Origin of the sequence: Corynebacterium sp. HMSC074A09, assembly GCF_001811545.1 — a bacterium.
Lineage (GTDB): Bacteria > Actinomycetota > Actinomycetes > Mycobacteriales > Mycobacteriaceae > Corynebacterium > Corynebacterium hiratae.
The window spans coordinates 1-84,173 of the sequence record NZ_KV805138.1; the positions used below are offsets into that span (position 1 = coordinate 1).

86 protein-coding genes, 2 tRNA genes and 1 pseudogene are annotated in these 84,173 nt (G+C 60.4%); 48 read left to right on the forward strand and 41 right to left on the reverse strand.

The window, feature by feature from the left end:
* Nucleotides 1-32 precede the first annotated feature (32 nt).
* The 6 genes from amn to HMPREF2807_RS04020 all read left to right on the forward strand — a co-directional run bounded on the left by amn (nt 33) and on the right by HMPREF2807_RS04020 (nt 5,015).
* Nucleotides 33-1,436: an AMP nucleosidase gene (gene amn / locus HMPREF2807_RS03995; protein WP_049156686.1), complete on the forward strand. Its 1,404-nt coding sequence runs from the start codon at nt 33-35 to the stop codon at nt 1,434-1,436.
* 53 nt (nt 1,437-1,489) lie between these two features.
* On the forward strand, nt 1,490-2,005 hold the full coding sequence (locus HMPREF2807_RS04000; protein WP_049156689.1) for a phosphoribosyltransferase: 516 nt from the start codon (nt 1,490-1,492) through the stop codon (nt 2,003-2,005).
* Nucleotides 2,005-3,453: a SulP family inorganic anion transporter gene (locus tag HMPREF2807_RS04005; protein WP_049156692.1), complete on the forward strand. Its 1,449-nt coding sequence runs from the start codon at nt 2,005-2,007 to the stop codon at nt 3,451-3,453. Before HMPREF2807_RS04000 ends, HMPREF2807_RS04005 begins: the two co-directional genes overlap by 1 nt.
* A gap of 117 nt (nt 3,454-3,570) precedes the next feature.
* The gene (locus HMPREF2807_RS04010) at nt 3,571-4,053 is read left to right on the forward strand and encodes a ferritin (RefSeq protein ID WP_046648618.1); all 483 of its coding nucleotides are present in this window, start codon (nt 3,571-3,573) and stop codon (nt 4,051-4,053) included.
* A gap of 64 nt (nt 4,054-4,117) precedes the next feature.
* Nucleotides 4,118-4,504 carry a hypothetical protein gene (locus HMPREF2807_RS04015; protein WP_046648617.1) on the forward strand — a complete coding sequence of 129 codons (387 nt, stop codon included), beginning with the start codon at nt 4,118-4,120 and terminating at the stop codon, nt 4,502-4,504.
* Nucleotides 4,446-5,015, forward strand: coding sequence for an HAD-IA family hydrolase (locus tag HMPREF2807_RS04020; RefSeq protein WP_049156695.1), 570 nt, complete (start codon nt 4,446-4,448; stop codon nt 5,013-5,015). Before HMPREF2807_RS04015 ends, HMPREF2807_RS04020 begins: the two co-directional genes overlap by 59 nt.
* Here HMPREF2807_RS04020 and HMPREF2807_RS04025 read toward each other — a convergent pair.
* Nucleotides 5,012-6,088 (reverse strand): ROK family protein, encoded by a 1,077-nt coding sequence (locus tag HMPREF2807_RS04025; RefSeq protein WP_046648615.1) that lies wholly within the window; start codon nt 6,086-6,088, stop codon nt 5,012-5,014. The genes HMPREF2807_RS04020 and HMPREF2807_RS04025 overlap by 4 nt on opposite strands.
* A gap of 97 nt (nt 6,089-6,185) precedes the next feature.
* Here HMPREF2807_RS04025 and HMPREF2807_RS04030 point away from each other — a divergent pair, with 97 nt between their 5' ends.
* The 3 genes from HMPREF2807_RS04030 to HMPREF2807_RS04040 all read left to right on the forward strand — a co-directional run bounded on the left by HMPREF2807_RS04030 (nt 6,186) and on the right by HMPREF2807_RS04040 (nt 9,831).
* Nucleotides 6,186-6,755, forward strand: a complete 570-nt coding sequence (locus tag HMPREF2807_RS04030; protein ID WP_049156802.1) for an LOG family protein — start codon at nt 6,186-6,188, stop codon at nt 6,753-6,755.
* A 70-nt stretch (nt 6,756-6,825) separates the two neighbouring features.
* Complete coding sequence (locus tag HMPREF2807_RS04035) at nt 6,826-8,487, forward strand: DUF885 domain-containing protein (RefSeq protein ID WP_070510676.1); 1,662 nt, start codon at nt 6,826-6,828, stop codon at nt 8,485-8,487.
* 93 nt (nt 8,488-8,580) lie between these two features.
* The gene (locus tag HMPREF2807_RS04040; protein WP_049156705.1) at nt 8,581-9,831 is read left to right on the forward strand and encodes an ATP-binding protein; all 1,251 of its coding nucleotides are present in this window, start codon (nt 8,581-8,583) and stop codon (nt 9,829-9,831) included.
* Here HMPREF2807_RS04040 and HMPREF2807_RS04045 read toward each other — a convergent pair.
* The gene (locus tag HMPREF2807_RS04045) at nt 9,811-10,887 is read right to left on the reverse strand and encodes an AbrB family transcriptional regulator (RefSeq protein WP_049156708.1); all 1,077 of its coding nucleotides are present in this window, start codon (nt 10,885-10,887) and stop codon (nt 9,811-9,813) included. The two genes, HMPREF2807_RS04040 and HMPREF2807_RS04045, sit on opposite strands and share 21 nt — an antisense overlap.
* Between HMPREF2807_RS04045 and HMPREF2807_RS04050 the strand changes: the two genes are divergently transcribed.
* Nucleotides 10,880-11,656: a TSUP family transporter gene (locus tag HMPREF2807_RS04050; protein ID WP_369816137.1), complete on the forward strand. Its 777-nt coding sequence runs from the start codon at nt 10,880-10,882 to the stop codon at nt 11,654-11,656. The two genes, HMPREF2807_RS04045 and HMPREF2807_RS04050, sit on opposite strands and share 8 nt — an antisense overlap.
* On the opposite strand, the gene HMPREF2807_RS04055 is transcribed toward HMPREF2807_RS04050, so the two are convergent.
* Genes HMPREF2807_RS04055 through HMPREF2807_RS04065 form a run of 3 tightly spaced genes read right to left on the reverse strand, consistent with a single transcriptional unit; the run spans nt 11,653 to nt 15,615 of the window.
* Complete coding sequence (locus HMPREF2807_RS04055; protein WP_070510677.1) at nt 11,653-13,842, reverse strand: ATP-dependent RNA helicase; 2,190 nt, start codon at nt 13,840-13,842, stop codon at nt 11,653-11,655. The two genes, HMPREF2807_RS04050 and HMPREF2807_RS04055, sit on opposite strands and share 4 nt — an antisense overlap.
* A complete protein-coding gene (locus HMPREF2807_RS04060) occupies nt 13,835-14,449 on the reverse strand; it encodes a sugar O-acetyltransferase (RefSeq protein WP_369816138.1) in 615 nt (204 codons plus the stop codon). Before HMPREF2807_RS04060 ends, HMPREF2807_RS04055 begins: the two co-directional genes overlap by 8 nt.
* A gap of 23 nt (nt 14,450-14,472) precedes the next feature.
* Nucleotides 14,473-15,615: a Fic family protein gene (locus HMPREF2807_RS04065; protein WP_049156716.1), complete on the reverse strand. Its 1,143-nt coding sequence runs from the start codon at nt 15,613-15,615 to the stop codon at nt 14,473-14,475.
* 82 nt (nt 15,616-15,697) lie between these two features.
* Here HMPREF2807_RS04065 and HMPREF2807_RS04070 point away from each other — a divergent pair, with 82 nt between their 5' ends.
* The 8 genes from HMPREF2807_RS04070 to HMPREF2807_RS04100 all read left to right on the forward strand — a co-directional run bounded on the left by HMPREF2807_RS04070 (nt 15,698) and on the right by HMPREF2807_RS04100 (nt 19,585).
* A complete protein-coding gene (locus tag HMPREF2807_RS04070) occupies nt 15,698-16,234 on the forward strand; it encodes an NADPH-dependent FMN reductase (RefSeq protein ID WP_046648604.1) in 537 nt (178 codons plus the stop codon).
* Nucleotides 16,235-16,239: 5 nt separating this feature from the next.
* The gene (locus HMPREF2807_RS04075; RefSeq protein WP_046648602.1) at nt 16,240-16,932 is read left to right on the forward strand and encodes an SDR family oxidoreductase; all 693 of its coding nucleotides are present in this window, start codon (nt 16,240-16,242) and stop codon (nt 16,930-16,932) included.
* Nucleotides 16,933-17,012: 80 nt separating this feature from the next.
* Nucleotides 17,013-17,699 carry a LysE family translocator gene (locus HMPREF2807_RS04080; protein WP_046648600.1) on the forward strand — a complete coding sequence of 229 codons (687 nt, stop codon included), beginning with the start codon at nt 17,013-17,015 and terminating at the stop codon, nt 17,697-17,699.
* A complete protein-coding gene (locus HMPREF2807_RS04085; protein ID WP_046648682.1) occupies nt 17,680-17,958 on the forward strand; it encodes an RNA-binding S4 domain-containing protein in 279 nt (92 codons plus the stop codon). Before HMPREF2807_RS04080 ends, HMPREF2807_RS04085 begins: the two co-directional genes overlap by 20 nt.
* The gene (locus HMPREF2807_RS04090) at nt 17,958-18,662 is read left to right on the forward strand and encodes a VOC family protein (protein ID WP_070510680.1); all 705 of its coding nucleotides are present in this window, start codon (nt 17,958-17,960) and stop codon (nt 18,660-18,662) included. Before HMPREF2807_RS04085 ends, HMPREF2807_RS04090 begins: the two co-directional genes overlap by 1 nt.
* Nucleotides 18,634-18,927, forward strand: a complete 294-nt coding sequence (locus tag HMPREF2807_RS13445) for an MGMT family protein (protein ID WP_080975120.1) — start codon at nt 18,634-18,636, stop codon at nt 18,925-18,927. Before HMPREF2807_RS04090 ends, HMPREF2807_RS13445 begins: the two co-directional genes overlap by 29 nt.
* A 2-nt stretch (nt 18,928-18,929) precedes the next feature.
* Entirely contained in the window at nt 18,930-19,280 is a 351-nt protein-coding gene (locus tag HMPREF2807_RS04095; protein ID WP_070510682.1) for a DMT family transporter, read from the forward strand.
* Nucleotides 19,277-19,585, forward strand: a complete 309-nt coding sequence (locus HMPREF2807_RS04100) for a DMT family transporter (protein WP_046648595.1) — start codon at nt 19,277-19,279, stop codon at nt 19,583-19,585. The genes HMPREF2807_RS04095 and HMPREF2807_RS04100 overlap by 4 nt, the downstream gene beginning before the upstream one ends.
* 41 nt (nt 19,586-19,626) lie before the next feature.
* Here HMPREF2807_RS04100 and HMPREF2807_RS04105 read toward each other — a convergent pair whose 3' ends face one another.
* Entirely contained in the window at nt 19,627-20,901 is a 1,275-nt protein-coding gene (locus tag HMPREF2807_RS04105) for an HNH endonuclease signature motif containing protein (RefSeq protein ID WP_070510756.1), read from the reverse strand.
* Between the two features lie 293 nt (nt 20,902-21,194).
* Between HMPREF2807_RS04105 and HMPREF2807_RS04110 the strand changes: the two genes are divergently transcribed.
* Complete coding sequence (locus HMPREF2807_RS04110) at nt 21,195-21,962, forward strand: hypothetical protein (RefSeq protein ID WP_141761672.1); 768 nt, start codon at nt 21,195-21,197, stop codon at nt 21,960-21,962.
* A 100-nt stretch (nt 21,963-22,062) separates the two neighbouring features.
* Entirely contained in the window at nt 22,063-22,665 is a 603-nt protein-coding gene (locus HMPREF2807_RS04115; RefSeq protein WP_046647030.1) for a zinc metalloprotease, read from the forward strand.
* A 1-nt stretch (nt 22,666) separates the two neighbouring features.
* Here HMPREF2807_RS04115 and HMPREF2807_RS04120 read toward each other — a convergent pair whose 3' ends face one another.
* On the reverse strand, nt 22,667-23,509 hold the full coding sequence (locus HMPREF2807_RS04120) for a PrsW family intramembrane metalloprotease (RefSeq protein ID WP_049156732.1): 843 nt from the start codon (nt 23,507-23,509) through the stop codon (nt 22,667-22,669).
* Entirely contained in the window at nt 23,509-24,000 is a 492-nt protein-coding gene (locus tag HMPREF2807_RS04125) for a hypothetical protein (RefSeq protein ID WP_049156735.1), read from the reverse strand. Before HMPREF2807_RS04125 ends, HMPREF2807_RS04120 begins: the two co-directional genes overlap by 1 nt.
* Nucleotides 24,001-24,042: 42 nt before the next feature.
* On the opposite strand from HMPREF2807_RS04125, the gene HMPREF2807_RS04130 reads away from it, so the two are divergent.
* Together HMPREF2807_RS04130 and HMPREF2807_RS04135 are read left to right on the forward strand one after the other, a co-directional pair.
* Nucleotides 24,043-25,959 carry a M13 family metallopeptidase gene (locus HMPREF2807_RS04130; RefSeq protein WP_070510686.1) on the forward strand — a complete coding sequence of 639 codons (1,917 nt, stop codon included), beginning with the start codon at nt 24,043-24,045 and terminating at the stop codon, nt 25,957-25,959.
* Between the two features lie 14 nt (nt 25,960-25,973).
* Entirely contained in the window at nt 25,974-26,783 is an 810-nt protein-coding gene (locus HMPREF2807_RS04135) for an alpha/beta hydrolase (RefSeq protein ID WP_118853186.1), read from the forward strand.
* Nucleotides 26,784-26,785: 2 nt separating this feature from the next.
* Here HMPREF2807_RS04135 and HMPREF2807_RS04140 read toward each other — a convergent pair whose 3' ends face one another.
* From HMPREF2807_RS04140 to HMPREF2807_RS04160, 5 genes are all read right to left on the reverse strand, one after another.
* On the reverse strand, nt 26,786-30,079 hold the full coding sequence (locus HMPREF2807_RS04140) for an arabinosyltransferase domain-containing protein (protein ID WP_070510691.1): 3,294 nt from the start codon (nt 30,077-30,079) through the stop codon (nt 26,786-26,788).
* A 31-nt stretch (nt 30,080-30,110) separates the two neighbouring features.
* A complete protein-coding gene (locus HMPREF2807_RS04145; RefSeq protein ID WP_070510693.1) occupies nt 30,111-32,057 on the reverse strand; it encodes a galactan 5-O-arabinofuranosyltransferase in 1,947 nt (648 codons plus the stop codon).
* Between the two features lie 38 nt (nt 32,058-32,095).
* Complete coding sequence (locus HMPREF2807_RS04150) at nt 32,096-32,854, reverse strand: decaprenylphospho-beta-D-erythro-pentofuranosid-2-ulose 2-reductase (protein WP_046647037.1); 759 nt, start codon at nt 32,852-32,854, stop codon at nt 32,096-32,098.
* 14 nt (nt 32,855-32,868) lie between these two features.
* Nucleotides 32,869-34,284: a decaprenylphosphoryl-beta-D-ribose oxidase gene (locus HMPREF2807_RS04155; RefSeq protein ID WP_070510696.1), complete on the reverse strand. Its 1,416-nt coding sequence runs from the start codon at nt 34,282-34,284 to the stop codon at nt 32,869-32,871.
* A 154-nt stretch (nt 34,285-34,438) separates the two neighbouring features.
* Complete coding sequence (locus HMPREF2807_RS04160; RefSeq protein WP_046647039.1) at nt 34,439-34,717, reverse strand: hypothetical protein; 279 nt, start codon at nt 34,715-34,717, stop codon at nt 34,439-34,441.
* Nucleotides 34,718-34,753: 36 nt separating this feature from the next.
* Here HMPREF2807_RS04160 and HMPREF2807_RS04165 point away from each other — a divergent pair, with 36 nt between their 5' ends.
* From HMPREF2807_RS04165 to HMPREF2807_RS04180, 4 genes are read left to right on the forward strand one after another with little or no spacing between them, the layout of a single operon-like run.
* Entirely contained in the window at nt 34,754-35,176 is a 423-nt protein-coding gene (locus HMPREF2807_RS04165) for a hypothetical protein (RefSeq protein WP_070510698.1), read from the forward strand.
* Nucleotides 35,177-35,196: 20 nt separating this feature from the next.
* Nucleotides 35,197-36,072, forward strand: coding sequence for a plasmid pRiA4b ORF-3 family protein (locus HMPREF2807_RS04170; RefSeq protein ID WP_070510700.1), 876 nt, complete (start codon nt 35,197-35,199; stop codon nt 36,070-36,072).
* An 11-nt stretch (nt 36,073-36,083) separates the two neighbouring features.
* Nucleotides 36,084-36,494 carry a GtrA family protein gene (locus HMPREF2807_RS04175; RefSeq protein ID WP_046647042.1) on the forward strand — a complete coding sequence of 137 codons (411 nt, stop codon included), beginning with the start codon at nt 36,084-36,086 and terminating at the stop codon, nt 36,492-36,494.
* 2 nt (nt 36,495-36,496) lie between these two features.
* Nucleotides 36,497-36,952 carry a GtrA family protein gene (locus HMPREF2807_RS04180; RefSeq protein ID WP_070510702.1) on the forward strand — a complete coding sequence of 152 codons (456 nt, stop codon included), beginning with the start codon at nt 36,497-36,499 and terminating at the stop codon, nt 36,950-36,952.
* On the opposite strand, the gene HMPREF2807_RS04185 is transcribed toward HMPREF2807_RS04180, so the two are convergent.
* Nucleotides 36,949-37,863, reverse strand: a complete 915-nt coding sequence (locus tag HMPREF2807_RS04185; RefSeq protein WP_198531372.1) for a galactofuranosyltransferase GlfT1 — start codon at nt 37,861-37,863, stop codon at nt 36,949-36,951. The two genes, HMPREF2807_RS04180 and HMPREF2807_RS04185, sit on opposite strands and share 4 nt — an antisense overlap.
* Before the next feature lie 33 nt (nt 37,864-37,896).
* Here HMPREF2807_RS04185 and HMPREF2807_RS04190 point away from each other — a divergent pair, with 33 nt between their 5' ends.
* Together HMPREF2807_RS04190 and HMPREF2807_RS04195 are read left to right on the forward strand one after the other, a co-directional pair.
* On the forward strand, nt 37,897-38,502 hold the full coding sequence (locus HMPREF2807_RS04190) for a GNAT family N-acetyltransferase (protein ID WP_083306675.1): 606 nt from the start codon (nt 37,897-37,899) through the stop codon (nt 38,500-38,502).
* Nucleotides 38,503-38,565: 63 nt separating this feature from the next.
* Entirely contained in the window at nt 38,566-39,456 is an 891-nt protein-coding gene (locus HMPREF2807_RS04195) for a Fic family protein (protein WP_070510705.1), read from the forward strand.
* Here the strand turns inward: HMPREF2807_RS04195 and HMPREF2807_RS04200 are convergent.
* Both HMPREF2807_RS04200 and HMPREF2807_RS04205 read right to left on the reverse strand, forming a co-directional pair.
* Nucleotides 39,453-40,250 carry a galactan export ABC transporter ATP-binding subunit Wzt/RfbE gene (locus HMPREF2807_RS04200; protein WP_010188329.1) on the reverse strand — a complete coding sequence of 266 codons (798 nt, stop codon included), beginning with the start codon at nt 40,248-40,250 and terminating at the stop codon, nt 39,453-39,455. The genes HMPREF2807_RS04195 and HMPREF2807_RS04200 overlap by 4 nt on opposite strands.
* Nucleotides 40,251-40,262: 12 nt before the next feature.
* The gene (locus HMPREF2807_RS04205) at nt 40,263-41,114 is read right to left on the reverse strand and encodes a galactan export ABC transporter permease subunit Wzm/RfbD (RefSeq protein ID WP_049156811.1); all 852 of its coding nucleotides are present in this window, start codon (nt 41,112-41,114) and stop codon (nt 40,263-40,265) included.
* A 195-nt stretch (nt 41,115-41,309) separates the two neighbouring features.
* Between HMPREF2807_RS04205 and HMPREF2807_RS04210 the strand changes: the two genes are divergently transcribed.
* Nucleotides 41,310-42,521, forward strand: coding sequence for an aminotransferase class V-fold PLP-dependent enzyme (locus HMPREF2807_RS04210; RefSeq protein WP_070510707.1), 1,212 nt, complete (start codon nt 41,310-41,312; stop codon nt 42,519-42,521).
* Here HMPREF2807_RS04210 and HMPREF2807_RS04215 read toward each other — a convergent pair.
* A complete protein-coding gene (locus tag HMPREF2807_RS04215) occupies nt 42,518-43,474 on the reverse strand; it encodes an NAD(P)H-quinone oxidoreductase (RefSeq protein WP_049156764.1) in 957 nt (318 codons plus the stop codon). The two genes, HMPREF2807_RS04210 and HMPREF2807_RS04215, sit on opposite strands and share 4 nt — an antisense overlap.
* 15 nt (nt 43,475-43,489) lie before the next feature.
* Complete coding sequence (locus HMPREF2807_RS04220; RefSeq protein ID WP_049156767.1) at nt 43,490-44,386, reverse strand: NAD(P)/FAD-dependent oxidoreductase; 897 nt, start codon at nt 44,384-44,386, stop codon at nt 43,490-43,492.
* Between the two features lie 241 nt (nt 44,387-44,627).
* Here HMPREF2807_RS04220 and HMPREF2807_RS04225 point away from each other — a divergent pair, with 241 nt between their 5' ends.
* Complete coding sequence (locus tag HMPREF2807_RS04225; protein ID WP_070510709.1) at nt 44,628-46,355, forward strand: SulP family inorganic anion transporter; 1,728 nt, start codon at nt 44,628-44,630, stop codon at nt 46,353-46,355.
* Nucleotides 46,356-46,416: 61 nt separating this feature from the next.
* Here HMPREF2807_RS04225 and HMPREF2807_RS04230 read toward each other — a convergent pair whose 3' ends face one another.
* Complete coding sequence (locus HMPREF2807_RS04230; protein WP_070510711.1) at nt 46,417-46,791, reverse strand: SMI1/KNR4 family protein; 375 nt, start codon at nt 46,789-46,791, stop codon at nt 46,417-46,419.
* Nucleotides 46,792-46,942: 151 nt separating this feature from the next.
* On the opposite strand from HMPREF2807_RS04230, the gene HMPREF2807_RS04235 reads away from it, so the two are divergent.
* Nucleotides 46,943-48,301 carry an SWIM zinc finger family protein gene (locus HMPREF2807_RS04235; protein WP_070510713.1) on the forward strand — a complete coding sequence of 453 codons (1,359 nt, stop codon included), beginning with the start codon at nt 46,943-46,945 and terminating at the stop codon, nt 48,299-48,301.
* The gene (locus HMPREF2807_RS04240) at nt 48,301-51,552 is read left to right on the forward strand and encodes a hypothetical protein (RefSeq protein ID WP_070510715.1); all 3,252 of its coding nucleotides are present in this window, start codon (nt 48,301-48,303) and stop codon (nt 51,550-51,552) included. Before HMPREF2807_RS04235 ends, HMPREF2807_RS04240 begins: the two co-directional genes overlap by 1 nt.
* Before the next feature lie 149 nt (nt 51,553-51,701).
* Here HMPREF2807_RS04240 and HMPREF2807_RS04245 read toward each other — a convergent pair whose 3' ends face one another.
* Nucleotides 51,702-52,208: an SMI1/KNR4 family protein gene (locus tag HMPREF2807_RS04245; protein WP_049156784.1), complete on the reverse strand. Its 507-nt coding sequence runs from the start codon at nt 52,206-52,208 to the stop codon at nt 51,702-51,704.
* Between the two features lie 9 nt (nt 52,209-52,217).
* Nucleotides 52,218-52,460: a hypothetical protein gene (locus HMPREF2807_RS04250; RefSeq protein ID WP_141756288.1), complete on the reverse strand. Its 243-nt coding sequence runs from the start codon at nt 52,458-52,460 to the stop codon at nt 52,218-52,220.
* A 187-nt stretch (nt 52,461-52,647) separates the two neighbouring features.
* Between HMPREF2807_RS04250 and HMPREF2807_RS04255 the strand changes: the two genes are divergently transcribed.
* The gene (locus HMPREF2807_RS04255; protein ID WP_308409928.1) at nt 52,648-52,926 is read left to right on the forward strand and encodes a VOC family protein; all 279 of its coding nucleotides are present in this window, start codon (nt 52,648-52,650) and stop codon (nt 52,924-52,926) included.
* Between the two features lie 102 nt (nt 52,927-53,028).
* On the opposite strand, the pseudogene HMPREF2807_RS04260 reads toward HMPREF2807_RS04255, so the two are convergent.
* Nucleotides 53,029-53,124 (reverse strand): annotated as a pseudogene (locus tag HMPREF2807_RS04260) (addiction module antidote protein, HigA family); the annotation flags it as partial.
* A 271-nt stretch (nt 53,125-53,395) separates the two neighbouring features.
* Between HMPREF2807_RS04260 and HMPREF2807_RS04265 the strand changes: the two are divergent.
* Nucleotides 53,396-53,483: transfer RNA gene (locus tag HMPREF2807_RS04265), tRNA-Ser, on the forward strand.
* Between the two features lie 529 nt (nt 53,484-54,012).
* Here the strand turns inward: HMPREF2807_RS04265 and HMPREF2807_RS13455 are convergent.
* From HMPREF2807_RS13455 to HMPREF2807_RS04280, 5 genes are all read right to left on the reverse strand, one after another.
* A complete protein-coding gene (locus tag HMPREF2807_RS13455; RefSeq protein WP_080975121.1) occupies nt 54,013-54,291 on the reverse strand; it encodes a hypothetical protein in 279 nt (92 codons plus the stop codon).
* A 64-nt stretch (nt 54,292-54,355) separates the two neighbouring features.
* Nucleotides 54,356-54,625: a type II toxin-antitoxin system RelE family toxin gene (locus tag HMPREF2807_RS13460; RefSeq protein WP_049156794.1), complete on the reverse strand. Its 270-nt coding sequence runs from the start codon at nt 54,623-54,625 to the stop codon at nt 54,356-54,358.
* Nucleotides 54,626-54,634: 9 nt separating this feature from the next.
* A complete protein-coding gene (locus tag HMPREF2807_RS13465; RefSeq protein WP_083306678.1) occupies nt 54,635-54,880 on the reverse strand; it encodes a type II toxin-antitoxin system Phd/YefM family antitoxin in 246 nt (81 codons plus the stop codon).
* Between the two features lie 70 nt (nt 54,881-54,950).
* Nucleotides 54,951-55,694, reverse strand: coding sequence for an NAD-dependent deacylase (locus tag HMPREF2807_RS04275; protein ID WP_070510716.1), 744 nt, complete (start codon nt 55,692-55,694; stop codon nt 54,951-54,953).
* A gap of 4 nt (nt 55,695-55,698) precedes the next feature.
* Nucleotides 55,699-56,430: a DUF1648 domain-containing protein gene (locus HMPREF2807_RS04280; RefSeq protein ID WP_070510718.1), complete on the reverse strand. Its 732-nt coding sequence runs from the start codon at nt 56,428-56,430 to the stop codon at nt 55,699-55,701.
* Nucleotides 56,431-56,827: 397 nt separating this feature from the next.
* Between HMPREF2807_RS04280 and HMPREF2807_RS04285 the strand changes: the two genes are divergently transcribed.
* Nucleotides 56,828-57,142: a DUF4288 domain-containing protein gene (locus tag HMPREF2807_RS04285; protein ID WP_070510720.1), complete on the forward strand. Its 315-nt coding sequence runs from the start codon at nt 56,828-56,830 to the stop codon at nt 57,140-57,142.
* An 87-nt stretch (nt 57,143-57,229) separates the two neighbouring features.
* Here HMPREF2807_RS04285 and HMPREF2807_RS04290 read toward each other — a convergent pair whose 3' ends face one another.
* The 4 genes from HMPREF2807_RS04290 to HMPREF2807_RS04305 are packed head-to-tail and all read right to left on the reverse strand — an operon-like array spanning nt 57,230 to nt 60,336.
* A complete protein-coding gene (locus tag HMPREF2807_RS04290) occupies nt 57,230-58,312 on the reverse strand; it encodes a ThiF family adenylyltransferase (protein ID WP_232751620.1) in 1,083 nt (360 codons plus the stop codon).
* A complete protein-coding gene (locus HMPREF2807_RS04295; protein WP_046647051.1) occupies nt 58,309-58,728 on the reverse strand; it encodes a molybdenum cofactor biosynthesis protein MoaE in 420 nt (139 codons plus the stop codon). Before HMPREF2807_RS04295 ends, HMPREF2807_RS04290 begins: the two co-directional genes overlap by 4 nt.
* Nucleotides 58,718-59,188, reverse strand: a complete 471-nt coding sequence (locus HMPREF2807_RS04300) for a MogA/MoaB family molybdenum cofactor biosynthesis protein (protein WP_070510722.1) — start codon at nt 59,186-59,188, stop codon at nt 58,718-58,720. The genes HMPREF2807_RS04295 and HMPREF2807_RS04300 overlap by 11 nt, the downstream gene beginning before the upstream one ends.
* A complete protein-coding gene (locus HMPREF2807_RS04305) occupies nt 59,185-60,336 on the reverse strand; it encodes a molybdopterin molybdotransferase MoeA (RefSeq protein ID WP_070510724.1) in 1,152 nt (383 codons plus the stop codon). The genes HMPREF2807_RS04300 and HMPREF2807_RS04305 overlap by 4 nt, the downstream gene beginning before the upstream one ends.
* A gap of 40 nt (nt 60,337-60,376) precedes the next feature.
* Here HMPREF2807_RS04305 and HMPREF2807_RS04310 point away from each other — a divergent pair, with 40 nt between their 5' ends.
* Nucleotides 60,377-60,631, forward strand: coding sequence for a MoaD/ThiS family protein (locus HMPREF2807_RS04310; RefSeq protein ID WP_010188351.1), 255 nt, complete (start codon nt 60,377-60,379; stop codon nt 60,629-60,631).
* Here the strand turns inward: HMPREF2807_RS04310 and HMPREF2807_RS04315 are convergent.
* From HMPREF2807_RS04315 to HMPREF2807_RS04330, 4 genes are read right to left on the reverse strand one after another with little or no spacing between them, the layout of a single operon-like run.
* Complete coding sequence (locus HMPREF2807_RS04315) at nt 60,628-60,999, reverse strand: phage holin family protein (RefSeq protein WP_070510726.1); 372 nt, start codon at nt 60,997-60,999, stop codon at nt 60,628-60,630. The two genes, HMPREF2807_RS04310 and HMPREF2807_RS04315, sit on opposite strands and share 4 nt — an antisense overlap.
* A gap of 21 nt (nt 61,000-61,020) precedes the next feature.
* Nucleotides 61,021-62,079, reverse strand: coding sequence for a histidinol-phosphate transaminase (hisC, locus tag HMPREF2807_RS04320; RefSeq protein WP_070510727.1), 1,059 nt, complete (start codon nt 62,077-62,079; stop codon nt 61,021-61,023).
* A 10-nt stretch (nt 62,080-62,089) separates the two neighbouring features.
* Entirely contained in the window at nt 62,090-63,763 is a 1,674-nt protein-coding gene (locus HMPREF2807_RS04325; protein ID WP_070510729.1) for an alpha-keto acid decarboxylase family protein, read from the reverse strand.
* Nucleotides 63,764-63,776: 13 nt separating this feature from the next.
* Nucleotides 63,777-65,258 (reverse strand): amino acid permease, encoded by a 1,482-nt coding sequence (locus tag HMPREF2807_RS04330; RefSeq protein ID WP_232751621.1) that lies wholly within the window; start codon nt 65,256-65,258, stop codon nt 63,777-63,779.
* Nucleotides 65,259-65,287: 29 nt separating this feature from the next.
* On the opposite strand from HMPREF2807_RS04330, the gene HMPREF2807_RS04335 reads away from it, so the two are divergent.
* The 4 genes from HMPREF2807_RS04335 (at nt 65,288) to HMPREF2807_RS13880 (ending at nt 69,093) form a co-directional block, all read left to right on the forward strand.
* Nucleotides 65,288-66,442 (forward strand): PucR family transcriptional regulator, encoded by a 1,155-nt coding sequence (locus tag HMPREF2807_RS04335; RefSeq protein WP_070510730.1) that lies wholly within the window; start codon nt 65,288-65,290, stop codon nt 66,440-66,442.
* Between the two features lie 45 nt (nt 66,443-66,487).
* A tRNA-Ser gene (locus HMPREF2807_RS04340) sits at nt 66,488-66,576 on the forward strand.
* Nucleotides 66,577-67,393: 817 nt separating this feature from the next.
* Nucleotides 67,394-68,053 carry a hypothetical protein gene (locus HMPREF2807_RS04345; protein WP_070510733.1) on the forward strand — a complete coding sequence of 220 codons (660 nt, stop codon included), beginning with the start codon at nt 67,394-67,396 and terminating at the stop codon, nt 68,051-68,053.
* A 344-nt stretch (nt 68,054-68,397) separates the two neighbouring features.
* Nucleotides 68,398-69,093 (forward strand): chymotrypsin family serine protease, encoded by a 696-nt coding sequence (locus HMPREF2807_RS13880; RefSeq protein ID WP_141745871.1) that lies wholly within the window; start codon nt 68,398-68,400, stop codon nt 69,091-69,093.
* A gap of 496 nt (nt 69,094-69,589) precedes the next feature.
* Here the strand turns inward: HMPREF2807_RS13880 and HMPREF2807_RS14000 are convergent, their stop codons facing one another.
* The 5 genes from HMPREF2807_RS14000 to HMPREF2807_RS04370 form a co-directional block, all read right to left on the reverse strand.
* A complete protein-coding gene (locus HMPREF2807_RS14000; RefSeq protein WP_070510735.1) occupies nt 69,590-69,871 on the reverse strand; it encodes a PIN domain-containing protein in 282 nt (93 codons plus the stop codon).
* A gap of 179 nt (nt 69,872-70,050) precedes the next feature.
* A complete protein-coding gene (locus HMPREF2807_RS04355; protein ID WP_049157746.1) occupies nt 70,051-70,413 on the reverse strand; it encodes a DoxX family protein in 363 nt (120 codons plus the stop codon).
* Nucleotides 70,410-70,985, reverse strand: coding sequence for a TetR/AcrR family transcriptional regulator (locus tag HMPREF2807_RS04360; RefSeq protein ID WP_070510737.1), 576 nt, complete (start codon nt 70,983-70,985; stop codon nt 70,410-70,412). The genes HMPREF2807_RS04355 and HMPREF2807_RS04360 overlap by 4 nt, the downstream gene beginning before the upstream one ends.
* 62 nt (nt 70,986-71,047) lie before the next feature.
* Nucleotides 71,048-71,437: an NUDIX hydrolase gene (locus tag HMPREF2807_RS04365; protein ID WP_005292595.1), complete on the reverse strand. Its 390-nt coding sequence runs from the start codon at nt 71,435-71,437 to the stop codon at nt 71,048-71,050.
* A gap of 20 nt (nt 71,438-71,457) precedes the next feature.
* On the reverse strand, nt 71,458-72,642 hold the full coding sequence (locus HMPREF2807_RS04370) for an Nramp family divalent metal transporter (RefSeq protein WP_011272788.1): 1,185 nt from the start codon (nt 72,640-72,642) through the stop codon (nt 71,458-71,460).
* A gap of 174 nt (nt 72,643-72,816) precedes the next feature.
* On the opposite strand from HMPREF2807_RS04370, the gene HMPREF2807_RS04375 reads away from it, so the two are divergent.
* The 6 genes from HMPREF2807_RS04375 to HMPREF2807_RS04400 all read left to right on the forward strand — a co-directional run bounded on the left by HMPREF2807_RS04375 (nt 72,817) and on the right by HMPREF2807_RS04400 (nt 80,278).
* Nucleotides 72,817-75,357 carry a YhgE/Pip domain-containing protein gene (locus HMPREF2807_RS04375; protein ID WP_070510739.1) on the forward strand — a complete coding sequence of 847 codons (2,541 nt, stop codon included), beginning with the start codon at nt 72,817-72,819 and terminating at the stop codon, nt 75,355-75,357.
* Complete coding sequence (locus HMPREF2807_RS04380; protein ID WP_070510741.1) at nt 75,357-77,405, forward strand: YhgE/Pip domain-containing protein; 2,049 nt, start codon at nt 75,357-75,359, stop codon at nt 77,403-77,405. Before HMPREF2807_RS04375 ends, HMPREF2807_RS04380 begins: the two co-directional genes overlap by 1 nt.
* 104 nt (nt 77,406-77,509) lie before the next feature.
* Entirely contained in the window at nt 77,510-78,874 is a 1,365-nt protein-coding gene (locus HMPREF2807_RS04385; protein WP_070510743.1) for a TrkH family potassium uptake protein, read from the forward strand.
* A gap of 1 nt (nt 78,875) precedes the next feature.
* Nucleotides 78,876-79,559: a potassium channel family protein gene (locus HMPREF2807_RS04390; RefSeq protein WP_070510746.1), complete on the forward strand. Its 684-nt coding sequence runs from the start codon at nt 78,876-78,878 to the stop codon at nt 79,557-79,559.
* A gap of 60 nt (nt 79,560-79,619) precedes the next feature.
* Entirely contained in the window at nt 79,620-79,982 is a 363-nt protein-coding gene (locus tag HMPREF2807_RS04395) for a YidH family protein (protein WP_046648866.1), read from the forward strand.
* Nucleotides 79,979-80,278 (forward strand): DUF202 domain-containing protein, encoded by a 300-nt coding sequence (locus HMPREF2807_RS04400; RefSeq protein WP_070510748.1) that lies wholly within the window; start codon nt 79,979-79,981, stop codon nt 80,276-80,278. Before HMPREF2807_RS04395 ends, HMPREF2807_RS04400 begins: the two co-directional genes overlap by 4 nt.
* 106 nt (nt 80,279-80,384) lie before the next feature.
* On the opposite strand, the gene HMPREF2807_RS04405 is transcribed toward HMPREF2807_RS04400, so the two are convergent.
* Nucleotides 80,385-81,293 carry a DUF559 domain-containing protein gene (locus HMPREF2807_RS04405; RefSeq protein WP_070510750.1) on the reverse strand — a complete coding sequence of 303 codons (909 nt, stop codon included), beginning with the start codon at nt 81,291-81,293 and terminating at the stop codon, nt 80,385-80,387.
* 392 nt (nt 81,294-81,685) lie between these two features.
* Between HMPREF2807_RS04405 and HMPREF2807_RS04410 the strand changes: the two genes are divergently transcribed.
* Together HMPREF2807_RS04410 and HMPREF2807_RS04415 are read left to right on the forward strand one after the other, a co-directional pair.
* Nucleotides 81,686-83,260, forward strand: a complete 1,575-nt coding sequence (locus tag HMPREF2807_RS04410) for an SLC13 family permease (RefSeq protein ID WP_070510752.1) — start codon at nt 81,686-81,688, stop codon at nt 83,258-83,260.
* Nucleotides 83,261-83,293: 33 nt separating this feature from the next.
* The coding region (locus tag HMPREF2807_RS04415; protein WP_070510754.1) for a GTP-binding protein at nt 83,294-84,173 on the forward strand (880 nt) is incomplete at its 3' end.

The window sequence follows — 84,173 nt, forward strand, 5'->3', positions numbered from 1 at the left end:
CGGTTTATCCACACGAAATGTCCCTTAAGCCCATGACCGACCTGCAGCATGTCCACTCCGTCAACGAAGCGGTTGCTCGTCTCTGCGAGCTCTATGACAGTTCCTGTGCGCTGGCACGTGAAGCATTGGCCTCAGGGGACCACGATGCCTACCGCCACGTGGTGTACCCAAAGATCACCGTGCATGTACGCCAGTGGACGCCCATCGACCGCTCCGAGCCCTTCGGTTACGTGGACCAAGAGGGCCGCTACTCGGCGGTGATATCCAAACCATGGCTGATTCGTGATTACCTGACAGAGCAGCTCACGCGGCTCACCAACAACTACCTGTGCGATCTCTACGTCGGTCAATCGGATGAGCGCATCCCGCCGGAATATATTCGGGGGATTACACAGATTCCCCAGGACCGTGGCGACATCCCCCGGCCCACCCTCGATGCGGTGCATGACGGAATCGTGGACGGCGCTTGGAAGGCTTTCCACGGCAAGGAAAAACCACTGTTCCATTTTGGTGCGCAGCGCTTCGACATTGCCTGCGCCCGCATCGAGCACTACACCGGCATCGAGGTGGACACCGTGCAGAAGTACATCCTGTTCACCAACTACGCCATGCACACCACCGAGTTCGTCAAGTTCGGGCTGCGCGAATTGGCGCGGGAAGACTCCCGCTACACCGCGCTCGTGCTGCCCACGGGGGAGACCATCCACCCCAATGACGCGGTGCTTCTCGACGTCGACGAGCTCACCCTCACCTCCCGCTACCAGATGCCACGTTTTGATCTCATCACCGCCGGCGGCGATGGCATCACGATGATCAACATCGGTGTCGGCCCCTCCAATGCCAAAACCATCACGGACTGCTTGGCAGTCCTGCGCCCGGAGGCCTGGATCATGATCGGCCACTGCGCAGGGCTTGATGGCCGCATGCGCATCGGTGACCTCATCCTGGGCAATGCTTATCAGCGCGAAGACCACATCCTCGACGGCACCGTCACCACCAGCAACCCGATTCCCGCCATCCCGGAGATCCAGCGCATGCTGGAGGCCGCCGTCGACGAGGTCTATGGAAAAGACAATTCGCTCATGCGCACCGGCACGGTGCTCTCCACCGATGATCGCAACTGGGAATGGCGCACCTCCCGTGATCTGTGGGAGTGGCTGCGCCACTCCACCGCGGTGGCAGTAGATATGGAATCCTGCACCCTCGCCGCCAACGGCTACCGCTACCGCATCCCTTATGGCACGCTGCTGTCGGTCTCCGATCTCCCTCTGCATGCCGTGCCCAAGCTTCCCGCCCAAGCGCAGGCCTTTTATTCCAATTCGAAGGAGGCACACGTGATGTGCGCGGTGCGCGCGGTGGAGGCTTTGGCGGAAAATCCGGAGCGGCTGCGCACCCGCAAATTGCGCCGAACGGTAGGAGAGGTACCGTTTCGCTGAGGTTGATGATTAGACTGAGGGAAATGCACAATCTGGCGAAGGAGACCTAGACGATGAGCACCCCGGAGTGGTGGAACCCGGAACGCGAGAACCTGACGTGGGAGGTCTTCGGTGAGGCCAGTCGCTCCCTGTCCCAAGAAATCGTGGATTCGGGTTGGTTCCCCGACCTTATCGTGGGCGTGGCCCGCGGTGGATTGATCCCAGCCGGCGCTATTGGCTACGCCATCGGGGTCAAGGAGATGGGTGCTATCAACGTGGAGTTCTACACCGATATCGGTGAGACCCTCCCGGAGCCGATTCTCCTTAACCCGCAGCTGGACACTGATTCGCTCAAGGGCAAGAAGGTCCTCGTCGTTGATGACGTGGCGGATTCCGGCAAGACCCTCGACCTCGTGGTCAACCTGCTCGAGCAGACCGCGTCCGAGGTCAAGTCCGCGGTGATCTACACGAAGCCGACCACCATCTTTGAGCCGGACTTCTCGTGGAAGAAGACCGATCAGTGGATCAACTTCGCATGGTCCGTCCTGCCAGTCATCACCCGCGACGGCTCTTTCAAAGACGGCCACTAGTGTCGGAGCACGCAGCCGGGTCTTTCCGCGCGGCCTTTAGCTCGCCCGCCCGCTTCCGCAAGGAGGTGTTTGGCGGGCTTGCTGTTGCGCTCGCCCTCATCCCGGAAGTTTTAAGTTTCTCCATCCTCGCCGGACTCGACCCCAAGGTGGGGCTCTTCGCCTCCGTCATCATGGCGATGTCCATCGCCATCACCGGCGGGCGCCCGGCCATGATCTCTGCTGCAGCTGGCTCTGTCGCCGTGGTGATCGCACCACTTGCCCACGAGCATGGCCTGCAGTACGTGCTGCTGACCATCTGGATGGCGGGAATTCTCCAAGTAGTGATGGCAGTGCTGGGCGTCGCCAAGCTCATGCGTTTCATCCCCCGCAGCGTCATGCTGGGGTTTGTCAACGCCCTGGGCATCCTCATGTTCACGGCGCAGCTGAGCCACCTGTGGCAGGTGCCGTGGCTGGTCTACCCCCTTGTCGCGCTAGGCCTCGTCATCATGGTGGTGTGGCCGCGGATTACCACGGTGATCCCCGCCCCGCTCGTCGCGATTATCGTGGTTAGCGCACTCACTGTGATTTTCGGCTGGCAGGTTCCCAACGTCGCGGACCAAGGCGAGCTGCCGACCTCCCTGCCCGGTTTTGTTATTCCGGACTTACCTTGGACGAAGGAGACTATTCTCCTCTGCCTTCCCTATGCATTGGGCGTTGCACTCGTCGGCCTTATGGAATCCCTGCTGACCGCCAAGCTTGTCGACGACCTCACGGATACCCACTCCGATAAGACGCGCGAATCCGTGGGCCAGGGCATCGGCAACATGCTCGCCGCGGCCATCGGCGGCATGGGCGTGTGCGCAATGATCGGCCAGACCATGATTAACGTCAAGGAATCCCAGGCGCGCACGCGCTTGTCGACGTTCCTCGCCGGCGTCTTCCTCCTCATCCTCATCCTCGTGTTGGGCGATACCGTAGGAAAAATCCCCATGGCCGCGCTCGTGGCGGTCATGTTCATGGTGTCTTTCCACACCGTGGATTGGCACTCGGTGCGCACGATTCACCGCATGCCGTTGAGCGAAACCCTCGTCATGCTCGTGACGGTGATTGGCACCCTGGTGACAAATAACCTGGCGGTCGGTGTGATCCTCGGCGTCCTGACCGCCTCGATAGCCTTTGCACGCCGCGTGGCGCACCTGGTGTCGGTGGAGCTGGAGGGCAACGTCTACACCGTGCGCGGCCAGCTCTTCTTCGCCTCTTCGAACGACTTGGTCTACGCCTTCGATTACACCCTGCCGGTGGACAAAATCATCGTGGATTTCTCGGAGGCCGATATTTGGGATGCCTCGACCGTCGCGGTACTCGAGTCCGTGGAGAACAAGTACGCAAGCCGTGGCATAGCGGTGGAATTCCGCGGCCTCGATGGCGTTAGCCTCGCGCGCTACCAGAGGATTTCCGGTTTGAGTTAGGTAAACCTATCAGAAAAAGTCTTATGACGTGCGAGTTTGCTTAAGATCGCCTTGCTAGCGTGCCCGAATTTTTTCTGTATTGTGGGTAACACCAAACAGACGAAAGGAATCACTTTCATGGACGAGAAGCTGCAAACCCTCCTTAACGAGCAGGTCATCAACGAGCACGGCGCAGCCCTGATTTACACCCAGCTGGCCTACGAGATGGACAACCTGTCCTTCCCGGGCATGCGCGATTGGTTCTTCAAGCAGGCAGAGGAAGAGCGCGAGCACGCACAGAAATTTGCTGAGCACCTGCTGGACCGCGGCTACCGCGTCGAGCTGGGGGATATCCAGGTCGGCTCCGTCAAGGCCGCCACCCCGCTCGATGCCTTTGAGGCCTCCCTCGCGCATGAGCAGAAGGTCTCGGAGCAGATCCGGGAGATCGCCCGCACCGCGGATGCCGCCGGGGATCTCGATTCCCGCGCCCTCATCAACTGGTTCCTCGAGGAGCAGGTTGAGGAGGAGTCCACCGTGTCCGAGATCATTGACCAGCTCAAGCTGGTGGGCAATGACGGCTCGGGCCTGCTGCGCATCGATGGTTCGCTGGCGCAACGGTAACGAAGCCATATAGTTTGCACGAATTCTCCCACAGCCCCCTGCGGTTGGTGGGAGAATTTCTTTTATGACTACAACGCGCCTGATGCTCATTTGCGGTGCCCTGGCCGGCCTTGTGATCGCATTGGTCGGCGGCACGTGGCTGGCGGCAACGAACATGGCGCTGGGAACCTTCTTCTTTGCTCTTGCCGTCATGCTTGGTCCGTTTGCAGGACTTGCCCTCTTGTTGGGCGCGGCTGCGGCATCGACGGCGCTGAGCCGCTCCTTGTTTAGCGTGGGCGGCTTGTTCCTCGTGGGAGCGATCTCGACGTTGTGGGCCCACGGCACGCTGTCGCTTCCGCTTTTCGTGGCGGGCACCCTGACCGGCGCTATTGCGGTCTGGCTACACTGGGCGCATGGCCACTTTGCTCTTCGACCTCTACGGCGTGCTCATGCGGCCCGCTGGGAACGCTGAGCTGGAGGATTACCTCCGTCCCGAAAACCCGGAGCACTTTTGGTCGCTCTATGAGGAGTTTCGCCCAGCTTATAATTCTGGGCACCTGAGTGATTCGCAATATTGGGGGCGCATCCGCGCGCTGACTGAACTGGACTCCTTTGACGTCAGCCACGCGACCGAACTGGACACTGAGCGCCTGCTGGTTGCCGACTCACAGGTAGTTCGTGCGGTGCTAAACCTCATCGGTCAAGGCCACAGCGTCGGCATCCTAGCGAATGTGCCGGCGGTACTGGGAACCCGGATCCGCCAGACGCAGACCTGGCTTCAGGAATGCGCCGCCGTGACGCTGAGCTGCGATATCGGGGTAGCTAAACCAGATCCGGAGGCCTACCTCGTGGCCGTCGATGCCCTGGGCGCGCAGGCCAAGGACACGCACTTCTTCGATGATCGGCCCGACTTCGTCACTGGCGCGCAGCGCCTCGGGCTCAAGGCCCACCTTTTTACGGGCATCAATTCGATCCCTTTTTAGGCAGCTTTCGCCTCGCGGCCGAGCTCCAGCGGTACGCGCAGCAGTGGATCGAGCGCCACAGCGCGGGTACAGGCGCGCACAATTTCGGTGTGCGAGGGGATCATGCGCAGCTCCACTGGGTGATCGGTGGCCTGGCGCACGGCGGAAGCAAAGAGCTTCGGGGCCGCCGGATCATCCGAAAAGGCACCGCCGGCCACAACGAGAGTATCGGGCGTGTGCTCCGTCAACAGCTCAGCGGCGGTGGTGCCGAGGGAGCGCGCGCGGTCGTCGAGAAGCGCTCGCGTCTGATCGTTAGCATTCGCCACCACGTCTGGGAATGAGTCTCCGCCGGTCTCATTCAGTATCGCCTGCGTGGCCAGGGCGTCAGCACCGTCGAGTTCGAGCTGCACAATTTCATCGCCGACTGTGAGCGCAGCACCGACGGAGTCATCCGCGTAGAGCACCATGACGGGCTTTTCCGCGCCCAGCTCCGCGGACTGCGTTTCGGATCCCAGGATGGCGGGGATGACGGAAGACACGACAACCGGAACGCCGAACTGGTACTCCAGACGGCTGGCGATGTCCATCTCGTCCCAGCCCAGGTTGTGGGCAGTGATGCGTCCGGCCTCGTTGACGCTGCCGGAGGTGGTCACGCCGACTGAAACCAAACGGAGATCCAGGCCGGTCATGAGGCGATTGACACCAGCGATGATGTGCTCGATGACATCGCTTGCACTCAAACGCGAAACCGGGGTAGCCACGTCTTCCTCGCGGAGGGTGCGCCCCTTGGTATCGAAGAAGGCGATGTGGGTAAAGGCGGTACCAACCGCAATGCCGGCGAGCATCCAGTTATTATCCGCTACCTCTAGGGGCACGGTGGGGCGTCCGCGCCCGCGGGACTGAGTCAAATCCGTGCGCTCGCGAATCAGCCCAGCGCCCAGCAGCGCGGCAGTGGCGCGGGTAATCGTGGGCTGGGATAGCCCCGTGGCTTCGACAAGTTCACTGCGGGTCACAACGGGATTGAGTCGAATGATGTGGAGGCACTTCGCCGCCGGGGTGCGGGGGCGAGTGAACACGGGACCAGATTTAATCATGGCGCAAGTATAAATTCACCAGACCGCATTGTCTAATAGAAATTGGGATTCAGTAGACATCATAGTCTAGAAGTGTGCCTGCGTTAGAGTGGTGTTCATGGATTCTGTTGCTGTGTACTGCGGCTCCGCCGTCGGAAACTCTGAAGCCTATGGCCAAGCCGCACACCTTTTGGGGGAGGAGCTCGCGCGGCGCAACCTCACCCTGGTCTATGGCGGCGGTGACGTGGGCCTGATGGGCATCGTCGCGGATTCCTGCTTGGCAGCCGGCGGCACCGTCATCGGAGTAATCCCGCGGCAGCTCGTCGATTACGAGATGTCACACCAGCGGGTAACCAAGCTCGAGGTCGTGGACACCATGGCGCAGCGCAAGACGCGTATGGAGGAACTCGCGGATGCCTTCGTGTGCCTGCCGGGCGGCGTGGGAACTCTAGAGGAGCTCACCGAGGTGCTTACCCTGCAACAATTAGGCAACCTTGATGGCCCGGTGGGCCTAGTAGACGTCAACGGTTTCTGGCAGCCGTTTATAAACATGTACTCCGCAATGGTGCAGGAGGGGTTCGTTCAAAAACGCTTCCTCGACGCGCTCGTGGTCAGCCCGTTTCCAGCTGAAGTCCTGGATCAATTTGCATCATGGACGAGCCCGGGAAGTAAGTGGAGCAACAATTAGCTAACAACCTGGTAAATAAGGCGGCGCTGGGTTGGCCCAACCCCCTGGATCTTCGTTAGACTTCGCCCTTATGAGTTTTGACCAGAACGCAGAGCGCCAGCCTTCGCTGCTGGACGCGTCGTGCGATAACTTCGTCCACGACCTCGCGCAGCTCACGCCCACCGATGCCACCGCGTGGGGAATTCCCGGCTTCGATGGGGAGCTGGAGGATTTCTCCCCGGAGTACTACTCCTCCGTGGCGGATCGCACTCGTGAGATGATGGCGGATCTCGACGCCCTCGATGACACCACCGACGAGTCTGATGATGACGATGACTTCGATGAGGTGGACTACGTCACCGCCGCCGTCTTGCGCGACCGTCTCTGCCTGGATCTTGACCTACACCATGCCGGTGAGGACATCCGCTGCCTTAACAACATTGCCTCCCCGGTGCAGACCATCCGCGACACCCTCATGCTCATGCCGAAGGACACCCCGGAGCAGCTTGATGCGTTGCGCTCGCGCCTGTCGAAGGTGGCGGCCTCCCTCAACGGCTACAGGGAGTCCCTCACGGAGGCGGCGTCGCGTGGCATGGTGGCGCCGCAGCGCCAGATCTCCGATGTCTTCGTGCAATGCGAGCGGCTTGCCGACGCCGGCTCCATGCTTGAGGACCTTGGCGTTGAGGGCCCAGAGGTGGACGCGGCCAAGGAAGCCTTCGGCGAGTTCGCCGATTGGCTCTCAAACGAGCTGCAACCACAAGCACCATCGCAAGACGCGGTGGGTCGCGAGCGCTACGAGCGCTTCTCCAGGCTCTTCGTCGGCGATGTCGTGGACCTCGATGAGGCCTATGAGTGGGGCATGGACCAGGTGCGCTCCATCAAGGCGGAACAAGAAAAGATCGCCCACGAGCTCTATGGCTCCGACGTCACCGTGCGCGCAGCTATGCGCAAACTCAACGAGGAGGAGCGTTACCAGCTGCACGGCACCGACGCGTTAGTGGAGTGGATGCAGTCCACCGCGGACCGCGTCATCAAGGACCTCGACGGCACCGCCTTCGACATCCCGGAGGCGGTTAAAGAAATCGAGTGCTGCATTGACCCGGCCGGCACCGGCGGTATCTTCTACACCTCGCCGTCTGATGACTTCTCCCGCCCCGGCCGCATGTGGTGGTCCGTACCGGCTGGCCAGGAGCTTTTCCACACCTGGCAGGAACTAACCACCGTCCACCACGAGGGCGCGCCGGGCCACCATCTGCAGATTGGTGCCGCGCTGACCCAGCCGGATCTCAACCTATGGCGCCGTGCGGTGACGTGGAACTCCGGCCACGGTGAGGGCTGGGCTCTGTACGCTGAGGCACTCATGGCGGAGCTGGGATACATGGATGATCCGGGCTTCCGCATGGGGCTTCTCGACGCCCAACGCTTCCGCGCCGCCCGCGTCGTGGTGGACATCGGACTCCACTTGGGCAAGGCGTTGCCGGAGTGCACCGCGTCCGGTGTCTGGGACAAGTCCCACGTCAAGACCTTCATGCGTGAGAACACCGCGATGGACGATGCCAACCTCTCCTTCGAGGTCACCCGTTACCTGGGCTGGCCGGGCCAGGCGCCGTCTTATGCCTTGGGCCAGCGCCTGTGGCAGCAGACCCGCGACGCCGCAGTCGAACAGGGGATGGACGTACGTGATTTCCACTCCCAGGCATTGGCTCTGGGCTCAGTGCCGATGTCGATCCTGCGCGAGACGATTCTGGACTAGCTGTCAGACTCTTGGATTTATCCACACCTGACTCTTGGATTTATCCACTAGTGACTCTGTAATTTATCCATGTTTCGGACTAGGGTACCTGGTATGTACCTGCCGCGAATTGTTGATGCAGAAGTAGAAAGAGGCCTTCGCGTTGCCGGAGCCCTCTTCCTGAAAGGCCCCCGCGCGAGCGGCAAAACGTCGACGGCGCGCCAGTTTGCTAAGTCTGTCATTCAGCTTGACCGTGACACTCCTGAAGCAAACGTTGCTCGCATGCAACCGGCACTAGGGCTTCAAGGGGCGCGGCCCCGGCTTATCGATGAATGGCAGGTTGTTCCTGCTATCTGGAACGAAGTGCGTCATGCGGTCGATGACTCGCGAGAAAAGGGACAGTTCCTCCTCACGGGTTCCTCGACACCCGATGACGATGCCACCCGCCATTCGGGGGCTGGGCGTATTCGCTCGATTCAGTTGCGTACGTTGAGCCTGGCAGAGCGTGGAGATTTGGCTGAGCGCGTATCACTAGGCGCGATTATTTCCGGCAATCAGGATCCCACGGCTGGGACGGACGCCACCGTGGCGGATTATGCCCGCTGGATCGTTGCCGGTGGCTTCCCAGAGTTTTTCGACCTTGATCCTCTAGATGCCCAAGAGGGGATGGAGTCTTACCTCACGGAGATGAGCGAGCACGACTACCCGGAACTTGGGGGTCCGCGCCGCGATCCGCGCCGTTTCCAGTCTTTTCTTCGCGCCTACGCGGGGCTAGTTGCTCAACCGGCCACCGCTGCAGCGATTCGTAAACGCATTGGCGAGCTCAGCAGTGCTACTCCTATGCCGGCAGCAGAAACCGTCAACGTTATTCATGATTTTGCTACACGTTTGTTCCTAGTTGAAGACCAGCCCGCGTGGTCACCAAAGACGAGATCTAAGACAACCATGGTTCAGATGCCGAAGCGTCAGCTCGCGGATCCTGGCTTGGCAGCTGCATTGTTGGCGGTTGGGCCAGACAAACTGCTTGGTGATCTAGAGACTTTGGGCATTCTCTTTGAGGCGCAACTGGTGCACGATCTGCGCGTTTATGCTCAAGCATTAAGGGCACGAGGCGTCTTCCATCTGCGGGATATGAAGGGCCGCGAAGAAATTGACGCGATAGTGGAACTCAGGGATGGCTCGTGGGTGGGATTTGAAGCGAAACTTTCGCACAACGAGGTCGATGCCGCGGCGGCACATTTGTTAAGAGTGGCAGAGAAGGTCTCCTTGCCACCGGCCGCTCTCATCGTGGTTATTCCCAGCGGACCAGCTTTCCAACGGTCAGATGGAGTGTGGGTGGTTCCACTAGCGGCGCTTACGGAATAGCCGCAAAATCTGCGGCAGGTAGCCGGCGATGACCAGCACGATGATGAGCCGGATAATCTGCACGGCCACCACGGCTGGGCCCGCGCCTCCTTCCGCAGACAGCGCAAGCACCGTCTCCAGCGCGCCGGGTGAGGTGGCGAGGTAAGCCTCGAAGTAGGTTATGTCCAGCCATGCGGTCAGAGGCAGTGCGGTCAATGCGCACACGCCGATCACGACAACGATAAAGAGGATCGTCGCCGGTAGCTGCTTGGCGAAGGCCCGCAGTGCCGGTACCGAAAGCCCACCACCGCAGACCCAGCCGATGGACATAAAGGCCATGATCTTGAACACGTAGAGCGGCTCCAGTGTGTGGCCGGCTGGAATAACCTGCGCAACCAGCACCGTCAAGATGAGCGGCCCCAAAACAGCAGCAGCTGGCAAACGCACCAGCTTGCCCAGCTGTTCACCAACCACAGCGATGGCGAGAGTCAGCAGTACGATCCACCACGTGACCTCGCCGTCAACGCTCATGTCGACACCGTGACCAGCGGGGGCATCCAACAACGACACCACCAAAGGCAGCGACACCGACACCGCCAGAAGGCGCAGGTATTGCGTCAGCGCCACGTAGCGGTAGTCCGCGCCGAGCTCGCTAGCTAGTGCCGGCATGAGGGAGGCCCCGCCCGGCAGCATCGACAAAATACCCGTCTCCCAGGAAATATCCTTCGGCTGCGAACGATGCAGCAGAACACCGCCAGCGACGCCGATTAAAACAGTAATGAGTGACATCGTCACCGCGGCTGGCACAAAGCCGATGAGGGTGGAGGCAGGAACTAAGGTCAAAGGTATGCCCGCCATCATTCCGATGAATCCGCGGGCGACAGAATAAAAGTGCTCGTTAACGGCGAGTTCTTTGCCCGTCGTCAAGGCCATGGCTCCCGAGACCACGATGGCGCCGAGGATCCAGGCTGCGGGTACGTGAAGGTAGCTAAACAATGCCCCGAGTGCTGCAGACCCCGGGGCCACGATGACCCATCTCGTACGAACAGACATGGAATCGAGTTTAATGATGGACATGGATTTCGGATTAAGCGGTTGGACGATTCTCACCATTGGCGCTGCCGTGGCCGGATGGATCGATGCCGTCATTGGCGGCGGCGGGCTCGTGCTTATTCCGCTCATTCTGGCGGTCGCGCCCCAGCTTGCTCCCGCCACCGCCCTGGCCACGAACAAGGTGGCGGCGGTCTCTGGAACGGCCTCTGCTGCCGTTACGCTCGTCAAGAAGGTCCGCCCGCCGAAGGGCGAGCTCATCCGTATGGGCCTTATCGCCCTCCTATGTTCCGGGCTCGGCGCTGCAGCAGCCGCACTCATGGACAAGGACGTCATGCGGCCGGTCATCATCGTGCTCATGGTGGCAGTCGGCATTTTCGTGGCCTTTCGCCCAGACTTCGGCAGCGGCGAAGGGGACGGTATCCGTGGCGGCTGGCGCACGTGGACCGGGTTAGCCGCCGTGGCGGCCATTGCCTTTTACGACGGTATTTTTGGGCCCGGCACCGGCATGTTCCTCATCATGGCCTTCACCGCCATCTTTTCCCAGAACTTCCTTACCTCCGCCGCGATGTCCAAGGTGGTCAACACATGTACCAACGTCGGCGCGCTCGTGGTCTTTATCGTGGGCGGGCACGTGGTATGGGGCCTAGCACTTGTTCTCGCAGCAGCAAATATCATCGGCGCGCAGCTGGGCGCGCGAACAGTGCTCGGCGGCGGTGCGAAGCTCATCCGCTATGCACTGCTCACTCTCGTCGTGGTGATGAGCGTGTACCTGGCCTGGCAGCAGTGGGGTTAAATCCGGTTCTTCGTCTTTGCGGTTGCTACCGCATTCCACGGATCCTCCGGCCACGGGTGCTTGGGATAGCGCCCGCGCATGTCGGCGCGCACCCCGGCATAGGGCCCAGACCAGAAGCTCGCTAGATCATCGGTGACGGCAAGTGGCCGGCCGGCGGGGGATAACAGATGAAATTGCACGCGATGGCCGCAGTATTCGGGAGACTCCGCCAACCCGAAACATTCCTGCAACTTGATGGAGACCACTGGGCGCTCGCCGGACCAATCGATCCTCGCAGCACGTCCGGACGGAACCGATAACCGTTCCGGCGCGAGCTCATCCAAGCGGCTAGCTTCGGGCCACGGCAGCAGGCGCTGCAGCGCCGGATACATGTCTGGGCGCTTACCGGAAGCCAGTTCATACAGCTCCGGCTCCAGCCAGCTCAGATCATCACCGTCCACGTCCGGCCATGGCTCACCGTATGCAGCGTGTAAGTGCCGCATACGCTCCCGCAGGTTCTGGGCCTTGTCGCTGAAGTGAAACAGGTTTAAACCCTGTCCGGAGTTGCGTAGTGCCTCCACCGCCTCATCACCGGAGACCTTCACTGGGGTTTCCGACAGCACGATGGCGCCTGCCGCACGCACCCGTACGCCGCGCACTTTGGGGCCGTCGAGAAAAGCTCGGGTTTCCTCCGTCACGCCGATGATCTCGAGCGCGTCCTTTTCCGCAATCGGCACTGCTTCACGAATGATGGCGTTTCGAGATTGTGCCAACGACACCTCCGCCACCGCCAACCACTCGTGACCATCCTCGAGAAACCGCGCGCGGGTGCCACTCGCCAACAAATACTCCTTGTCACCTACGCGCTTAGCCACGAACTCTGGGAAAGCGGTAGCAACCACCACGCCTGGGTCCACCGGACCTTTGTTAGGCACCAAGCGGGCCAGCCGCTTCGGGTCCGAATCATCCAGGCGGGCAATCGTCTGCGCCGCCCCCGCACCGTACTTCAACAGTGCCGCGCCCCACCGTGGGTGCGTCGGCAGTAGCGCCAGCTCTTCGCCAGCGTTGAGCAGATCTAGGGTGCGGTGGGCGTCGGCAAGCGCGGGTGCCGGTGCTTGATCAAGCAACGGGAAGTCCGGCCCCGCGCCCCAACAATCCATGAACAGCGCCGCCTGCGTGAGGTCCGCGGAAAGGATCTCTGGAATCACGTGCGGAGAAAAGTGCTGGTAGTCCTCCTGTGAATAGCAGCGGACGACGGTACCCGGCGCCTCACGTCCGGCACGTCCGGCGCGTTGATCGGCGCTGCTTTTCGACGTCGACACCGTCACCAACCCACTCATCCCGCGCTGCGCATCCCGCTTGGGGACGCGGGACAACCCAGCATCGACGACGGTGCGCACACCCGGCACGGTCAGCGAAGATTCGGCGATGGACGTGGCGACGACGATGCGCTGTTCTCGCGTATACAGCGCCGTGTCCTGCTCCTGCGTGGTTTGGCGGCCATGGAGCGGAAAAACGTTGTGGCCGCTCAAGGCATCACACACCAGGTTGACCTCGCGAACTCCCGGCACAAAGACCAGCGTGGACTCGTGCTGCCGCGCGGCAACCCTCGCCACGCCTTTCCAAAAGTCTCGATCTCCCGCAGCGCGCCCCGGAATCGGTTCATAGGAGATGTTGAGCGGATATGTAACGGCCTCAGTGGAATGGATCGGCGCCCCTCCCATGAGCTGGGAGAAGCGGGAGGCGTCGACAGTCGCGGACATGGCAATGACCCGAAAATCATCGCGGAGCTGCGCCAACTCCAAGCACATGCCGAGTACGAGGTCAGTATCGAGCTGGCGTTCATGCACCTCGTCGATGGCTACGGAATCAACACCAGTGAGTTCCGGATCCCGCAACAGGCGGCGCAACAGAACGCCGGGGGTAACGAATTCAACGTCCTGACCCTTCCGGGAATCACCGCGCACCGCATAGCCGATGCGCTGCCCGGACAACTCCTGCAAGCGGTTGGCCGCGGCACGCACCGCCACGCGGCGTGGTGCGGTGACGAGAACCTTGCCGTTTACCTGGTTAGCCAACGCCGGTGGAACAAGCGTGGTCTTACCCGTGCCGGGCGGGGCCTGGACGACGACGTGGCCGTCTGAAGGAAGAGAATCAATGGTCTCTAGGACGGGAAGTCCTTTGCCTATCGCCTTGAGATCAAACATCGAGATCCTGGCGCTCCCACCTATCTTCGTTGTCCTCCAGCGTGCGCACCACACGACCGGGTTGACCCAGCACCATTGACCTATCCGGGATATCTGTGGTGACCAGTGTGTTCGCTCCAACGACACAATCCTCGCCGATGGTCACGCCCGGCAGCACCGTGACGTTGGCGCCGAACCACGTGTTGCGCCCGACGCTAATGGGCTTCGCAATCTCCCAGCCCTCCGCCCGCATCTCATGATCGTTGACGGGGTGGCCCACCGTGATGAGCGAGCAATTCGGCCCGATCATGACGCGGTCTCCGAGGGTTACAGGCGCCTGCGCCAGGATTGTCGCACCAAAGTTGATGAACACGTCTTTTCCGATGGTCACATTGCAGCCATACTCGACGTTGAGCGGCGTGTGCAGCCCGGGAACCTCGGACTCGGGCGACAACAGTTCCCGCAAAATCTCCTTCGCGCGCTCTGGGTTGGTGTTTTGCAGCTCATTGAGCTCCTTGGCCAGCAGGAAGCCGCGTCGATGTTCGGCGCTAACCTCCTCGTTGACACTGGGCATGAACCACTGCCCGCTGGTCATGCGTTCAAAGGATCCTTCGTCTGGGTGATGCATGTCAGCCATCCTATTCCCTCCTCTTAGTCTCGAGTCAGAACATCGAGAGCGGCACGGTGAAGGAAAACCTTGGAGCGGCCTTGTTGGATTTCTTCTAGGATTCCTAAATCTACGAGATGCGCCAGCCACGCGCTGGCGGTTTGGCGTTTGACGAAGCCCGTCTCTACCACGTCAGTAATGCGTACATAGGGCTTGATAAGAATGAGCTCGGCCATCTCGAGGGGATGGTTAATCACGCCCGCAGAACGTATTCGTTGCGCAGTGTTTTCCTGGATAGCCCGAAGCTGGGTAATCATCGAGGAGGCGTCGGCAGCCGCTGCGTGAACGCCGCGGATCATAAAAAGAAGCCAGTTTTCCCATGCTCCCTTAGCTGTCACAGCGTTGAGATGGCGATAGTAGTCTGCTTTGTTTCCGACGATATACCCGGACAGGTACAAAACCGGCAGCTCAAGAAGATCTTCTTGGATGAGGTAGAGGACGTTAAGGATTCGTCCAGTGCGCCCATTGCCATCGTAGAAAGGATGGATTGCTTCAAATTGATAGTGAAGCAGTGCCATCTTTACAAGGGAATCAACGTCGTGGCTGCAATATATATAGTCCTCCCACGCTGCGAGATGGTCCTCGATAATCTCCCTTCCTTCAGGTGGGGTGTAGAGCCTCTCCTTCGTTACAGGGTTACCGATAAACGTGCCCGGAAGTGAACGCACCTCGGCCTGAGTATCTAGAAGGGTGCTGCATACGATTTTTGCTGTCTTTTCTGATAGAGGTCGCTGCGATAGTGAGGAAAGTCCAGCGTGGAGCGCGGCGTTATAGCGAAGAGCCTCCTTGGTGGCAGGAGTCGGCTCGGCATCGACGTGCCACGCCGCACGGAAGAGCTCGTCATTAGTGGTGACGATGTTCTCAATCTCGGAGGAAGCACGAGCCTCACGCAGTGGAATCGTTGAGGTGATGATCTCCGGGTTAGGGATGAGCTGGCAGGCCGTACGCAGTTCAGCCAGTTTTTCCTTAGCATCGATGATGGCCTTAAGCACGGGAACGGTTTCCACCACTTCTGCAGGGGGGAGGGGTGGAAGCTCATTGTAGGGGGTGTCCGGGCTATAGGTTGGCATGGTAAAAGAATAGACATGTTGAGCAGATATGTCGATTTTTTTCAGAATTTTCGACATATCTGGATGACTTGTCGATTGCGTCGACATATCGGCGTACCCTCAGACGTTGACGTGTTAACAAATTAAGAAAGGCATCCTTATGGCGAAAATCGGCATCATCCTCGGCTCTACCCGCGACGACCGCGCCGGACTGGCCATCGCCCAGTGGGTCACCGACCTCGCTCAGGGGCGCGACGTGGACTACGAGCTCATTGACCTCAAGGCCTTCGACGTTCCGATCCTCACCACCTCCGTCATTCCTATGGCGGCAAACAAGAATTACGAGGATCCGCAGGTGCAGGCTTGGTCCGATGCTGTCGATTCCTGCGACGGCTATATCTTTGTCACCCCGGAGTACAACCACTCCGTGCCGGGCGCTTTCAAGAACGCCGTCGATTCCCTCGGCGCCGAGTGGGTAGGCAAGCCGATTGCGTATGTGGGCTACAGCTTCAGCGGCGGCATCCGCGCGGTAGAGGCGTGGCGCCTCATCATGGCGAACTTCTCTATGAAGCAGCTGCGCACCCAGCTGGATATCTCGCTGAATACCGACATGAAGGATGGCACCTTCACCCCGGCTGATTTCAAGGCCGGGATCGTCGAAAACATCTGCGCCGAGCTGGAAGAAGTCCTATCCTAGGGCGCATGGAAAAGGTAGCAGTCGTCACAGGAGCATCGTCGGGGATCGGGGAGGCGTCGGCAAGAGCGTTGGCGGCCGACGGTTGGCATGTTGTCGTCGGTGCGCGTCGCGTAGAGCGCCTTGAGGCCCTCGCGAAGGACATCGGCGGCGAGGCGCACGCCCTCGACGTAACCTCGGACGAGTCCGTGGCTGAGTTCGTCTCCCACCTCGACCGCGTGGACCTCTTGGTCAACAACGCCGGTGGCGCGAAGGGCCTGGAGCCCCTCGTGGAGACTACTATCGATGACTGGCAGTGGATGTACGACGTCAACGTCCTAGGCACTGTCCGTATGATCCAAGCCCTCATGCCGAAGCTGCGGGGTGGGCTCATCATCAACATGGGCTCCGTTGCCGGTTGGAACGTCTACGAGGGCGGCTCCGGCTACAACGCCGCTAAGCACGGTGTGCGCGTGATTTCCCGTGCACTTCGTATCGAGGAGCACGGCGTTCGTGTCACCGAACTCGACCCGGGCCGTGTAGCCACGGCGGAGTTTTCCCTCAATCGTTTTCGGGGCGACACCGAACGTGCTGCACAGGTGTATGACGGCGAACTCAACCTCACCGCAGAAGACATCGCTGAGGCCGTGCGTTGGGTGGCCTCGCTGCCGGAGCACGTCAACATTGACACCATGACCATTAAGCCGCGCACGCAAAGCTAAATTACCTGTTTCGCTGCAGGTGAGACGCCTCTTATAGTGGCATGCGTTAGTGAAAACACATGTGAGTATGGGGGTGTTAGATGGCATTCAGCGCCATAGTGGCCTTAATGGGTGTGTGGTTCGCGGCGATGGCCTCGCCAGGACCAGACGTGGTGCAGATTATTCGTTTGGGTGCACGCTCTACGCGCGCGGCGGTGTGGGCCGCAATCGGTAGCACCACCGGCTTGATGATGTGGACCGTTGCTTCGCTAGCGGGGCTTACCGCATTGATTTCGGCGCACCCGGAAATCCTGGTGGCGCTGCAGGTTGCCGGCGGCAGCTATCTGCTGTGGATGGCTTTTTCTGCCATCAGCGGTGGCATCAAAGAGCGCCGTGCACCGGCAACTATGAACCCTCAACCGCGCGGGTTCACCCCGGATGGCATCATCAGACTCGGCACGGCGTACCGCATGGGCCTGGTCAGCGACCTTTCCAACCCCAAGGTTCTGATTTTCTTCGGCGCTATCTTTGCCAATTTTATCGATCCGGACATGGGCTTGAGCGCCAATGCCACGGTTGGTTCTGTGTTGGTTATAGAAAGCCTCATTATTTTTGTTGGTGTCGCGCTGTGTACTCGTGCGGTGTCGAAGTGGATGGCGAAGAACTCCGCCAGTGTCGATATCTTTAGTGGCGTAGTGTTTGCCCTGCTTGGCGTCATCATTCTGGTGGAGGGACTGCTCAGTGCAGCCGCTGGGTATGCTGGTCAGCATGCTAGAAGTCTCAATTAAGGGAGAATCCATCAAGCTCGGCCAGTTCCTCAAACTGGCATCCTTGGTCGCCACCGGGGGTGAGGCCAAAGAACTTATCGAGCAAGGCCAGGTCACCGTCAATGGGGAAGTGACTAAGCAGCGCGGTGCAACGCTGGCGCTTGGCGACGTCATCTGCGTCTCCGACACCTGCGCCCGCGTCGTCGAAGACGACGACGATTATTTTGATGAGGCCACCGCCGATGATGACTTCGACCCGGAGAAGTGGAGGAACCTTTAATGCCCGCCTTTGAAGCAGAAGTAGGAATGCCCTACTGGATTACTCTGGCTAGCTCCGACGTGAAGGCTTCCGAGGAGTTTTATTCCGCCGTGTTGGGCTGGGAATTCGAAGAGGGCATTGCCCGTCTGGAGGGCCTGCCGATCGCGGAGATCGTCCCTGGCCAAGACACTTGGGCAACGTACTTCCTTTCCCGCGACTTGGAAGCCGACTGCGCCCGGGTAGAACAACTCGGCGGCAAGATCCTCGCATTAGGCGCGCCGTTGGCGCTTGTTCTGGACAACAGTGGTGCCATGTTTGGTTTGACGCAGCCGGAGCTCGACCGCTTCGTTGCTGGCGGCGAGCCGGGGACCCCGGTATGGCACGAGCTGACGGTCTCGGAGAATTTCCACTCGACGTTGGACTTTTATGGCGAGCTCTTCGACTGGGAGATTCGCGGCGATGAGCACTACGCAGTCGCGGAGGAAGAAGGCGCTGCCTTTGCCGGGTTCTGGCACGCGGAGGGTTTGCCGAGTTTCTGGCAAACCTACTTGGGCGTGCGGGATATCGACCAAGCGGCGAAGGCTGTGATTGATAACGGCGGAAAGATCATTCGCGAGCCCCACGATTCACCATTCGGCCGCCTGTGTCTGATTGAGGATTCCACGGGTACGGCCCTGACCTTGTGTGAGGTTGAGGATGCCCCCGAAGAACCCATCGAACTCTAGGGTTACGGAGGTCGTGCGCCGCATACCGCCCGGCAATGTCTCCACATACGGAGAGATCGCAAAAGTGGCGGGCGTCGGCCCGCGGTATGTGGGCTGGGTGATGTCGAAAAGCACAGATCTGCCCTGGTGGCGGGTGGTTAACAGTACCGGCCGCGCCCACACTTCCGCCGCCCAAGTCCATTGGGATGAAGAAGGTATCCCACACCGTGGGGACCGCGTGATCCTTTCGAAGTGCGGTCTGGATGCGGCGGATCTGGGAGGGTGAAAGTGCGCGCTTGGCTCTTTTTGACCATTGCCATCATCAGTGAGGTGGTGGCGACTTTATGCCTCAAGGCGGCGCTAGAGCACCCCGCGGTCTATGTCGTGGTGGTGGCGGGCTACGTCGTCGCTTTTTCCGCCCTGCATCAAGTGTTGCGTTGCGGCATGCACGTGGGTGCGGCCTATGGCATCTGGGGTGCAACCGGCGTGGTGCTTACCGCAGGGTTGTCCGCGTACCTCTTTGGCGAACAGCTCACGCCGCTCATGTTGGTGGGCATGGGGTGCATCATCGCCGGCGTGGTCTGCGTTGAAATGGGCGGCAGGGAACCGAAGACCACGCTCGTGGAGGTGGATCCTTGATCTGGTTATCCCTTGCCATCCTCATCGAAGTCGCCGGTACATTGGGCCTGCGTATGCTGGCCGTTCATGGGCAGAAGGCGTGGGTAGCGTGGGTCGTCGTGGCCTATGTGTCCTCCTATGTTTTCTTGTCGTTGGCTCTCCGTCAGGGCATACCGCTAGGTGTGGCCTATGGAATCTGGACTGCCTGTGGCGTGGCGCTTACTGCTCTTTTATCCTTCATGCTTTTCCGCGAGCCTTTCACTTGGCTTAAGGGCTTAGGGGTCGCGCTGATCATTGGCGGAGTGCTCCTAGTGGATATGGGGTAGAGCCGGCTATCCCATTCGTCGTTGTAAACGACGGATCCTTCCTAGAAGGGGATTTCTTCACTGCCTTCAGATTTCTTGTTCTTCGCCTTTTCTGTTTGGCGTGCGGCTTCTCGTTGTTCTTTGTCTAGCTCGGCTTTAAGCTCCTGAGCCTCGCGATGCTTCCTGGTGCGATATCCTTCAATATCTTGTGCGATGCTCCGTGCCCAGCGCTTGCGCTTAGGAGCCAGCGGCCCGGAAGGCTCTGTGATTGCCCAGGTTCCGTCCTCAAAAAGCCAGACCACATCCCCGGTATCAGGGTCCAAGATATAAAAGGCCCGTCCATCGGTTTTCATATTGTGGTGGTGCTGGCACAACGCCACCATGTTGTCCGGATGCGTTGGCCCACCATCGGCGTAGTTAATCCGGTGGTCTAACTGACACAACCACGCCGGCATTCCGCAGCCAGCGGCACGGCAGGTGCCATCGCGGCCTTCAACGTATTTGCGAACCATCGTGGCTGGTCCGTAGCTCTTAGAGGCCTCCGGCTTGGTGCTCAAATCTCTTACCGTTGTGGATTTAGCCGGGATGTCTCCTGCTTGCCAGCCATGTCCTTCCACGTACACCGGGGCGTCCTCTACATCGTCGGCTTTATACGTGTGGAGCACTACTCGGGCAGCTTCTGGCTCCACCTTTCCGGTAGTGAGGAGGATCAGCGCTTCCGCCATGGACACCTTATGCTTTTCGGCTGCTGCCTTAATTGCTTCATGGATGATGATTCCGACGCTGCTGTCTACCTCGAGTTCTAGGGTGGCGCGCTGGGCGCGGGTCATCATGGAGTACCGATTCTTTGGGCGCTTATCCTCCACGGCGATGGAGTCATCATGAACCTTGACGAGGTCGCGTATCCGGCGGCGAATCTGCGCGGTGGTGGGAAATACCTGATTCGGCTTAGTCGGGGTAAACCACCGAGCTAATGAGGCATCAATTGCGGCGACCACCTCCTTTGAAGGCTGGCCTAGTTTAGCCATCACCTGATCGATGGCAATCAAAGCCGCTAGGTCCAGCAAATGGTTGGCATCTTGCAGAGCCTTTACTTGAGGAAGCTCGGTAAGGCGGTGAAGGCCCATGATAATGCGGGCTACCGCGCCAGCAGATTTACCGGTCTTTATCCCAAGGCGCATGCAGGCCGTATCGGCGTCCTCGTCAAGTGCGGGAAGAACGCTGGACCAGAATTCATAGTCTGCCTGGCGTACACCTTGACCTGCCACGCAGACCGGATCATTTGGATTGGAATGAGAAAAATAGGACGCATTAACAACGTCTGTAGTGGAAGACACGAAACGCGCAACCCCCCTCTTTCTTAAGTGAATTACTGAGAGGATCCGAACCCCCACTGTTCGAAACCCCTTTCGAAAAACGAGTTTATGCCACACCCTCCACGATGTCTACCCCGGAAGAAAAGTTGTTAAAGGGGAGGCAACTGAGGTGGCAGATGCTGGCGAGGTATGGTTTCAGTCGGTCTCCCGCTCGATGCGGGCCGCGCGGAAGTCCCCTGGAGTGGGACGTATGTTTGGTTAATGCGCCCTCACTGGGGGGTTGTTAAAATTGTGACTTGAGTTAATCTATGCGCGTGCTGAAACCTACCCCGCTCATCGTTGGCCTTGCTCTTGCGGCTCTCACGGCGCCACCCGCCCATGCCCTGACGTTCAATCCTGAAAAGGTTCCACCACGCACCCAGATGACCGTGCGTTATGCCGACGGAAACTCAGTCTCCACCGGAAATGGCCATGAGTCCCGCGCCGCGCTATCCCTGGCCAAGCTATACCTCGGCATGTGGGTGCTGAAGTACGGCGCGCCGGAGGATAAAGCCCGCGTGGAGAACATGATTCGTTTCTCTGAGGACGGAACTGCCAGCGACTTAGAGTGGAAATATCCGCAGGCGATTCCCTCCATCATCGGTGAGTATCAGCTGGGGGAGACCCACCACAACGGCTACTGGGGAAATGTCACGACGTCGACGGAGGATCTCACGCGCTTCATCGGGGTGATTTCTGGCGATCCGGTTGCCGCGCCGATCACGAAGGGCATGGCGACGGCAGCGCCCACGGCGGCCGACGGTTACCGCCAGGACTTTGGCACCGCACGAATCCCGGGCATCATCGGCACGAAATTTGGGTGGTCGGATGATCGCCAAGTTCACGCGAGTGCCTCTTTTGGTCCGGGTTATAGTGTGGCGGCTAATACCTATGGTTCCCCGGCGGATCTCACGACGGATGTTCTCGGTGCGGTGGAGGTTTCTCCGCAGGCGCCGAGCTTGCCGACGCCCCTCCAAGATGCGCGCGATAGGGCGTGTGCGGAACTGAAGCGCGCTGTGCCGAGCTCGTCGCAGGTGTGCTGACCAACCAGGAAATAAGCTAAGAAGTACCTTTGCGCTTGCTAAGAAATCAATATATTCTCGGCTGTCAACGAAGCAGTTGCTAGCCCGAAAGGTATTTCTGATGCGCAAGACGTTGTCCATTTTGACCATTGCTGTTGCAGCTTTGAGCGCTGCCCCAGCAGCGACTGCGAAGAGCGACCAAACCCGTTCGCTTATTTCCCCAGGCACGTGTGCCACCATTACCAAGTTGGCAAATGAAGGAAAGCCCGTTCCGGATCCGTCTATTCTGCGCGATGCCGATTCCGTTCCTTCTTACTTCCAGAGCGGGGTCCTTAAGTACAAGGTGGCGGATGATTTCCCCTACCGCGAGCAGCTCGATGCCGCGGTAGCTGAGTGGAACGACGCGCTCGACGGGAAGGCCTCGCTTAAGGAAGTAGCGCCGTCCGAGGCTGATGAAGACACCATCGCCATCATCTACAAGCCGGAACCGAACGGTTACGTCCAAGGTACGGCCTACCCGGACCATGGGATGCTCTTCATCAAGACCGCTAACGCTCAGTACCCAGAGGCGCTCCAAGGCACTATCGCCCACGAGCTCGGCCACATGATGGGCGCGGGTCACTCCTGCGCCCACGCGCTCATGGCCGGTGCGAACCAGAATCCCATTTCTTATCATGTGACTCCGCTCGATGCGGTGGCTGTCCTGCAAGGACAGTTCGACTAAGTCACCGCAGGCTGGCCGCGCCCGGCGAATGCGAATAGGTGTCGTCGGTCTTGGCCAGGCGGTGAGCGCGGATTCCCAGGTAGATGACCGTCGGGTACATGATGAGCGCCACGAGGACATACTGCGTGACGAGCTGCCAGGTTTCCTCCCACATGTAGTTCCACGCGAAATGGAGACAGAAGGAGAAAAACAGCGCGCCCACGCCAATGCCGAGGCGCCACCACCATGGTTTATGCGCGGCGTAGATAGCCCAGCCGATGCCAAAACCTGCGATGGCAGAGAAGCACATGTGCAGGCACGGGCCTGCAACAAGGCGCAGACCCCACATCTGGAGCATGCCGATCCAGTCTGAGGTCGGGTGCATCAGTGCACCCATCGCGGAGTACAGGCTGTTTTCCAGGACTTCGAAGCCCCAGCCCACGAGCGCACCGACGATGAAGCCGTGCCAAGGCCGGTTGAGCTGTCGGAAGCTGAGGAGGATGAAGACCACGCCGAGGGCCTTGGCAAATTCTTCCGGATAAGCACCGGCCCAGGACATCATGGATTCCTCCCAGCCCAGGCCCACGGAGAGGTCGGTCAGTGGGGAGGCTGACAGCAGCGCCAAGGTCACAGCAGCGCCGGCTCCCCAGAGCACGCTTGCCGACGCCCACCCTTTCCCCGGCCTTGCCCACATCGGACTGCGACTCCACAGGAACAGGCCCAGCGCTAAGAAGCCGACGCCGAGGATCAAGCTAACGAGGCCCGGCAGAGGAGCCACGAAGAAAATGCCGAGCAGATTAATCAGGGAAATCGGTAGGCAGAGACCAATGATGATCCACAAGGTAACGCGGAAGATTTTGCTCATCAGAAGGCCTCCATAAATTGTTGGGCAAGGTCGGTCGGGTCACCATTGGAGAAGACGATCTGATAGTTGAGATCGCCTTTAGCCACGCTGAAGGCGAAGACCGGAATAAAGCCATCCGTTTCAAGGGTGAGAATGCCTCCGGCATCTTTAACGTCTTCTTTCTTCGGCATGCCCTCGAAGCTGGTTGCGCGCACGGCGCGGCGCAAAGCGAGTGCATCGTCCTCGACGCCTTCGGTGACATAGGCCTCGACCAAGGTATCGCCGCAGTCCCAGGCCTGGTTGGCCATGGAATCATGATTTACGCTGCACGTAAGGCCCTCGATGGGTTGGCGCCACTCAGGGTCATCGAGCACCACTTCTTCCATTTCAGGTTCACGTTCCGGCAAGGCCAAGCTCAGCACAGCGGGCAGCCCAAGGACGAGCAAGGTTGCCCCGAGCACGGCGAAGAAAGGTCCCGTCATCTTCGCCGGAGGGAAACGATAAGAAGTCATGCACACCACACTAACGCGTGCTTCTGACATAGAGTGAAGTGCATGAAGGATCTGTATCAATTTGTTAATGGCCCATGGATTGAGTCCCACGTTATCCCCGATGATCGCGGTGTCGACGGCACCTTCCACGCGCTGCGCGACGAAGCCGAGGAACTCGTCCACGAGATCGTTAAGGAAGACGCTGGCCGTCCTGGGATCGTGTATTCCTCTCACATGGACGTTGAGGGAGTCAATGCTGCGGGGACGGCGCCACTTTCCGAAGATCTGGACAAGCTGGTTGCGGCTGATCCGGAGGAGCTGGCGCACAACCTGGGTGTTCTGGAGCGCGAGGGCGTTGGTGCCCCAGTGACCTTCTGGGTAGAAAAAGACTCCGGCTCTGAGGACGCGGTGGCCTACATTATTCAGTCTGGTTTAGGTCTGCCGGATGAGGCTTATTACCGCGAAGAAGCTCACGCGCAGACGCTCGCTGACTACGAGAAGCACGTTGCGGCGATGCTGGGATTCTTAGATCCCGCTCGCCTCTTCGGGCTGGGCGCGGAGGTTGCAGCTACCCGCATCGTGAACCTGGAGAAGGAAATTGCGGCTGGGCATTGGGATGTGGTGGCCTCCCGTGATGCGGTGAAGACGTATAACCCGGTGGACGTCGCCAATCTGCCCAGCATCACCCGCGCCATCCTGCAGGGTGGGGGACTGCCGGAGCACCGCGTGGTGGCCATGATGCCGTCCTACTTTGAGCACCTCGAGGGCCTGTTCACCGCCGGCCGTATGGCGGATTGGCAACTGTGGGCTACGTGGCACATTCTGTTGTCGCGTGCCCCCTACCTCACCGAGGAGATCGGTAAGAAGAACTTCGAGTTCTATGGAACTAAGCTCTCGGGTGCTACTGAACAGCGTGCACGTTGGAAGCGCGCCGTCGGGCTGGCGGAAAACATGGTGGGCCAGGAAATCGGCAAGGTCTTCGTGGACAAGCACTTCCCGCCGTCCTCGAAGTCCGAGATGGATGAGCTGGTGGAATACCTTACCGCCGCCTACCGCGAGAGGATTTCGCAGCTGGAGTGGATGAACCCGGGTACCCGCGAGCGCGCGCTGGAAAAGCTCTCCCAGTTCAAGGCCAAGATTGGGTACCCGGATACGTGGCGCGACTACTCTGACCTGGAGTTTTCGCCGAAGGGTGCGGACTTGGTGGCCAATGTGCGCGCAGGCAACGCGTGGAACCACGATTATGAGTTGGCCAAGATTGGCAAGCCGGCGGACCGCGATGAATGGTTCTCCACCCCGCAGACGGTGAATGCTTTTTATAATCCGGTGGTCAATGACATCACCTTCCCGGCGGCTATTTTGCGCCCGCCGTTCTATAACCCAGAAGCTGATGCCGCGGAGAACTTCGGTGCTATCGGCGCGGTGATTGGCCACGAGATTGGGCATGGCTTTGATGATCAGGGCTCGCAGTATGATGGCCAGGGCAACCTCAACTCTTGGTGGACGGATGAGGACCGCGCGGCCTTCGAGAAGTTGACCGCGAAGCTGGTGGATCAGTTCCAAGGCCAGGTGCCCAAGGTACTGGAGGGCACTGATTCCGCAGGCGTCAACGGCAGCTTCACTCTGGGTGAGAACATCGGTGACCTGGGCGGATTGGGCATTGCCGTGGTGGCCTACAAGAACTACTGCGCCGACAAGGGCCTGGACATCAACGGTCAGGTCGCGCCCTTTGAGGCAGAAGGTGCTGAGCCTGAATTGGCAGAGCACGAGTACACCGGTCTGCAGCGCTTCTTCCTGGCGTGGGCGCGCGTGTGGCGTACTGCTATTCGTCCGGAGATGGCTACGCAGTACTTGGCTATTGACCCGCACTCGCCGGCGGAGTTCCGCTGCAACATCATCGCCGAGAACATTGACGAGTTCTACGAGGCTTTTGATGTCGAGGATGGATTGGTCCCAGAGGAGCGCGTCACCATCTGGTAGTACCCTTGGGGGCCATGAGTGACTACCAACTAAGTCCGGAAGAACAGCTCGAGCAACTCTCCTCCTACATGGAGGTGCACTACCCGCTGCCGGACTTCCGTCCGCCGTGGGCAGGTGGAGGTTCGCCGGAGGCGGACCGCTACTGTGCGCTGCTGCCGGATCGCATCGTGCAGGCCTCGATGATGGTGCTGGGTACCGCGGTGGATCACTCGCTGCCTGGTACTGCCTTCACGGAGGGGGTGCGTGTTGAGGAATCTGAGGTCGGAGCGATCTTTGTTCCCTCGGAACAGAATGGCCGTTGGGCAGTCTCGCTGCACTCCGGTGGCTGGTGGCGCGGTGACGGCAAGGCGCTAGAGATGCAGTGGCGGCCCGAAGTGGCTGCTGCGGCGCAGCTGTCGGGGACCACGATCATTGATGTGGATTATCCGTTGGCGCCCGAGCACACCGTGGCGCAGATGGTGGAGTCGGTTCAGGCGGCCGTCGATTATGCGCGCGCCCAGGGGGCAGAGCGCGTGACGGCGTGGGGCTATTCCTCCGGTGGCGCGCTCGCAGCGCTGGTGCCTGCCGACGCCCTCCTCCTCACCTTCCCCGACTTCGGTGCGCTGGCCAAGCTCCCGGAGGAGATCCGCGGCGACTATGTCCTCGATGTTGAGAAGCTGCCGGGGCTATATTCCGGCATCTTGGTCCAGACCGCGGCGCAGGACGAGATTGCTGAGCGCGTGAAGATCCCCGGTGCACAGACCGCGGACTACGTATCTATGCACCGTATCTCTACCCCGGCCGTGGCGCGTCAGAGGGTGCGTGACGCGGCCAAGTTCCTGTAGGGCTATTGCTCGCCCTCTGGGCGAATCTTCATCTCAGAGTTCTTCCACCAGCCGGAGCGCTGGATGATCTCTTGGTCGATCTCTGCCTCCAGCGGGGCCTCGCCCTGGGAGTTGGTGCGCAGCTCATACTTTTCAATGGAGCCCCAGTCGCGCGCCCAATCGTTGTTGAGGTAGCTCGGGATCTCATAGGAGTAGTTCACTGCTTCCGCGGTGGCCAGCGCGCCACCACCGGAGAAGGACTGGAAGTCCGTGAGGGAAGTTTGCGCGGCGGCGTCGGGAAGAATGCGGAACTGCGGAATTTCGGTTACCCCGGCGTAGTGGTCAAAGGTGCGCTGGCAGGGGAACTGCAGGGCGACGGACCAGTCAAGGAGTGCCGGGGTGGAGGAATCGAATTGCGAGTTGATGGTGGCAAGCTCCGGCACGCGCGGCGGGGTAAACGCCATCCAATCATCCTCATCGGTGGAGTCGTCTACCGCAACGAGGCGCACGACGTTGGCCTCCTCCGGGAGCTCGTCCAGAGCAATGCGGAGGTTGCGCCACTTGGGGGTAGCACCGACGTCGGAAAGCTCGGCCTCACCCTTGTTGGTGACCTTGCCGTCCTTGAGGGTGCCGTACTCCAGGGTGAGCTCGGTGCCCTCCTGCTCCACGCCGTTGACGTCGTGGTGGTAAATCTTGCCGGCGGCAGAAACCGAGAGGATGGGGGAGTTTTCTGAGGATTCCGGCAGGTTGTACCACTGCGTGGTGATGGTGGCGGTGGAGCGCTGCGACTCATCGTAGGAGCCCATGACCGGGACCTTCGTGTAATCCAGGTTGAAGGGCAGGTGCATCTCGGAGCCGTTGACGCCCAAGGTTCCGCGCACGCCGCCGGCGGAAGAGTCGGTGACCTCGGTGGCCTTCTCCTCGGTTTCGGTGAGCTCCTTTTGCTCATTGGAGGACGCAGAGGAATCACCGGTGGTGTTGGCAATGGCGCCTACCGACGCCGAGTTGAGGTTCTCCGGTTCAATATCCTCCTTGATCATGTTCGGGCCGAAGCCGAAATTGTCTTCCTCCGGATCCACCAGGGAGTCTTTGAGTTCGCCTGTAACCGGAGTGAGGAAAGCGTCGTTGGTGTTGGTTTCCACCAGCGTGGCATCCGCGAGCGAGCAGACATCGCCGCGTAGGGAGGCCAGGTTGCCCTTGCCCACGGAGTAAGAATCCGCCTGGGCCACGTAGCCCTTGGCAAAGGAGGCGCAGGAGAAGGCGACGATGAGGATGCAGGCCACTGCGATTGGTGCGGACATGGCGCCTGCCCAGCGGGACACCTCAGCCTTCCGGCTGTTGTGAGTAAGTGATTGGTAGAGGCCAATCGCCAGCACCACCATGCCGATGGCGAGCACCACGGTATTGGCCTCAATAGCCTTGAATTGCACCGTGCGGTCCCACCACGGGATGCCGAAGGAAGACACGTACCACCAGGCGTTCCAGCCGCCCAGGGAGATGGCCATGAGGAAAATCACCGCGGCGATGGAGAAGGTCCGGGCGCGCGGGGAGCGCATGGCGATCTGGGAAAGGACCACCGAGCCGAGCGCGGCGATAACGCCGGCGACACCGGCGTAGATGCCGAAGTGGTGCGTCCACTTCGTCGGCGTGAACATGAGGAAGAAGGCCGACAGCGCCATGATGGCTAGCAGGCGCTTGGTGGGATCTGCCTCCGCGCCCACGACGCGGTGGTCCTTAATGAAAGCGTAGATAATGAGCGCCAGGCAGAAGAGCATGGTGAACATGGCGAAGCGGCGCGTCAGGGAGCCATCCACGGAGGGCTCAAACAGCGTGGAGTAGCGCACGAACTCCGAGTACCACGGCAGGGACGGGCCGACCGCGGAACGAACGCGAGTGGACTCGAGCACGGACGCTAACGTTTGATCCCCGAAGGCGGCAACCATGACCGCAGTGCCGCAGGCCAGGAACGGGGCGATGAGGGCTGTCCAGCCGACCTGGGAAGCGCGCGTACCCATGATGCGGAACAGCGAGGGCAGGCAGACCAGGAAAATGCCCACCGCGGTAAGACCAGTGGGGCCTGCGGCCAGGGTAATGGCGGCGATGATGGTGCCTACGGCCGCTGGTAGGAGGCGCTGGTTGGAGATGGCGCGCTCAAAGGAGGCCCACGTCAGCATGACGCCGAGGGCCACGATGGGTTCCGGGCGGATGCCGTTGTTATACGGCAGCCAGAAAGCCAAGAACATGAAGGCCGCGGTCCAGTGCGCCAAGCGGCGCTCGTTGACGCGGGCACCGAAGCGCGGGAGCATCTCGCGCGACAACACGAACCAGATGATGAGCGCCGAAATGAGGGAGGGCAGGCGCACGATGATGGAGGCGCTGGAGAATTGCGCCAGCCATGCTACGAGGTCGTAGTAGGGAGCACCGAACGGGGCCTCGGGGACGCCGTACCAGCGGTAGTAGTTCGCCATGTAGGTCGCGTGATCGGAAACGCGGCCCATGGTGAGGATGAAGCCATCATCGGAGGTGTTGGCGCCGAAAATATACCACCAGCCGAGTACGGCAGCCACGACGCCATCCAGCGGGCGGATCTGCTTCCAGGTCTCGGGCATGAAGCCGAAGCGTTTGCCATCGAGGCGGTCAATTCGCCACAAACACACCAGGCTGATGACCACCATGGCCAAGCCCAGCCACATGGCGATGAGCTTGAGCGGTGTCGGGGAGGAGGTGAAGCGCGAGTTGATCTCGACGTGGATACGGAGGTCATCGCCCAGCTCTTTAAGGGCTTCCGGGGTGTCGTCGATTTCGGTGTAGACGCCGGTAACCTGCGGGCGCAGATCCTCATCGGAAGTTTTCTTGTGCTTGCCCAGGGTCACCGTGGTGCCGTCGCCGGTGGACTGGATGCGGAGGGTGGCGTCGTCAGGCAGCTTCGCCACTTGCTCGGCAGTGAGCGAGAAAATGACCTCATCGAGGCTGGTGACCGAGAGACCACCCTCGCCGGCACGGACAAACATGCCGCGGTTGGAGGCCTTCTTGGACTCCGGTGGCACGGTGCCGTAGAGCAGGTCCTGGCCATCGCGCAGCTTGTCGACGGCGCTCAGGGGGATCTCTGCATCAATTTCTTCCGGCGCCACCGAGATGAGCGGGGCGTTGATGGACTGCAGGGAGCCCTGCTGGGGCCAATCGAAGGAGGACTGGGTCTGGTTCACCGGCAGCAGCGGCGTGGCCACAAAGCACAGGAAACCGATGAGTCCCGCGATGATGGCGGTGAGCCGCAGCGATTGCGGTGCTCGCAGTGAAGAGGTATTCCGATCTGACACGGCGATCAGTGTACGTCACCGACGTGCCTTATTAAGATCTGGCCGCGACGACGAAGGGGCCGATCTGCTCGACTTCCCAACCCTTCTCAAAGACTTCCGGGTTGAAGAACACCGCGCGGTAGCGCACGTTGGGCTGGTTGGGGTAGATGTCTTCTGCCAAGTGGGTCTTGTAACCACCACCGGGTTCTTCCATGTCGCCGCGGAAAATGAGGACGTCGGGCCCGCGCCACGGCGCAGACTCGAGAGACTGCGCGAACTCCTCCGGAGTTTGTTCCCAGGACTTAGAGGCCCACTCCTCGATTTGCAGGTTGCGGGTGCTGAACTCTCCCAGCGGGTTGGCGTAGTTGCTGGTGAAGGCGTTAAACCCGTAGTAGGGGTTATACGCCATGAAGAGCTTTTCATCCGTCAGGACAACCGTGTCGGTGGCGTCGTAGCCCTGGGAGTCGATGAACTCGCGGATCTTGGCGTAGTTGGCGGAGGAATCGCTGGTGTAGCGGTCCGCGCGCTCACCGTAGCCGTCGGTATCGGTATAGGCGTGGTCCAGGGCGGTCACGTTCGTCGCCGGGATCTGCTGGGCATAGTAGATACCGCCAAGGCCCATGATGATGGCGAATACCAAGGTTATGCGCCTGCTCGTGGTCTCGGTGAAGCGCGCCGGGTAGAGCGTGGGAAGGCCCATGAGGCGGACGTCGGCCAGCGCGAGGATGCCAGCAGTGGCGAAGAGCACCGCGACGATCAGCTCGAGGCGGAAGCCCAGCAGCGTGCTGCCGGCGAGGGTCATGACCATAGAAGCCAAGATCCACAGGTAGGTGCCGACGATCGCGGTGCCCATTGACTTGATGTCGGGTTCGTCGATGCGTAGGACGAGGTAGATCAAGCCGATGAGGCTGAGAATGCCGATGACGGACAAGGAGAGGAAGGGGGCCGGGATCTGGGTTCCCTCCTCCGGCAGGTAATGCTGCGCGGTGGATTCCAGCGGGGCGGTGGCATGCAGAACCGCGCGCAGGTATGGCGCCCAGGCGATCGCGGCGATGGCCAGGGAACCGGCCGCGATAGTGGCGAGGTGTATCAGGGGAGTCCATGTACGTTCGGCCATGCAGGTGACGAGCGCAATGAGACTGACGATGGTCAATGCCACGGCACCGGTATAGAGCGTGTAGAAGCAGGCGGAAACTCCCAGGTAGATGGCAATTCCGGCGGTGGAGAACCAGGAGGAGCTGTGGAAAGCATGCGAGCACAGCACGGCCACGGCCGGCACCCCCATGGCGATGACCGCGGAATACGGCTCCTCAGCGCCGATGGCCAACGTCACCGCTGTGGTGGTGAGGGCAATGGCGGCGGCAACCGGAAGGGAACCGGACAGCCGTTGCCACAGGGGAACCAGGATGCACCCGGATACGGCCAGGGAGATGAGGCTCCACGGTTGGTATACCTCCCAGCCGGGCATGTTGAGGAGGTTTGCGAGGCGCCCGCCCATCCAGAACCAGCCCAGTGGGTAGAAGGTGGGTAGGCCCTCGTAGTTCATGTCCGCATAGGAACCGGCTTCCGTGGCGCGGGTCAGGAATTGGGTGCGGAAAACCTGGTCTACCTGGACGCCGTCGAGCCACAGGCGGGAGGCCGAAAGGGGGAGGCCGATACTGGTCAGCGTGAGCAGCGCTGGGGAGATATAACACACAGCGGTGGTGAGCCACGTTCGCCAGCGGGGGCGCGGGGAGGCGCCAATCACCCACCACACGCATAACGCGCCCACTAGGAGAACGGTGAGCGCAGTTCCCGCAGTGCTCAATGCGCGGGTCACCATCGACGTGCTGAACGCCGGCAGGGAGACCGTCTTGAAGGCGAAGAAACCAATGAGCGTGATAAGGCCGCCACCTACAGCGGCGGCGGCCATTCCCACGAGAGTGGCGCGACGCGTCAAGCGGTCGACGTTATATTCCACGGTGGGGGACATAGACGACGTGGCGGGAGACTCAGTCATGCACTTAGTCTCCCACACGCCGTGGACATAGCGGAACTTTAGAAAGGCAGCTTCCGGAAGATGGCCTGCGGGATGAACTTGAATCCCAAGGACACGTACTCAAAGAGCGGGTGCACGAAGATGGACTGCTTGCCGTCGAGCACTGCCTTGACGGTGGCCTTGGCCACGTCGGAGACGTTAACGGTCAGCGGCGCCTCGCCGGCCTCCGCCGACATCTTGGTGCGCACCTGGCCCGGGCGAACCACCAGCACCTTGGCGCCGGAGCCGCGCAGGGCTTCGCCGAGGTTGATGAAGAAGCCGTCCACGCCGGCCTTGGAGGCGCCGTAGACGAAGTTGGAGCGGCGCACGCGCATGCCGGCGACAGACGAGAGCGCCACGATGGTGCCGTGGCCCTGCTGCTGGAACTTCTGGCCGAGTAAGACTCCGAGGGAGACCGGTGCGGTGAAGTTGGTCTGGGCCGAGGCAACTGCCTTAGCCTGGTCCTGCCAGAGTTCCTCCTGGTCACCGAGGGTGCCGAAGGCGATGATGGCGACGTCGACATCGCCACGTTCAAACGCGCGCTGGACGACGTCCGGGTGGCCCTCGAAGTCAGTCGCGTCAAAGTCCAGGACCTCAACGTCGCCGCCGCGGGACTCGATGGTGGCGCGGGCCTCCGCGATACGTGGGGAGTCGGCACGAGCAGCCAAGGTGACCTTGGCCGGACCGCGCTCGAGGAATTCCTCGACGATGCCGAGGCCGATCTCGGAGGTGCCGCCGAGAAGGAGGATGTGTTGTGCTTGGCCTACTGCATTCAGCATGAGGTTAATCCTTTCTAGTGCAGCTCGAGGCGGCGGGACATGTCGGAGGCGAAGACGCCAGTCGGGTCGATGTCGTTGCGGGTTTTGAGCCAGCCCTCGAGGCCCGGGTACATCTTGTGGAAGTTCTCCGCCGAAGTGCGGGACTCCTTGGCCAGGTAGAGGCGGCCACCGAATTCCATGACGCGCTTGTCCAGATCGTCGAGGAAGGTGCCCAGGCCCGGCTTGATGGGGAAGTCCACGCAGACATTCCAACCCGGCATCGGGTAGGACAGCGGGGCCTTGTTACCTGGGCCGAAGAGCTTGAACACGTTGAGCGCGGAGTAGTGGCCGGAGCGCTGCATGTCCCGGATGATGTCCTTGAAGGGCTCGACGGCGTCGGTCGGCACCACGAACTGGTACTGCAGGAAGCCGTTGGAGCCGTAGCCGCGGTTCCACTCGCCGATGAGATCCAGCGGCTGGTAGAACTGCGTGAGGTTCTTGACCTGGTTCCGGGCCGGGGCGCCCATGAGGTAGTAGGCCTCGCCAATGGCCATGAGCGAGAGCTTGTTCATGGTGAAGTTCGGGAAGATATCCGGAACGGTCATCAGCTGCGGGGCGTTGAACTTCAGCGGATCCTTCGCCAGCTTCGGGTTCAGCTCCTCCAGCTGCTCCAGGGTGGCCAGCGAGCCGCGGGAAATGGTGGAGCGGCCCAGTTTCGGCTCTGGGGAGATGACGTCGAACCACGCGGAGGAATAGGTGTAATTGTGCTCCGATCCATCGGAGTGGAAGGCGATGGTTTCCTCGAGGTTATCCGTGCGGTCGGTATCCGCGATGAAGTAGGCGGTTTCCGTCTTGGTCATCTTGATCTGTGCGCGCAGAATGATGCCGGTCAGGCCCATGCCGCCGACGGTGGCCCAGAAGAGCTCGCCTTCTGGATCCTCATCTGATCCTTCCGGGGTCAGATGCAGGACGCGGCCATCTGCGACAAGCAGATCCATGGAGGTGACGTGGTCACCGAAAGAACCGGCGGAGTGGTGGTTCTTGCCGTGGATGTCCGGACCAATAGCACCGCCGATGGTGACCTGGCGGGTGCCCGGCAGAACAGGAACCCACAGGCCGTAGGGCAGGGCGGCCTTCATGAGCTGGTCCAGGGTGACGCCACCGTCGACGTCGACAATGCCCGACTCCGGGTCGATGGAGTGGATGTTGTTGAGCGGTTGCATGTCGATGACGAGGCCGCCGGCGTTCTGCGCGGGGTCACCGTAGGAGCGGCCCATACCGCGGGCGATGACGCCGCGGCGCAGGTGGGAAGGCTTATCAGCGTTATCCTCGGCCACCTGGGCGACGGCAGTCTTAATGACGTCGACGTCCGGGGTGGATAAAACATGGGCGGTTGTCGCCGCCGTGCGGCCCCAACCGTAGAGGGACTTCTCAGTAGTATGCAGTTCCATCTCTTACTCTTTAAATCGATGTGATGGGTCGGTTTTCTACACTACCTAGGAGGCAGTGCCTGTGGCGTCAGTGAAAACGTGAGATTAGGTACAAAAGCCAAGCAAACGGAACATTTGTTCTGTCCGATTGTGTGGGTTTCGGTCCTGTTTATGGCTAGTACAGATCCATGATCTGCCGGATTTCCTCGGGAAGTTCATCCTGGGAGGTGATCTCGGGGCCTTCATAAGACCGCAGGATTTCATAGACACGGCCGCGCGAGGTGGAGTCGAGGATGGGCAGTTCCTCGGCGATGAGCCGCGTCATAAAACCATTGAGCGGCAGTGAGGTGTGCTCGGTAGCGAGGAAGTGCCCGTGGCGCTTGTCGTCCTCGGCGCGCTCATCTTGCGCCGCGCGCTGTGCCGGAGTGAGGTGCTCTTTTTTGGAGGAGTACATGCACGGTAGCCTACCGCCCGCCTAAAGTGGTGCGGTATGACTTCTCCCAAGCAAGACAATTATGCGTTGGATGACACCCTCGCCGGACGTATCACCCAAGCCACGGCCGTGGCGATCATGACCTCTTATCCGGATTGGATCAAGAACAAGACTGCGCTCGTGTCCGCCTATGTCCTGTCTTTCTTAGGCTTTGGTGCACTCGTGGCAATTACTAATGCCGAGAGCCACGAGGGGCAACCGGAGCCGGAGAAGCCGGAGGTGCCGCTGTGGACGCTTCCGGTTGGCCTTGGTGCGCTCGTGGTTGGCGGCTGGTTGGGGATTAAGGCACAGCGGGGAATCGTTGGCTTTATCCGCCGCCGCGGCGTGGCAAAACCGTGGACGGTGTGGGGTGGAATTGGGGCCGCCATCGTGTTCATCCTCAGCGAGCTCGAAGCACGCGAGAACGCCGCCCGCAACTAAAAGTGCGTATGGTGGGGCACATGAGCTCACAGGTCACAGATTTGGCGCAGGTCCGCGCCAAACGTGGTGATTCTGCTCGAACCCTGCTGTGTCAGGTGTCCAACGTCCGCGCGGAAGCTGAGGTGCACCGCCAGATTGGTTTCTCGGATGCACTCACGCTGGAAGAGCTTCATCATATTCTCGAGGTCTGCTTCGGCCTGCCTCAAGAGAATTCGCCGTGGCACTTTTTTGAACATACCGATGCCCGCGGCCAACGAATCGATCCGAGCCATACCGTGCGCGAATTCTTAAGCCGCGAAGGCGAGCAGATTGATTATGCCTGGGGGCTGTGGGATTTCGAGATAGTCGTGGTGGAGACCTATCCGCGCGATAACGGCACGCCGGAGGCTCTGTGCGTGGGCGGCTCCGGATCTTTTCAGACACCGTTTGATCTCACCGCCGTGAATGCTGAGCTCACAGGCCAGGAAACCATTGATGAAGTTCTGGATCTTGTGGTTAGTCCCGTCCGCGCGCTCATTGAAAGAACCCGGCTCTATGACTTCGTTCCGCTCCTCCAAGCTTTGGACTTGCATCGCGAAGTCAGCATTGATGCTCGGGCGTACCGCCAGCTGCGTACTCTGCCGCGAGAAGTAACAAACGAAGGCAAGGACGCCTTTTGGTCGATGGCGCTAGCGCTGTCCTGTATGGGCGGGCGCGAGCTGACGGATTCCGTGGTGGAGACCGCCATGGCGGCGTTAGGCTGGGTCGACGATGACGGCGAGGAGCTTCGCGGTGCTGAGATTCGGGAGCTGTGCACGGCCTCCCTCAAGGTTCTTTCCTCCCTCGGCGCCTATGGTGAAGACGCCGTCGCACCCGTGGACCGCCTGGACATTTACCGCGCCCTCATCCGCGGGTAGAGTATTCCGCCGTGACTGAACCTACTTCCACCCTAAAGACACAGCTCGTGCGCTTTGTCTCCGTCGGTGTTTTCACTGCGGCCATCGACTATGGCCTCACCCTCTTCCTGACGTACCTAGGCCTGCACCGCTCCCTGGCCAAGGCGATCGGTTGGGTTTTCGGTACCATCGCCGCGTATGTGGCCAATGCTCGCTGGACTTTCGGTGCGCAAGTGTCTGGTCGTACCGCCGGTGCCGTGGGCATGCTGTACCTGTCTACCTTCGCCGTGCAGAATTTTCTGTATTGGGTGCTCAACGCTCCGCTGATCAGTCTGGGCTTTGAGGGTGCACTGAAGGACACTATCGCCTTCGTCATCGCGCAGGGCGTGGCCACGGTGACTAACTTCGCCATTCAGCGCGTGTTCATTTTTAAGGGCAAGTAACTATGGCAGGTCGCGCCGAACGCTTCTCACGATCGAATTCCCTGCACGCGCAGGGCGCGAAGTTCGCCATTACGGGAGCCATTGCCGCGCTTATCGACGTCTCCCTGACCTGGCTTTTTCAAATTGGTTTAGGGGTGTTCGGGGACGTGGGCTCCCGAACTGTTGGCTTTGCTGTGGGCACCTTCGTGGCTTATCTGCTGAACCGGCGCTGGACCTTCAACGCGCGGGCCTCGAAGCGCCGCTTCGCTGCCGTGTTTGCTACCTACGCCATGACCTATGCGATCAACATTCTGTTGTATCGCTGGGCCTTTCCCTTCTTTGATCACACGCTGGACTGGCCCTCGTCCTGGGCACTGGCGGTGGCTTTCGTGATAGCCCAAGGCACCGCCACACTCATCAACTTTTTTGTGCAGCGGTGGGTCATTTTCCGCAGCACGCGCAAGTCCTTTGAGGTTTAGGGCCTGCGGAAGTCTTCCTTGCGGCCGCGGTTGTGCAGGCGCAACCACTCTACAAAGCCCTTCACGTCATGTTGCTGGACCAGGAAAAACCAGCCAAAACGTGCGAATTCCTGCGGTAGCAGCTTGCGCATGCCGCGCTGCCACAGAAGGTAGCCGCGGTTGCGGTAGGTAAAGAAGCGCTTGAACTCGCCCTCCGGATATTGCGTATGCATTTTGCCACCGAGGATGGGCTTGAACTCGTCGGAGCCGTCCGGGTGCAGGTAGCTGGTGGTCAGCGCAGTGCCGAAGCTCAAGCCCGAGTTGACCAGGCGGCGGTGATATTCCACCTCATCACCACGGATGAACAGGCGGTAATCTGGCACGCCGATGATCTCCATGGCCTCGGCGGAGATGAGCGCGCCGTTGAAGAGGGAGGCGATGCCGGGGAGGAAGTCGCCCTCTAATTCGCTCATGTAGCGCCGCCACACCAAGCCCTGGCGCAGCGGGAAGGCCAGCTTGGCGGGCTCGTTGATGTTGCACACGGCGGGGGAAACTTCGTGAAGGCTGTTGTTTTCCGCAACGCGGTAGAGCTCCTCGAGCACGTGGTGGTCGGCGGGGCGTCCGTCGTCATCGGCGCACCACACCGCGTCCGCGCCGAGGGCGAGTGCGGTGAGGAAGCCCAGCGCGAAGCCGCCGGCGCCGCCGAGGTTGGTTTCGGAAGGCACGTAGACGGCGCGCTCACCGGCCAGTTCCTGGAGGAGTTCCTCTACTGCGGCTTCCGCACCGTTGTCGACCACGATGACCCACTGCACCGGGTGTGTCTGGTTCACCACCTGCTCAAGGGAGGCGCGCAGCAGCTCCACGCGCTGGTGGGTGACGATCACAGCGGCCGTCGTTCCGGCCTGGGACAGAGTGGCAGTCATGCGTTCCATTGTGCCACCCGTGATGAGTTATACGATGCTGCCATGGCTGTAAGAGGTATTGAAGAGATGTGGGCTCCATTCAAACTCACTGTGCGGGTCGGCGAGCTGTCCCTGCGGGTGCTGCGCGACAGTGACATCGCCGCTATCCACGGTGTTAGCGCCGCTGAGATATTTGGTGAGCCGCTTCCGGAGTACACGTTCCCCTGGCTGAAAGAGAAACCGGACCCGAGCTTCCGGTGGGCGCACCGCGCGCAGATGTCCCCGGAAGAATGGTCGCTCGACTTCGGAGTGCATCTTGATGGTGAGATCATCGGCTCGGTGGATCTGCGGGCGAAGAATTTTCCCGATAACCATGAGGTTGTAACCGGATCGTGGATCTACCACCACCTTCAGGGCCGCAGTATTGGTACGCAGATTCGTCACGCCGTTGCGGTCTTCTGCTTTGATTACTTGGGCGCGCGCCAGCTGCGCTCCGAGTGGGAGCCGGGCAATGAGGCGTCCCAGGCTGTATCACGCAAGCTGGGCTACACGATCGAAGGCAACAAGGCAGTGCTGCGCAAAGAGGATTACCAGCCGGGGCCGGCAGTGACTGTCAGTGGCATGAGCGAGGAGTTGGGCGCGATGTTGGGAATTAACTTCGCACGTTGACGGAGGTTTCGTGAAACTGGGAGAGTTTCTACTCATTTTCACGGAAACTTGTAGAATGTTGGCATGCTTGACGCGCGGATCATCTCAAAGATCGACACTCTCCTCGAGCAGTATGCGACGTTGCGGGAAGACGCCCCTGAGGCCATCGCAGAGATAGCACGCGCAGAGGTGGCCGAGTCAGTGTATAACTCGAACGCCATTGAGAATTCCACGTTGACTTTGGAAGACACCGAGAACATCCTGGCCGGGTTTACCACTAGGGCGCATGATTTGCGGGAAGTCTTTGAGGCCACAAACCTGGCGGACGTGACTGAGGAACTAATTCGAGGCGTCGGTAAGCTCGATGCACACCTCATTCTGCGACTGCATGGCACGCTGCTTCGCGGCATCAATGACGACTGGGCGGGGCGCTTTCGTCGAAGGGGAGAGTGGGTTCGCGTGGGCGCTCATATGGGGGCCAACCCTGAATACGTGGACAGGCTGGTGGACACAGCCATTGCCGAATACTACGAGGACACTAGCTTCTTTGTTGACCGAATCGCGCGGTTCCACGCGGAATTTGAAACCATCCATCCTTTTTCAGATGGTAATGGGCGCATCGGGCGCGTCATTATCAATCAACAACTCTTAGAGCTAGGGGCGCCACCCATCATCATTCCGAACAAAGGAAAAGAGCGCCACTACTACCCAGTGTTCCGTGGCTACCCGGTGAGTGGGGACTTTTCTGCATTGAGCACACTTATCGCGCGGCAACTCGTCGAGTCCTTGCACAAGCGCATCACGCTCATGACCGCGCCGAGGGTAATTCGCCTGTCGGAATGGGCAAAGGTTAACGGTGTCTCTGGGTCCGTCGCCGCCAATAAGGCGGCGCGGGGTACCATTCCCGCCTTCCGACAGCGCGGAACGTGGATGATTGACGCGCAATATGTCAACGAGGCAGGTAGCAGGGGCTAAACGTTCTCCTCGTTATCGAAGCGCTTGCGCAGATCTCGCACGTACTGGCCCACCTCTGGGCCTTCGTACTCGCCGACGACCTCGGAGACCTCGCCCACCGAGCGAATCTGGCCGTGGTCGATCCATAGGGCGGTATCGCACAGCTGGGCCAAGAAGTCATTGGAGTGGGAAGCAAAGACCAGGATGCCGGAGCGCTTCACCAAGTCCTGGAGGCGCACGCGGGCCTTGGCCATGAAGGCGGCGTCGACGGCGCCGATGCCTTCGTCGAGAAGCAGGATCTCCGGCTCGATGGAGGTCACCACACCCAGCGCTAGGCGAACGCGCATACCGGTGGAATAAGTGCGCAGCGGCATGGAGAGGTAATCACCCAGCTCAGAGAATTCCGCGATCTCATCCATCTTGGCCTTCATCTGCTTGATGGTCTGGCCCAAGAAGAGGCCGCGGATGATGATGTTGTCATAGCCGGAAACCTCCGGGTCCATGCCCACGCCGAGGTCGAAGACTGGGGCAACGCGCCCGCGGACGTCGGCAGCGCCGCGCGTAGGTTCGTAGATGCCGGACAGCAGGCGCAGCAGAGTGGTTTTGCCCGCGCCGTTGTGGCCGACGAGGCCCACACGGTCGCCCTCGCGCAGGTGGAGGTTGATGTCTTTGAGTGCCTCCACCATGACCACGTTCTGGTCATTTTTGCCAATGGAGCCACCGGCCGTGGAGAGCATCGCCTTCTTGAGTGAACGGGATTTGGCATCAAAGATGGGAAAGTCCACGCAAGCGTTATACGTATCAATGGAAACCATGGACGATCCTTTCTAGACCCAGTAGGAGACACGGAAGCGCCACTGGCGCATGGCCAGTCCGGCGATGAGCAGGCCGGCGACGGTGCAGCCGATGACGATAAGCCAGTGATAACCGGCAACGGGTTCACCAATCATGGGGGCGCGGATGATCTCCATGTAGTGATAGAGCGGATTGATCTCAGCGATGCGCGCGCGGCTGGCCACGGCACCTCCCTGTTCCTTCAGGGTGTTGGTCATCCACACGATAGGCGTGACGTAGAAGAGCAGCTGGGTTAGAGCCTCCAGCAGCGGGGCAACGTCACGAAAGCGGGTGGCGATGATGCCGAAGAACATGGCGACCCACACGCCGTTGACCAAGAAGAGCGCCAGCGCCGGGATGAACAGGAAGAACTCCCAGCCCAGGTGGCGCGGGAAAATAATGATGAGCAGCAGCCAGATGATGAGGTTGTGGCCCAAGAAGAGGGTTTGCCGCCACACTAAGCGGTAGACGTGCACCGATAGTGGTGCGGGCAGCTGTTTGATCAAGCCCTCGTTGTCGATGAAGACCGTTGAGCCTTCCTTAATGGCGCCCGAAATGAAGTTCCACATAATCAGGCCCACGGTCACGTGGGGCAGGAATTCTGCAACCGGGATCTGGAAAAGCATGGAGTACAGCAGGCCTAGGGCCGCGGCCATCACGCCGGTCGCGATGGTGATCCAGAAAGGACCCAGTACCGAGCGGCGGTAGCGCTGCTTGATGTCTTGGATGCCCAGCTTGAACCACAGCTCGCGCTGGCGCGCACCTTGCAACAGATCGGCGAAGGCCGCCGACATGGTCATGGAACGCGAGGCCGGCTCCTCGCCGGGTGCAGGCGCGGAGGTCATGCGGGCGACGTCGTCACGCAGGTTTTTCTTGTCTTGCACGCCCTTCACCCTAGCGCGCACATCCGCTAAAAACCTACACACACGCCCTTAACCTGGGAAAACACGAGCGAGCTGGGAAAATCTCGGGTTAGGAAAGATTTACGTAGGGCGTATAGAGTAGGGAGTCGATCGGACGATTCGAGGAAGGGTTGAAGCATGACGGAACAGTATGACGTCGCCAGCGTGCGAGGTCTTTACACTGGTCTGTCCGATGGTTGGACCTACCTGAACGCGCACGCCGCGCCGCAGATTGCGGAACGCGTGGCCTCTGGGGTTGCCCGTTCTTTCCGCTTGTCCGCCACGGTGAAGCCGCTGGAGGATGCCGTGGGCGCGCACTCGGCGCATCACGACCCCGGGGAGCTCCACGCGGCGGACATGTATGACTCCGCGCGCCGGGCGGTGGCGGATCTCACGGGGGCGACAGCGCAGCGCGTCATCCTGGGCCCGTCGCTGCCGGTGCTGTACCAATCCTTGGGTGTCGCACTGCGCCCGCTCCTGCGCCGCCAGTCCTCGGTGGTGCTCTCCCGTTTTGATTCCCCGGAGTTTACGAGCGCGTTTGAGCACCTGGGTGCCGATATTCGGTGGTCGCAGCCGGACTTGGGAACTGGCGAGCTGCCGGCGTTCCAATATGCCGATCTGGTTGATGGTTCGACGCGTTTTGTCGCCTTTTCCGCCGCCCACGAGCTGCTGGGCACGGTCACGCCGGCCTCGGAGATTATTGATTCGGTCCATGAGCGTTCGCGCGCCTGGGTGCTTGTCGACGTTTCCGCTATCGCCCCCTACCGCCTCCTCGACTTTGACGCGATTGGGGCGGATATCCTCGGCGTGGATGTGGGCGCTCTTGGTGGTCCGCAGATGGCGGCGCTGGTCTTCCGCGACACCGCGATGTTCCGCCGCCTCGATGAGCTTGTTGTTGGCCCGGTCTCCGCGGGCTTGGCCGGTGGCGTTGGTCCCCTGGTGGATCATCTGGCAGAACTCGCCGGTGGGGAGCGCGGTTCGCGCCGCGTGCGCCTGACACGTTCGATGGAAGCCCTCTCCGGTTATATGGAGGATCTCACCGGGGATCTCTACAGCCTGTTGGGCACGCTGCCGGCCGTTCACGTCCTGGGAGTGACAGGGGAAGCGGCAGCCGACGCCTCCGATGACCGCCTCCCACGCCTCACCTTCGCTGTGCGGGACGTGCCTGCGGATGTGATTCACCGTCGCCTCTTTGACAATGGCCTGGTGACTACCATCGCCCCGCACACTCCACTGCTCACGGAGATGGGCGTGGAAGAAGTCGGCGGTGCTGTCACGGTCTCGCTGAGTCCGTTTAGCACCTATCACGACGTCGAGCACCTCACCCGCGTGGTCGCGTCTTTGGCTTAGACCTCGAGGACGAGCTTGCCCGTGACCTCGCCGGAGTCGAGGGCTTTGTGGGCTTCGGCGGCGCGAGCAAGCGCAAATGTGCGATGCAGGTGGTGCTTGACGCTGCCGTCTTCCAACCAAGGCCAGACATTTTTGACGGTGTCCGCAACGATGGCGGCCTTGCCCTCCAACGAGCGGGAGCGCAGCGTGGTGCCCTGCAGGGTCAGGCGCTTGTTAAGCAGAATACCCATGTTGAGCTCGGCCTTCGTGCCACCCTGCATGCCGATGGTGACCATGTGGCCACCCTTGGCTAGCGCGATGAGGTTCTTTTTGAGGTACTTCGCGCCCATGATGTCGAGGATGACATCGCACTGGTTCTTCAGTTCCTCGGCGAAGTCCTGCTCGTTGTAGTTGATGAGGATGTCCGCGCCGAGTTCCTTGCAGGTCTCGAGTTTTTCGTCCGAGCCAGCCGTCACGGCGACGGTGGCGCCCAGTTGCTTCGCCACCTGGATGGCGAAGGTGCCGATGCCACCCGCGCCGCCGTGGATGAGGATGGTCTGGCCTTGAGTAAGACCAGCTTCCATAGCGATGTTGGACCAGACCGTGCAGGCCACCTCGATGACGGATGCGGCCTCGGCAAAGGAATAGCCGGTGGGGATGGGCAGCAGCTGGCCTTGGGGCACGGCCACGTACTCGGCGTAGCCGCCGCCGGCCAGCAGGGCGCCGACCTTGGAGCCAACCGCGACGTCGGTGTCGCCTGCGTCGACGACTTCGCCTGCGACTTCGAGGCCGATAATCTCCGAAGCGCCCGGCGGCGGTGGGTAGTGCCCGCGGGCCTGGAGCAGGTCGGCGCGGTTTACGCCGGCGGCTTTGACTTTAACGAGGACTTCGCCGGCAGCTAGTTCTGGTGTGGCGACATCCCCCAACTCCAGCGAGTGCGGGTCTTCCAGGTTGGTCTGAATGATAGCTTTCATGCCACACCACCGTACTTAAATCCAATCATCCTCGACGAGGAAGCCGTTGACCGTGATAGCAGCAGCATTGGCCTGGCCCATGGCCATCGCCACCTGTGCGGCTGGATTGACCACGTTGCCTACTGCCCAGACGCGCGGGTGGCTGGTGGCACCGGTGAGATCGGCCTTGATCAGGCTGCCGCCCATCGCAGGAGGCGGACTGTGGCGCTCGAGGTTGAGGTCAGCGAGGAACTCATCGTGGGGGCGGGGAATGGGCATGTAAAACAGTGCATCGACGGCATGCTCGTCGCTTTCCAGCAGGACTTTTCCGTCTTGGAAGGCGGTGACGGGGCCGTCGATAAGCGCAATGCCCCGCCGAGTCAGGTCCGCGCGCTGCTCGTCGGTGAATTCCATTCCATTGGTGAAGAAGGTGATGTCCTTCGACCACTGGCGCAGAACCGCGGCATGGTGGAAGGAGAACTCGCCGATGTAGAGCACGCCGAGCTTCTTGTCCGCCACCTCGTATCCGTGGCAGTAGGGGCAGTGGAGGACCGTATTTCCCCAGTTTTCTTCCAAGCCCGGGATGTTGGGGTGCTCGTCGTCCACGCCGCTGGCGACGATGATGGAGCGGGCAGCGACGGTCTCACCGTTGCTCAACGTGGCGGTGAGCGTGCGGTCATTATCGGTGACGGAATCCACGGTGGCGTTTATGATCTGCGCGCCATAGCTGCGCAGCTGCTCCTTGCCGCGCTCCTGGAACTCAAGGGGTGGCGTGCCCTCGAGGGCAATGACTCCATGAATTTCATGGGCGAAACGGTTGCGGGGAGTGGCGGAATCAACAATGAGCACGCTGCGGCGGGCGCGGACCATGACTAGGGCTGCCTGCAGGCCGGCCGCGCCACCGCCGATGATGAGGGTATCTACTGTCTGCATGGCCGCGAGTAAACCAGAGGAGGGTTTATATGGCAATGGTTTTCATTAATTTGTGGCAGGCGTCACGCCCAACCCTGACTTGGCCAAGTTAGTGTCGAAGGGTTGGGGTGTGGTGGGAATTCGTCAACATGAGGCATCGGCCAGAATTGCGAATGCGGCCCGTCGAAGGATGGCGCCTTGTGTATCCTTTGGATGTCGTTGAGCTGGATGTCGTTGAGCCTCTAAGGAGCAAGAAAGTAGCATGACCTACCCCTCCACCGTCTCCAAGGTGGGCATCCGATCGCGTGCCCTGCGTTTTGCACCGCGCCGCTCAGACTGGTCCCGCGCGACGATCGGGCGCGACCTCTCTGCCGGCCTCATGGTGGCCCTCGTCGCACTCCCCCTGGCGCTCGGCTTCGGTGTTGCGTCCGGTGTCGGCGCGGCAGCCGGAATTACGACGGCCATCGTCGCGGGCATCCTGGCCGCAGTCTTCGGCGGTAGCAACGTCCAGGTAAGTGGCCCGACCGGCGCAATGACCGTGGTGCTTATCCCCATCGTGGCCGACCATGGTGCCGATGGGGTGCTCGTCGTTGGCGTGCTGGCGGGGCTCATGCTGCTCTTGCTGGCATTCACCGGCGCTGGCCGCGCGATGAAATACATGCCGTTGCCTGTCGTCGAAGGTTTCACAGCCGGTATTGCGGTGATCATCGGCCTCCAGCAGCTGCCTGCTGCACTCGGTGTTGACGTGGACGGCGAGAAGGTCCTCGGGTTGGCGTGGGACGCAATCAAAGCTTGGCTGGATGCTCCGGTATGGCAGGCGCCCGTTATGACCCTCGCGGTGGCGGCCGGAATCGTGGTTGCTGCCCGCATTCGTAGTGGCTTTCCTGCGGCGCTGGTGTTGGTAGCTGCCGCGACGGCCGTCAACATGCTGGCAGACAGCGGTCTGAAGACTATCGGCTACATCCCGTCGACGTTGCCTGCCCCGCGCTGGCCGCAGATCCCGTGGGAGCACCTGGATTCCTTGCTGTTGGCAGCGGTCGCCGTCGCAGCGCTCGGTGCGTTGGAATCGTTGCTGTCAGCGACGGTTGCCGACGCGATGACTGTCGGCGACCGTCACGATCCCGACCGCGAGCTCTTTGGGCAGGGCGTGGCCAATGTCGTCGCGCCCCTGTTCGGCGGAATCCCCGCGACCGCCGCGATCGCCCGAACTGCCGTCAACGTGCGGGCCGGCGCAGGTACGCGCCTGGCAGCGGTGTTCCATTCGCTGCTTTTGCTCGTCGCAGTGCTCGTCGCGGCCCGGTGGGTGGGCGAGATTCCTCTCGCTGCGCTTGCCGGCGTGCTTATCGCCACTGCGATCCAGATGATCCATCCGCGGAACCTCCGCTCGGTGATGCGCGCCACCAAGGGCGACGGGGTCACCCTGCTTATTACGGCTGCCGCCACCGTCGTGTTCGACCTTGTCGTCGCCGTGCTCATTGGCCTTGTAATAGCGGGCTTCTTCGCGCTGCGCGATACCGCCCGCACGGCGGTGTTAGAGGCCGCCCCGCTGGAGACGGGAGACCACCGCGACAAGGAACGCGAACTCCTCGATGAGCACATCGCCGCCTTCCGCTTGGAAGGCCCACTCTTCTTTGGCGCAGCGCACGATTTCCTCCTGGGGCTCGCTGATGTCTCGTCGGTCAAGGTTGTCGTGCTCCGCATGCGCTACGTCACGACGATCGACGCCACTGGCGCCCAGATGCTCGCCGACACGATCGGGCGCCTTGAACGTCACGGCACCCGAGTCCTACTCTCAGCTACGAAGCCCGAACATGTTCCGGTGTTGCGCGAACTCGGCGTATTCGACCAGCTTGCGCACGAGAATCACGTTTTTGACGACACCCTCGACGCCATCGCCCACGCCCGACTACATGTCTCGCGCATGCAGCATGAGGAGTCTGATGGCGCACCCGCGGCGTCGCAAAGCAATCAGCAGGACGAGCAGCACTGACGAAGAACCAAAACCGCACCACTTCAGCACCGATGAAGTATTCGCTGAGCTCGACTCAGCGTCACTTGTCGAAAAGCAGCTCGATCGGCTCCGTTTCCCGCGACTCGTGGTCCCAGACGTAGAAGCTGTCATCGCCGGGCAGGAGAACGATCGCGTTGCCTTCCTGATCCTCGGCGACGACGATGGCGTCCTGCGGGAATCCGTCGGCCTGGGAACGCCACGTTTCGGTTTCCTTGACCACGTGATTCGCCGAGCGTGCGAGACGGCGACGGTCCGAATCGTCATACACCGGGTAGAGGAACCAGTAGCCCTCGTCGGCGTCGTCGATTTCGCCGCCGTTCTCCAACATCAGGCGCTGCCGCAAGTCGTCTGGGAAGGTGCGGCCCAATGCTTCCTCAGCAGCGCGGATTCGTGATTCATCAACGGGGAATGCCATGCGAGCAGTCTATGCGAAACCCAGCCCCCCCGCTATGCGAGCACCGCAGAACAGCATCATCACAACCATCCGGCAACCTCACGCGAGGTCATGTAAGCTGAGCGGCAAATACGGCTTGCCACTGACAAGGGGCACTGGCTTGGAGGACTAAATGGTAAGGACCTTCTCCAGAGAAACCACTCTCGTAGATGACCGGCTGACGCTCGCACTCGCGCCCGGGCTAGAGCCTGATGGTCTTAACGCGTCCCCCAGTTTCTTCCATGGATTTGCAACCCACCCGCAGGTGCTCGCACGCGGGCTCGTAACACTCGCAGACATCACCGCCACCCGCTATTACAACTTCACCCCGATGGCGGAGCGTGACCCGATTCTTTCCGCACACGGCGATCGTCTGCGGGCCGAGTGTTTCTCGGGGTGCAACGCCGTCTACGCGTGCTTCGAGGTGATGGGCTCAGGCCTTGACGGCGGTGACATCGGGCGTGGCACGACCAACGTCGACATCGGCCCCGCGTCCAGGGTGATGCTGTCCAATCTGCCGCGCCACGAACTTCTGCATCTCGACGTCGGCGCAGAGGGTCTGCGGGCGGCGACGCTGACGACGTCCACGGTTGAGCGTCCTGTGACAATGCCGTCACGCTGGGTGCCTGCACTAGGCAACGCGGCGCAGTCACAACAAGGTTTCGTCGAGGCGTTCCGGGTGCCGGCCTCGGGTGCACGCCGATTCCTTGCAGGATTGCCCCCTGCGAGCTCGTCCGGGCATTCAGCCTGGCTGTCCTCATCCCGTGGTGCGGTAAAGGTCAGTGCGGTGGCGACGCCGGGAGCGGTGCTGGTCAGTGGTCTGCAGCGGCTAAGCGCCCTAAAACGGCTGTTGCCGCACACGCAAGGGCTCATCGTCCACGGCCCCGCCGACGAGCACACCGTTGGCGCGATGATCACGCTGCTGCTTCCGGACGCTCGGCTCACCCTCGGGCTGACTGATAAAGAATGGCGCGGGTACTCCGGCGAAGGCTCCTTGCTGGCATCGCTGGCCGAACCGAACGTCATGGAAGACGCTGACCTGGTGAGCGCCATGTTGGCCTTTGAGCCGATCATTGATGTACACCGCCTTGCCAAGGACACCGCGCTTCCCGAGTCTCGAGTGAAAGCCGCTCTGGCAGTGCTCGCAGCCTCTGGTCGCGTGGGGTGGGATGTCAACGACCAAGCCTATTTCCACCGCGAACTACCTGACACGCCCGAACGGGTGGAAAAAGACAATCCACGGTTAACCGCAGCACAGAAGCTCGTGTCCGCCGGCGCCGTGCGAAGCGCTGGTTCGGATGCCTGGACCGTCACATCAGGCGACGCTGAATACGGCGTGCGGCTCGGCCCCGATGCTGATGTTCCAGAGAAGGGTGCCACTTGCAGTTGCACCTGGTATCTCTCACATGCTGGCGACCGTGGTCCGTGCAAGCACGTTCTCGCCGTCATGCTGATGCAATCGACCAGCCCCACCGAACGACAAGGACTCTAATGACAGTGAATCCGAGGCTGCATGAGGCCGTTGAAATCTTCCGCGAATTAGGTTGGGACAAGGCTGATGTCGCCGATGCGCCAACGCTGCCGCTCGGCACGAAAGAACAACAGAAGGTGGCCTTAGCCGGTCTGAGAACCGGCGACTGGGGCGAGTACGGGAAGGTCGGGCCGGACACTTACGGCTGGATCAGCGCGGTGGACGTCGATGAAACCATGCTGGCGCTGTTTGAGTTGCGGCTCGGTGTAATCCCGCACAGGGCATTGTGGCTGCTGCAGCATGCCGACGATGTTGTTTTGGCCAGGTGTGTCGCCCAACGCGGCGAGGCTTACGCCGCCGAGTTCATTGATGAAGTGTGCCTGCCGCTCCTGAGGGCGTCTGAGCACTCCCTGTCCGCCCATGGGGCGGCGGCCGTCCGGTTGGTGTGCGACCTCGGGCTAGCTGTCCCGGAAAAAATCGACTACCTCAAAGACTGGGCAGTGGTGGCGCTTGCGGCGCTTACCGGTGACGTCGCCGAAATCCCATGGCCTGAAAAACATGCGCTCCCGACCTTTGAAGAACTGCGCCCTTCATTTGACGAGCACTGGCAGGCCACGCTGCGTTCGGGAGCACCGATGACGGGGACCTTCGGCAAGCTTCTTTCCGCTGCGGTCAAAGCAGGGCTAATCGAGCGCAGCGCGGGGATGGAGCAGCTCTTTGCGTCTTTGGATGCGGCGGTGCGTCCTGGTGATCGTAAAGCACTCACGTCGTTGATCGTGAACGACATCGCGGTGACCGACGATGAACTGGTCGCCCGCACCGACGCGCTAATCCCCGTCCTCAGTCACGGCGAAGGGCCGATCGTCGAGAGCTTCGGCCCTCGACTGATCGCGAACGTAGCCGACGACCTGGTGGGAGAAGTGGCTCTGGCTTGCCTGTACGTGAAGACACAGAAGGCAGTGCGACAAGTGTTGACTGCTTTGAAGCAGCGCGACTTTCCGGGGCAGGCGAGTGCAGAACTGCTATACGACAGACTGAGTGAACTTGCCCAGTCCCGCGACAAAGCCACGGCGAAGCTGGCCGAGGCGGTGCTGGCGAATTGGAACGTGACCCCCGCGGTCGCAAGCGAAGAGCCCGAGGTCACCGGGCTGTGGCAGCCAACTCCACAGCTGTGGAACGTCCCACGATTTGAAGTGGATGAGGTCACCCCGGAGGCGTTGACCGAAGCGCTTCGAGTGTTGACATCTCGCGGTGACATTGCTGTGCTCGACTTGGACGCAGAACGATTCCTGGCGCTGGCGGTCGCACTGGCTAACCACAGCCTGGACGACACCCGAAGGGCGCTCAGTGGGATCTCGTCGGTGCTCTGGGCACAGGTCGTCCGTAACTGGTTGGCGGGGGACCCGGCGCGTCCCCGTTGGCAAGCGGGAAGTTTCTTGTGGTACATGCGTATTGAAAGCACGTTTGACCACCTCGGGCAGATCCCCTGTCTGTTATCGCAACCATCGCGGGTTGATCTGAGTGTCGAGTTCGACGATCTGGTTGCGTCCTTGGAAAAGTACGCGGCCGCGGGCGTCCCGGTGCTGCAGGCTGACCTGGTTATGGCGCTGGCTCGCCTCGACGTGACGAAGGCGGACGCTAAAGCCAGCCTGCCCGAGGTTCCGGTGAAGCTGGCAAACGGCAGGCTGCTACTTCGAAACACAGCCCAAGTGATCATGTCCTACCTGAAGAGACCATTCGTCGATATGGAGGCGCCTTTTGCCTTGTCAGACCGCAATGGCAACTTGGCCTGGCCCAAGTCGTTGGTTGGGTTGGACTGCAATATGATCGTCAATAACCGGAAGAACTGCTTCGGGGTATTCCCCAACTGGGGTGATGCCCTGAATATCGACCTTGATCGACGATTCTACCCGGACTATGCATCGGTCATGGCTCGGCAGTTAGCTCGCAGCGCCAAGCCGCTTGGGCCGGGCGGGGCGGTGAATTTGCTGGCCGTTCAACGTCACGGACGCCCGCAGTATGCCACCGAGTCAGCGTTAGCGCTACAAGAAGCCTGGGAGCGCGGGCTTTTAGTGCCCGGCGTTGCTGACATCGACTACCTCGACTGGGATGCTCAGCTGAGCAACATCGCATCATTTGTTGAGTCGTTGCGCGACGCAGCGGATCGCGGCATGTTGTCGGTTGTCTGGCCGGTGTTGGACGACGTGCTCGTCGCCTCTCTCAAAGCCCCGCGGATGTTGGCAGGCACCGCCGAGGCAGCTCAGGCGATGCAAGACTATGTTGGCGAGGTGCTGGCTGCGGTCACCTCGGGTGTTGCACCGGCGTCAGCGTTGGAGGTGCCGGGAGTACGCGCGCTCGCGGCTCGGAAAGGTTCTTCAAAGGCGGTTGACGCGGCCAGGGGTGTCGTCAAGCAACTGCCCGATCGGCAGGTGGAACCTCCGCAGCCTGCTACGCCTGCGCTCGACGTAGCGCTGTTCGAACGGATCTGGCCGGCAGCGGCCGGGACCAAGCCGAACATCCCGGATGGGGCGACGTATTCGCTGCGCGAGGCAGGTTCGAACACAAAGCAGCCCCACCTGCAATTCGACATGGTTGTTCCCAGCTACCCGGCGTCCGTATTCGAGATTAAAAGCCTGACCAGATTGTTCCTTGAAATCCGGGAAGAAAGGCAGGCCAGTTCCAAGCGCGTGAACCAGGACGAGCCGGAAGGCAAGGAAAGCTGGCTCTATTGGGACGGCAACGCCCTGGTTGCAGACGATTCCAGAAACCGGAGCGAGGCTACACCTGAGCTTTCCGACGCGCTTATTGCGGTATTGATCGCTTACACAGGGGTTCGCACCGACAACGTCCACCAGAAGCGGGAATGGGCAGCGGAACGACTACAAGAATTGGCCGAAAAAGAGGCGTACGGCTCCGCTGCTGTGAAGGCCGCCACGATCGGGTTGCTGCCGTACCACGAGGTGTGGAGCCCGGCGCGGGTGGTGTACACCCTGGAAAAACAGCCTGAAATGCTGCCGTTCCTGTGGCCAACGTTGAGCGAACCCCTGTGGTTCGCCGGAAACCAGGAGACGGTACCCACGTGGGTGAACCGTGTCCTCGACGTTGTGACACTGCACGCCGAGATCCTGCTCGAAGCCACCCGCCGGGGATACATACCGGCTGACGCGTGGGACGGCATCGGTGCGTTGGCAGCGAAGAAGGGCTCGTCTGCAGCACTGAAGAAAGCCCGAGTGCTGGACAAGGCCTTCGGAACAGTCACGTCCCTGGGGTGACTGGAAACGCTCTTTCGGCGCCACAGCTCCCGAGAACCCCGATACTTCCGTTTTGGTCGATGCCGTCAAGGACGCCCACACCCGCGCACTTGCCACAGGCGTCGACATCGCGCCCCCGCTAACGACCGTGAGCTGAGACCAAGGTGCAATCATTCAAAATAGTTGAAGGGATACCTCTCACTCAGTTGCGGATCGATGCTGTTCAGAAGGTCCGAAACTTCCTGCTCGTGGTCATCGATCTCCTGTCCCTCGGCAAGCTTCTCCTCCAGCTCCGACAACAGGAACCCCATCCTGAGAAAACCAGTGAAATCGATCTTCAAATCGAGGAAGCTCTCTGGCCCTCCGTATTCCCCCTGGTCGTGGTCGAAGAAGAACACTGTCTTGCGCCGTGCACTCAAGAACCACTCATCGCCCTGCCCCGACTGCCCGATAAGCCACAGATCTTCGGGCAAGCCGTCGCCACGTGCTCGCCGATTCCACTCGAGGACCTTCTGATAGCCATACAGAACAATGTCCGGCGTGATACTTACCCCGTCATATCGATGAATGAACTCGGTGTACGTTGCATCGATGTCAGGGATCTTGCCTTTGTTTTTGATGGCGGGATCAAGCTGCTCAAGAGAACTGAAAACCTCGTTGGTCTCAATCAACCTCATAATTTTCCCCTACTCATCCGTGACTGGAGACTGGTCGACGAAAACCACCTCGACGAGCTGAACCTCAGTGAGTTCGCAGTTCCAAAGTTGGACGGCATCGTCGCCCGCCAGCATAACAAGGGCGGTGCCGGACAGAGCTTCCTCGGAGGCGCGGATGCGATTGCCATCGGCAAGGAAGGCCATGCCGGCAGAAAAACCCGAGCCGTCCAATTCCTCCTTCCATCCGAGCCATGCACACCACCTGTCACTCATGCCAACCGGCTCCCCCCACACGAAAAGGGCGGCCCCGGCGAACTCCGGGGCCGCCCTCAAGCGGCCATTCAGCCGATCAGCCAGAGGCTGAACGACGCACTCGGCTACACGTTGAACTTGAACTCCACCACGTTCCGTAGCTGAATAACTTCTTGACTGGCACTCCTCCAGCTGGAAGCGTGAAGGCATGAACATCGAACGCATCGTCCCCAACCTCACGGTGGCAGATCTCCGCAGAAGCGTCGACGAACACGCTGCGGTCCTCGGTCTCGAGGTGGTGATGGATCACGGCTGGATCGTCACACTCGCCGATTCCAGAGGCTGTCAGCTGAATCTCCTCACGAGAGATGCCACAGCCCGCGAGAATCCCGATGTCTCAATCTTCGTCGATGATGTCGAAGCCGCCTACTGTCGCGCTGTCGAGGCAGGTCGCGAGATCGTGCACCCTCTCACGACCGAAGAGTAGGGCGTTACGCGCTTCTTCTACCGCGACGGATCAGGCAACGTCATCAACGTCGGCATGCATTCTCGGTGAGCGCCCCAGAAGCAGGGCGGTGATGGACCGCTAGCCGTGCACCATCTCTTTGCTCGGCCGCTGAGGCACACCGATCGGCACCGCGAGCTTGTTCTGCGTGATGCTGAACCCCTCGATGGAGTCCTCCATGAGGACCTCCCCCGGGTGCACTGGCGGAAGCTTGTTAGTGGTAGTCAACGATTTCACCCTCCTCTGGCTCCGTGATGGTGTAGTCACGCTGAATATGCGCTGTTGCCTGACCCCACTCGCTCGCTTTAACGGACCTACCCCCATAACGCTAAGCATCAAGTTTGAACTCCATAGCTTGGCCATTGCTCAACGAGATGAGCCGAATTCTTCTCCCGCGCCGGAGTCTAGTACTCTGAACGTGTTGCGCGCGGTGCATGCTGACGCGTGACGAGGAGGCGTGGCAGAGCGGCCGAATGCACTGGTCTTGAAAACCAGCGTGGGGAAACTCACCGCGGGTTCAAATCCCGCCGCCTCCGCCAATTGTTTTGGTGATTACACCAAAATCTTGCGTATATTGAGCAGTGGCACTGGGCTATTCTAGTTCCATGGCCAATCGGCAAATATTCCTCCGCCCAGAGTACAGTCACCCAAGCTCGCTGTGGCCGTCTAAAGAACTCATAGTTTCTGGGGCTAATAGAATCGGATTCTATCTTCCTGAAGACTTAGGAATTGAGTCCGATCTGGGACGCGAAATCCTTGAGTGGACGGAGGAGTTTCAGCAGAATTTCCTCGAGATACCCGATAGCTTTCGCCAGCGTCTGCGTTGGAAGGACCAATTCGATAGATTTCGATGGTACGACGCGGGATGGCGTATTACTCACCAATTAAGGGAGCTTTTTCCATCGGTACAGATTGTTCCCCAGTTCGCTCAATTCGTTTTCTCCGTTAATGAGCGAAGAGAAAATGCAGGGAAGAAGCCCTTATGCCTCCCCGGAGAACAACTCACAGGGTTTGTATGCATTAGGGATGTGAGGAATGACGATTAAGGGAAGTTATCGCTCTACGGCGTCAGGCATTGTCTCCGTTGTTCATCGCTGCAGTCACCCAGCTCAGAACGCATCCCACTAGTAGGAACCCGCTAATTTGCAGGTGGGTGGCCCAGTTTCCGCCGCCGCCAGGCAAGGCGAGAAAAATTGAAAATGCAACTGCGGCAAGGCAGTGGAGGGTCAACCGGCTATGTGCGCCTAGACGTCGTTGTGGCCAGGCTTTTTCGATGGCCCAGCTCACTGCTGTGAGAATGGCATAAAAGACGATTCCCGCTAAGGCTCCTGGAACAAGGTAGAGCATGGATTCATCTCCTCTCGAGGGGCGGAATGACTGGCCGGTTTAGTTTATCTGAGAGGAATTTTGCCTATTTCCGGTAAACATCTCGTCGGTGAGCAACGCGCAGGACGAGGACTACGAGCTTTCCGTCTAGGATTTCATAAACCACGCGATAGTGTCCGACTCGAATTCTGTACAGGTCATCTGAAGCTTTTAGTTTCTTTACTCCATCCGGGCGAGGGGTAACGGCTAAGTCTTCGATTGCAGCAAGTAGTCGCCTCTGTGTCGGCCTGTCGAGCTTGCGTAGCTCCTTGGCTGCGGATGCCTTATAGGTGATGTGATAAGTGGAGTTAGCCATAGAAGGCGATTAGGTGAGTCCGAGTTCTTTTTTGAGGTCTTCGTGTGAAATCTCTACGGCTTCTCCTCGGGCAATCTCTGCCGCCTGAACATCCTCACGATCTTCTAGTGCTTCGACTGCGCGGGCGAAAAATGAAGGAGAGACGACAAAAGCGCGAATCCGGCTTCCACGACTAGTGATGGCGACGGGTGTGTGCTGTGCCTCTTCAAGAATTTGGCTTTGGGATTGGCGGAATTGGCTGGATGCCACTGACATCGTTTTCATACTGCAAATGTACATCTTGTACATTTCGGTGGGCAAGGGCCGCGGGATATCGGGTTGCTGTTTATCCGATCCGCCCCGCCAGGATGCGAGGTAGCGCCTCCGCTGCGGTGGCGGTGACCACCACGCTGGCAAGCGGCGAGAGGTCCGTGGGCTGCGGGGTGACTTCCACGATGGGGATGCCGCGCGCGTGGGCAATCTGCGGCAGGCCGGCGGCAGGGTAGACCACGCCGGAGGTTCCAACGATGAGCAGCGCGTCCGCGGTGGACATGCGGCGCTCGGCCTCGGCCCATTCGTCGTCGGGCAGGGCCTCGCCGAACCACACCACGCCCGGGCGCACGAGCCCGCCGCACACGGGGCACTCGGGTGGTGTGATGCTCTCGACTGGCTCTGTCGGGAGCGCGATGTTGCCGTCATACGGGGTATCGCAGTCGGTGCAGCGGAAGGCAAACAAGGAGCCATGCAGGTGAACCACGTCCTGGCTTCCGGCGCGCTCGTGCAGGTTATCGATGTTTTGCGTGGTCACCGTCATGCCGTGTGCGGCGGCGATTGCGCGGTGCCCGGCGTTGGGCTCGGCCCGCTGCGCCAGCTGGGCGCGCCACAGGTACCAGGCGAACATAGGCTTAAATTCATTGCGCCATGCGCTTATCGACGCCATCGCCACCGGATCCACATTCTCCCAGATGCCCGTCTGCGCATCGCGGTACGTGGCGATGCCGCTGTCCGCGCTCATGCCTGCGCCGGTGAACACCTCAACGTGGGTGGCATCAGAAAGAATCGAGTGTGCGCGCTCAAACAGGTGCTCCATGCATCTAGAGTACGTCGATGAGCACGCAGAATGCTATGGATGCGCTAAGCGCGATGCCCATGCGCCACAGGTAGCGGCGGCCAGGTTCGTGCGCGGTGTTGATCTGCAGCTTCGAAGGATTCATGGGGAAGATAGCTATGCACATGGGGTCTGTGGGCTCGTTATAGAAGCCCATACCACCGGCAAAGCGGAGTGCTGTGTTGCGAACCTGTTCATCATGGTCGGTGGGAATGGATTGCACGGCCTTCGCAGATGTCAGCGTCAATCGGACGCCCTGAATCATGATGAACACGGTGAAGGCTATCCACGCGGCCACGAGTAGAAAGCCCGAGAAGGGGATATCCGGAATGACGGTGCAGACCGTAGTGAGGCACACGCAGGCCGTCATGGTGAGGACTGTCTGGGCAATGAACGTGGCGGTCTTTCCAGTGAGCAGCTCCGCGCGCTGTGCCGTGGCCTCGGAGAACGGAAGAGCTGACTCTGCCGGAACATCCATTGTTATTCGAGCCAGCGAGATCGGCGGCACGCACAGCGGCAGCGCAATGGCGAACACAACGCCGATCCACACCAGGACCGTTGCGTTGAGGAAAGATTTGGGCTCGAAGCGGTCCGGGTTGCCCGAGCCATCGAAGTGGACCGGGATGGGATCAGGCACCGAGTCCCAACGCAGCAGCATGTACAGCAGCGTGAGAGCACACACCACAGCGGTGGCGACGTAATACTGGCGGCTTCTCATGGCAGTGAGTTTACAAGGCGACCGGCTGAGGACCTCTGCGAAAGGCGTCTGGCAAATGGCATCTGTCAAAAGGCATCTCTGGGATCAAAAACGCCATTTGCGCGGGATAAAAGGCGTTTTTGGCTCTGAAAACACCTTCTGGTTGACGCCTTTTACAAGATGCCATGTGGGCAGAGGAGACTGAGTGCAGGTTTGGGCTATGCGTCGTTGTGGTCTTGCCAGGCATCGATGCTGACAAGCATTGAGTAGACGTTGCTGAAGCCGTGGGCGCGGAATGGGTCTTCATTGGAGATGTGCTTAAAGGGCGACCGGCTGAGTTTTCCGCGTTACATGGTCTGGGTGAGCAGGTAGGGTCGAGCCCAAGCTGACCAAGAACCGGAAAGGACAGTAGCCGGCAATGGAACCTTATGTTGGAATTGTCGTGATGGAGCTTGCTAAGAAGTCCAGTTCATCTGCCCAAAGCTTCTTCCGCGAGGATTTTTATCTTGTGTATGCGGAGTCGGACGAGAAGGCTCGAGAACGCGTTGAAGCGATGGCGAACGAGCAGGCCGATGGTGAGGACGTGAAGGTACGGCACATCGTGGACGTCGCGCCAGCCCTCTATGGTTATGTAGACCGCGATTGCGATCTTTACTCGCGGCACTTTGCGAACCTAGAGGACTACGAGCGTTTCGAAATGAAGCTCGGCGGAACTGACCCGCTGGCTGATTAATCGTAGACTTCGCGAAGAAACCTGCTGACTCTCGTCTGTGTTGGCCTGGCTAGCTTTCGGAAGGCTTTCGCACCGCGTGGCGTGAAGCTAATCTTCCACGCCACATTTAGCCTCTAGTTCTTCAAGAGAAATGGTCTCTAGCTCGCCTCGGTGGGCGGCGTCGGCTTCGGCCTCGAGCTCGGAGATGTGCTCTTGCCAGGCGTCGATGCTGCCGCGCAGCGAGTAGACGTTGCTGAAGCCGCGGGCGCGCAGGGCCTCGACGGCCTGGGCGGAGCGCAGGCCGCTGGCGCAGTAGAGGACGGCGAGGTCGGCGAGGTCTATGGGCGGGTTGTGGCCAGCGAGGATGTTATCGAGCGGGAGATGCTGCGAGCCCGGGATGAGGGAAGTGGCGCGTTCGGGGGCGGTGCGGACGTCGATAAGCGTGGCGTCCTCCGGGATGACGCGGACGTCGGTGGGGTTGTCGGGGCGCGCCGGGGTGGCGCCGTTCGCGCGCACGGGGATGTACTCCCAGGTCCCGGCGAGGGAATCGTAGTAGCCCAGCGTGCCGATGAGCGGGGTGCCGATGCCCGTGAGGAGTTTGAGCGCCTCGACAGCCAGAGCGGAGCCGGCCACACCGACGACCGGGCCCATCACGCCGGCCTGCGAGCAGGAGGGCACCTGCGGGTCGGTGGGGAAGAGGTCCTCGTAGACCGGGCCGTGGCCGGAGTGGAAGACGGTGAGCTGCGCGTCGTATCCCAGAAGCGAGGCCCACACGTGTGGAATGCCCAGTTCGTGGGCGGCCCAGGAGGCCAGGTGGCGGGAGTAGAAGTTATCGGTGCCGTCGATGATGAGGTCAGCCCCGCGCAGTTGCTCCAGGGCAGTATCGGGCGTGAGGCGCGAGAACTGCTCGACGGTGCACTCCGGGTTGAGGGCGTTCAAGGCCGAAGCGGCGGATTCGGTTTTGGGCTGGCCTACGGTCGCCGTGGTGTGGATGACCTGGCGGTGCAGGTTGGAGAGGGAAACGGTGTCGTCGTCGAAAAGCAGGATGCGCCCCACGCCCGCGCCTGCCAGGTAGAGCAGGGCAGGCGAGCCCAGGCCACCGGCGCCGATGACGGCGACGGTAGAAGAGCGAAGCTGTTCCTGTGTGGAGCTTCCCCAGAGGGTTTCCTGGCGTGCATAACGTGAGCTCATTCCAGGCCTACCCAGGTGGTGGTGTCATCGGTGTGGAGCTGTTCTTTCCAGATGGGGACTTCTGCCTTGACGCGGTCGGCGCAGGTCGACGCCGCTTCGAAGGCGTCTTTGCGGTGCGCGGAGGAAGCGGCGACGAGGAAGGCGGATTCGCCAATTGCTAGTGCTCCAGTCCGGTGCGCGCACCAGAGGCGCACGGCGGGGAAGGCAGCGGCGACCTCGCCGGCAACGCGCTCGATCTCTTCTTGGGCGCTGGGATGCGCGGTGTAGGTCAGGAGTTTCACACCCCGGCCGGAGTCGTGGTTGCGCACGATGCCGTCGAATAAAACGACAGCACCCGTTTCAGCGGTGGCGATGTCGGGGGCTGAGATAGGCTCAGCGCTGATGTGGGCGCCGAGTAAGCCGAAGTTAGTGCTCATGAATTCCTTCCAGCTGGTTGATGATGTGGTTAAGCACCGGTTCGAGGACCGCGCAGCCGTCCTTGGCCGCACCCGTGGAGCCGGGCAGGGCCATGGCGAAAGTGGACCCGGTGACTCCGGCAACCGTGCGGGAGAGTGCCGCGGTGGGGATGGCCGCCGAGTGCGCGTAGAAGGCATGGGCCAGGCCGGGCAGCTCGCGCTCCAGGTGCGGGGTGAGCGCTTCGACGGTGCGGTCATCCGGCGTGATGCCGGTGCCGCCGGAGGTGAGGATTACGGAGGGGGCATCGGCGAAGGCAGTGGCGAGGGCTGAGTCGATATCGGCGTCCGCGACGACGAGGGGCTGCGGGGTATCGAAACCTTGCTCACGAAGGAAGTTCACCAGGATGGGTCCGGAGCGGTCCTCGTATTCGCCGGCGGCGGCGCGGGTCGAGGCAACAATAACGAGTGCGCGTCGGGTCATGCGAGCGGGAACACCTCCACGAGGTCGCCGGCTGAAAGCTGCGTGTTAGCCGGGATACGGATGAGGGCAGTAGCGCCGATGGCTTGGGACATCAGGTGGGAGCCGGTGCCGCCGAGGAAGGAGGCTTCGGCGGTGCCATCGGAAATGTTGAGGATTCCACGGCGGAACTGTTCGCGGTTGTTGAGGCCTTCGGCGGGCTCAGTAAGGTGTGCTCTAAATGGAGCGGGAGCGTGGCCGATAACGGGTGCCAAGTAGAGGCGGAAGCTCACCAGCGTGGAGATCGGGTTGCCGGGGAAGCAGACGACGGGCACCTCCCCCAAACGCGACAGGCCCTGCGGGCCGCCGGGCTGCTGCGCCACGTGGCCGAACCAGCCGTCCTTTTCGAAGATTTGGCGGATGACCTCGAACTTTCCGTGGGAGATGCCGCCGGAGGTGACGATGACATCGGGGCGGTGGGTGATGACCGCTTCGGTGAGGTCCGCGCGCAGGGCAGAAGGATCGTCATTCGTGCGCACGAAGCCGGCCACGTCGATGCCATACTGCGCAGCCAAGGCCGCGAGCATCGGTGCATTGGAATCGGGGATGGTGGCCTCGCCCGTGCCACCGATTTCCGCGCCGCCGGTGCAGATGAGGATGCGGGCGGGCGCGTATGTGAGGACCTCGGCCAGGCCCTGGGAGGCGAGGGTGGCGATGGAGGGGGCGTCGAGAAGCGCGTGCTCATTGATGAGGGTTGTGCCGGCCTTGACATCGGAGCCGGCGCGGCGGATGAACTGTTCGGGGGCTGCCGGCACGGTGACCGTGGCGCCCTCCTCTGGGAAGTGCGGGGGCTCGCAGTGCTCGACGGGGACGATGGTCACGGTGCCCTCAGGGACTTTCGCTCCGGTCATGATGGGAAGGGCGGTGCCGTGCTCGAGTGAGCCCGGGGGATCACCCGCCGCAATGGTGCGGCCGACGGTGAAGGCGCCGCCGTGTGTAGTCGGAAGAGCATAGCCATCCATCTGCGAATTATCGAAAGGTGGAAGGTTGTGTTCCGCGCGGTACGTGGCGGCGGCACGGCGTCCGAAGGCGCTGGTCAGGGGAGTGGAGACCACCCGGGGCTGCGGAAGGGCCGCGCGAACGGCGGCGAGGTGTTCCTCATAGGTGCGCATCGGGTTCCTTCCTGTCACAGAGGCTGGCATAGTGGCAACCATGGTTGATATACACTACTTTGCCGCAGCCCGCGCCGCCGCGGGGCGCGCGCAGGACACAGCGCAGGCGGCGACGCTGGGGGAGCTGCTGGACGTGTTGCGTGCTCGGCATACCGGTAGCACCGAGGCCGGCATGAGCTTTGCGGAGGTGCTGGAGCGCTGCACATTCCTGGTGGATGGTGCGAGCGCTACCGAGGACGCCGTGCTTGCCGACGCTTCCCGTGTCGACGTTCTCCCGCCTTTTGCTGGGGGTTAATTGCGGACCCGCAGCGGGCTGGTGAAGAAGTTCACCACGCCGGAAACAATGGCGAGGACAACCGCGCCGATGATGGCGGCACCCCAACCGTCGATGACGAGTGAGTCCATGAGCGCGCTGACGAGGAGGAGGACCGCGCCGTTGATGACGAGCGCGAAGAGGCCCAGTGTTAGGCAGGTCAGCGGTGCGCCGAGGAAGCGGAGCACCGGGGTGACGACCTCGTTGACGATGATGAAGACCGCCGCGATGAGCAAGAAATTCTGGGTGGTCGCAGGGACGATGTCGATTCCGGGGACAATCGCTACCACAGCCCAGAAGGCCACCGCGACGGCAATGACGTTGAGTGCAAAATTGATAAATGTCTTCACAACTGCACTCTAACGCGGAAACTAACCCTCTGCACCGAAGGCAGCGTCCCAGGCCTTAAGCAGCGTCTCGGTTTCCTCCGCCGTAGTGACGGAAATGCGCACGCCCTCGGGGAAGGCACGGACGAGGACGTCATTCTCCGCGAGCTGTGCGGCGACCTCCTGCGGGGAGCCCAGCTTCGCAATGCTGTCGGCGGCGAACCAGATGTGGTTGGCCTGGGACTCCGGAACGCCAAAGTCCGCGAAGTGCTTGACCAGGCGGTCGCGCTGCTCAACGGTCTCGTCGGTGCGCTCCCGCAGCTCCTTCTGAGCGGCCAGCGAGGCCGCTGCACCAACCTGCGCCACCGAGTTCACGGAGAAGGGGATGGCCACCTTGCTCAGTGCCTCGATGATCTCGGCGTTGCCGAAGGCATAGCCCAATCGGATGCCGGCCAGGCCATAAGCCTTGGAGAAGGTGCGCAGGCCAATGACGTTGTCGTGGGTGTGGACATAGTCGGTGGCCAGCGGGACGGCGTCGTTGCGGTTGTACTCGATGTAGGCCTCATCGAGCGCCACGATGACGTCCTTCGGGACCTTGGCCAGGAAGGCGTCGAACTCCTCCTTGGTAATGATGGAGCCGGTGGGGTTATTCGGGTTGCACACGAAGACAAGGCGGGTCTTGTCCGTGATGGCAGCTGCCATGGCCTCCAAGTCCACGCGGTGATCCGCGGTGAGCGGAACCTTGACCGGGGTAGCGCCCACGACCTGCGCGAAGATGGGATAAGCCTCGAAGGAGCGCCAGGGGAAGACAATCTCATCGCCGGGCACGGAGGTGATCTGCACCAGCTGCTGGCAGATGGCGGAGGACCCCGCACCGGTGGTGACCTGCTCTGGGGTGACACCGAGGTTTTCGGCGAGTGCCTTGCGGATTTCCACCGCGCCCATATCCGGGTAGCGGTTGACGTGCGCGGCAGCAGCCTCCATGGCCTTGAGCGCGCCGGGCAGCGGCTCCTGAGTTGCCTCGTTGGAGGAGAGCTTCAAGGCGTGCTCGGCATTCTTGCCGGGAACGTAGGCGGGCAGGGAGGAAAGGTCTGGTCGAATCATGTTCTCCACCTTAGGCGTTGCGGGGGCCGCGGGGCCCGAAGTCGAAATCAGCGGTCTGGGGGCCGAAGGCCTGGAGTCCCTTCGGTGCATCGAAAGGATCGAGGCGCACCTCGAGGAAGGCGCCGCGCTCTGGATGAGCGGCGATGTCCTCCAAGGCCTTGGACAATTCGCCCTCTGTCGAGGCCACGTAGGACTCCATCGTGGTGTCCTTCATGAACACCTTCGGCAGCGCCGTGTAATCCCACATTTGGATCTCGTTGTACTCGCGTTCCATGCCCAGAATGAAGCGCTCGATGGTGTAGCCATCGTTGTTGACCAGCACGATGATGGGCTTGAGGTCCTGGCGCAGGATGGTGGAGAGCTCTTGGGCAGTGAGCTGGAAGGAACCATCACCAATGAAGAGGACGTGGCGGCGCTCCGGGTTAGCCAGCTGCGAGCCCAGCACGCACGGCAGGGTAAAGCCGATGGAACCCCAAATGGTGGAATTGATGTACTGCACGCCCTCGGGCATGCGCTGTTGGCCCAGACCGATATTGGAGGTGCCGGCCTCGGCGATGACCACGTCATCTTCCTGGATGAAGCCGAGCATCTGCGGCCAGATGCGCTCCTGAGTCAGCGGGGCATCCGGGTTCGGCTCGAAGGGCTCGGGCTGGAATTCTTTGGTTGCGGTTGCCTCCGCTTCCGGGATGCGGTCCAGGAGGACGTCGAGAAGCTCCAGCGTATTAATGCCCACGAAGAACTCGCCGTCAGCGTTGAGGTGCTGGTCGCCGAAGTTGTAGACGCGGGAGTCGGCCAGGTTGTGGGTGAAGGAGCCGGAGTTGACCTCGATGAAGCGCGGGTTCGTGGTGACTAGGAAGTCGGACTTTTCGATGCGCTCCTGCACGCCCGGGGCAGAGGCCGCGCCGTTATAGGTGCCGATGAAGAGCGGGTGGCGCTCAGACAGGATGGCCTTGCCGGAGGAGAGCTGGGAGTAGGGCAGCTGGGCCTTGTCGATGATGGCGCGGAACTTCTCGGTGAAACCGTGGCGGTTGGTGTCCTGATCGATGAGGATGATCGGGTCCTTGGCCTTCGCGAGGTGCTCCAGCACGTAGTCCGCAGCGGCGTTCAGGCGCTCCGGATCGGAGGTTGCGAGCTCGGTGGAGAAAGGTTCGTCGGGGACCTCGATGGTCAGGTGAGTGATATCGGAAGGAATCTGGATGTGGACCGGGCGCTTTTCGCGCAGGCAGGTGTGCAGGGCGCGGTCGAATTCCTCGACCACGTTCATGGGGGACACACGCGTGGCCACCTCGGTGAAGGGCGCGAAGGAATCCAGCATGTTGGCATAGTCGCCGTCGGCAAGCGAGTGGTGCAGGTTCCAGCGGAACTCGGTTGCATACTGCGGCGGCGCGCCGGCGAGGGATACTAGCGGGACGTGCTCGGCACGTGCACCCGCAATGCCGTTGAGTGCGGAAAGCTCGCCCACGCCATAGGTGGTGAGCAGGCAGCCCACGCCCTTCTGGCGGGCATAGCCGTCGGCAGCATAGGCGGCGTTGAGCTCGTTGCAGGCGCCGACGAAGCGGATGCCCTCGGAGGCCTCAATCTGCTCGAGGAAGCTCAGGTTGAAGTCACCGGGAACGCCGATGATTTCGGTAATGCCGATGGCTTTGAGGCGGTCCAGGATGAAATCACCAATGGTGGTCTGCATGAGAGGGTCCTTTCTACTTGGTTCGTGCGTCGTGGCGCTTCTTGCCCAGCCAGATGAGGGCCAAGGTCACAATCCAACAGGGTAGGACAATGGCACCGGTGCGGTAGTCGGGCAGCGTAAACATTAAGGCGACTATGAGGGCGAAGAAGCCCAAGCACAGGTAGTTAGCGATGGGGTAGAGGGGTGCGCGGAAAGCAGCATCCGGGCAGCGCTTGCGGAAGTTCAGGTGTGCTATGGCAATGGCGGACCAGGAGATGAGCTCCGCGCCGACGATGATGGCGAGGAGAACAATCAGGATCTTGCCCTCGAAGAGGAAATTAAGCAGCACGGCAGAACCCATGAGCAGGGAGTTGAAGAGCAAGGCGCGAACCGGCACGCCCTTGGCGCTGACGGAGTTGAAGAAGGGCGGGGCTTGGCCGCCGCGGGAAAGATCCCGCAGCATGCGCGCGCCGGAGAAGGTCATGGTGTTGAACACGGAGACGGCGGCGACGAGCACGATGAGGTTGAGGCCCGTGGCGGCGGCCGTAATGCCTAGGGTGCTCAGCGCGCGTACGAAGGGGGAGGTAGAGGTATCGAGCTCATTCCACGGAGCGAGCAGCACGATGATGCTGATGCCGCCGACGTAGAAAATGAGGATGCGCCAGATGACGTTGTTGATGGCCTTGGGCAGGCTTTTAGCGGGATCCTGCGCCTCGCCCGCGGCGGTACCAATGGAGATGATGCCGCCGAAGGAGAAAATCACCGCGACGAGGGAGAAGAGCATGCCGGTAGCGCCGTTAGGAAAGAAGCCGCCGTGCTCAGTGATGTTGCTTAAGCCCAGGGCGGGCTCCGGGGTGAGGCCGAAGACAATGGCCGCGCCGACGACGATCATGAGGATGAGCGCGGCAACCTTGATGAGGGAGAGCCAGAATTCCGCCTCGGCGAAGGCGCCGACGTGCACCAGGTTGATGGCGGTGACGATAACGAGCGCGACGAGAGCGGTCAGCCAGTGTGGGATTCCGGGGAACCAGAAGTCCATGATGGTTCCGGCAGCGGTGAGCTCCAGCATGCCGACGACGATGGTGGTAAACCACCAGTTCCAGCCGGTGACGAAGCCAGCGATGGGGCCGATGTACTCGCGGGCATACGCGCTAAAAGAACCGGCGACGGGGTGCTCCACGGCCATCTCACCAAGCATGCGCATGATGAGGAAGATGATGAAGCCGCCGATGGCATAGGCGGCGATAACGCCGGGGCCGGCCTCCTGGATGGAGGCGCCTGAGCCTAAGAAGAGGCCCGTGCCGATGCACGAGCCGAAGGCGATCATTTGCAGGTGGCGCGATTTCATGCCGCGCTGCAGGCCGTCGTCTGCACTGGTGTTATCGCTGGCGACAACGTCCTGTGCCCTGACGGAATTGTTGGTTGTGGTCATGTAGACGCCCTTCATGAACGTATATGTGTGACGTGGGTCATTTAGCTGTAGGGGATTATTGCGCAGCACAGTTTTGTTTGTCACTAGACAATATTCTTAAGTATCTTTGACATATGTCAAAAGTGCCGCCCCCGCAGCTGATGAACATTCAAGACATCGTCGACGATTGTGCCCAGATCCTGCAGCGTTCCGTTGAGGTGACTACCCCCGCCATCGCGGTGATCGCGGCCAGCGCTCAGATTGGTGCCATCGATAAGAACCGTGCGGCCTCTATTCTTAATCGCACCCCGCCCCCGGAGCCGATTCCGTGGATGCTCAGCTTCGGAATCCAAGAGGCTGTGCTGCCGGTACGCCTGCCCGCCAACCCGCGCTATGACATGCTGCCCCGCGTGGTCATTCCCCTGCGTCACGAGGACAGGCTGGTGGGCTACCTGTGGATCATCGATGAGCCCGCGCTGGGCGACGCCCCCTTGGCCCGCCTGGATTCATTGCTTGCGCCCCTTGCCAGGCTTATCGACGCACGCGATGCACCCCTCGCTGCCCGCGCCCAACAACTCGGTGAGCTGGCCCGCGAGGTGCTCACAGGTGATCCGGCTGCGCTGGCCGGTGCGCGGGAGCGCGATCTCTTGCCCTCCGATGGTGAGCTGACCGTGCATCGCGTGCTGGTGGAAGGCGATCAGCGTGCGGTGGCCGTGGAGCTTGCGCGCCCCTTGGTGCGCCGGCCCTTCTTGGTCGCGGATTCCCACGATTCCCTCGTGCTCGTTGAGTGCCGCCGCGACGACAAGGACACCGAGGCCCTCATGGAGGAGCTGCAGAGTGCCGCGCTTGTCACCGGCGCTGAGGTGGTGGCGCGTGGCTCGGCGCCGACGGCCCCGCAGGCGCGACTCATGGCGGACGTGGCCAAACTCTGCGGCCAGGATTCGCTGCGCTGGGAGGAGGCCGGTGCGTGGCGGCTGCTGCGCGGGTGGGAGCTGACCCAAGCAACGGTGGTGGAGATGAGCCCGGATGCCGCCGTGCTTCTCGACGACCCTCGCAACTCCTACTGGCAGACCCTGCTGACCTACTTTGAGCATTCCCGCAACGTCTCCGCGACCGCCGCTGCACTCTACATTCACCGCGCCACGCTGCACTATCGCCTCGACCGCGTCCGTGAGATTCTCGGGCCCGGCGTGCTGGATGATGGCTGGCGCTGCGCGGCTCTCTACGTTGCCCTTAAGCTGCATGCGGCGCTTCAGGGAAAGAATAGGGAAGCCCCATTTTGTCCCTAGGGGAAGCGCTCAGGTAGAGTGATGGACGATTCATTGCGAATCGCTGGAGACGTGCCAGAGCGGCCGAATGGGGCTCCCTGCTAAGGAGTTGACTTACTTGCGTAGGTCCGGAGGTTCAAATCCTCTCGTCTCCGCAAACTACAGAACCCGAGTCATCGTTTCACCGGTGGCTCGGGATTTTACGTTTTCAGTTCCTTCGTATGCCGACAGCCCGTGAGCAGGGAACTTAGAATGAAGGCGCTGACCTTAATCTGTGCTGGCTGGGAGCGTCATGGAGTTACTAAAAGAGCCAATTTGGGATGTGGAAAGTAACGCGAACATCGATCCCGATGAGAACTTTGTCCGAATATTTTGTTCTTTCCAAAATTCATGAGTGCTATTCCCCTCAGCCACTTCCCAAAGCAACGAACGGCATAGTGAGGTGGGGGATGAAAAAGAAGTAAATATCGGGCGAATGTGCTTGATGGCGAAATGGGGCAGGGGTGGTTCCGAAGAATTTTTGGTCGCCTAATTCAGCACTAGCGGCAGGACCAATACACCGGTTGAGAGCGCGAGCATGCCTAAGCAGTTGATCCAGAATTCACTGTCGAGGAAGTGGGCGCGGACACGGGCTGCTGAGGCTGCGCAGAAATATGCGATGACTCAAAACATGGATGCGATTCCTACGCTTGGGAACCAGAGTCCGTCGATGACTCCTGTGGCTGCGCGGCACTTGATGACAATGAGCGCCCACCACCAGTCTTTGGGGCGCTGGTTAACCCGAGTCTCAAAAGACTAGGGTTTGCGGGGAAGGGGAGGGATTATATGCCTTCTTGTGCGCCCTCGCAACAAATCTTGAGGAAGTTTATACAATAGTCTACATTTTACATCTTTTGCTTCCAATTATCCCTACTGGATGTAACTCTAGGGGTGTCCGATTTTCAGCCATCTTTTCTAGAAAGGATTATGGACATGTATCGTCTCAAGAAATCTACGCGTTTAGTGGTGCTGGTTGCGGCAGCAACAGTTTTTGCACCAGTCAATGCTAGTGCCGGTACTGAGACTGACCTCGCTGAGTCGACTCAGAATAATGCCTCTCAGTCTTCTGTTTCCTCAGAAGTTGCGGAAAAAGCAGATTCCTATGTTTTCCTTCAGGGAGACCAATTCGCGATTGCTAGAGAGGCAGAAAGCGCTCTTTCGCAAAAGGAACTGCAAGAAATCAAAAATGAAGTAGAGACTCAGAACGAAAGGATCAGCGAGGCCAAGGCTGATAGTAACCTTGAGATGAAGGTGGCGGGAGACTCGATAACTTTCTGGGAAAAAGGGCCGAAGATTTCGAGCGCTGATGATGATGACATTGATCCATACTTTCAAGAGGGTCGGAATGGAATTGAATTCCATGGGACTTATGTGAGGGTGCTACTGTCTAAAACGACGATTAACCGGGTGGGTGGCGGTGTCACAATCGCTGGAGTCTGGATTCCCGAGCCAGTTCTTTCCAAAATCCTAGCTACTGGAGGGGCTATTGCTGGTCTTGCGCCCGGTGGTATGTATGCAGACTATGGCATTGGTTCGATTGTGGCTGGCGCTTTCACACATAATGCATATCCTCAGCGGGTTGGTTTTCAATAAATTATCCTTCCTCTAAACAGAAAGGGGTTTAGGGAAAGGTAATTGGAATTTTGCCATATGGATGTTTCTGCATTGTTCAGATAACAGTCCAAGAGAATCTGCCGCCTGGCAAGAATAGAAATGGTTCTGGAGAGTAAAATATGTGGAAAAAGATATTGGCCACTGTGGGCGTTTTATTGATGATGCTTTCCGCTCAACTTCAGTGGCCGTATGGGGTCACGATTGCTCTAGCAATTTTGGTCATTTTCCTTGTGTTTGTTCCATCTGGGAAGAAGTAAATATCTGAGCAGAGGTGGGTATTTTAGCGGGCCTGCCTCTGTTTTAGATTGATTATTTATTAAGTTATGAAACAAAATACTATTTCTATAGTAGGCAGGCTAGCTCTTTTCTTTCTGGCTAGCGTATCTTTTGGGGCCACGGCTTCATCAATATCTACTGCTCAACAGAGGAATTTCGATCCTCTTTCATATATTGAAAGTGGAGATGAGGTGCAGGTGGGTCCTCCCCGAGGGGCGGTGACGTGTTCTGTGACTATCATTTCCCAGCAGCGGGCCTTGACTGCCGGTCATTGTGGTGAAAGTGCGGATGAAGTGTATTCGAAAGGTAGGCGTATTGGAAGTATTGGTGAAAACTACTTGTGGAGTAACCAAGGGATAGATGTTTCAGAAATACTTCTTGATCCTCCGGTAGATTACGTTCTTCGGGCTGATAAAATTAGTGATAAAAGTATCGAAATACCTTCAGCTATTTTTGCAAAAACCTTTCTCGGAGGGAGAATTGATGGGGTTGTCAACGACAAGAACTTATATTGTGAGGCATTTTCCATCAATGGGAGAGAATATCAGGCGCGAACTCTAAAGGCTCAAATGACTTCAAAACCTGGGGATTCAGGCGCCCCTGTCTATAATCCTGCAGGAGAATTGGTGGCCCTCATTGAAGGCGGCAATGGGAAAGGGGATACTACTATCACGCCGCTTTCTTTCCTGGAGGAAAAACTCTCTGAAGACTCTTCTTCTAATGAGTGTAAAGGAAATGGTTAAATTACACAGCCTGTTTGCTAGGAGATTTTCCGCTTTATCTAACGACTAGTTGCAGCTGCTACGCAAAAGAGGAGGCGGAATCTGCTCAACGACTTCCTGCGCTAGCGACGAGTCGGATTTGGACGGTGTTGGTTGTTGCCGAGTGTATTTTGTTAGTCGGCGGACGTAGCGCCATCGGCAGATGCCTCAATACTAGTCCTTGTCCTAACATCGAGAAGTTTTAGAGTGCGTTAATTTTGTCGCTTTAGTCGAGGGCTTGTCGGTTTATTGATTGCTTGATTTCGCTGCTTCAACTTATAGAACCCTAGTCATCGTTCACCGGTGGCTCGGGATCTGCGTTTGTTGTTGTCATTCTAGAAGCGGGTGCCAGCGCAGCTCTCGGAAGCGGGCAAAGCCCTGATCTTGGCTCAGTAAGGTTGCTTCTTCTTCTATTACGGACGCGGCTATCCAGGCATCAGGGATGTCGCTGGCTTTAAGCTTGTGCAAGCGCACCAGTTCAGTGAAGGTTGTCCAGGTCCCTGGGCTGGAGCTCAAAAGAGTGCCCGTTTGGGGCCGCTAAAATGGTATTGAGTGCAGTCAGTGCTTGCTGGGCGGTTAGTGGTTTGTGGAATAGCTTGTGGTTGGTCATAACTCGAACAAGGCCCGTTGCCACAACATCCAGGAGCCCAATTGTTTCATGCCGATTCAGCGCACCACTTAACCACTGCTGAGCGGGTTTATGTTGTGGTGCTGCGGAGTGGAAGGTATAAACGAGAATGTTGACATCAGGAATGATCATCGAGCACCGCCCATACGGCTTCTTTGTCGCTGAGATCAACTAGAGCTGGTTCGCCGCAATCGAAGGAGGGGAGGTTTATCCTGGTGTGCATACCTTTAGGGTAGAAAGCATCAAGTCATCAATCAATAGGTGCGATGATGCATCTTCCTTCTGGAAGCCGTGAATGGTTGACTGGTGTCTTAAGTCAGTGCGAGCGTCAGGATCGGTACTCCGATGGAGAATGCGAGCATGCCTAAGCAGTTGATCCAGAATGCGCTACCGAGGAAGTGGGCGCGGACATGGGCTGCTGCGGCCGCGCAGAAATAGGCGATGACTCCAATCATGGCTGTGATTCCTACGCCGGGGAACCAGAGGCCGGCAATGAGTCCTACGGCGGCGAGGCACTTGATGACAATGAGCGCCCACCACCAGTCCTTGGGGAGTTTGACGCCGCTGAGGCAGGCTTCGATGAAGGGGACTGGTTTGAGGGAGAGGGCGGCGTCGCCAAGCAGAATGGCTGCTAGTAGAAGGGAGGGCCAGGCTGGGGAAGATTCTAGGATCATTGGGTTATTCCGAATGCGGTGTTGAGGCGTTCGATCGATGAGGCGGCTTGGGATGTGAGGTGCTCGGTGTCGTAGATTCCGGCGGCCCAGCCGATGAGTAAGCCGAGGTAGACGTTGTACAGCAGGTCGGCGTACTCGGCCGCATCGGCGCTGCTGAGCCTGGTGCCGAGTCGCAGGGTGATTTCATCGGTCAGGAGCGTTTTGAGTGCGGTGAGCGCTTCGCCTTGATTGCCTTGTTGGATGAGTGCTGCGCCAAAGGCGCGGGAGAGCTCTTCGTGGCCGGTAAACATCTGGAGGAAAGGTCTCAGGACATCGAGAAGGCTATCGGATTGTCCCCGGATGTCATCGTGGAGTTCTGAAATGTGTTGGCCAATGGTGCGGATGAGCAGCGTTTGTTTGTCGCCGACTCCCATGACGGTTCCCACGCTAACGCCAGCTTCGGATGCGATAGTCCGGATGCTGGTGGTGGCGTAGCCCTGAGTGAGGAAGAGTTCGTAGGCGGTGGCTAGGACCTTGCTGACGGTGCCAGCTTTGGCGGCCGAGCGCGATGAGTGAACGTGTTCAGTGAACATGTTCAAAAGGGTAGCTCTTGATGGTTTCGAGGTCAATGACGCCGAAGTGTTGACAGTTGGCGCTAGGCCAGCGTGGGGAAGACGCGGTCGCGCAGCAGGTGTGCAAGCTCGCGGTCGGGGGCTGCTGGGTTGACCCAGGCGGTGTCGCCGATTTCGGCGGCGGCATGGGGTTCGTCGGCGGTGACGGTGCGGGTGTAGGTGAAGATGGTGCCGACGACGACCTCGCCCGGTTCGTTGGCGGCGGGAGCGTCGAAGGTGCCGAGTTTGTTGAGGCTCTCGGCGTCGAGGGTGAGGCCTACTTCTTCGGCAACTTCGCGCAGGGCGGCGTCGACAAGCGCCTCGCCCGCCTCGGGCTTGCCGCCGGGCAGTTGGTACTTGGTGGAGGACTTCTTGCGCACGGTAAGCACGTGGCCTTGTGGGTTGCGGATGACGACGGCTGCTACTTCAATCATGGCTGCTGATTGTAGGCGGCCTAGAGCAGCGGCAGGAGCACGAGGGCGAGATTGAGTGCGATGACCAGCGCGGCAAGCGTCCAGCCCACGGCCATAGACCAGGGTTTCGCGGCGAACTCACCCATGACGTCCCGGGAGCCGGCATAGCGGAAAAGCGGGATGATGGCGAAGGGGATGCCCAGGGAAAGAAGTGCCTGGCTGACCACCAGTGCCATAGTGGGGTCGACCCCGCAGCCGATGATGACCAGCGCCGGGATGAGCGTGACCAGGCGGCGGACTAGTAGGGGGACCTTGATGTGAAGCAGGCCGTCCATGATTTCGGAGCCGGCGTAGGCGCCCACTGACGTCGAGGCGAGGCCGCTGGCCAGCAGGCCGATGGCGAAGAGAACGCCGGCCAGCGGGCCGAGGTGGCTGGCAATCGCCGTGTGGGCCCCGGAGATGGTCTCTGTGCCGTCCACGCCGTAGAGGGCCGAGCCCGCCAGGACCAGCAGGCCCACGTTGACGAGCCCGGCGATGGACAGCGCCACGGCGATGTCCGCGCGGGTGCCGGCCAGCACGTGGGGGATTTCCAGGTCGGGGTAGCGCTGCTTGGTCAGGGAGGAGTGTAGGTAAATGGCGTGCGGCATGACGGTGGCGCCCAACATGGAGGCGGCCAGCAGGATGCTGTCCTTGCCCTCTAGGCGGGGGATGAGGCCGCCGGCCACGTCGGCGGGGTCGGGCGGGGCGATGGCGAGGCCGGCAAGGAAGCCGATGCAGATGACCAGGAGCAGGCCGATGACAAGCCCCTCGAACCACTGGTTCTTCTTCTGGAAGATGAGGAGAATGATGGAGACCGCGCCGATGATGAGCGCGCCCGCGAACAGGGGGAGGTTGAAGAGGAGTTGCAGGGCAATGGCGCCGCCGATGACTTCGGCGAGGTCGGTGGCCGCGGCGATGAGCTCGGCCTGGGCCCACATGCCTAGGCGCGCGCGGCGGGAGAGACGCTCGCCCATGATTTCCGGCAGGGAGCGGTGGGTGACTAGGCCCAGTTTGGCGGAGTGGTACTGGATGAACATGGCCATGAGGTTGGCCACGACGAGTACCCACACCAGGAGGTAGCCGTAGTGGGAGCCGGCGCTGATGTTGGCGGCTACGTTGCCGGGGTCGACGTAAGCCACTGCAGCAACGAAGGCGGGGCCGGTGAGGCTGATTAAGGTCTTACGCATAGGCATCTCCATACCAAAAGTTCAACTACTTGAAGTCTAGTTTTCATCGCCATATGTTCAAGCCAGGGGTTTGATCCGGCAAACCATGTTAAAGTTTATTTGTTAATTATTTAAATTACTTTATGTATTTTGGCTGGTTAGAGACAGGGAGGTGCAACGGGTACACTGCCTTCAGTGCGCCAAAGTTGGAAGATTTTTATCAGAGATGTAGCCAGGCTTGGCCGCGTCCCCAGGGCGTGGATCATTCTCATCGGGCTCGTCATCACCCCCGCGTTGTATTCATGGGTGAACATCGCGGCTTTTCGTGACCCTTATGGCCATACCAACAACATCAAGGTGGCCGTGGTCAACGAGGATAAGGGTGCTAACAATGAGCTGACGGGGAAGATAGATGTCGGCAGCGAGGTCATTGAGAAACTCAAAAAGAATGACCAGCTAGGCTGGCAATTCCTCGAGCGCGATGAAGCCGAGAAAGCTCTTTTAGAGGGAGACGTGTATGCCTCGGTGACGATTCCTGAGGACTTTAGCGAGAACCTCGTGAGCATGCTCGACGGGAAGTTCACGCAGCCCCAGCTGGTCTACCGTGTCAACGAGAAGAACAACGCCATCGCCGTGAAGATCACGGATACCGGTGCCAAAGGTCTGGACAAGCAGATTACGGCAGCCTTCAAGGAGCAGGTGGCCACGGTTGCGGCGGAAAACGTTAAGGACACCGGTACCGACTTCGAGCGAAAAATCACGCGCGCGATGAACAACACCAGCTCCGCGTTCGGGGAGACCGCGCAGGAGATTGACGGCAACCGCGAGAACCTTGCGCGGATCCAGGGAAAGCTTGACGCCGCTGCTGATTCCACGTTGGGAGCTAAGTCTACGGTGGCCAATGTGAGTGCTGCGCTGGGCGACGCCCAAACAGCCCTCGCCGAGGTCTCCTCCCTAGTCGAGCAGGCCCAAGGGGGCATCGGTGACTTCACCGACCAGACCACAGGTGCCTTCGTCAGTGGCGCAAGTGCGGTGGCGGACGGTACCGCCCAGGCGCAGGAATCCATTGCGGATGTCACAGCTGGCCTGAACCAGGCCGGTGACCGTTTCGATTACGCCACGCAGCGAGCGAACACTGCCATTGACGCGAGCGCAGAATCGATTGCGCAGCTTAAAGCCCTGCGCGATTCCGCAACGCTCTCACCGCAGGTGGCCAAGGAAATTGATGACGCGATCCAGCGCCTTGATGAGGGTAATGAATCCAACCGCCAGTTGGTGGGAAACCTCAGCGCGCTGAGCAAGGATACTCAGACCGCGGCGGACAATGTGCAGGCTAGTGCGGAGGCCATCAACCAGGCAGCGGCCGATACTAAGGCCACCTCGCAAACGCTGCGCGATACCGTGACGACGGCCGTGCCGGAGATCAACCGCGCCATGAGCAGCCTGAGCTCCACGGCGAGTGCTTTGAGCTCCACCCTGGAAGCCCAGAAGGGCACCATGCAGGAGGCAGACGGTCTCCTAGATGGTGTGGCCCAGCAGCTGCGGGCCACGAAGGACACCTTGTCCGATTTCGATGCCAACCTCCTTGCCCTACAGGACAGTTTGCGCGCTATGCAGGGTGATGTGGGTTCGCTGCGTGCTGCGATGAACTCCAAAGTCGTTCAAGATGTCACCGGGCTGGATGCGGAAGAAATCGGTAAGTTCTTTGCCGAGCCCATCGAGCTGAAGACCGAAACCGTGTACCCGGTGGACAGCTACGGCTCCGCCATGGCGGCGCTGTTTACCAACCTCTCCCTGTGGATCGGCGCCTTTGTCCTCATGGTTATCTTCCGGGTCGAGGTGGATAAGGAAGGATTCCACCGCGTCACGGTGGGCCAGGCCTACCTAGGCCGCTTCCTCCTCATGGCCTTGATGGTCATCATCCAGGCCATCACGGTGACCGTCGGTGACCTGCTCATCGGCGTGCAGACCGTGAACGCGCCTGCCTTCATCCTGACGGGCGTGCTCGTGGGGCTGGCCTACTTGAGCATTATCTATGGGTTGTCGACGTCGCTGGGGCACCTCGGCCGCGGCCTCTGCGTGGTCTTTGTCATTATCCAGATTCCGGGTGCTTCGGGCCTGTACCCGATTGAGCTGTTGCCCAACTTCTTCCACACCATCTACCCACTACTGCCATTCACGTACGGCATCGATGCCATGCGTGAAACCATCGGTGGGTTCTACGGCAACCACTATTTCAAGAACATGGGCGTGCTCGCCTTCATGTTCATTCTGTTCTTCGTCTTCGGCCTGTTGCTGCGTAAGGCTTTGGCGCACTTCAACGTCATCTTTAACCGCGAGCTGCGGGATACCGAGCTCTTTGACTATGAAAATGTGCAGGTTGTCGGCTCCGGCTACCGCATCGCGGACGTCATCCAGGCGTTGGATAGCCGCAGTGGTCTGAAGAAAGATTTGGACCGCCGCGCGCATGACTGGGGCTACTGGCTCAAGCTGGTGGCCATCGCCGGTGTTATCGGAGTGGTGATCCTCATCGTCGTCTCGGGTCTCTTGCCCGACCAGAAGCCGCTGCTTCTGGCTATTTGGACGGCATGGTGCTTCCTCATCATTATCGCCGCGGTCACCCTGGACTACCTACGCATCAGTCTGAAGCAGTCCGCAGAGCTGGTGACGTTGGATGAGGATGACATCAAACATCCGGCTCGCATCGGGGCCGACTCCACGGAGGGGGATAACTAATGCGTGGAACACTCGATCTTTTCGTCAACGACATGCGCACCGCATGCCGCAACGTGATGAGCACGGTGATGCTCGTGGGCCTCGTCGTTATCCCGATGCTGTTCACCTGGTTTAACGTTCTGGCCAGCTGGGATCCCTTCGATAACACCAGCCAGCTCAAGGTGGCGGTGGCTAGCAAGGACACCGGCTATAAAAGCGATCTGTTGCCGGTGCCCATCAACGTCGGCGACCAGGTGCTCAATGAGCTACGTGCAAACGAGCAGCTGGATTGGGTTGTGACGACTTCCGATGAGGCGATTGAAGGTACCAAGTCCGGTGAGTATTACGCAGCCATCGTGCTGCCGGAAGATTTCAGTACCGACATGATGAACTTCTACACGGATGGATCCAAGCCCGCCGACTTGTCCTTCTATACGAATGAGAAGAAGAATGCGCTGGCGCCGAAGATCACTGGTCAGGGTGCAGAAGGCGTGTCGGCTCAGGTGGCCGAGGCCTTCACCACGACGGTCGGTGACGTCTCCTTCGATCTGGTCACCTCACTCTCCGACTTCTTGAGCCAGGGCGATACCAAGGCTGTGTTGGACCGGATGCAGGCGCGCGCGGATGGCGTGCAGACCCAGCTCGATATGGCCGCCCGTACCGCGCGTTCCCTCGCTGGCCTCGTGGATACCGCGGTTCCGCTCATGGAAAGCGCCCAGCGCATTGCGGACTCGGCGGACCTGGAGCTGCCGGAGATTCAGTCCTCCTCGCTCAACGTTTCCACGGATGCGCTGCAGCAATCGCTCGATGCCACCAGCGCTAGTTATGATGTGGTGCGCCAACGCATTGATGCGCTTTACGACGACGCCTCCGCCTCCCGCGCCGACCGCGTCGCCGCGCTCAACACCTTGGCCGGCCAGGTAGAAGGCACCATTGCCCAGTATCAGAACCTGCACGGCCACATTGAGGCCCTGCCAATTCCTGCCGGGGATAAAGAGAAGTCGCTCAGCCGTATCGAGGAGGCCATCGACGCGCAGCGCACTCTCCACGCGCGCCTCACTGCGGCCGCGAATGCTCCCGAACCCACGAAGCCGGATCTCTCCAGCATCGACAATGCCAAGAAGGCAGTGGAGGGAATCTCCACCTCTGGTCTGCGCGAATCCCTGCGTGCGCTGCAGGACTCCCTGGGCCAGGTGAGCGCGGATCTGGATACCGCGAAGACTCCCGTCACCATTGATTCCTCTTCCCTGACGGATGCTCGGGATGCGGTACAGAAGCTCGCCTCTGGCCTGCAGGATAAGGCCAACAAGTTCGGCGACCTGCGGAAGGATATCGACTCCGCTGCGGCATCCGGGGATCTGAAGAAGTTGGCGGACCTCATCGGTTCCGATCCGGATGCCTTGGCGCGTGCGATTGCGGCTCCGGTGGACGTCGACAGGCAAGCGGTCTACCCAGTCAAGAGCTTTGGTGCCGGCATGACACCCATGTACACGGCGCTGGCCCTGTGGGTCGGCGCGCTGCTGACTGCGGTGAGCGTGCGCACCGACGTGGTGGACAAGGACAAGTACTCGCCGATGCAGCGCTTCTTCGGCCGCTTTGGAATGTTCGTCGCGGTTGGTCTCATGCAGTCGACGATGCTCATCTTGGGCCTCATCTTCTTCGTGGGCATCGAGCCCGCGCACCCGATTCTCATGCTGCTGGCAGGCTGGGTTAGCTCGCTCATCTTTATGCTGATTTGCTACACCTTCGTGGTCTCCTTCGCCAACGCAGGCAAAGCCTTGGCGGTGCTCATGCTGGTGGTCCAAGTATCGTCGTCGGGCGGTGCCTACCCCTTGCAGGTGCTCCCGGACTGGTTCCAGAACATTAGCCCGTGGTTGCCGGCGACCTATACCATCCGTGCTTTCCGCGCGGCCATCGCCGGAACCTACCACGGTGATTACTGGCTCTCCCTGTTCGCGCTCTTGCTCTTTGCCGTACCGATGCTCGTGTTGGGCGTGGTCTTCCACAAGCCGCTGGAGAAGTTCACCAACGGCTGGGTGGAGACCTTGGAGAAGACCAAGCTGATGTAGTGCTTACCGCACGGTGCAGCCGATGCTATTTACATAAAACTCTGGAGATACTCACAGGTTAGTGGGGTCCCGTGAAACGGCACCCAGCGGTAAGCTGAAACGCTGTGAAACGCGGTCATTTCCTGGGCCCAGCTCGGCTCACCGCCGCGGGCTTTATTCTGCTTATCCTCGTGGGAACGGTGCTTCTTATGCTACCGATTTCCGCCAACGTTCCGCAGTGGACTCCGTTCTTGCCTGCGTTTTTTACGGCAACCTCAGCGGTCTCTTTGACGGGTCTCGTGGTGGAGGACACCGGAACTTATTGGACGCCCTTCGGCCAAGTGGTCATTATTACGCTCATCCAGCTGGGCGGCCTCGGCATCATGAGTTTGGCGTCGCTATCTGGCATGCTTCTGACCGGCCGCATCAGCTTCAAAGCTCGCAGAACAAGTGCCGCGGAGGGCCGCGCCGTGACTTCTGGCGGAATTCGCCGCGCCTTGCTGCTTACCTTGGTGATGACTCTGATCTGCGAGGCCATCGTTGCCGTATTTATCGGCGTGCGTCTAGCCACTGAGCATGGTGTGGCACCAGGACGCGCGGTGTGGGAAGGCATCTTCCACGCTATTTCGGCCTTCAACAACGCCGGCTTTAGTACCTATTCCGATAGCGTCGTTTCCTTTGCCGCCGATGCTTGGATCCTGTTGCCCCTCGCCTGCGCCCTGATTACCGGTGGCTTGGGCTATCCCATGCTGGCGGAGTTCGTGCGACGGGCCCGCGCACGGCTAACACGCTGGCGTGGTGGCACGCCGCGCATTCACCGCATGTCCATGACCGCCCGGATGACGCTGGGCGCCACCGCGTTCTTGCTGCTGGGCGGCACCGTGGTTTTCTTTCTCGCAGAAAACTCTGGGGTACTACACGGGATGCCGCTGGGACAGAAGCTGATCAACGCCTTCTTCATGAGCGCTTCGCCCCGAACGGCAGGTTTCAACGCCATCGACTACGGGGAAGCGCACCCGTTGACGCTGATGGTCACGGACATCTTGATGTTCATCGGCGGCGGCTCCGCCGGTACAGCGGGGGGCATCAAGGTGACGACCGCATGCGTTCTGGGCGCGGCGATGATCTCTGAATTTTTGGGCCGGGAAGACACCTCCATCGGGCACCGTCGCCTGCCGCTGTCCACCTTCCGCCAGGCCCTCGCGCTGACCGCCGCCGGAATGATCGTCGTTGCCGTAGGCGTGGCAACGCTGCGCATCTGGGACCCCGAGTTCACCGCGGACCAGGTCACTTTCGAAGTCATGTCCGCCTTTGCCACCGTGGGTTTGTCCACGGGTATTACCGCAAGTTTGTCCGCACCATCACAGCTCATGCTGTGCCTCATCATGTACGTTGGCCGCGTAGGCCCCACCACCTTCGTGGCGGCACTGGCCGCCCGGACTATTAGCCTGCGCTACCGCTACCCAGAAGAAAGGCCGTTCATTGGCTAACATGTTCAGCGCCCTGCGGCGTGAGAAGACGTCCATCAATATTCCGCCGGTCGTCGTCATTGGCATGGGGCGGTTCGGTTCTTCCCTGGCCCGTGAATTGATGGAGCATGGCGTGGAGGTTCTTGGCATCGATGCCGAGGAGAAGCACGTGCGCGAGCACGCCGCGTACCTCACCGAGGCGGTGACCGCGGATACGACCGACGCCGAGGCACTCCGCCAGCTGGGCGTTGATGAAGTGGAACGCGTGGTCGTGGCCATCGGCTCCGATCTGGAAGATTCCATCCTCACCGCCTCGAACTTGGTGGAACTGGGAGTAGGCGATATCTGGGCCAAGGCAGATTCGGATGCGCACGCCCGTATCCTGCGCCAATTGGGAGTGCACCACGTGATCCGCCCAGAGCGCGATACGGGCCGCCGCGTGGCGCATCTGTTGGGCGGGCGCTTCGAGGACTTTGCGGAGATCGCCACCGACTATGGTGTGACGGCGATGACCCCGCCGGCGTCGATAAGCAAGCGTCCGCTCAACCTGCACCAGGTGTGGGAAGAGCACAACGTTCAGCTCATCTCACGCTGTGAGGGGCCTGGCCAGTGGCGCCCGCTTGTCGACGGCACCGAGCTCACCCACCGCGACCTCATCGTCGTCGCCGGTAGCCCCGCGGATCTGGAGGCCTTCTCGCAGTCCTAAGCGCGGTGCCTGGGGTGCCTCGCACTGTGGAGTGAGGAGCGGGGCGCTACAGTGGCGCGTATGACGAAGGCACGTTTTCCGGGCTCGGTGTATGGAACAGGGGAGGAACCCGACCCGCGCTTCAGCATGGCTAATGAGCGCACGTTCCTGGCGTGGATTCGCACGTCGCTGGCCTTTATCGCCGGTGGTGTGGCTCTGGAGACCTTCGAGCTGCCGCTGAACACCACGCTGACTCGCGTCGTTTCTGTCATCATGCTGATCGTGGCCATCATCCTGCCGGCGGTGGCATGGTTTCACTGGGGTGCTTCGGAACGAGCGATGCGCCATGGGCGTCCGCTCCCGGCTAGCCCAGCGTTGGCGTTGATTGTTGGTGTGGTGATCATCATCGGCCTGATGATTCTGGTGGGCGAGCTGCTAGCGTGAGCGAGCTTTTTGATCCCGGCCTCCAACCCGAGCGCACCCGCTTAGCCTGGCAGCGCACGGGTCTAGCCGGCCTCATCGCGGGTTTGCTGGTCGTTCGTTCCGTGGCGCCATGGGCGGCTCTGATTGTAGGGGTAGTGGTGGCCGTGGTGCTGTGGTTGGCCACCGCCAAGCTCCGCCATGTTGACGAGATCCTGGCTCGGGCCCAATCACCTGCCCTGCCCGGAGCTCCGGCTCTTGCCGCCGTTGCGCTGGGAACGATGATTCTCGGGGCGGTTGCCTTTGCCGCTATCTGGTAGAGCCAAACCCCCAGACCTCGATCCCGCAACCTGCAGGTGGGCGTCGCCAAGCGCTTGCCGACGCCCCACCGCCCACCAGGGAGTTGCGGGATCGAGGTCTGGGGATCTAGCGAAGGTTCCTAGGCCCCGCAGCTAAGTGCCGCGCGATGTTGTTGATGAAGTCTTCTGGAGCATCGCGCAATTCTTGGGGTGAGAAGCGTAAGACGACAAAGCCCTGGTTGAGGAGTGCCTTTTGGCGTTGGTGTTCGGCTCGAATTACCTCTTCCAGCTCGTTTTCGTATTTCACATTGCCGTCAATTTCAATGAGCAGCCAGTCATTGATCGCGAGGTCGGCGTAGTACTGATTGACTCGGTATTGGGCGCGCAGGCTGCGAACCGCGGGAAGGCCCGCGTCTAGGATAAGGGCACGCGCGTAGGACTCCCAGGGAGATTCGGAGCTGTTGACACTATGTTCCACGGCCCGACGTGCATCCGCGACTCCTTTCACACGGCCCATGTCGCCGAGTACCCAGTTGAGGGTGTCCTTTGAAACCCGGCGTGACCGTACATAGTCTGCGGCGACGAGACCTTCGACGAAGCCATCGAAACGCGCAATGTCGATCGCTGTGCGTGCCAGGGACGTAACCCGGATCCCGTGGACTTCTGTGACCTGATTGTTGAGTTTCGTTTGCTTGTAACGGAAGTATTGGCGCTTGGATCTTTGGGGAACGGAGTTTGAAGGGACTGTCGCGAAATACTCGCTCGGCGTTGTGAGCGTAGGGATGCCATGGATGCGAGCAGCCGCTTTGCCCAGGAGAGTTGCCCGCGGTGCGGCACGTGCATGGGCATAAACCTCTGCGGTTTCCTGCTCCCAGGGTTTTAATTGCAGCCATCGGTGTAGCGGAATGGCATAGCACCACGCGAGCTTATGAAATTTCCTCGCGTGGATTTTGCTCCATCGGGGGTCGTCGTTGCTGAGCGTGCGCAGATCGACCATGTGGGTGTCTATGTAGTGAAAGATGCCTAGGTTGTTCATGGCTTACTTTTAGCGCATTGGCATGGATCGCGCGCGGCGAGCGGTACGCAGGGCTAAAGCCCCAGACCTCGATCCCGAAACTCCCTGGTGGGTGGTGGGGCGTCGGCAAGCGCTTGGCGACGCCCACCTGCAGGTTGCGGGATCGAGGTCTGGGGATCTGGGGGAGGGGAATTGGCTGCGGACTGCCCACACATTGGTGAGCATTCTTTGCAGCTAGTCTGCGAAAGATTTTGCTAACAGGGGTGAATCTGTGGCCTTAGCGGGGGTAATGGGGCGAAAGTGTTTGTTGGCTGTCTGTGGTCTCGATAGCCTGAACGTGTAGGCCCATTCAGTGATCTTAATAACTCTCTCAACTGAATGGGGGCTGGTTAACCAGGAAAAGGAGGGGGCAGATGACTACCCCGCACACTCACGTCTCAACTTCGCATACGGAGGGCGAGGACGACCGCGGCGTCGATACGCGCGAATGGCGCCGCATGGCTATTGGCCTTATCCTCGGTCTCGTTTTGGCCGCTCTTGTGTGGTTTCTCTTTCCCAGCAACGCCGTAGAAACGGTGCTGGAATCACCCGGCGCTAAGGAAGACACCGAATACACCCAGAGCGCGCTGCGCGCCGTAGCGGCCGTGACCATTCTCATGGGCGTGTGGTGGATGACGGAGGCTATCCCACTGGCCGCCACCGCGCTTTTGCCGCTGGTTATCTTCCCGCTGGCCGGTGTGGGCAGCATCAAGGATGTGGGTGCGCCCTATGCCTCGTCTACGATTTTCTTGTTCATGGGTGGCTTCCTCATCGCGTTGGCGCTGCAGCGCTGGAACTTGCACCGCCGCATGGCGCTGTTCGTGGTCAAGGTTGTAGGTACCTCGCCTAAGCAGCTGATCCTCGGCTTCATGCTGGCCACCGGCTTCTTGTCTATGTGGGTGTCCAACACCGCTACCGCAGTGGTCATGCTGCCGATTGGTATTTCGGTGCTTTCGCTGACTGCCGACGCCGTCGGTGGCATGGCTAACCAGAAGAAGTTTGCCACTGCGCTCATGCTCGGTATCGCGTATTCGGCGTCGATTGGCTCGCTGGGCACGCTCATCGGCACCCCGCCGAACACCCTGCTGATGGGCTACATGAAGGAAACTCACGGCATCGTCCTCGGCTTTGGCAAGTGGATGATGGTGGGCATGCCGCTGGCATTCATCTTCCTGTTTATTGCCTGGTTCATGCTGGTTACCGTGTTCAAGCCGGAGATGGACAAGATTCCAGGCGGCCGCGAGCTCATTGATTCCGAGATTGAAAAGCTTGGCCCATGGACCGGCCCGCAGGTCATGACGGGCATCATCTTCCTCGGTGCCGCCTTGGCCTGGGTGATCATTCCCTTCTTTGTGAGCAAGGAATCCAACTACGATGACGCAATCGTGGGCATTGCCGCTGGTTTGCTGCTGTTTACCATCCCGGCCGACACGAAGACTGGCGTGCGCCTGCTGGATTGGAAGACTGCGAGCGAAATGCCGTGGGATGTGCTCCTGCTCTTCGGTGGTGGCCTGTCCCTGTCTTCGATGTTCAACAAGTCCGGTTTGTCTCTGTGGATTGGTGAGATGGCCAAGGGGTTGGGCAGCCTGCCCATCATCCTGCTCATCGCTTCGGTGGCCCTGCTCGTGCTCTTCCTGACGGAGATCACCTCCAACACCGCAACTGCGGCGACCTTCCTGCCGATTATGGGCGGTGTGGCCGTGGGTATCGGCCTGACCGAGAATGGCGACATCAACGTCCTGCTGCTCACCATCCCAGTGGCGCTGGCCGCAACCTGTGCCTTCATGCTGCCGGTGGCGACCCCACCGAACGCGATTGCCTACGGTTCTGGTTACGTCAAGATTGGCGACATGATCAAGGGCGGTATTGGCCTCAACCTGATTGGCTGCGTGCTCATTACCATCACTGTCTACCTGCTTGCCGTTCCGGTCTTTGGGTTGGTCCTGTAGCCCTCAATTAATGAAAAACGTTATCATTACGGGATGGCTACACCCGTTACCGTGCTGTCCGGATTTTTAGGCAGCGGAAAGACCACCCTTCTCAACCACCTGCTTGCTAACCGTGAGGGGCGCAAGCTGGCGGTTGTTGTCAATGACTTTTCCGAAGTCAACATCGACGCCGCCCTCGTCGCCGGCGAGGGCCATCTTGAGCGCGGCGAGGACCGTTTCGTCGAACTCTCCAACGGCTGCATTTGCTGCACGTTGCGCGAGGACTTGATTGAGTCCGTCAGCAAGCTGGCTCGTTCCGGCCGCTTCGATCAGATTGTCATCGAGTCCACCGGCATCTCTGAGCCCATGCCCGTTGCCGCCACTTTCGAGTGGGAGTTCGGGGACGGCACCACGCTTGCCGACGTCGCCCCTATCGACACCATGGTCTCCCTCGTGGATGCCTCTACATTCCTGACTAATCTTCGCCGCGGCCGCAGCTTGGTCTCCGAGAACATTGAGGCCACGCCTGACGACGACCGCACCATCGCCGATCTCCTCGTGGATCAAGTTGAGTTCGCCGATCTCATCCTCATCACCAAGACGGACCTGGTGGAGGCCGCCGAAACCGAGCGCGTCATCGCCACCGTGCGTGCCATGAACCCCCGCGCCCGCGTCGTGCCGGTGACCAACGGGGTCATCGATCCCGCGCTGGTTCTCGATGCCCACCTTTACGACGCCGCCACCGCTGCGGCCTACCACGGCTACGCCGAGGAGCTGACGAACCCGCACACCCCCGAAACCGAAGAGTATGGCATCTCTTCGGTGGTCTTCCGCGCTGACCGTCCTTTCAACCGCGAGCGTCTGCTCAAGGCCTTGCGTGCTAGCACTGGCTTAGTGCGTTCGTGTTATGTCCATGGACTTTTTGGACACGGAG

Bases quoted from the DNA above. Each gene is read 5' to 3' on its own strand.
- HMPREF2807_RS04345 (WP_070510733.1), top strand. From the start codon at position 67,394: ATGTATCGTCTCAAGAAATCTACGCGTTTAGTGGTGCTGGTTGCGGCA.
- HMPREF2807_RS04150 (WP_046647037.1), bottom strand. From the start codon at position 32,854: ATGCTGAATGCAGTAGGCCAAGCACAACACATCCTCCTTCTCGGCGGC.
- HMPREF2807_RS04285 (WP_070510720.1), top strand. From the start codon at position 56,828: ATGGAACCTTATGTTGGAATTGTCGTGATGGAGCTTGCTAAGAAGTCC.
- HMPREF2807_RS04010 (WP_046648618.1), top strand. From the start codon at position 3,571: ATGGACGAGAAGCTGCAAACCCTCCTTAACGAGCAGGTCATCAACGAG.
- HMPREF2807_RS04355 (WP_049157746.1), bottom strand. From the start codon at position 70,413: ATGATCCTAGAATCTTCCCCAGCCTGGCCCTCCCTTCTACTAGCAGCC.
- HMPREF2807_RS04050 (WP_369816137.1), top strand. From the start codon at position 10,880: ATGGACATGGATTTCGGATTAAGCGGTTGGACGATTCTCACCATTGGC.
- HMPREF2807_RS04335 (WP_070510730.1), top strand. From the start codon at position 65,288: ATGTCAAAAGTGCCGCCCCCGCAGCTGATGAACATTCAAGACATCGTC.
- HMPREF2807_RS04155 (WP_070510696.1), bottom strand. From the start codon at position 34,284: ATGGAACTGCATACTACTGAGAAGTCCCTCTACGGTTGGGGCCGCACG.
- HMPREF2807_RS04145 (WP_070510693.1), bottom strand. From the start codon at position 32,057: ATGACTGAGTCTCCCGCCACGTCGTCTATGTCCCCCACCGTGGAATAT.
- HMPREF2807_RS04390 (WP_070510746.1), top strand. From the start codon at position 78,876: ATGTTCAGCGCCCTGCGGCGTGAGAAGACGTCCATCAATATTCCGCCG.
- HMPREF2807_RS04235 (WP_070510713.1), top strand. From the start codon at position 46,943: ATGGTAAGGACCTTCTCCAGAGAAACCACTCTCGTAGATGACCGGCTG.
- HMPREF2807_RS04080 (WP_046648600.1), top strand. From the start codon at position 17,013: ATGGCATTCAGCGCCATAGTGGCCTTAATGGGTGTGTGGTTCGCGGCG.
- HMPREF2807_RS04275 (WP_070510716.1), bottom strand. From the start codon at position 55,694: ATGGAGCACCTGTTTGAGCGCGCACACTCGATTCTTTCTGATGCCACC.
- HMPREF2807_RS04060 (WP_369816138.1), bottom strand. From the start codon at position 14,449: ATGCATCACCCAGACGAAGGATCCTTTGAACGCATGACCAGCGGGCAG.
- HMPREF2807_RS04035 (WP_070510676.1), top strand. From the start codon at position 6,826: ATGAGTTTTGACCAGAACGCAGAGCGCCAGCCTTCGCTGCTGGACGCG.
- HMPREF2807_RS04370 (WP_011272788.1), bottom strand. From the start codon at position 72,642: ATGCGTAAGACCTTAATCAGCCTCACCGGCCCCGCCTTCGTTGCTGCA.
- HMPREF2807_RS04120 (WP_049156732.1), bottom strand. From the start codon at position 23,509: ATGAGCAAAATCTTCCGCGTTACCTTGTGGATCATCATTGGTCTCTGC.
- HMPREF2807_RS04205 (WP_049156811.1), bottom strand. From the start codon at position 41,114: ATGACCTCCGCGCCTGCACCCGGCGAGGAGCCGGCCTCGCGTTCCATG.
- HMPREF2807_RS13460 (WP_049156794.1), bottom strand. From the start codon at position 54,625: ATGGCTAACTCCACTTATCACATCACCTATAAGGCATCCGCAGCCAAG.
- HMPREF2807_RS13455 (WP_080975121.1), bottom strand. From the start codon at position 54,291: ATGCTCTACCTTGTTCCAGGAGCCTTAGCGGGAATCGTCTTTTATGCC.
- HMPREF2807_RS04360 (WP_070510737.1), bottom strand. From the start codon at position 70,985: ATGTTCACTGAACACGTTCACTCATCGCGCTCGGCCGCCAAAGCTGGC.
- HMPREF2807_RS04065 (WP_049156716.1), bottom strand. From the start codon at position 15,615: ATGTCGAAAATTCTGAAAAAAATCGACATATCTGCTCAACATGTCTAT.
- HMPREF2807_RS04380 (WP_070510741.1), top strand. From the start codon at position 75,357: ATGCGTGGAACACTCGATCTTTTCGTCAACGACATGCGCACCGCATGC.
- HMPREF2807_RS04225 (WP_070510709.1), top strand. From the start codon at position 44,628: ATGACCTACCCCTCCACCGTCTCCAAGGTGGGCATCCGATCGCGTGCC.
- HMPREF2807_RS04230 (WP_070510711.1), bottom strand. From the start codon at position 46,791: ATGGCATTCCCCGTTGATGAATCACGAATCCGCGCTGCTGAGGAAGCA.
- HMPREF2807_RS04180 (WP_070510702.1), top strand. From the start codon at position 36,497: ATGGCAGGTCGCGCCGAACGCTTCTCACGATCGAATTCCCTGCACGCG.
- HMPREF2807_RS04195 (WP_070510705.1), top strand. From the start codon at position 38,566: ATGCTTGACGCGCGGATCATCTCAAAGATCGACACTCTCCTCGAGCAG.
- HMPREF2807_RS04200 (WP_010188329.1), bottom strand. From the start codon at position 40,250: ATGGTTTCCATTGATACGTATAACGCTTGCGTGGACTTTCCCATCTTT.
- HMPREF2807_RS04295 (WP_046647051.1), bottom strand. From the start codon at position 58,728: ATGAGCACTAACTTCGGCTTACTCGGCGCCCACATCAGCGCTGAGCCT.
- HMPREF2807_RS04215 (WP_049156764.1), bottom strand. From the start codon at position 43,474: ATGAAAGCTATCATTCAGACCAACCTGGAAGACCCGCACTCGCTGGAG.
- HMPREF2807_RS04325 (WP_070510729.1), bottom strand. From the start codon at position 63,763: ATGCAGACCACCATTGGTGATTTCATCCTGGACCGCCTCAAAGCCATC.
- HMPREF2807_RS04090 (WP_070510680.1), top strand. From the start codon at position 17,958: ATGCCCGCCTTTGAAGCAGAAGTAGGAATGCCCTACTGGATTACTCTG.
- HMPREF2807_RS04135 (WP_118853186.1), top strand. From the start codon at position 25,974: ATGAGTGACTACCAACTAAGTCCGGAAGAACAGCTCGAGCAACTCTCC.
- HMPREF2807_RS04170 (WP_070510700.1), top strand. From the start codon at position 35,197: ATGAGCTCACAGGTCACAGATTTGGCGCAGGTCCGCGCCAAACGTGGT.
- HMPREF2807_RS04300 (WP_070510722.1), bottom strand. From the start codon at position 59,188: ATGACCCGACGCGCACTCGTTATTGTTGCCTCGACCCGCGCCGCCGCC.
- HMPREF2807_RS04210 (WP_070510707.1), top strand. From the start codon at position 41,310: ATGACGGAACAGTATGACGTCGCCAGCGTGCGAGGTCTTTACACTGGT.
- HMPREF2807_RS04305 (WP_070510724.1), bottom strand. From the start codon at position 60,336: ATGCGCACCTATGAGGAACACCTCGCCGCCGTTCGCGCGGCCCTTCCG.
- HMPREF2807_RS04405 (WP_070510750.1), bottom strand. From the start codon at position 81,293: ATGAACAACCTAGGCATCTTTCACTACATAGACACCCACATGGTCGAT.
- HMPREF2807_RS04000 (WP_049156689.1), top strand. From the start codon at position 1,490: ATGAGCACCCCGGAGTGGTGGAACCCGGAACGCGAGAACCTGACGTGG.
- hisC (WP_070510727.1), bottom strand. From the start codon at position 62,079: ATGATTCGACCAGACCTTTCCTCCCTGCCCGCCTACGTTCCCGGCAAG.
- HMPREF2807_RS04395 (WP_046648866.1), top strand. From the start codon at position 79,620: ATGACGAAGGCACGTTTTCCGGGCTCGGTGTATGGAACAGGGGAGGAA.
- HMPREF2807_RS04015 (WP_046648617.1), top strand. From the start codon at position 4,118: ATGACTACAACGCGCCTGATGCTCATTTGCGGTGCCCTGGCCGGCCTT.
- HMPREF2807_RS04055 (WP_070510677.1), bottom strand. From the start codon at position 13,842: ATGTTTGATCTCAAGGCGATAGGCAAAGGACTTCCCGTCCTAGAGACC.
- HMPREF2807_RS04130 (WP_070510686.1), top strand. From the start codon at position 24,043: ATGAAGGATCTGTATCAATTTGTTAATGGCCCATGGATTGAGTCCCAC.
- HMPREF2807_RS04040 (WP_049156705.1), top strand. From the start codon at position 8,581: ATGTACCTGCCGCGAATTGTTGATGCAGAAGTAGAAAGAGGCCTTCGC.
- HMPREF2807_RS04365 (WP_005292595.1), bottom strand. From the start codon at position 71,437: ATGATTGAAGTAGCAGCCGTCGTCATCCGCAACCCACAAGGCCACGTG.
- HMPREF2807_RS04255 (WP_308409928.1), top strand. From the start codon at position 52,648: ATGAACATCGAACGCATCGTCCCCAACCTCACGGTGGCAGATCTCCGC.
- HMPREF2807_RS04240 (WP_070510715.1), top strand. From the start codon at position 48,301: ATGACAGTGAATCCGAGGCTGCATGAGGCCGTTGAAATCTTCCGCGAA.
- HMPREF2807_RS04250 (WP_141756288.1), bottom strand. From the start codon at position 52,460: ATGAGTGACAGGTGGTGTGCATGGCTCGGATGGAAGGAGGAATTGGAC.
- HMPREF2807_RS13445 (WP_080975120.1), top strand. From the start codon at position 18,634: ATGCCCCCGAAGAACCCATCGAACTCTAGGGTTACGGAGGTCGTGCGC.
- HMPREF2807_RS04020 (WP_049156695.1), top strand. From the start codon at position 4,446: ATGGCCACTTTGCTCTTCGACCTCTACGGCGTGCTCATGCGGCCCGCT.
- HMPREF2807_RS04025 (WP_046648615.1), bottom strand. From the start codon at position 6,088: ATGATTAAATCTGGTCCCGTGTTCACTCGCCCCCGCACCCCGGCGGCG.
- HMPREF2807_RS04045 (WP_049156708.1), bottom strand. From the start codon at position 10,887: ATGTCCATCATTAAACTCGATTCCATGTCTGTTCGTACGAGATGGGTC.
- HMPREF2807_RS14000 (WP_070510735.1), bottom strand. From the start codon at position 69,871: ATGATCATTCCTGATGTCAACATTCTCGTTTATACCTTCCACTCCGCA.
- HMPREF2807_RS04070 (WP_046648604.1), top strand. From the start codon at position 15,698: ATGGCGAAAATCGGCATCATCCTCGGCTCTACCCGCGACGACCGCGCC.
- HMPREF2807_RS04160 (WP_046647039.1), bottom strand. From the start codon at position 34,717: ATGTACTCCTCCAAAAAAGAGCACCTCACTCCGGCACAGCGCGCGGCG.
- HMPREF2807_RS04165 (WP_070510698.1), top strand. From the start codon at position 34,754: ATGACTTCTCCCAAGCAAGACAATTATGCGTTGGATGACACCCTCGCC.
- HMPREF2807_RS04125 (WP_049156735.1), bottom strand. From the start codon at position 24,000: ATGACTTCTTATCGTTTCCCTCCGGCGAAGATGACGGGACCTTTCTTC.
- HMPREF2807_RS04085 (WP_046648682.1), top strand. From the start codon at position 17,680: ATGCTAGAAGTCTCAATTAAGGGAGAATCCATCAAGCTCGGCCAGTTC.
- HMPREF2807_RS04030 (WP_049156802.1), top strand. From the start codon at position 6,186: ATGGATTCTGTTGCTGTGTACTGCGGCTCCGCCGTCGGAAACTCTGAA.
- HMPREF2807_RS04190 (WP_083306675.1), top strand. From the start codon at position 37,897: ATGGCTGTAAGAGGTATTGAAGAGATGTGGGCTCCATTCAAACTCACT.
- HMPREF2807_RS13465 (WP_083306678.1), bottom strand. From the start codon at position 54,880: ATGTCAGTGGCATCCAGCCAATTCCGCCAATCCCAAAGCCAAATTCTT.
- amn (WP_049156686.1), top strand. From the start codon at position 33: ATGACCGACCTGCAGCATGTCCACTCCGTCAACGAAGCGGTTGCTCGT.
- HMPREF2807_RS04290 (WP_232751620.1), bottom strand. From the start codon at position 58,312: ATGAGCTCACGTTATGCACGCCAGGAAACCCTCTGGGGAAGCTCCACA.
- HMPREF2807_RS04410 (WP_070510752.1), top strand. From the start codon at position 81,686: ATGACTACCCCGCACACTCACGTCTCAACTTCGCATACGGAGGGCGAG.
- HMPREF2807_RS13880 (WP_141745871.1), top strand. From the start codon at position 68,398: ATGAAACAAAATACTATTTCTATAGTAGGCAGGCTAGCTCTTTTCTTT.
- HMPREF2807_RS04245 (WP_049156784.1), bottom strand. From the start codon at position 52,208: ATGAGGTTGATTGAGACCAACGAGGTTTTCAGTTCTCTTGAGCAGCTT.
- HMPREF2807_RS04310 (WP_010188351.1), top strand. From the start codon at position 60,377: ATGGTTGATATACACTACTTTGCCGCAGCCCGCGCCGCCGCGGGGCGC.
- HMPREF2807_RS04220 (WP_049156767.1), bottom strand. From the start codon at position 44,386: ATGCAGACAGTAGATACCCTCATCATCGGCGGTGGCGCGGCCGGCCTG.
- HMPREF2807_RS04280 (WP_070510718.1), bottom strand. From the start codon at position 56,430: ATGAGAAGCCGCCAGTATTACGTCGCCACCGCTGTGGTGTGTGCTCTC.
- HMPREF2807_RS04115 (WP_046647030.1), top strand. From the start codon at position 22,063: ATGCGCAAGACGTTGTCCATTTTGACCATTGCTGTTGCAGCTTTGAGC.
- HMPREF2807_RS04075 (WP_046648602.1), top strand. From the start codon at position 16,240: ATGGAAAAGGTAGCAGTCGTCACAGGAGCATCGTCGGGGATCGGGGAG.
- HMPREF2807_RS04185 (WP_198531372.1), bottom strand. From the start codon at position 37,863: ATGGAACGCATGACTGCCACTCTGTCCCAGGCCGGAACGACGGCCGCT.